Source organism: Ignavibacteriota bacterium (assembly GCA_016716225.1).
In the GTDB taxonomy this organism is placed as follows: domain Bacteria; phylum Bacteroidota; class Ignavibacteria; order Ignavibacteriales; family Melioribacteraceae.
On sequence record JADJWT010000001.1, the window covers coordinates 3,662,647 to 3,777,989 of the forward strand.

87 protein-coding genes, 4 tRNA genes and 2 pseudogenes (2 of these 93 only partly in view) are annotated in these 115,343 nt (G+C 29.1%); 15 read left to right on the plus strand and 78 right to left on the minus strand.

Going from position 1 to position 115,343, the window contains the following annotated elements; genetic code table 11:
• From serA to IPM32_15900, 4 genes and pseudogenes are all read right to left on the minus strand, one after another.
• A protein-coding gene (serA, locus tag IPM32_15885; GenBank protein MBK8946735.1) for a phosphoglycerate dehydrogenase crosses the window boundary here: on the minus strand, positions 1-791 show its 5' portion. Its footprint begins 454 nt before the window's first position; 791 of the gene's 1,245 nt are visible here — the first part of the coding sequence; it begins with the start codon at positions 789-791; its stop codon lies off the left edge, out of view.
• A gap of 642 nt (positions 792-1,433) precedes the next feature.
• Positions 1,434-1,694, minus strand: a complete 261-nt coding sequence (locus IPM32_15890; GenBank protein ID MBK8946736.1) for a CZB domain-containing protein — start codon at positions 1,692-1,694, stop codon at positions 1,434-1,436.
• Between the two features lie 179 nt (positions 1,695-1,873).
• Positions 1,874-2,185: pseudogene (locus IPM32_15895) on the minus strand (CZB domain-containing protein).
• Positions 2,186-2,532: 347 nt separating this feature from the next.
• Positions 2,533-2,622, minus strand: a tRNA-Ser gene (locus IPM32_15900).
• 96 nt (positions 2,623-2,718) lie between these two features.
• On the opposite strand from IPM32_15900, the gene IPM32_15905 reads away from it, so the two are divergent.
• Positions 2,719-2,807 (plus strand) — tRNA-Ser (locus IPM32_15905).
• A gap of 87 nt (positions 2,808-2,894) precedes the next feature.
• Here the strand turns inward: IPM32_15905 and IPM32_15910 are convergent.
• Positions 2,895-5,783: a TonB-dependent receptor gene (locus IPM32_15910; protein ID MBK8946737.1), complete on the minus strand. Its 2,889-nt coding sequence runs from the start codon at positions 5,781-5,783 to the stop codon at positions 2,895-2,897.
• A gap of 473 nt (positions 5,784-6,256) precedes the next feature.
• Complete coding sequence (locus tag IPM32_15915; protein MBK8946738.1) at positions 6,257-8,485, minus strand: NADP-dependent isocitrate dehydrogenase; 2,229 nt, start codon at positions 8,483-8,485, stop codon at positions 6,257-6,259.
• Positions 8,486-9,909: 1,424 nt separating this feature from the next.
• On the opposite strand from IPM32_15915, the gene IPM32_15920 reads away from it, so the two are divergent.
• Entirely contained in the window at positions 9,910-10,344 is a 435-nt protein-coding gene (locus IPM32_15920) for a T9SS type A sorting domain-containing protein (GenBank protein ID MBK8946739.1), read from the plus strand.
• A 1,080-nt stretch (positions 10,345-11,424) separates the two neighbouring features.
• The gene (locus tag IPM32_15925) at positions 11,425-11,859 is read left to right on the plus strand and encodes a T9SS type A sorting domain-containing protein (protein ID MBK8946740.1); all 435 of its coding nucleotides are present in this window, start codon (positions 11,425-11,427) and stop codon (positions 11,857-11,859) included.
• A 13-nt stretch (positions 11,860-11,872) separates the two neighbouring features.
• On the opposite strand, the gene mgrA is transcribed toward IPM32_15925, so the two are convergent.
• From mgrA to IPM32_15960, 7 genes are all read right to left on the minus strand, one after another.
• A complete protein-coding gene (gene mgrA / locus IPM32_15930) occupies positions 11,873-12,868 on the minus strand; it encodes an L-glyceraldehyde 3-phosphate reductase (protein ID MBK8946741.1) in 996 nt (331 codons plus the stop codon).
• Between the two features lie 32 nt (positions 12,869-12,900).
• The gene (locus IPM32_15935; GenBank protein ID MBK8946742.1) at positions 12,901-14,355 is read right to left on the minus strand and encodes a sigma-54-dependent Fis family transcriptional regulator; all 1,455 of its coding nucleotides are present in this window, start codon (positions 14,353-14,355) and stop codon (positions 12,901-12,903) included.
• A gap of 7 nt (positions 14,356-14,362) precedes the next feature.
• Positions 14,363-15,844 (minus strand): ATP-binding protein, encoded by a 1,482-nt coding sequence (locus IPM32_15940; protein ID MBK8946743.1) that lies wholly within the window; start codon positions 15,842-15,844, stop codon positions 14,363-14,365.
• A gap of 11 nt (positions 15,845-15,855) precedes the next feature.
• The gene (locus IPM32_15945) at positions 15,856-17,154 is read right to left on the minus strand and encodes an extracellular solute-binding protein (GenBank protein ID MBK8946744.1); all 1,299 of its coding nucleotides are present in this window, start codon (positions 17,152-17,154) and stop codon (positions 15,856-15,858) included.
• Positions 17,155-17,299: 145 nt separating this feature from the next.
• Positions 17,300-19,831 (minus strand): T9SS type A sorting domain-containing protein, encoded by a 2,532-nt coding sequence (locus tag IPM32_15950; GenBank protein ID MBK8946745.1) that lies wholly within the window; start codon positions 19,829-19,831, stop codon positions 17,300-17,302.
• Positions 19,832-19,872: 41 nt separating this feature from the next.
• Positions 19,873-22,833, minus strand: a complete 2,961-nt coding sequence (locus IPM32_15955) for a TonB-dependent receptor (GenBank protein ID MBK8946746.1) — start codon at positions 22,831-22,833, stop codon at positions 19,873-19,875.
• 185 nt (positions 22,834-23,018) lie between these two features.
• Positions 23,019-25,016, minus strand: coding sequence for a glycosyl hydrolase family 2 (locus IPM32_15960; GenBank protein MBK8946747.1), 1,998 nt, complete (start codon positions 25,014-25,016; stop codon positions 23,019-23,021).
• 503 nt (positions 25,017-25,519) lie between these two features.
• Here IPM32_15960 and IPM32_15965 point away from each other — a divergent pair.
• On the plus strand, positions 25,520-26,905 hold the full coding sequence (locus IPM32_15965) for an AGE family epimerase/isomerase (GenBank protein MBK8946748.1): 1,386 nt from the start codon (positions 25,520-25,522) through the stop codon (positions 26,903-26,905).
• A gap of 63 nt (positions 26,906-26,968) precedes the next feature.
• On the opposite strand, the gene IPM32_15970 is transcribed toward IPM32_15965, so the two are convergent.
• From IPM32_15970 to IPM32_15995, 6 genes are all read right to left on the minus strand, one after another.
• Positions 26,969-28,168 carry a glycosidase gene (locus IPM32_15970; protein ID MBK8946749.1) on the minus strand — a complete coding sequence of 400 codons (1,200 nt, stop codon included), beginning with the start codon at positions 28,166-28,168 and terminating at the stop codon, positions 26,969-26,971.
• Between the two features lie 35 nt (positions 28,169-28,203).
• Complete coding sequence (locus IPM32_15975; protein ID MBK8946750.1) at positions 28,204-30,108, minus strand: Na+:solute symporter; 1,905 nt, start codon at positions 30,106-30,108, stop codon at positions 28,204-28,206.
• Between the two features lie 112 nt (positions 30,109-30,220).
• Positions 30,221-31,354, minus strand: a complete 1,134-nt coding sequence (locus tag IPM32_15980) for a beta-mannosidase (GenBank protein ID MBK8946751.1) — start codon at positions 31,352-31,354, stop codon at positions 30,221-30,223.
• 80 nt (positions 31,355-31,434) lie between these two features.
• Entirely contained in the window at positions 31,435-34,035 is a 2,601-nt protein-coding gene (locus tag IPM32_15985) for a carbohydrate binding family 9 domain-containing protein (protein ID MBK8946752.1), read from the minus strand.
• A 144-nt stretch (positions 34,036-34,179) separates the two neighbouring features.
• On the minus strand, positions 34,180-35,172 hold the full coding sequence (locus tag IPM32_15990) for a glycoside hydrolase family 130 protein (protein ID MBK8946753.1): 993 nt from the start codon (positions 35,170-35,172) through the stop codon (positions 34,180-34,182).
• 27 nt (positions 35,173-35,199) lie between these two features.
• Positions 35,200-36,600: an MFS transporter gene (locus IPM32_15995; protein ID MBK8946754.1), complete on the minus strand. Its 1,401-nt coding sequence runs from the start codon at positions 36,598-36,600 to the stop codon at positions 35,200-35,202.
• A gap of 268 nt (positions 36,601-36,868) precedes the next feature.
• Between IPM32_15995 and IPM32_16000 the strand changes: the two genes are divergently transcribed.
• On the plus strand, positions 36,869-39,304 hold the full coding sequence (locus IPM32_16000) for a glycosyl transferase (GenBank protein MBK8946755.1): 2,436 nt from the start codon (positions 36,869-36,871) through the stop codon (positions 39,302-39,304).
• A gap of 293 nt (positions 39,305-39,597) precedes the next feature.
• Here IPM32_16000 and IPM32_16005 read toward each other — a convergent pair whose 3' ends face one another.
• The 7 genes from IPM32_16005 to IPM32_16035 all read right to left on the minus strand — a co-directional run bounded on the left by IPM32_16005 (position 39,598) and on the right by IPM32_16035 (position 47,201).
• Entirely contained in the window at positions 39,598-40,698 is a 1,101-nt protein-coding gene (locus tag IPM32_16005) for a cellulase family glycosylhydrolase (protein MBK8946756.1), read from the minus strand.
• A gap of 38 nt (positions 40,699-40,736) precedes the next feature.
• Complete coding sequence (locus IPM32_16010; protein MBK8946757.1) at positions 40,737-42,068, minus strand: AGE family epimerase/isomerase; 1,332 nt, start codon at positions 42,066-42,068, stop codon at positions 40,737-40,739.
• Positions 42,069-42,078: 10 nt separating this feature from the next.
• Positions 42,079-43,092: a cellulase family glycosylhydrolase gene (locus IPM32_16015; GenBank protein ID MBK8946758.1), complete on the minus strand. Its 1,014-nt coding sequence runs from the start codon at positions 43,090-43,092 to the stop codon at positions 42,079-42,081.
• Between the two features lie 20 nt (positions 43,093-43,112).
• Positions 43,113-45,269, minus strand: coding sequence for a T9SS type A sorting domain-containing protein (locus IPM32_16020; GenBank protein MBK8946759.1), 2,157 nt, complete (start codon positions 45,267-45,269; stop codon positions 43,113-43,115).
• 244 nt (positions 45,270-45,513) lie between these two features.
• The gene (locus IPM32_16025; GenBank protein ID MBK8946760.1) at positions 45,514-46,443 is read right to left on the minus strand and encodes a TerC family protein; all 930 of its coding nucleotides are present in this window, start codon (positions 46,441-46,443) and stop codon (positions 45,514-45,516) included.
• Between the two features lie 221 nt (positions 46,444-46,664).
• Positions 46,665-46,738: transfer RNA gene (locus IPM32_16030), tRNA-Arg, on the minus strand.
• A gap of 58 nt (positions 46,739-46,796) precedes the next feature.
• A complete protein-coding gene (locus IPM32_16035; protein ID MBK8946761.1) occupies positions 46,797-47,201 on the minus strand; it encodes an SET domain-containing protein-lysine N-methyltransferase in 405 nt (134 codons plus the stop codon).
• A 146-nt stretch (positions 47,202-47,347) separates the two neighbouring features.
• On the opposite strand from IPM32_16035, the gene IPM32_16040 reads away from it, so the two are divergent.
• From IPM32_16040 to IPM32_16050, 3 genes are all read left to right on the plus strand, one after another.
• Positions 47,348-47,421 (plus strand) — tRNA-Arg (locus IPM32_16040).
• 53 nt (positions 47,422-47,474) lie between these two features.
• Entirely contained in the window at positions 47,475-47,912 is a 438-nt protein-coding gene (locus IPM32_16045) for a nucleoside deaminase (GenBank protein ID MBK8946762.1), read from the plus strand.
• Between the two features lie 51 nt (positions 47,913-47,963).
• Positions 47,964-48,602 (plus strand): adenylate kinase, encoded by a 639-nt coding sequence (locus IPM32_16050; protein ID MBK8946763.1) that lies wholly within the window; start codon positions 47,964-47,966, stop codon positions 48,600-48,602.
• Here the strand turns inward: IPM32_16050 and ftsE are convergent.
• The 11 genes from ftsE to alr all read right to left on the minus strand — a co-directional run bounded on the left by ftsE (position 48,599) and on the right by alr (position 59,555).
• Positions 48,599-49,276 (minus strand): cell division ATP-binding protein FtsE, encoded by a 678-nt coding sequence (gene ftsE / locus IPM32_16055; protein MBK8946764.1) that lies wholly within the window; start codon positions 49,274-49,276, stop codon positions 48,599-48,601. The genes IPM32_16050 and ftsE overlap by 4 nt on opposite strands.
• Complete coding sequence (locus IPM32_16060; GenBank protein ID MBK8946765.1) at positions 49,276-49,950, minus strand: methyltransferase domain-containing protein; 675 nt, start codon at positions 49,948-49,950, stop codon at positions 49,276-49,278. Before IPM32_16060 ends, ftsE begins: the two co-directional genes overlap by 1 nt.
• A 47-nt stretch (positions 49,951-49,997) precedes the next feature.
• Positions 49,998-50,975 (minus strand): 4-hydroxythreonine-4-phosphate dehydrogenase PdxA, encoded by a 978-nt coding sequence (gene pdxA / locus IPM32_16065; protein MBK8946766.1) that lies wholly within the window; start codon positions 50,973-50,975, stop codon positions 49,998-50,000.
• A gap of 3 nt (positions 50,976-50,978) precedes the next feature.
• Entirely contained in the window at positions 50,979-52,217 is a 1,239-nt protein-coding gene (locus IPM32_16070) for a GWxTD domain-containing protein (protein MBK8946767.1), read from the minus strand.
• Positions 52,218-52,265: 48 nt separating this feature from the next.
• On the minus strand, positions 52,266-53,513 hold the full coding sequence (rho, locus tag IPM32_16075) for a transcription termination factor Rho (protein MBK8946768.1): 1,248 nt from the start codon (positions 53,511-53,513) through the stop codon (positions 52,266-52,268).
• A 161-nt stretch (positions 53,514-53,674) separates the two neighbouring features.
• Complete coding sequence (locus tag IPM32_16080; protein ID MBK8946769.1) at positions 53,675-54,937, minus strand: bifunctional folylpolyglutamate synthase/dihydrofolate synthase; 1,263 nt, start codon at positions 54,935-54,937, stop codon at positions 53,675-53,677.
• Entirely contained in the window at positions 54,934-55,854 is a 921-nt protein-coding gene (locus tag IPM32_16085; protein ID MBK8946770.1) for a dihydroorotate dehydrogenase, read from the minus strand. The genes IPM32_16080 and IPM32_16085 overlap by 4 nt, the downstream gene beginning before the upstream one ends.
• A complete protein-coding gene (locus IPM32_16090; protein ID MBK8946771.1) occupies positions 55,851-56,606 on the minus strand; it encodes a dihydroorotate dehydrogenase electron transfer subunit in 756 nt (251 codons plus the stop codon). Before IPM32_16090 ends, IPM32_16085 begins: the two co-directional genes overlap by 4 nt.
• A gap of 18 nt (positions 56,607-56,624) precedes the next feature.
• Positions 56,625-57,107, minus strand: a complete 483-nt coding sequence (gene rpiB / locus IPM32_16095) for a ribose 5-phosphate isomerase B (GenBank protein ID MBK8946772.1) — start codon at positions 57,105-57,107, stop codon at positions 56,625-56,627.
• Positions 57,108-57,267: 160 nt separating this feature from the next.
• On the minus strand, positions 57,268-58,335 hold the full coding sequence (locus IPM32_16100) for a mannose-1-phosphate guanylyltransferase (protein ID MBK8946773.1): 1,068 nt from the start codon (positions 58,333-58,335) through the stop codon (positions 57,268-57,270).
• 119 nt (positions 58,336-58,454) lie between these two features.
• Positions 58,455-59,555 (minus strand): alanine racemase, encoded by a 1,101-nt coding sequence (gene alr, locus IPM32_16105; protein MBK8946774.1) that lies wholly within the window; start codon positions 59,553-59,555, stop codon positions 58,455-58,457.
• Between the two features lie 57 nt (positions 59,556-59,612).
• Between alr and IPM32_16110 the strand changes: the two genes are divergently transcribed.
• A complete protein-coding gene (locus IPM32_16110; GenBank protein ID MBK8946775.1) occupies positions 59,613-59,936 on the plus strand; it encodes a heavy metal-binding domain-containing protein in 324 nt (107 codons plus the stop codon).
• A gap of 52 nt (positions 59,937-59,988) precedes the next feature.
• Here IPM32_16110 and IPM32_16115 read toward each other — a convergent pair whose 3' ends face one another.
• The 32 genes and pseudogenes from IPM32_16115 to glgA all read right to left on the minus strand — a co-directional run bounded on the left by IPM32_16115 (position 59,989) and on the right by glgA (position 94,777).
• Complete coding sequence (locus tag IPM32_16115) at positions 59,989-60,999, minus strand: hypothetical protein (GenBank protein MBK8946776.1); 1,011 nt, start codon at positions 60,997-60,999, stop codon at positions 59,989-59,991.
• A 138-nt stretch (positions 61,000-61,137) separates the two neighbouring features.
• A complete protein-coding gene (locus tag IPM32_16120) occupies positions 61,138-62,478 on the minus strand; it encodes a response regulator SirA (GenBank protein ID MBK8946777.1) in 1,341 nt (446 codons plus the stop codon).
• Positions 62,479-62,498: 20 nt separating this feature from the next.
• A complete protein-coding gene (locus IPM32_16125; GenBank protein MBK8946778.1) occupies positions 62,499-64,133 on the minus strand; it encodes an MFS transporter in 1,635 nt (544 codons plus the stop codon).
• 9 nt (positions 64,134-64,142) lie between these two features.
• Positions 64,143-65,159, minus strand: coding sequence for a UDP-N-acetylmuramate dehydrogenase (gene murB, locus IPM32_16130; protein MBK8946779.1), 1,017 nt, complete (start codon positions 65,157-65,159; stop codon positions 64,143-64,145).
• 3 nt (positions 65,160-65,162) lie between these two features.
• Positions 65,163-67,544 carry a DNA internalization-related competence protein ComEC/Rec2 gene (locus IPM32_16135; GenBank protein ID MBK8946780.1) on the minus strand — a complete coding sequence of 794 codons (2,382 nt, stop codon included), beginning with the start codon at positions 67,542-67,544 and terminating at the stop codon, positions 65,163-65,165.
• Positions 67,544-68,443, minus strand: coding sequence for a metalloenzyme (locus IPM32_16140; GenBank protein MBK8946781.1), 900 nt, complete (start codon positions 68,441-68,443; stop codon positions 67,544-67,546). Before IPM32_16140 ends, IPM32_16135 begins: the two co-directional genes overlap by 1 nt.
• A 46-nt stretch (positions 68,444-68,489) precedes the next feature.
• The gene (locus IPM32_16145; protein MBK8946782.1) at positions 68,490-68,939 is read right to left on the minus strand and encodes a D-tyrosyl-tRNA(Tyr) deacylase; all 450 of its coding nucleotides are present in this window, start codon (positions 68,937-68,939) and stop codon (positions 68,490-68,492) included.
• Entirely contained in the window at positions 68,936-69,787 is an 852-nt protein-coding gene (gene prmC, locus IPM32_16150) for a peptide chain release factor N(5)-glutamine methyltransferase (GenBank protein MBK8946783.1), read from the minus strand. Before prmC ends, IPM32_16145 begins: the two co-directional genes overlap by 4 nt.
• Before the next feature lie 65 nt (positions 69,788-69,852).
• Positions 69,853-71,196 carry a cytochrome c gene (locus IPM32_16155; protein ID MBK8946784.1) on the minus strand — a complete coding sequence of 448 codons (1,344 nt, stop codon included), beginning with the start codon at positions 71,194-71,196 and terminating at the stop codon, positions 69,853-69,855.
• Between the two features lie 18 nt (positions 71,197-71,214).
• On the minus strand, positions 71,215-72,141 hold the full coding sequence (locus IPM32_16160) for a protoheme IX farnesyltransferase (GenBank protein MBK8946785.1): 927 nt from the start codon (positions 72,139-72,141) through the stop codon (positions 71,215-71,217).
• On the minus strand, positions 72,142-72,777 hold the full coding sequence (coxB, locus tag IPM32_16165; GenBank protein ID MBK8946786.1) for a cytochrome c oxidase subunit II: 636 nt from the start codon (positions 72,775-72,777) through the stop codon (positions 72,142-72,144). It abuts the gene before it with no gap.
• Between the two features lie 8 nt (positions 72,778-72,785).
• Positions 72,786-73,079: a cytochrome C oxidase subunit IV family protein gene (locus IPM32_16170; protein MBK8946787.1), complete on the minus strand. Its 294-nt coding sequence runs from the start codon at positions 73,077-73,079 to the stop codon at positions 72,786-72,788.
• 8 nt (positions 73,080-73,087) lie between these two features.
• Complete coding sequence (locus IPM32_16175) at positions 73,088-73,708, minus strand: cytochrome c oxidase subunit 3 (GenBank protein MBK8946788.1); 621 nt, start codon at positions 73,706-73,708, stop codon at positions 73,088-73,090.
• The gene (gene ctaD / locus IPM32_16180) at positions 73,701-75,362 is read right to left on the minus strand and encodes a cytochrome c oxidase subunit I (protein MBK8946789.1); all 1,662 of its coding nucleotides are present in this window, start codon (positions 75,360-75,362) and stop codon (positions 73,701-73,703) included. Before ctaD ends, IPM32_16175 begins: the two co-directional genes overlap by 8 nt.
• Positions 75,363-75,386: 24 nt before the next feature.
• Positions 75,387-76,169 carry an SCO family protein gene (locus IPM32_16185; protein ID MBK8946790.1) on the minus strand — a complete coding sequence of 261 codons (783 nt, stop codon included), beginning with the start codon at positions 76,167-76,169 and terminating at the stop codon, positions 75,387-75,389.
• Between the two features lie 128 nt (positions 76,170-76,297).
• Positions 76,298-77,302, minus strand: coding sequence for a hypothetical protein (locus IPM32_16190; protein MBK8946791.1), 1,005 nt, complete (start codon positions 77,300-77,302; stop codon positions 76,298-76,300).
• 28 nt (positions 77,303-77,330) lie between these two features.
• The gene (locus IPM32_16195) at positions 77,331-77,798 is read right to left on the minus strand and encodes a hypothetical protein (GenBank protein MBK8946792.1); all 468 of its coding nucleotides are present in this window, start codon (positions 77,796-77,798) and stop codon (positions 77,331-77,333) included.
• Positions 77,795-77,992 (minus strand): cytochrome c, encoded by a 198-nt coding sequence (locus IPM32_16200; protein ID MBK8946793.1) that lies wholly within the window; start codon positions 77,990-77,992, stop codon positions 77,795-77,797. Before IPM32_16200 ends, IPM32_16195 begins: the two co-directional genes overlap by 4 nt.
• A gap of 284 nt (positions 77,993-78,276) precedes the next feature.
• Positions 78,277-79,308 carry a quinol:cytochrome C oxidoreductase gene (locus tag IPM32_16205; GenBank protein MBK8946794.1) on the minus strand — a complete coding sequence of 344 codons (1,032 nt, stop codon included), beginning with the start codon at positions 79,306-79,308 and terminating at the stop codon, positions 78,277-78,279.
• Between the two features lie 160 nt (positions 79,309-79,468).
• Positions 79,469-80,602, minus strand: a complete 1,134-nt coding sequence (locus tag IPM32_16210) for a DUF3341 domain-containing protein (GenBank protein ID MBK8946795.1) — start codon at positions 80,600-80,602, stop codon at positions 79,469-79,471.
• Between the two features lie 2 nt (positions 80,603-80,604).
• The gene (gene nrfD, locus IPM32_16215; GenBank protein ID MBK8946796.1) at positions 80,605-81,975 is read right to left on the minus strand and encodes a polysulfide reductase NrfD; all 1,371 of its coding nucleotides are present in this window, start codon (positions 81,973-81,975) and stop codon (positions 80,605-80,607) included.
• Positions 81,975-85,010: a Fe-S-cluster-containing hydrogenase gene (locus tag IPM32_16220; protein ID MBK8946797.1), complete on the minus strand. Its 3,036-nt coding sequence runs from the start codon at positions 85,008-85,010 to the stop codon at positions 81,975-81,977. Before IPM32_16220 ends, nrfD begins: the two co-directional genes overlap by 1 nt.
• A gap of 23 nt (positions 85,011-85,033) precedes the next feature.
• Complete coding sequence (locus IPM32_16225; protein MBK8946798.1) at positions 85,034-85,201, minus strand: hypothetical protein; 168 nt, start codon at positions 85,199-85,201, stop codon at positions 85,034-85,036.
• An 11-nt stretch (positions 85,202-85,212) separates the two neighbouring features.
• Complete coding sequence (locus IPM32_16230; GenBank protein MBK8946799.1) at positions 85,213-85,782, minus strand: cytochrome c3 family protein; 570 nt, start codon at positions 85,780-85,782, stop codon at positions 85,213-85,215.
• A gap of 151 nt (positions 85,783-85,933) precedes the next feature.
• Entirely contained in the window at positions 85,934-86,911 is a 978-nt protein-coding gene (locus IPM32_16235; protein MBK8946800.1) for a polyprenyl synthetase family protein, read from the minus strand.
• Positions 86,901-87,612 (minus strand): annotated as a pseudogene (gene tatC / locus IPM32_16240) (twin-arginine translocase subunit TatC). The gene IPM32_16235 and the pseudogene tatC overlap by 11 nt, the downstream one beginning before the upstream one ends.
• A 60-nt stretch (positions 87,613-87,672) precedes the next feature.
• Positions 87,673-88,971, minus strand: coding sequence for a serine hydroxymethyltransferase (locus IPM32_16245; GenBank protein MBK8946801.1), 1,299 nt, complete (start codon positions 88,969-88,971; stop codon positions 87,673-87,675).
• Between the two features lie 9 nt (positions 88,972-88,980).
• Positions 88,981-90,264 carry a tetratricopeptide repeat protein gene (locus IPM32_16250; GenBank protein MBK8946802.1) on the minus strand — a complete coding sequence of 428 codons (1,284 nt, stop codon included), beginning with the start codon at positions 90,262-90,264 and terminating at the stop codon, positions 88,981-88,983.
• Between the two features lie 19 nt (positions 90,265-90,283).
• Entirely contained in the window at positions 90,284-91,522 is a 1,239-nt protein-coding gene (locus IPM32_16255; protein MBK8946803.1) for a hypothetical protein, read from the minus strand.
• Between the two features lie 5 nt (positions 91,523-91,527).
• Entirely contained in the window at positions 91,528-92,712 is a 1,185-nt protein-coding gene (locus IPM32_16260; GenBank protein MBK8946804.1) for a hypothetical protein, read from the minus strand.
• Complete coding sequence (locus IPM32_16265) at positions 92,696-93,286, minus strand: HAD family hydrolase (protein ID MBK8946805.1); 591 nt, start codon at positions 93,284-93,286, stop codon at positions 92,696-92,698. Before IPM32_16265 ends, IPM32_16260 begins: the two co-directional genes overlap by 17 nt.
• Positions 93,287-93,289: 3 nt before the next feature.
• Entirely contained in the window at positions 93,290-94,777 is a 1,488-nt protein-coding gene (gene glgA, locus IPM32_16270) for a glycogen synthase GlgA (GenBank protein MBK8946806.1), read from the minus strand.
• Between the two features lie 111 nt (positions 94,778-94,888).
• Here glgA and IPM32_16275 point away from each other — a divergent pair, with 111 nt between their 5' ends.
• From IPM32_16275 to IPM32_16285, 3 genes are all read left to right on the plus strand, one after another.
• The gene (locus tag IPM32_16275; protein MBK8946807.1) at positions 94,889-96,136 is read left to right on the plus strand and encodes an imidazolonepropionase; all 1,248 of its coding nucleotides are present in this window, start codon (positions 94,889-94,891) and stop codon (positions 96,134-96,136) included.
• The gene (locus IPM32_16280; protein MBK8946808.1) at positions 96,120-97,451 is read left to right on the plus strand and encodes a DUF1343 domain-containing protein; all 1,332 of its coding nucleotides are present in this window, start codon (positions 96,120-96,122) and stop codon (positions 97,449-97,451) included. The genes IPM32_16275 and IPM32_16280 overlap by 17 nt, the downstream gene beginning before the upstream one ends.
• Before the next feature lie 115 nt (positions 97,452-97,566).
• A complete protein-coding gene (locus IPM32_16285) occupies positions 97,567-98,553 on the plus strand; it encodes a T9SS type A sorting domain-containing protein (GenBank protein MBK8946809.1) in 987 nt (328 codons plus the stop codon).
• A 65-nt stretch (positions 98,554-98,618) separates the two neighbouring features.
• Here the strand turns inward: IPM32_16285 and IPM32_16290 are convergent, their stop codons facing one another.
• Entirely contained in the window at positions 98,619-101,192 is a 2,574-nt protein-coding gene (locus IPM32_16290) for a LysM peptidoglycan-binding domain-containing protein (protein MBK8946810.1), read from the minus strand.
• Between the two features lie 164 nt (positions 101,193-101,356).
• Here IPM32_16290 and IPM32_16295 point away from each other — a divergent pair, with 164 nt between their 5' ends.
• The gene (locus IPM32_16295) at positions 101,357-102,217 is read left to right on the plus strand and encodes a hypothetical protein (GenBank protein MBK8946811.1); all 861 of its coding nucleotides are present in this window, start codon (positions 101,357-101,359) and stop codon (positions 102,215-102,217) included.
• 55 nt (positions 102,218-102,272) lie between these two features.
• Here the strand turns inward: IPM32_16295 and IPM32_16300 are convergent, their stop codons facing one another.
• From IPM32_16300 to IPM32_16325, 6 genes are all read right to left on the minus strand, one after another.
• Positions 102,273-102,746 (minus strand): hypothetical protein, encoded by a 474-nt coding sequence (locus IPM32_16300; protein ID MBK8946812.1) that lies wholly within the window; start codon positions 102,744-102,746, stop codon positions 102,273-102,275.
• Entirely contained in the window at positions 102,747-103,886 is a 1,140-nt protein-coding gene (locus IPM32_16305; GenBank protein MBK8946813.1) for a PQQ-binding-like beta-propeller repeat protein, read from the minus strand.
• Positions 103,883-106,711 carry a PD40 domain-containing protein gene (locus IPM32_16310; protein ID MBK8946814.1) on the minus strand — a complete coding sequence of 943 codons (2,829 nt, stop codon included), beginning with the start codon at positions 106,709-106,711 and terminating at the stop codon, positions 103,883-103,885. The genes IPM32_16305 and IPM32_16310 overlap by 4 nt, the downstream gene beginning before the upstream one ends.
• Before the next feature lie 90 nt (positions 106,712-106,801).
• A complete protein-coding gene (ptsP, locus tag IPM32_16315) occupies positions 106,802-108,541 on the minus strand; it encodes a phosphoenolpyruvate--protein phosphotransferase (GenBank protein MBK8946815.1) in 1,740 nt (579 codons plus the stop codon).
• Positions 108,538-108,804 (minus strand): HPr family phosphocarrier protein, encoded by a 267-nt coding sequence (locus tag IPM32_16320; GenBank protein ID MBK8946816.1) that lies wholly within the window; start codon positions 108,802-108,804, stop codon positions 108,538-108,540. The genes ptsP and IPM32_16320 overlap by 4 nt, the downstream gene beginning before the upstream one ends.
• A complete protein-coding gene (locus IPM32_16325; GenBank protein ID MBK8946817.1) occupies positions 108,804-109,787 on the minus strand; it encodes a polyprenyl synthetase family protein in 984 nt (327 codons plus the stop codon). Before IPM32_16325 ends, IPM32_16320 begins: the two co-directional genes overlap by 1 nt.
• Positions 109,788-110,005: 218 nt before the next feature.
• On the opposite strand from IPM32_16325, the gene IPM32_16330 reads away from it, so the two are divergent.
• Positions 110,006-111,505 carry an MFS transporter gene (locus IPM32_16330; GenBank protein MBK8946818.1) on the plus strand — a complete coding sequence of 500 codons (1,500 nt, stop codon included), beginning with the start codon at positions 110,006-110,008 and terminating at the stop codon, positions 111,503-111,505.
• Between the two features lie 39 nt (positions 111,506-111,544).
• A complete protein-coding gene (locus IPM32_16335; protein MBK8946819.1) occupies positions 111,545-114,013 on the plus strand; it encodes an alpha-galactosidase in 2,469 nt (822 codons plus the stop codon).
• A 51-nt stretch (positions 114,014-114,064) separates the two neighbouring features.
• Here the strand turns inward: IPM32_16335 and IPM32_16340 are convergent, their stop codons facing one another.
• Positions 114,065-115,120, minus strand: a complete 1,056-nt coding sequence (locus IPM32_16340; GenBank protein MBK8946820.1) for a hypothetical protein — start codon at positions 115,118-115,120, stop codon at positions 114,065-114,067.
• Between the two features lie 203 nt (positions 115,121-115,323).
• Positions 115,324-115,343: the 3' end of an MFS transporter gene (locus IPM32_16345; GenBank protein MBK8946821.1), read on the minus strand. It continues 439 nt past the right edge of the window; the window shows 20 of its 459 coding nt (coding positions 440-459); its start codon lies off the right edge, out of view — the gene reads right to left on this strand; it ends in the stop codon at positions 115,324-115,326.

Consider the following 115,343-nt stretch of genomic DNA (forward strand, 5'->3'; position numbering starts at 1 on the left):
CCGGCAAGATGTTTTTGCTCCAATGAATTGTAAAGATCATTTAGATTAACAACTGTTCCCCGAGCAGCATTGATTAGAAAAGCTCCATTTTTCATTAAAGATAACTCGCGCGCGCTAATCATATTTTTTGTTGTTTCATTTTCCGGAACATGAAGTGTTACAATATCAGATACTTTTAATAATTCATCTAAAGTTGAACAAGCTGTTACGTTTCCGTAATTCAATTTTTTTGTGATATCATAATAATAAACATTCATTCCCATTGCTTCTGCAAGAATGGAAACTTGTGAACCAATATGTCCATAACCAACAATTCCTAAATTTTTTCCTCGTACTTCATAAGAATTTGATGAATCTTTTTCCCATTTTCCAATATGTGCATTAAAATTTTTCTCTGGAATTCCTCTAATTAGAAGAATACATTCACTTATAACTAATTCGGCAACTGATCTTGTATTCGAAAATGGTGCATTAAATACGGGTATTCCTAATTGTCTTGCAGCATCAAGATCAACTTGATTTGTTCCAATTGAGTAACAGCCTATTGCAACCAGTTTTTTAGCATTAGCTAAAACTTCACTCGTTAAGTTTGTTCTTGAACGAATTCCAATAATATGAACATCTTTAATTTTTTCGATCAGTTCTTCTTTTTCAAGAGATTTTATTAAATACTCAATATTGCTGAAACCATGCTCCAAAAAAAAGTTCGGGGCATTTTCATGCAAACCTTCAAGTAATAGTATTTTTATTTTTTCTTTTGCTAAGGAATAGGATTTATTTTGTATCTCCATAATTACTAAAATTTCCTTTTAAATATTAAAAATTGAAACGCAACAAAGATTTATATATGAAGTATTTTTTTAATAAAATTTCAAACAAAATATTACTGCGAATATAATCAAACTTTGCTAAATAATAATTAATCAAAATAATATTGTGATATGTCCAATCTTAAAAATGGAAAAATTGAGATGCTTTTTTAAAGTTTTATCCGTTCTCTACTCAGAATAAGAATATGTTGAATAATACAACGTAAAACAATTCTATTTTTTAGAACATTCATAATTTGAACTTCTGAAAATGGATTTACAGAAAATACTTCATATAATACTTTTAAAAGTAAAGTTCTGAGGAATTGAGAGGATTTAAGAGATTTTCCAAAATTTGAAATTATTAGTATCAATACGGAAAAGAAATCGATTATTAGCCTCTCTTATGAACACGGAATGAACCCGTATGTTATAATTAGTATTATCCGGATTAAAACTTACAGAATGATACAAAGATATTTGAAAATAGCAGATAAACACAAATATGAAGAGATGGAAAAAACAAGGAAAATGAGTTTAAAAATTATACAACTCAATAAACTATATCTGTAAATAAAAATTATGTTATACTATAAATGACTTACTTAAAAGAAAATTTTTTTTTTATAAATTCTTTTTCCATTTACCAAGTGCAACTGCTAATCTTGATGAAACTTCACCAAAAATTCCATTAAAATTTAACGCTTCCTTTGCATCATCTTTTTTACCTTTTAATGCAAGATCAAGAACTACAGCAGCTGTCTTATGAAATGCAGTATGGAGCTCAGTTACTTTCTTATATTCATCACTATTTTTGTCCATATTAGGTAAGCTTTCTAACCACTTTCCAAATTCACATAAATTATCTTTTTGAACGGAAGCAATTTAGAATTCCGATTTACCTGTTTCTATTGCATTCACAAGTTTACGTTTCCAAAGTGCGTGATTATTTATTGCAGAATTTATTGCTTCTAACGATAACATTTTTTCCCCCGAAAAATTTTATTCATTATCGGATAGTTAGTATTTTATTTTAATATAAAATAAAGTTTTAAGAAATATTTTTAAATTTTTTTCTTCCAACTTGTAAGTGCTAAAATAAGTTTCCCAGTATGTTTACTGTAATCACCATCATAATTTAGTTTGTTAAGTGCATCTTCTTTTTTACCATTGACTGCTAAATCTAATACAGAAGCCGCGCATTTATGAAACTCCGCATGAAGTTGCCTAACATTGGAAAAATCAACTGTTGATTTTTCCTTTTCCGGAAGACTGTAAAGCCATTTTCCAAAATCACAAAGATTGTCTTTTTGAACATCTACAACTTGAAACTCAGATTTACCTTCCTCAACTGCTTTTAATAATCTATTTTTCCAAAGTTAATAAGCATTTAAGGCTGATTCAATAGCTTCTTTTGTTACCATTATTCCTCCGAACATGCTTTAATGCATTCGAACAAATAATATAAAATTAAAGTAATAAATTAGGTTTAAGAGATATTTAGAAACGAAAGGTAATTGTTTAAATGAGCTTAGCATTGCGTGATAATCTAACTCAATTTTGAGATTTCTAAAAGCAATATCTATGTAACCATCATCAATAAGTTAGTGATCTTCCAAAGTCGATAAGTCTTAATGTGAATTTCTTTGTTAACAATTAAAATTAAGATGTTTTGTGAAGAATTTGTACAACAATTCTGTATGTAGTTGTTTTTATTGATAAATGGCGGAGAGGGTGGGATTCGAACCCACGGTACCCTTACGAGTACACTACCTTTCCAGGGTAGCCAGATCAGCCACTCCTGCACCTCTCCTTTTTTGAAACTGTAAATATATGATTCTTCTATTTAATTAGAAAATTATTACAAAAATATTTTATTATTCTTTTGTAAATTTATATGTTAAAATTCGGAAAGATGGCAGAGCGGTTGAATGCGGCGGTCTCGAAAACCGTTGTCCGCAATATTGCGGACCGAGGGTTCGAATCCCTCTCTTTCCGCAGATTATAACACATTCATCAAATTTTGTGTTAGTTAATTGAAATTTTCTTACTGTTAACAATGAAACGTAATTTGATTAAGTTAATTTACAAATTTAACCTCAATCCAAAGTTTCCAAACATCCCGTATCTTGAAATTGATTTTGGATAATTTGTTTTTTCATTTAAAGTGGTTTCATTTGTTCCGGTTAAATTTATTAAATCAAGATAAATTTGTGCATATATCCAAGGAATAGATTGTCTGAGTGAAATATCCCATCTGACTGATTTATCTGTTATTACTCTATTCTGCAGCCAAAAATCTGCTTTCTGAAATATGTTATCAATATACACAACTGAAACTCTGCTAGAAAATCCCTTGTAATCAATTCCAATTGAAGAATTTAAAATATCATTAGGCTGATTCAACAGTCTTGATTCATAGAATTCATTAATTATTTTTTTTGTGTAAGATCCATCTTCTCGATAATCAAAATATAGTTCACCTTTTGGATATGCTGCTTTAGAAAAAATATGCGCGTAATTTATTGTAAATTCAATCCATGAAAATGGCTGAGGTAAATACCAAAAATGTGTTTGCCATTCAGTTTCAATACCCCAAATATCAATAGGAATTGGGTTGTTTATATGTGTATTAAAAGTATAAAGTTGACTACTATTTTGTGGTAAGTCTGGGTAAGCACTAAATTCTGTTACAAAAGTTTGATTTGAGAATACTAAATTTTTAATTTTTTTTCTAAATCCATTTATTGAAAATAAACCAATTTCATTATTAAAAAATGATAATACCAAATCAAAATTTTCTGATGTGGCAGGTTTTAGTGCATAATTGTTATAAGTAATTGATGTTTGATCGATTGTATAACTTGGAACAATTGCAGAATAAGGCGGATAATTCAATGTATTTGTATACGCAAAATGCATCTGAAACCATGATAATGGCTTGTAGATTAAATGTAACATTGGTAGCCAAAATCCATTTTCTTCATCTTTGGTTACAACTGTATAATCATAATTTTGTGGCAGTGTAATTTTAATTCTATATCCTAAATAAGATGTTGCAAGATTCTGAAAGCGCACACCGGGCAGTATAATCAATAAATCATCAAAATTAATTTTTGACATAAAATATCCTGCGCTTCTATTTTCCGTTCCATTATAATCTTGAATTGTTGATCGAAATTCATCATTTAGGGTGCGAGTTGGCGACCAAAAATTATCATAAATTAAATTAGAGAGTTTAATATCAACAGGATAATAAATTGAATATTCACCATCAAAATAATCGCCAAATGAATAATCATTATCAATAAAATTTCTTATAACAGAATTACTATTTTCTTGAGTACCCCAATAACTTCTTAAAATTTGAGATATTGTAACTGAAGGAGTTGATGCTGGTCCAGACCATAGATCGAAATTATATAATCTTTCACGATTTTGGAACATTCCTCCAAATTTAAAATAAGCTGTAAAAATATCAGATACATAATAATCAGAAGTAAAATCTGCCATTGCAGTCCAAGTTCTATCTTTCACTATATTAGAATTATCTGATATTCCGCTGTATCTTGCATTATCGTTTGGAATAACTTTGGATACTAATATTTTTGGGGTTAATCGGGTTATGTTACCAAAATTATATCTTTGATTAAAATAAATAGATAGATTTTTGGGAGAATTGCTTTCTGAATATGCATGAGCAATTTTTAAATCCATTTTTAAATATGGAATTTTCTGATTTACGTTTAATATGTTGACAATTGAAATTAATTCATCTTTAATATCAGTTGCAGAATAGGTAATTCCATTTGAATTAAGCGATTCTCCTCTGAATTCTCTTTTAATATCATACTTAGAAAAAAGATTTTTAAATTGTACTTCTCCAGAATTGTGTTCAAAATCTAAAACTGATGTTAAATCTTTTCTATCATAATTTGTTTGATAATCACCTAATTGAACATTTGTTAGGTCTGGAATGCCTAAATCGCCGTGAAGTTTATCAGTTAAATTATAATTTGCTCCTAAAGTATTTCCACCAGGATTTCTATTTTCAACCGATCCTTGAATAAAAAATCCAAGGTTTTGAGAAAAAAAGCGTTGATGAATCGTTCCTGAAAATCTATAATTATTATAATTATCTTCTATGGAATTATAACCGCCTTGAGTTAAGAATTCAAATGAAGGAGAATTTGTACTATCAAATGCTGCTTTCTTTAAATCAAAATTAACAACTCCGCCAAATACAGCTGCATCCATATCCGGTGTAATTGATTTAATAACTTCTATTCCACCTAGAATTCCAGAAGATATCATACTTAAATTTGTTGATCTATCTCCAACTAAAGTTGATTGAGTATATTCCCCATTTACTGCAATATTGGGTGGAAGTTGAATTCCATCAATTGTTATTTGATTATATTGCGGAGCTAATCCTCTGATAACAATTTCTGCGCCTTCACCGCCACTGCGAATTAAAGTTACTCCAGGAACTCTTGAGACAACTTCTGCAGCATTACCGCTTGGCAATTTTCGCAACCTATCTGCAGAGACTATATTCTTAATTTGTTCTGAAGAAAGTTGCTTATTTACTGCATCAATTGAACTGTTTGCACGAGCAATGACAGTTACTGTTTTACTTTCAATGCTTTCAAGTTTTAATTTTATTACTAATTCAACTGTTCGGTTTACTTTTAAATTGAGATGTAAAACATTTTCTTGATAACCAACATAAGAAGTTGTTAATTTATAGTTACCGGGTTGAAGATTTTTAATTAAGAATTTTCCGTCTTTATCAGTAGCAGCACCAACATTTACTTCTTCTAATAAAATATTTGCGCCAGGTAAAATTTCTTTTGATGTTGAATCAACAACTACGCCTTTTATAGTGGCTGTTTGAGCAAAAAAATTATTTATATAAAATATTAGAAAAAAAGAAATCCATATTAAAACTAATTTTTTATCTTTTATAAACATTCACTCCTTTTAACAAAAATATATCAGCAGTTTATCAATAACTAAAATAGCACGCTTAATTTAATACAATACTATTCATAAATAAAATGAAATTTAGCTTTATTTTTATCCTGAAAAGAATTTTTCAAAATAATTTGCTTGCCATTTTACAAATTTCGATTCAATACTTCTTGCTTTAATAAATCATATTTTCCCGGAGTCATTCCGCAAGAAAAGAACATCGAACGAATTTCCGCTTCTTTTTTACAATTTGTAAATTTCAAAAATTCTATCAAATTTTTAAAGGCTAATACATCTTCCTTTAAAATTATTTGTTTTACTTTTAAACAAATATTCATTTTTAATATTTGAATTATATTTGGCGTTATACTAATTAATATTTTGAATCCGCCAATAGACGGATTCAATAGCTCAATAAAATAAAATTGTAAAATTCTTTAAAATATAAAATGAAGAACAATATCTCCGCTAAATTAAATAGAATCGATTATTGAATTATATGTTTTACTAGGTCTCATAACATTCATTGTTAATTTTTCATCCGGTAGATAATAACCGCCAATATTTGCAGCTTTTCCTTGAACCGAAATTAATTCTTCAACAATTTTAATTTCATTTTCAAATAAATCTTTCGAAATTTTTTCGAATTTCTGTTTAATTTCCAAATCTGAATTTTGCTGAGCAAGCGCTTCAGCCCAATACATCGATAAATAAAATGAACTTCCCCTATTATCCATTTCATTTACTTTTCTTGATGGCATTTTCCCGTTTTCTAAATATTTACCAATTGCAATATCAAGAGTTTCAGCAAGGATTTCTGCTTTTTTATTTCCAGATTTTTGTGCAATTGATTCAAGTGACGGAACCAACGCCGAATACTCGCCAAGCGAATCCCATCTCAGATGATTTTCTTTTAATAATTGCTGTACATGTTTTGGAGCTGAGCCACCGGCACCAGTTTCAAAAAGTCCGCCGCCATTTAGCAGTGGAACAATTGATAACATTCTAGCGCTTGTTCCTAATTCCAAAATTGGGAAAAGATCTGTTAAATAATCTCTAAGAACATTTCCCGTTACAGATATTGTATCCAAACCTTTTCTAGTTCTATCTAGTGTAAATTTCATTGCTTCTTGAGGCTTAAGAATTTTGATGATTAGGTTCTCAGTATTATGTTCTGTTAAATAATTTTTAACTTTTTTAATTATTTCACTATCATGACTTCTATTTTCATCCAGCCAAAATACTGCTGGGGTATTTGAAGTTTTTGCTCTGTTCACGGCTAATTTAACCCAATCTTTTATTGCGGCATCTTTAGTTTGACACATTCTAAAAATATCACCGGATTCAACTTTTTGTTCGAGAAAAACATTTCCTTCAAAATCAACAACTTGTATTTTTCCATTATTTGAAGCTTGAAAAGTTTTATCATGTGAGCCATATTCTTCCGCTTTTTGTGCCATCAATCCAACATTAGAAACAGCTCCCATTGTTGCGGGATCAAACTGACCGTTAACTTTTGCATCTTCAATTATTACGTTATACATTGTTGCATAAGATCTATCCGGAATCATAGCAATACAATCTTGAAGTTCATCATTTTTATTCCACATTTTACCGCCGTCCCTTACAACATTAGGCATTGAAGCATCAACAATTACATCATTTGGAACATGCAAATTTGTTTTGCCATTTCTGGAATCAACCATTGCCAATTGAGGTTGATACTTATATACTTCATTTATATCATTTTCAATTTCTGTTTTCTTTTCAAGCGGAAGTTTATTTAATTTTTCTAAAACATCTGTCAATCCGTTATTTACGTTTGCGCCAATTTCTTTTAATGTTTTAGCGTGTTTTTCCAAAGCTGATCTATAGTAAACTGAAACTGCATGACCAAACATAATCGGATCAGAAACTTTCATCATTGTTGCTTTTAGGTGAAGTGAAAGTAAAACATTATCTTTATTTGCTTCTTCAATTTGTTCAGCATAAAATTTTCTTAATGCACTAACATTCATCACCGCTATATCAATAACTTCGCCATTCAACAAAGATAACTTTTCTTTTAGAATTTTCGAATTTCCATTTTCATCAATAAATTCAATTTTAACATTTATTGGTTTTTCAATTGTTAATGATCTTTCTGTTTCGAAAAAATCTTTTTCGTTCATATGAGCAACTCGGGTTTTTGAACCGGATTGCGGCCAAGGTTTCATCATTTTATGAGGAAATTTTTGCGCAAACTTTTTTACTGAAGTGGATGCTCTTCTATCAGAATTTCCTTCACGTAAAACCGGATTTACTGCTGATCCTAAAACTTTTGAAAATCTTTTTTGAAGCTCTTTTTCTTCATCATTCTTTGGTTCTTCTGGATAATTTGGAATATTGTAACCTTTTTCTTGCAGTTCTTTTATTGCAGCTTGAAGCTGAGGAATTGAAGCACTTATATTTGGCAATTTAATAATATTTGCTTCCGGAGTTTTGGCTAGTTCACCAAGCTGGGTTAGGAAATCCGGAATTTTTTGTTCATCCGTTAAATTTTCCGGAAAGTTTGCAATTATTCTTCCGGCTAAAGAAATATCATTTGTTTCAACTTCAATTCCAGTTCCTTTTGTAAAAGCTTGCACAATTGGAAGTAAGCAATATGTTGCTAAAGCCGGAGCTTCATCAATTTTCGTCCAAATTATTTTGTCGTTCGCCATTTAATAATCCTACTAATTATTGAATTGGTTTGATTAAAATTACTTTATATTATAAAATTACACATCTTTTCAGTGAATTAAAAGTTTGATGAAATTGAAAACGATTCGATAATATATAACGAAAGAAATATCAAAAATTTATTAAAATAATTTTCATTTTTTTGATATAAAATTTAAAGTAGTTTTACAAATCATTTTCCTAAAATTCTTTGTGATTAAATATGTCAATTCAATCTAATACCACTATTTGTTTAAAACGAATTATTATCCTAATAATAATTTTATTTTGTCAAATTAAAATTCATGCTCAAGAAAAAGTCGGCAATTTTTCACCAACGAAAGTAAATTTTACTTCTTCAAATTTGCCAGTAATTGTTATCAATACTGGTGGAAATGAAATAGTTGATGAAAATAGAATTAATGCAGAAATGGGAATAATTTTTAACGGACCAAATAATAGAAATTATCTTAGTGATGTATTTAATGATTACGATGGAAATATCGCAATTGAACTACGCGGAAGTTCATCAATGGCATATCCCAAAAAGCAATATAGATTTGAAACTATTGATTCTATTGGTGAAAACCTAAATGTTTCATTATGCGGATTGCCGAAAGAAAATGATTGGATTTTAAATGGACCATATAATGATAAAACATTAATCAGAAATTATCTTGCGTATGGTTTATCAAATAAATTAGGAAGATATGCAAGCAGATCAGTTTTTTGTGAATTGATTCTTAATAATGAATATCAAGGGCTTTATATTTTACTTGAAACTGTTAAACGCGATAAAAATAGAATTAACATTTCTGAACTTACCGAAAATGATACTTTAGGCGATGATTTAACCGGTGGTTATATAGTAAAAATAGATAAAATGGATGGCGAAAATATCGATTTTTGGTATTCTCAGTATGGAACTCCTTATCAATATCATTATCCCAAACCGGATGACATTACAGAATTACAAAAAAATTATATCCAAAATTATTTTTTTGATTTTGAAGAAATGATGTTTTCCAATACTTCTAATTATGATGAATTTATTGATGTCGATTCATTTGTTGATCATTTTATAATTAATGAATTTTGTAAAAATGTTGATGCATATAGATTAAGCTCATATTTATATAAAGATAAGGATAGTAAAAATTCAAAACTTATTGCAGGTCCAATTTGGGATTTTAACTTAACATTTGGTGATGCATGGAATGAAGAAGATTTGTATAGATCGGATGGCTGGCAAGTAAATTACAGTTATGTTTATCCATATGATGGTTTTAGAGTTCCATTTTGGTGGAATAAATTATTTGAACATGATAAATTTGAAGAAAAAATTTCTCTGCGATGGTATAGTTTAAGAGAAACTACTTTATCATACGATGGTTTATTTGCTACAATTGATAGTCTTGTTTCATTCATAGAAGAAGCAAGGATCAGAAATTTTGAAAAATGGAATGGAGTAATAACTTCAAATACATATGAAGAAGAAATAGTAATATTAAAAGGATGGATTGGCAGAAGAATAACATGGATTGAAGAAAATTTACCGAGAATTACAAAAATAGAAGAAAATATTAATATTGTAAAAAATGAATTTGAATTGTCACAAAATTATCCAAATCCTTTTAACCCAACAACAATTATAAATTATTCTCTAAAAAAAGAAGGATTTACAACTTTAAAAGTTTATGATATTCTCGGAAGTGAAATAACAACTTTAGTAAATGAAAATAAATTTGCAGGAAGTTATACAATTGAATTTGATGGCTCAAATCTTTCCAATGGAGTTTACTTCTACACAATAAACTCCGGTAATTTTCACCAAACAAAAAAAATGATTCTACTTAAATAGCTTCAAACAAATGGTCATTTTAAATTGACTTTATCAATTTAAATATTTTCAATATTATTATTTTGTATTAATCATCTTTATAATATTAAGATTGAGGTTAAAATGAAAAAGTCCGTTTTGCTATTTATAATTCTTTCTTTACATATTATTGCTAAAAATGATTCGTTAAGAAATACAAACAATCAATATGACTATGTTATCATTACTCTTAATAGCTTACTAAATGAATGTGAATCATTCAAATTACATAAACAAAAACATAATAATTTTTCAGTATTAGTAACAACCAATGAGCAAATTTTAAATGAATTTTCAAATTACCAAACAGTCCAAGAAAATTTTAGAGACTTCATAAGTTTTACTAAGAATTGGAAATCACCAAACCCAAAATACTTTTTTATTGTAGCTAACCTTGATAGCATTCCTAATTTCAAATTTAATTCAATAGATTTCCCAAATTTTAATGATACATCATATTCAGATTTTTATTACGGAATTGATAAGCAAAGTTCAGATTCAACTAAGTTAAATTTTGCAATTGGAAGACTATCTGCTTCTAATTCGAACGAAGCTATTAATTATTTCAATAAAGTGATTTCTTACGATAATTTATTAGAGACTCATGAATGGCAAAAAAATACTTTGTTTATAACTGATGACGAACAAAGTGGTAACAATTTTGATGGACAAATATTTGTCAATCTTGCCAAAAATGTAGCAAATAACTTACCCAATTTTTTAAATAAAGAATTCATTATTCCCATTGATACATCCAAGTATTTTGGAAATAAACAGACTATTATTGAAAAAATAACATCCGGTGTTTCAGCAGTTTTTTTTAGTGGGCATGCAAACAATGAAATTTTTACTCATGAATCATTATTTACATATTTAGATATTGAAAAATTAAATAATAACTCCATGCCGTTTTTTACTTCATTTCTAAGTGGGCAAGAATTTTCAACAAAAGATCAAAATAGCATGCTTAACAAACTTATCATTTCTGAAAATGGTGCTTTAGCGGCAATTAACCCAGTTGGAGCAGTATATGCAAATGAAACTACCGAATATTTGAGTAAGATTTGGGGTGAATTATATAGTGGAATTTCAATAGGTGAAATTTTAATAAATAATTCCTACTCTAATTTCAGTTTTAATTTGAAAAGAAAAATCAATATTTTTGGTGATCCATCAATAATATTAACATATGATTTCCTAAGTAATATTGATAATCACTATCATTTAATAGAAGCAGAATATTTATTGTCACAAAATTATCCAAATCCTTTTAACCCAACAACAATTATAAATTATTCTCTAAAAAAAGAAGGATTTACAACTTTAAAAATTTATGATATTCTCGGAAGTGAAATAACAACTTTAGTAAGTGAAAATAAATTTGCAGGAAGTTATACAATTGAATTTGATGGCTCAAATCTTTCCAATGGAGTTTACTTCTACACAATAAACTCCGGTAATTTTCATCAAACAAAAAAAATGATTTTAATTAAATAAGAATATTATAAAACTAATTATTTATAATATCATCAATTTGTTTTAATTCATTTTCACTTAAATTATTTTGACTAATTACATTTACAATTTCAGAAATTTGTTCAGGTTTACTCGCACCAATTAAAGCTGAAGTAACAGATTTATTATTTAAAACCCAGCTAATTGACATTTGAGCAAGAGACAGATTTCTATTTATTGCAATTTCATTTAGCAATTTTACTTTGTTCATTTTTACTTCGGTTAATTGCTCTTTTTTCAAATAGCCGTATTTTTTCCCAGCTCTAGAATCACTTGGAATTGAGTCCAAATATCTATTTGTTAAAATTCCTTGTGCTAAGGGTGAAAACGGAATGCAGCCAATTCCCTTTTCATCTAAAACATTTGTCAATCCATTTTCAATCCATCTATCAAAAATATTATAATTTGGTTGATGAATTAAAAGTGTTGTCCCCATATCTTTCAGAATTTGATAAGCTCTTTGTGTTAATTCAGCACTATATTGAGAAACTCCAACATAAAGTGCACGACCGCTTTTTACAATAAAATCTAATGCTCCCATTGTTTCTTCAAGCGGTGTTTCGGGATCCGGACGATGATGATAAAAAATATCCACATAATCCAAGCCCATTCTTTTTAAACTCTGATCCAAACTTGCGACTAAATATTTTCTCGAACCAAAATTACCATATGGACCAGGCCACATATCCCATCCGGCTTTTGTTGAAATAATTAGTTCATCCCTTAAATTTGAAAAATCTTTTTTGAACATTTGACCAAAATTTTCTTCTGCTGAACCATATGGAGGACCATAATTATTAGCCAAATCAAAATGTGTAATTCCTAAATTAAAAGCTGTTCTTAACATTTCTCTACTATTTTCAAAATTATCAAAACCACCCCAATTGTGCCAAAGCCCTAAAGATATTGCCGGAAGTTTCAATCCGCTTCTTCCGCATCTGTTATATTTCATTTTTTCATATCGGTTTTCATGTGGAAAATATTGTTTCATTTTAATTATCCTCAAAATTCATTTAAATATATTTATTTTAATCCTAATTCTTTACACATTCTGTAAAAGTTTGATGGAGCCAATCCTAATTTTTCTGCAGCACTTGAGTCTGAATTAGAAATACTTTTTACATATGAGATGTATTTTACTCTAAATTCTTTTTCAATTTCTTTTAACGGAACAATTCTATCAAAATTTATGCTGTCTAAATTTCTATTTTCCTTAATAAATCTATGATTTCTTAAAATCATCGGATTGCTTATATCCTTTGCAGTTATATTACCTTGTGTATTTAATACTAATCTTTGTACAACATTTCTTAATTCTCTAACATTTCCGGGCCACTTATAATTTAACAAAATTTCTTCGGCTTCAAGGTCAAGTTTTGGCATTGGGATTTCCAAATCATCAGCAAAATATTCAAGGAAATGATAAAACAATTCAAGGATATCTCTACCACGATATTTTAAAGGAACAACATCTATTGGAACAACATTAAGTCTATAGTATAAATCTTCTCGGAATGATCCCTCGCTTACACAATTTATTATATCTTTATTTGTAGCAGCAATTATTCTAACATTTACAGATATTTTATTAGTTCTACCAATTTTTTCTATTTCGCCTTCTTGAATTACACGAAGTAATTTTACTTGAGCAGATAAAGGAAGTTCTGCAACTTCATCTAAAAAAAGTGTGCCATGATCCGCAATTTCAAAAAGTCCTTGTTTATTTGATGATGCTCCGGTAAATGAACCTTTTTGATAACCGAACAATTCGCTCTCCAGCAATTCACCGGGGATGCTTCCACAATTTATTGGAACAAAATTTTCATGTTTTCTTTTACTATTTAAATGAATATTCCATGCAACTAATTCTTTACCGGTTCCGGAATCTCCACTAATTAAAACATTTGCATCACTCATTGCATATTTTTTAATCATGCTTCTTAATTCAATCATTGGAGTTGATTCACCAATAATTTTTTTCGATTCAAGTAAGGACTCAATATTTTTGTTTAATCTTGTATCTGATTTACTTTTCTGTTTCTCTAATTTTTTCTTTTCATAAGCATTAAAAATGCTCAAAATAAAATCCGTTGGCTGATAAATATATTCTTCAATATTCCCCGGAAATTTTGTACAATACCAATATGCTCCCGATTTTATAAGGCTGTTAGCAAAATTATAATCCGTTATGTTAATTGTCATTTTTGTAATTACAATTATTTGAATAAACCGATCACATTCTTTAATTTTTTGAATTAATTCTTCACCTTTCCACCCGCCGGAAATTTGATAATCAAGAATAACAACGTCAAATCGATCCGGAAATTCTTTAATGTATTCAATTGCAGCTTTGCCGTTAGAAACTACTTTATCAACAAATAATCTATTTTCATAATATCGCAAAGTATTTTTAACTCTCTTAACATCAAATTCTTCATCTTCAACAAGCAAAATATTTATCTTTGGTTTTTCCGACATTCATTCCTCAGTTTTTAATTTTAATTGTAAAAATACATCCGCCTTCTTTTTTATTGTTTACATCTAAATTCCATCCACATCTTTGAACAGCCATTTGATACGCAATATAGCAACCATAGCCGGAATTTGTATTTTCCATTTTTTTTGTGGTTTTGTTTTCGAGAAAGATATTTTTTATTCCTTGCTCACTAATTTGTAATAATTCATTCTCAACTCCAACTCCGTCATCTTCAATAATGATGGTAGTCAAATTATTTTCCACATTATAATTTGTTAAAACACAAATGTTAATAAATTTTTTGTTCCCGTGATCAATACTATTTTGAATAAGCGGTTCAATTATTTCCCATACTATAAATTCATTTACATGAACTTTGGGAATTCGCTCATCCAAATTTACTTTAAATTCAAACATATCATTTTTACTACTGATTCTTAAGAATATATTATCTATAATAAATTGAATTGCTTGATTTATATCCGTTCTAAACATTGGATTTATTATTGTATTTATTGCTTGATCATACCATTTCATATCATAAATTATTCTTGATATAAAATTTGAATAAGTAATTATTTTTTTCTTTAACTCATTAATATTTTCTGAGTTGGCACTTCTTACGTCTTCTTTAATAAAACCAATTATTTTTTCAGCTTTATGATGTGTATGGTAAATTCTTTTTGTAAACAAAGATTCTTTTTCAGCGCGTACTTGATTCTTAATATTTTCTTCATGTTCTTCAAACAGTTTTTGTCTAGCTTCATTTCTTTCTTTTACTGCTTGGGATGAAACCAAAAATATTGCGAGAAGACCAATGAAAATTAATATGGAATAGATGATTGAAATATTATCAAAATTTTTTGCAACTTCATTTGTTATAAAATTAAAATTAGGAGTAATTTTCATAAACATAACTCCTAAATATTCTCCATCCGGTACAAAAGGAACTAATATATTAAATGTTTCATTATTATGAAGTTCACTATAAATAATTTCATTTTTCTGCATTGCGGATTTATGACGAAGAAATAAACTTACCTCTTCTGTATATTTGTTTTTGTTTATTTCAAACGGTTCCAGTTTATTCCTGAGAAAATTGTGAAGTTCGCTACCGGAGTCAATTATATAAAGTTTATTTTCTTTAATCAGAATTAAAAAAATATCATTTACACTTTTCTGCAATAATTGCTGCTTAACAATAACATTAAACGATGATATGATTTTTCTTTCTTCAAGATCATTCAAAAATTTTTGTTGAATAAGATTTTCAAAAAGTAATTCCATACTTGTTGATGTAATTATTGCCAATCTTTCAGCAGAGTGTTTTTGATACCAATTTTGAGTTTCGTTTAGATATTGGTTAAGCGAAGATTTTTGTATAAAAGCTAAAATAATTTGAAACATAATAAGTACAATAAAAAAAATTGTAATGTGCCTAATTTCAAATCTATATTTGGAAAATTTATTTTTGATTTTATTTTTTAACATTCGCACAACACTTATTTATCAAGCATTTTATCATAAAGTATTTCTTGCGTTGCCATTGTTAAAGCTTGTTCAACAGAGATTTTATTTTTTATTGCAAGAGTAAAATAGTGAGCCATAATTTTTGAGAACTTTGTGTATTCCGGGTGTGCTGGTCTAAAAATTCCGGTATCATAAATTTTTTTAAGCTTTACTATTTCCGGATATTTTTGAAGATAATTTTCATCTGTATAAAATTTCTTAATAACCGGCGCAAATCCGGCTTGATCATAAATTACTTCTTGAGAACTTTCACTTAACAGAAATTTAATGAAATCAACTGTTTCTTCTTTATGTTCAGAAAATTTTGAAACCATTAAATTCCATCCACCTAAAGTTGATGTCCTTTTTCCGTTTTTGAAGTTAGGTATTTGCATAGTTTTTAGATTCTTTTCTTTTTCAATATCGAATGGAGAATCTTCAAAATCTTTTCTATAAGTTTGCCAACCTCTGATAAAAATACCATCATTTTTTAGAAAGTATGAATAACTTGGAACTTCAGTAAATTCAGTTACTTGTTTGGGTGATAAATTAAATTTGTTAACAAAATCTACAAGTAGGGATAATGCTTTTTTCGCTTCATTAGTATTTAAATTAAATTTGTATTTTTCATAATAATTTGGTTGAATGCTATAAAGCAGTTCCATGAAAACGCAAATTAATCCTTCGTAATCAGCAGCGGGAAATATGTAAAAAGGATTTTGAATTTCAAGAGAATGTCCAATTTCAATAAATTCTTCCCAAGTAATATTTGCCAATGAAGATAGAATTTTATTTCCATTTGGGAGAGATTTTATTATATCATCGCGATAATAAATTAACCCCAGCGAAATATCAAACGGCACAGCAACTAAATCATTTTCATAATAACATGATTGCATAGTTACATCAAGAAGTTTATCCTTTTCTTCTTTTGTGAAATAATTATCTAAAGGTTCGCACCATCTTGCAAATCTTTGAACCCAAATAATATCAACAGCAAGCAGATCAATTCCATCTCCTCTTCCTCTAAGCGATCTTGCAAGTAATTCTTTTCTATCATTTGTACTAAAATCAAAATTAGAAAAATCAATTGGGATAACTTTTATTTTGCCTTTATTAAGATCATTATAACGGTCAATTAATATTTTATGAGCTTTTGTAATTCTATCAGCAAAATAAATTTCTGTTATGCCTTCATGTGAAGTTGATATGCCTAATAAAAAAATAATAACATAAATTAGTGCGATAAAAAATAGAAATGTAAAACCCCATTTTTGTTTTATTCTAATCATCTTCTCTAATAAAAATTATACAATTGCAAAACTTAAGATTTGTAAAGATTGTTTTAAATTACTAAAAAAAATTATTTAAAAATAAAAAAGGTGATTAACAAATTTTCAGTGCTAATCACCTTATTACATTACCTAGTGGGAGGCACTATTTTAGTAACATCATTTTTTTATAAAGCTTAAATTCTCCTGCTTCAATACCATAGAAATAAACACCAGAACTAAGATTATGAGCATTAAAGTTTACAGTATGTGTACCAGCTTTTAAATTCTTATTTAATAGTGTGGCAACTTTTTGACCCAAAACATTATATATAAATAATTTTACGTTATTAGCTTTTCCAATTGAAAAATTTATTTGGGTACTTGGATTAAATGGGTTTGGATAATTTTGAGTTAATGAATATCCTTCTGGAAGCATTTCTTCTTCAATACCAACAGCGACTGATTTTTTAATCAATTGTACTAAATCCAAGTTTACACCAGTGCCGGATAATCCTATCGCATGTGTTCCTGCAGTTAATGGAAATGCAGTAGATAAACCTGATAACCCAACTGAATCTGGATCTGAATTATAATCAAATGATACTGCAACTGTACCATCAACGAGAACATTACCAGTTGAAGGACCGTTATAATTTTGATAAAACGCCTGAATAACATAATCACCATCAGTAGGAGCATTAAAATTAACTGTTGCACTTCCACCATTCAATGCAACTGACTTAAACCATTGTGGAGCCCAAGCAGCACCTTCTAGAACTGGTTTAGCAACAGAATATGCAGTTACATCAGCACCCTTAAGAGATAGTACAACATCAGTAGTTCCAGCTTTTCTGAGCTCAAAACCACCAAATTTATTATCACACCATGAAGCTTTAATTTGAATCACATTTGTACCAGCATTTAGATACAATGGTGTTAATGATGGATTATCAATTACTTCTTTGATTTCCTCTTGTTTTACTAACCACCATCCCCAATTATTTATATCAAACCCGGCATTAACGGTTGTATTAGCTCCATCATTTCCAAATACATACTGTCCCCAACCTCTTGGATCATGTATTTCAAATCCGTTAACAAAGAAATTTACACCACTGGTTCCTCGTCCCTTAAGATTAACATACAAATTAATATCATACTGTCCAGCTTCTGCAACATCAAAAGTCCATTCAATAAATCCAGAATTCATTTCATAATATGATAAACCTTGAGCAGTTTCAACTTCAGCACCATTTGTTAAAGTTCCATCTTCAGCTTGAGCTTCATCAACTAAATCATAATTTATAACTTCACCTGCAAGACTTTCGATATATGAAACATACTCATCATGATTTGCTTCCCAAATAGCTTTAGATTCTGGGAACCAGTTTAAATCTCCTAAAGGTAATCCATTTGTACTTGCAGTCATCAAACTTGTATTTGTGTACTTAAAGTTTTCTGGTAATGGCCAGCTTACGCATTCATAACATTCAACGCCTTCAAAAACTGGTAGATTCCAGAACCATTCATGAGCGGGTGTAATTCCTGCTCTTAAATCCTGAATATTTTGGATCATATTGGGATAATTTTCAGTCGTATTTGTCGGCATACCTGGATCAACCCATAATGTATCAAATATTCTCATCGTTTCATATTTATCAATGAAATCCTCTTTTGCTGGAACACCAATATATTTACCAACTAATAATGAATCAGCATAATATGAAGTAAATTCGGGTGCAGTATATGCGGAAGTATTTGTTAATAAGAAGCGACGTCCTTCTTCTGGTCCGTACATAGATGGAAGTGCAGATATATTAAAATATCCTGGGAAATTACCGCGGGGATCACGACCAGCACTAGTATAATCAATATAACCTTCTGCATGCCAGAATCCATTTACAATAACGTTATTGGCTATATAAGCATCTCTCCACCAACTAGATTGTAATATAATTCTACCAACATTAACAAATGTATTATGAACTATTCGTACATATTTTGCTGCTCCACTTTCAATTTGAATAGCTGTAAATCCTAAATTAAAAAAGGTACAGTTTTCAACTACAACACTTTTTTGATCTGCCCAAATTGAAACCCCCCTACCTTCCCATTGCTGAGTGCTGGGTCTTCCAATTAAATTTCTGAATTTACAATTAGTAATGGTAATATCATTTCCACTATTTGTAAAAGCAATCATTGCAAAATTACTTCTATCGAAAATACAATTGTCAAAAATGAAAGTACTATTTGTAGCATCCATTTGAAATGGCTGATAAGTTGTTTGAGTACCTGTTCCAGCAAATGCGCCAGTCATCCAAACATTCTTAAGAGTGATATCACTATAACCTCTTATTATTCCATCTGTAGTTGAGCCATCTGTTCTTGCAATCATTTGAATTACTGCTGGATTTTTTAATTCATCTGTTGGATCTGGTTCCTCACCAATAATTCTTAAGTGAAAACCATTATTGTCTATTCTTTCTGAATTCCAGTAATAACCGCCGGCACGTAATTTATATACACGGTCATCTGGTCTTAGTGTATCATTTGTAATAGCATCATATAATGCATTAACAACAACATCTCCATTTGCATCAGCCCACTCAACAACTAATTCTGATTGAGCTTTAGTGTTTGTAAAAATGACTCCTAAAAATAAAGTCATTAAAAATGCCTTGTACATTATTCTCATTTATTCCTCCTATTATTTTATGTGATATTTTTAAATATCATTTATAATTTAATTCTTAAACCAAAATCAACTGTTAACCCATAGTATTCAATATAAGTTGGATTGTTAAGAGAAGTCCCTCTAAAACTTTCGTCAGGTCTTTCATTCAAATTTGTGAAATTGCAGAATAATTGTAAATTTTCCATAATAGTTTGCTGTAAAGTAAAATCCCATCTTGAATATTCGCCCGAAAATTGATCTAATTCTTTATTTAGATCAATATAAGCTACTTTATCAGTTTGATATAAGAATGAAAGTCGTGCTGAAAATCCTTTATAATCATAACCCAGTGTTATGTTTGCAATATGTGAAGGTTGATCAGGTAACCTGCTGCTTCTTACAGTATCAGATAAATCCATATAGTATCTTGGCGGTCCACCACCTGGTTTTCTTCTATCTGATTGAACCAAAGTAAATCTCTGTTTATCCATTTCAGAAAAAATTCTTGTGTAATTAATATTGAGAACAACACCTTCCATATATGGAATGAACCAAAAATTAGTTTGCCAATCTATTTCAAATCCTCTATAATAGGCGGGGTTTTCATTATTTATATAAGTATCAGCACCATACTGAACATTCTTTGTCCAATTTTCTGGAATCAAAAAACCTTCAAGAAGTGGAATATCTGCATTTATTGGATAATTGTATTGGAAAATCAAATCTTTAATAGATTTATAAAAACCTGAAATGGTAAAAAGTCCTACATGGTTTTCATAAACTGAAACTGCTAAATCAAAGTTTGTTGAAACTGAAGGTTTTATTTTTGTATTTGCAGCTCTCATATAATTATTTTGTGAATTTATTCTTGTTACTGGAGCATACATATTAAAATCTGGTCTTGTTAAAGTTTGAGTATATGCCAATCTTATTTTCAACCAATCATTTGGTGTTGCAATTAAATGAATCATTGGAAGTAGAAAATCATTTTGACGGATTGAAGTAACTGTATCTAAATCTGCTGGTGGTGCAGGAGTATTATTTATTGTAACTTCCCTAAATACAAAAGCAGTATATTTTGAATAATCGTTTTCATATCTGATTCCCGGAATAAATGTAAATAAATTACCAAAATTAAATTCTGCCATTGCATAAGCAGCTTGGTAATGTTCAATCCCCTCGTAATCATCAGCTAAGCTTCCAATTGTAATTTTATCAAGTTGAGATTCACTGCTATCTGTAACCATATTTAAAGCATTGTACATTCTGTTAAGCATATTAAAATCTGCCTGAAATCCTAATGGAAATTTTTTATCAAGAAAATTATCTCTAGAATAGTTTGAAAGAAAATGAGAAATAGGAAGAACTCCATATTGATCAACTAATCCTTCAACATCCCATTCGGGAATTCTTTCGCCAAGCACAGTTAAGAAATTGTTTGGACCACTACCATTCCCGTAGTATAAACCATTCCTTCCGTATTGTTCCTGATCATTTTTTCTATCTAACCATCTGAATTTTGCGCCAGTTTTAAAATGTCCTGTTATATCATTAGAGAAATTTATCGGTATCTGAACATTAAATTGTACCGTTGATTGATTTTCGTTTCTATCTGTGTCATATCTATAAACATCTTGAATTCCAATCCTAGTTGAATCATTTGTTGCAAGTTGTGAAATTTCTGTCGGATGTGTATCAACTGTAACTGCACCAACAAATGAACCACCCTCTCTAACAAAATTAAATTCACGTTCATTTGGAGCAGATGTTTCGGTTCCAGTTAATGATACACCAAAATCATATTTGAACCAATCAAAATCTTGCTCTGATCCAAAAGCCGCAGTAAAAATATTTGTTTTCCCGCCATTTTCTCTGAACAAAATATAATGACGGTTATCCGCTAAATTATAAGTTTGTTCTCTTCTTCGCTGATCCCAACTTAACTGATTAAAAAAGCCATTTAAAGAAAGTCTACCATTAGGAATTTTATAATCTAAAACTAAACTTGCACCTAATCTATCTCTAATGGTATTTACATCTCTGGTTATTACATTATTAATAATATTTTCAGTTACTCCTTGAGGCGAATCTCTTCTTGTATAAGTTCCAGAATATTGATCAGCACTTCTATTATATTGATCTGCATTAAATCCTAAAATTACTCCAAATTGATTATCTAAAAATCTATTACTAACATTTCCATTGATATTATAATTACCCCAATCCTTTAGCATTTTATTATATCCACCTTGAGCATTAATATTAGCTTTAAAGTTCGATGGAGCTTCCTTTAATCTTAAATCAATTGTTCCGCCCAACGCATCAGCATCCATATCTGCAGTGTTAGCTTTTTTTACTTCAATACCCGCAAGCATATTTGATGAAATTAAAGAAAGATCAACACTTCTATCTTCGCCACTATTAGATGGTAAACGAACACCATTTACTGTTACTGTATTGTATTTTGGGGAAAGTCCACGAATCGAAACTTTGTTTGCTTCACCTCCCGATCTACTAATAGAAACTCCGGGTAACCTACCAATTGATTCAGCTGCATTTACATCCGGGAGTTCTTCAATACGGCTTTTTGAAACAACATTTGAAATCGTGTTTGATGATAATTGTTGATTAATTGCTTGAATTTGTCCTTCAACTTGACCAGTTACTACAACTACTTCTCCTTCAAGAACTTTGTAATCAAGCTCAACATCATAATTAATAATTCTATTTTCAACAATATTAATTTCTATAGATTTGGGATTATAACCAATATAAGAAATTTCTAAGTTCTGTTTTCCAACTGATATATTTCTAATAATATAATTACCATCTAAATCCGAAGCCGAACCTAATGAGGTTCCTTTAATAATTACATTTGCTCCAAATAGAGCTTCTTTTGTGCTGCTATCTAAAATCCTTCCTTTTATTGAACCAGTTTGTGAAAAAATATTAGAATAAGAAAAGATGAGAAGTAAAATTGATAAGCTGAGCAAAGTCTTTTTGATGATATGATTAAAAATCATTTTAACCTCACGACTTAAATACTGTAAATAGTCATTATTTGAATAAATGTATTATTCATAAATGATGCCAGAAATAATGTTCAAACTATTACTGAATAATGCAATTATTTACGTCCCTTTAATTATTAAATTGATAAAATTTATTATAACGATAAAGGGACATGTCAACTAATTAATTAACTATGCTACCAATTATCTGTTCTGAATGATGAAGCTGGCAATCCCTCAATATTAAATAATGTTGCTTCTGCATTGTTATGCCAAGCATATCTTATGGCAACCGGGTTTTTAACTTTATCGCACCAAACTATTAATTTATTATTCTCTATTATTGCATTCGCTTTAACAAATTTTTGATCTTCACCGGATATTAAAAATTGATTTTTACCATCTTTAATCACCAACCCGGATCCAATATTATCAAATTCAATTTCAATTTTGTTTTCTTTAATTGAGAAAGTTTTATATAAAGGACCGGAAAAAACTATATCTTTCCCATAATCTTTTGCAAGTGCCCAAAGTGCTAATCTTTGACCAACATCTTTTTTGTTTGCCGGATGAATATTTGTTGTATCTCCAATATCTAAAGTAACTGCCATTCCGGTATTTTCTAACGATAAAGTTTTTCGTTGAGCATCTCTTAAAAATTCCGATCTTGTATTTTCACCATAATTATATGGTGCAATCTGCGTAAAATAAAATGGGAAATTTTGATTGAATGAATCTCTCCAATTTTTAATCAGTGCTGGAAAAAGTCTTTCATATAATTCAGCATTTCCAGCGTTTGATTCTCCTTGATACCAAATTGCTCCTTTAATTTTGAAAGGGACCAATGGCGCAATCATCGCATTATAAAGTAAAGTTGGTGTATTTGAATTTAATTGTAATGGTAAATTTGGTCGACTATTTAAAGCGTCTAAATTTGATCCAAACACATAATATTTCATTCCTTTAAATTCAGCAACCGGAAGGTATTTCCAATCACCGCTTAGTGAAATTGCAGAATTATTTTCCAAATTAACAATTTTTAATTCTTCCGAATTTCCATAAATTCCGCCACCGCCTCTTGTATCATTTACTCTCACGGCAATTGATATTTTATCAAAATTATTTATACTCTTCGAAATTTTATAAATTCTTTTTGTTTGATAATTTCCATCTTTTTCAATCGCACCAACCAATTCACCGTTTATATATGTAACATCAAAATCATCAATTGGACCAAGCTCAATTTGCAATTCTTTATTTTTCCAATCATCTGGAATTTCGACATTTTTTCTAAACCAAACCGCTCCATCAAAATCACCTAAATCCGTTTGTTCCCAAAGTATTGGAAGTTTCATCAATTTCCACTTAGAATCATCAAAATTTGTTTTGCTGCATTCCGAATCATTAAAATTTAAATTCGACCAAATATTATCTCCCTCCTTTTTGCTCATATCTAATATTTCAAATTTCTGAAGCCAATTGTTTAACTCAATTGCAGCCGGAACACTTATATTAATCATTTTTAAAGTTTCTTTGAATTCCGGAATATCTGACAAAAACTCATTATTCGTCCATGATTCAACTGGGGTTCCTCCCCAACTTGAATGTATTAACCCAATTGGAATTCCCAATTCTGCATTAAGTTTCTTTCCAAAAAAATATGCTGTTGCGCTAAATGTTTTTGAAGTGTTCGGATTACTTTCAACCCATTCTCCCACGCAATCATTTTTTGGTTTTACAGAAATATCTTTTGTAACCGTAAAAAATCTGATATTACTATTTTTAGAATTTGCAATTTCACTTTCGGAGTTTTGAATTATATCTCTCGGCGGCCAACCTTCCAAAGGCATCTCCATATTTGATTGACCCGAACACAACCAAACTTCACCAATTAAGACATTGGTTAATTCAACGTTACTTTCTCCATCACTAATTTTTAACTCGTAAGGACCACCAGCATTTGGAGTTTTAATATTTGTCAACCAAAGAGAATCATCCCCAACTTTACAATTTACATTTTCTCCCCAACTTGCATTAATTAAAATTTCAGAATTTGGAATTCCCTTGCCCCAAATAACGGCTTCGCTATTTTGTTGAAATACCATGTTACTTCCGAAAATTGAAGGTAAATCGATTTGTGCAAATAAATTGAAAGTTGATAATGTAATCGCCAAAAGAAATAATTTTGTTTTCATTTTTTTTACCTGATAAAATTTTAAAATGTTAGAATAAATTATGAGTTCTAATTTTTAGATAAAATATTTTCTGAATTGCGAACTATGTCAGTAATCTAAAAATTATTACTAATATTAACAAAATCATAGAAACAATTAAAAAGAATTTGTTATTTACTCTTAAATGATATTTTTCTTTTGTTTGCATTAACATTATCTTTTTAGGATTTCCGAATAAAAAAAAACTAAATAGAATTTCTAAAAATAAATTCTAGTTAAAATTCAAAGTTCAACAAAAGTGCCAAATAATCAGAATCTACTAAAACTACAGAAGTTATTTTTTATGAAGATTTCGGTAGTTGAAATATTTATAAAAAGTTTACAAACTGATTGGGTTATCATTTTAATAAAAATCTATCAGTTTGATAATTTCAATAACTGTAAAAAAGTATTTTTAACTTAAATTGTTCATTAATAATTAGCACAATTTTTGTAAAAATACTTCAACAAAACTTCTTATTAATATGGATTACATTAATAAAATTCTTGATGAAATGAGTTTTCAACTCAAAAATAATTTGTTGGATAAATGGTATCCTAAAGTTATTGATTTTGAAGCTGGCGGATTTTTTTCAAATCTTTCACATAATTTTACTCTTGAAAGTTCTCAAGAAAAAATGATTGTAACTCAAGCAAGAAATATATGGACTCTTTCAAAAGCCGCTGATTTTTTTGGCGAAAAAGAATATTTGGATTTTGCATTATACGGGTTTCAATTTTTACACAATAAAATGTGGGATAAAACCAATGGCGGTTTTTATCAAATTAAAAATCGCGAAGGTAATTATTCTAATATTGAAGGTTGGCAAAATGAAAAAAGAACTTACGGAAATGCTTTTGGATTATTTGCTTTAGCCTCACTTTACCAAACTTCAAAAAATGAAAAAGTTTTGAATTTTGCAAAACAAGTTTTTTATTGGATTGATACTTTTGCACATGATAAAATACACAAAGGTTACTTTCAATTTTTGAATGAGGAATGTGAAATTTTTAATAGGGGAAGTAAATATAAATCAATAGCCACAGATAAAAATGAAGTTGGATATAAAGATCAAAATTCTTCAATACATCTTTTGGAAGCATTTACTGAATTCTACAATGTTTACAAATCTGATTTGCTTAAAGAAAGATTGACCGAAATGCTTTTTTTAACTCGAGATGTAATTACAACAGAGAAAGGATATTTACAATTATTTTTTGATGAAGAATGGAATTCGGTTTCTTTTAAGAATGAACCAAAAGAAATTCGTGAAAGTAATTATGGTTTGGATCACATTTCATTTGGTCACGATTATGAAACAGCATTTTTAATGCTGGAAGCTTCTCATTCATTAGGAATAAAAAATGATATTAAAACTTTGCAAATTGCAAAAAAAATGGTTGATCATTCATTAGAAAATGGATGGGATATTATTAATGGCGGATTTTTTGATGAAGGATATTATTTTGAAAATTCAGATAAATGTGAAATTATTAAGAATACAAAAACTTGGTGGGCACAAGCTGAAGCTTTAAATATTTTTTTAATTATGTCGCAAATTTTTCCAAATGAACAAAAGTACTTAGAAATATTTTTTAAAGAATGGGATTATGTGAAAAATTTTATAATCGATCACGAAAATGGTGATTGGTATTGGGGTGGAATTGATATTGAACCTTTTCAAAAAATTGAACCCAAAGGAAGAATTTGGAAAGGAACATATCACAATGGAAGAGCTTTAATGAATTGTATTTCGATTTTAGCAGATGAAAATTTTAAATTATTTAAACTAAGTGAAGGTTTTAAAAAGAAGAAAATTGAATCCGATAATTTTATAAATCATTGGAAAAAGGTTGCAGAGAATTTATGAAATTAATTTTTTAAAAATGGAACACAGATTTATCAGATAAATTATCATTTCCACAAATAAAAATTAATCTTTCTTTTTTCTACTCATCAACAATTTCATATTTTTATCTATAAGTTTTTTCCTTTGCTGAACTGAAGCAAAACTTCTTAATTCATCTTTTGGAGTATTAATTACATAATCAAATAGCTTATCAATAGTTGAAGTTGCAACATGCATTCTTGTATCGGATGAAGCATAATAAATAAACACTTCGCCGTTTTCTTTTGCAACCCAGCCATTACTAAAAACTACATTTGAAACATCGCCAATTCTTTCTTCATTTTCGGGAGCTAAAAAATATCCTCCGGGTGAGGCAATAATTTTTTCGGGATTTTTAAGATCGCTTAAAAACAAATATAATACATAACGTAATCCAGCAGCTGTATTTCTAACACCGTGTGCCAATTGCAACCAGCCTTTTTTTGTTTTAATCGGAGCCGGACCCAATCCATTTTTCACTTCTTTAATTGTGTGATATTGTCTATCATCAACAATTATTTCATTTTTAATAATTGGCTTTTCAATATTTTCACACAAACCCCAACCAATTCCGCCGCCGCTACCTGCTTCAATAAATCCATCTTGAGGACGTGTATAAAATGCATATTTATTATCAACAAATTCCGGATGCAAAACAACATTTCTTTGCTGCGGAGATTTTGTTTTAAGATCCGGAAGTCTTTCCCATTTTACAAAATCTTTTGTTCTAACAATTCCACACTGAGCATTTGCACTTGAAGTATCTGAAGATGATACATTTTTATCTTTTCTTTCAGTACAGAATAAGCCATAAATCCATCCGTCTTCATGTTTAACCAATCGCATATCATAAACATTTATATCGGGATCATTTATTTCCGGCAATTCTATTGGGTAATCCCAAAATTTAAAATTATCAATTCCATTTTTTGATTCGGCAATTGCAAAAAAAGATTTTCTATCATTTCCTTCAACTCTTACAGATAAAAGAATTTTTTTATTGAATAATATTGCTCCGGAATTAAATGTTGCATTAACTCCAATTCGTTCCATTAGAAATGGATTTGTTTTAAAATCTAAATCATATTTCCAAAATGGAGGAATGTGCTGGGCAGTTAAAATAGGATTTTTGTAACGATCAAAAATTCCGTTACCTTTTTTAATTTTTGTATTTTTTTGTTTTACAAAACTTTTATAATCTTTGAAAAGAATGTTTACTTTTTTATCAAACTGCAATTTGTTCATTATTCACTTAACCAATTTTTTTATATAGATAAAAATTAAGAATTTTCCCCGTAAGAACTTTCCAATTTATCCCACCAATTAAATTTTAATATTGTTGAAGTTATTACCAAAACAATTATTGAAATAATTAAAGATTCAAATTCTCTAATTACTAAAAATATTGGAAATGCCATAAGCGAAATTTGCCAAACAATTCCAATAACAATATTAATCATATCCTTTCTGAAATTTTTATTTGGTTCAAAATTTGGTTCACCCAATTTTACTTTATCAAGAATTGGATTCCAAAAACCCCAAGGTTTTACTTGCTTGTAAAACTTAATTAATACTTCATCATTTTCCGGTTTTGTTTTTATTGTTGCAATTATACATGCAAAAATTGAAACTATGAAAATTATCGGGAATGAATTCATACTTGGATTATTTTGTAACGGGAAATTATCAAGCCAAGGAATTAAATTTAAATTTTCTAACAAAGTTAAAATTAGTGAAGTAATAATTCCCGAAAACATTCCCCAGAAATACCCAAATCCATTAAATCGCCACCAATACCATTTTAAAATATTTGCTGCTGTATAACTTCCCCAAAGCGAAGCAACAATCCATAAAACAATTTGATTTAATGATTCAACAAAAAATCCAATTGTAATTCCAACAATTACAACTGCCGCAGAAGATATATAACTCATTGTTACATACCTTTTTGGTTCTGCATTCGGATTTATATAACGTTTGTAAATATCATTAACAATATAAGCCGGAGCTGCATTAACGGTTGCAGCAAAGTTGCTCATAAAAGCAGCAATGAAGCCGGTCATAAGCAAACCAAGTAAACCAACCGGCACATATTTAGCTAAAACTTCGGGAAGTATTGCTTCAAAATCCGGAGTTGATATTGAACTTTTGTAAAGTGCATCAAAATTTGTAAGTGCAAGAACTGTTAAACCGGTTACTAAAAAATATCTTATTGGATTTAAAACTACGCTTACAAGTGAATTCATTTTTGCTGCTTCAACTGGACTTCTTGTAGAAAGAATTCGTTGCATATCATAATTTGGTGCCGGACCAGCAGCAGCTACAAATATTCCTTTGAACAACATCATTCCAAAAAACAGTCCAAACATTGAGTAACCATCAGTAATTATCCATTGATTAAAGGTTGAAACTTTTGTCGCAACCGAAGAAGTAACTGCTGTCCAATTAAGATTTAAATCTGCGCCAAAAAATATATTACTCCATCCATCAGGAATTACACTTCTAATCATTTCAGGAGATACATTGTACATCGCAATAATTCCAATAGCAATCGATGAAATTGTTAAAATGCCATATTGTATAACTTCTGTAAAAACTACGCTGAACATTCCGCCTTTTACAACATATAATGTTGTTATTGCCATCAAAATTAGTGCATACAAATTTGTGTTTATTTGCGGATATTGTTGAACCCAACTTGGATCGCTAACAAGTGGAGGCAAAAATGCGGCAGCAAATTTTCCAACTCCCTTAAATCCGTACGATAGAAATCCTATTACACTAATAAGTGCAAAAATCACAACAATAATGTGAGAAAGAGTTGCACCTTTTCCATTTCCAAATCTTGTATTTATCCATTCGGCTCCGGTCATAACATTTGATTTTCTTAACCATGGCGATAAATAAACCATCAAAAATATTTGATTAAAAACCGGCCACAACCAAGGAATCCAAATACTCTTTAAGCCATACACAGAAAGCCAATAAACTAAAAGCATTGTTCCGGCAATATCAAACATTCCGGAAGCATCGGAAACTCCAAGAAACCACCACTTAATTGTGTTGCCTCCAAGAAAGTAATTATTAATATTTTTTGATGCTTTTTTGGATAAATACATACCTAAGAAAATTGTTGAGATTAGGTAAGCAATAATAATCGAAAGGTCAATAAAGCTAAGCTGCATCGTCAATTCCATTTGAGGTTTTGAAGAGAAATTTCAAAAATGATGCCACTAATTTATTTAATAAAACTTGAGTTAAGAATAATTTTGAAACTTTTAAATAATAATCAACTTATCATTTTGATAAAATCATATCAATATTGAATAAATCCGGAAGCTCATCTGCAAAAATTATTTTAGGATCATTTTTAAATTCAATAAAATTTTGTGCGCTTGGATGATTCTTGTAAGGTGCATAAAAATGATTAATGTGTGCATTTCTCCAGACCATAACAAATGAAATATTTACACTATCACTTTTAATAACTTTCAATAACTTTTCTGTCCACCATTTTTCATCGGGAATTTTTTCCAATCCGGTTTCAGTTAATGCTGCAATTTTATTTTTATCTTTAGCAATTTTAGAAATTAATTTTAATCTTTCTACCGCAGCATTTAATCCTTCACCAGCTGGTGAAAAATCCCAATAGTTATCCATTCCAATTAAATCAACAAATTCATCACCAGGATATTTTTCTAAAAAATCTACTTCATTGTAGAAATTTCTATCCGGTGAAAAAGCATAAATTACATTTTTTACTTTTTGAATATCTCTTAAATATTTTACCGTAAACTGCCATAACTCAATAAATTCTTCGGGAGTACAAAAATGATCTCCCCACCAAAACCAGCTTCCGTCAAATTCGTGAAACGGTCTAAAAATTATTGGAATTAATTTTCCATCTTTTCCAATCAAATGTTTTAAGAAGTATGAAATTCTATCTAATTCACTTTTATAATTTTCATGATGACTTCCGCCGGGCAGAATATGTTTTACAACAATTGTTGTATCATAAAAACTTCCACCGGTTACTAAATTATTAAGATGCCATGCAAAAATATTTATTAAACCATTATCGTGCGATGCAATAACATGATTTTTAAGCCAATCCGGATTTTCATTTTTTTGATAATTTAGATCGGCAAAATCCCATCCAATTAATCCGGGATAATTTCCGGTTACATCCTTTACATCCGATCTGTTAATTTCATCTCGCCAACCAATTCCGTAAGCAGTTGAATGCTGATGCCCAAAAATTATTTGTGATTTATGATTTTTTTGTAAGTGATAAAAAAGTGCAATTGTTCCAAAAGTTGCATTGGAATCAATAAGTTTTACGCCTAATTTTTCCTGAACTAATTTACTTTCATTCCGATAAGTGCAAGAAGAAAAAATCAATACTACTAAAAGAATAAGATAAAGTTTCAATGTGATCCAAAAATAAATTTTACGTTTGCATATTATTTTTAATTAAAAATATAATTGCAAATTAATTTTATTGTTTCATTTTAAATATCTAACCAGTAATTAAATTTTAATAAATAAATATTACTGGGGTATAACTTACCCAAATTTTCAAAAGCATTATTCACCGATTGATTCCCGGAAAGTAAATAATCATTTCTTTCTTGCGACCAAACAAAATAAATTTGCGAGCCAGCTCGATATTCCCATCTTAGTACCAAATTTGATCTGAATTCAAAAAAGTTGAAATCTGGATTTTCAAAACTGTATTCAACTTGATTTGACGAACAATTAATTACATCATAATTATTTTCATTCGCATTAGTAATTAAATTAGAAATTCTATTATTATAATTTGATGCTTTTGAATTTTCCACAATTTTAAAGTCAGAATATTTTCCAATAGATACAAACGGACTTCCATAATACTGAACTGATAATTCTGAAGTAATATTGTAATCAAATCTAATAGTTGCACCAAAATTTCTCTGATTTATTTCTCCTAAAATATATTTAACATCTTCATTAATTTTTTTGCTTTCAATAAATTGCAATTCATCTCTATTTTTATAAAAATTCAAACTGAAAGAAATTTTCAAAGTATTCATTGGCTGCAAAGTAATTCCTGGCTGTAAATAATAATTTTCGAATCTATTTTCATTTGCTTCTGAATACTGAAAATTTAAATCAGCTATAAATTTTTTTGATGGATCTGTTCTGATAAAGACACTACCACTCCATTCACTCGGTAAAATCATTGCATTACCACCGCGTAAAATACGAGTATCTAATTTTTGCGAAGTAAAACTTAAGGAAGTTAAAGTTGTCCATTTATTCAAGAACTCAAAATATAAACTCAAATCAGCGCCAGAAAAAAGATGATTTAAACCAAAATCCCAATTATTAAATTGATTAAAATTTATTTTATAATTTCTAGAAATTGCATTGGGCTTTACTGAGAAGTATGAAATAGAATTTTTCTCTTTAATTAAATCAACAAGATTTATATAACCCATGTCGTTTAGTTCAAGCCCGGGCGAACGCCAAGACACATCAGCGGAATAACGCCAAAGATCACCGCTTCCTTTTCCAATTTTAAAATACCCGCCATGTCCTGATAAATATTCCGAATTCTCATCAAAATTTAAATGCGATGCATCTGGTCTTTGAAAATAACGAGCCGAAGATTTTTGTAAGTTATTAATAGATGCTTCACTTCCATCCAAATAACTACCAATAAATTTTAGATCAACAAAATATTCCTTGTTATTCCAATATTGCAAAAAATCAATTCCGCCAGTGTAAGAATTTGTATGCAAAATTTCCAAATTATCACTATTAATAAATCTATTTGTGGAAGTCGCAATTCCGCCCAAAACTGTATTTCCAGCGCTATAATCTTTCTGCAAACGAAGTAGCAGATAATTGGTAAGCGGTTCTACATCAACTTTTCTTTCATTTAAATTTTGGGATATTTCGGCTTCTTCTTTTGCCGTTAAACTTTGAAGAACTCCAATTGCCAAGCCATCTGCAGATTTTCCACTCAATTTCAATGAACTTAAAATTGAAGTGTTTTTGGGATATTCTATATATTCATCATTTTGTAAACTTGGGAAATAGGATGGTTTGTGCCCAATTCTTCTGCTATAAAAAAGTGTGCTTCCGTCAAAATTAAAATCAAAAATATTTTTACCTTCTAGAAAAAAAGGCCTTTTTTCATCATAAAAAGTTTCGAAAGCAGTTAAATTAATTACAGATGGATCAGCTTCAACTTGTCCAAAATCTGGATTAATTGTTAAATCCAAAGTATAATTATTTGATAACCCAATCTTAGCATCAAAACCAGCATTGCCTAAAAATTCTCTTCCATTTTTTTTGAATGGATTATTTAAATCTTTTTTAAATGTATTAAGTTCTCCCAATATATAAGGCATCAATTCAATTGGAGGTTTATTTATTAAATTATATAAACCATGAAGCTCACCAAACTGATAAATAATTCCGGCACCTTTTGATGATTGCGGTTCCCAATCACTTTCTTCCTGAAATCGGTCAATCCATCGCCAACAATGCATTCCCCAAATTTGTTCCAGCTCAGTACTAAATCTTAATTGACTGAATGGAATTTCAAATTCTGCAGTCCATGCAGAATCTTCAAAACCAACTTCACCTTTCCATACGGCATTCCAGTTAACATCCCAATTTGTTGGATTGTATAACAATAAATCAATTTTTTGACCTCCAGCAGTTAGATCAAACTCAAATGCTGTTCTGTGGTCATGGTAACTGTCAAAACTAATTCCAACAATATCTCCATGAAATTCATCTCTTCGCCCTGATCTTCTGCTTATTTTACTTGGTTCTTTGTCAAATGCTCTAATTGCAACATAAATACTTTTATCATCGTAAAGAATTTTTATTTGGGTTTCTTGAGAAGGTTGAGCACCTTCATTAGGAATCCATTGAATAAAATTACCAGCCCAATTTCCCCCTTGCCAGCATTCATCATCAAACTTACCATTAATATTGGGTTTTTCTGAAGTTAATCTTTCAGTAATATAGGTTCTTTTTTCATTTGTTGAGGTAAAATATACTGAATCTGAATTGGCATAATATTTTGATGAAAATGAAAAAAACGAAGACAATAATATCCCGAAGTATAGAAGATCTAATTTTATTTTCAAGAATTTACCGTAATTTTTAGATGTGTTTAAATATCTGCTGCAAAAATATTACATAAATAATTTAGAAAGTAGAAAATTGTAATTAATTTTAGTTAAAAGTATACTTCAAAAGACTTCTGAATTATTTTTAATATAATTTAAAAGTTCATCTACTTGAGTAAACGCAATAGCAGTATAAGTATCGGCAGCTCCGTAATAAATCGCAATTCTTCCCGATTCTGCATCATACAAATTTGCACAAGGAAAAACAACATTTGGAACAAAACCGGTAGTTTCATAATTTTTTTCCGGAGTTAACAAATAATCCCGCGTTCTGTAAAGAACTTTACTCGGATTTTCCAAATCAAGTATAACTGCTCCAAAACTGTAAACAAATCCATTGCAAGTTCCAGAAACTCCGTGATAAAATAAGAGCCATCCTTCAGTAGTTTCGATTGGAATTGGTCCAGCTCCAATTTTTGTTCCTTGCCACCAACCTTGTCCGCCTTTCCCCATAACGTGTTTATGATTTCCCCAATAAATTAAATCGGGACTTTCACTTAAATATATATCTCCAAAAGGTGTATGACCTGTATCGCTCGGTCTATTTAATAACATATATTTTCCATTTATTTTTCTCGGGAATAAAACTCCATTTCGATTATACGGTAAAAGTGGATTAGGCATCCGAATAAAAGTTTTAAAATCTGTTGTTCTGCCAAATCCAATTGATGGACCCTTCATATCGTCGCACCAAACTATGTAATATGTTCCATCAATATTTACAACTCTTGGATCATATGCATAACTTGTAGGTTTATGATTTCCATTTTCATCAATCCAATTTATAGGATCCAAATCCAAATTTATTTTTATTCCGTCTTCACTTGTGCCCGCAAATAATGTTGCTCTGCCATTTTTCTGATCAGCTCTAAAAACTCCAGCAAATTTTCCGTTAAAAGGAGTGATTGCGCTATTATATACTCTTGCAGCTTTGGGAATTGGATTCCATTCTACTATTGGATTTCCGCTGAATCGCCAAATAACATCATTACAGTTTTTTGGTTTTTCTTCCCATGGAATATTTGGTAAACTTTTACCCATAATTGTTGAAGCCATTTTTGTCCTTTTATAATTCTATAAAATTTAACTTTCTGCAATTTGTCTTCTATATTTAAGTTCAGTTTCAATTTCATGAACTTTCTTTTCATCTAATGGATAAAATATTAAACTTATAATTGCTAAAACTCCAAACCCAGCGGGAATTAAACTGAACAATAAAACTAATCCATCTAAACTTTCTTGTGATTGAACTTGGTTTGGTTCAAATCCAACTTGAGCCATTAAATTTAGTGCAACAAAGGATCCAATTGCCCAACCAAATTTTTGAGACATTGTTGAAGCGGAAAAAACTAAGCCGGTCGTTCTTCTTCCCCGTTTCCATTCATTATAATCAGCAGTATCAGCATACATAGCCCAAACTAAAACACTCAAGGGTCCACCGGTAAGCGAACCAATTATTTGAAAAAAGAAAATCAATCCTAATTGATCCGGTGCGCAAATATAAAAACCAGCTGTACCAATTACTGCAACAATAAAATAAAGGAAAAATGTGTTTTTCTTTCCCAATTTGTTTGATACAAAACTTACTAATAGAACACCAACAAGAGAAGAAAATTGCCCAACAGTATTAAATGCTGAAGTGATAGCATTAAAATCATAAGATGCTTTACCTAAAAATGGCAAGGAAATTTCCTGAGTTCCAACAAAATATTTAAAGTAGTGAACTGTAACACTGCTTCTTATTGCCACAAAAAGAATAAACATTATTGTAGTAAGTAATAAAATTAACCAGGGACCATTTGTTACCAATTCAAAAAAGTCTTGTTTGATAGAAGACTTTTGCGTTTTGGGCGGAAGAACTCTTTCTTTTGTTCCAAAAAAAGTTATTAGGAAAAATATTACTGCGGCAATTCCATAAATAATAAATGCAGATTGCCATCCCTTCCCTTCATTACCTTTGCCAAGAATTTGTACTAAAGGTAATAAAGTTGCTGAAACTATTATTCCGGCAGCAAATGCAAATAAAAATTTAAAAGATGAAACTGAAGTCCGTTCATTTGAGTTGGGAGTAATTACTCCTAACAAAGCTGTGTAAGGAATATTTATTGATGTGTACAACATCATAATTAAAAAGAAAGTTACGTATGCCCAAACTAATTTTCCGCTTTCATCTAAATCCGGAACGGTAAAAGTAAAAACGCCAGCAATGGCAAAAGGAACGCACATCCATAATAAATATGGGCGGAAATGTCCCCATTTTGTGTTAGTTCTGTCTGAAAGTATTCCCATCATTGGATCATTTATTCCATCCCAGATTCTACTAAATAAAAACATTGAAGCAACAGCTGCAGCGGGAATTAAAAAAACATCTGTATAAAAATATGTTAGGTAAAGCATAAAGGTTTGCCAATAAAGGACAGAAGCCAAATCTCCAAATCCGTATGCAAACTTTTCTTTAAAGCTTAATTTTCCGTTTTCATTCATAATATTTCTGCCATTTTGTTTTTGGAATAATTATTGCAATTCTTATTAAAGAAATTTGGATTTGGATTATACAAAATTCTAATTGAAAATTATTTCAAAATTTATACCATATATTCTTAAATAAAATATTTGAATTTTGGTTTGTCACAAAAACAAAATCTTGATAGAAGAATTTTACAACCATAAAGATACTATTTCCTTTTATTCTTATGATATATAATTATCATTCTGATAAAATTATTTCTTAAAAAATTTATAAAGGTTTAAAATGAAATTTGGATTTTTCGATGACGAAAAAAAAGAATACGTAATAACAAATTACAAAACTCCATATCCATGGATAAATTATTTGGGTAGTGAAAATTTCTTTTCAATAATTTCAAACACTGCCGGCGGTTACAGTTTTTACAAAGATGCTTTGCTTAGAAGAATTACGAGATTCAGATATAATAATGTTCCTATCGATAACGGAGGAAAATATTTTTACATAAATGATTCCGGTGATATTTGGAATCCGGGTTGGAAGCCAATTAAAGCTGATGTTGAGAACTATTCTTGTCGACATGGATTAGGATACACAATTATTAGCGGTACGCGAAATTCAATACAAACTGAAATTTTATTTTTCGTTCCATTGCAAAATAATTGCGAAATTCAAAAAGTTAAAATTTCCAACTTGGGTGAAAAATCAAAATCTTTAAAACTTTTTTCATTCGTAGAATTTGCTTTGTGGAATGCTCAAGATGATCAAACAAATTTTCAAAGAAATTTTTCAACCGGAGAAATTGAAGTTAAAGATTCCGTAATTTATCACAAAACAGAATATAAAGAGCGAAGAAATCACTTTGCATTTTATTCTGTAAATTCCGTGATAAATGGATTTGATACCGATCGCGATTCGTTTATCGGCTTGTACAACGGATTTGATAATCCAGATGTTGTAATTGAAGGAAAATCAAAAAACTCATTTGCACACGGCTGGTCGCCGATTGCTTCTCATCAAATAGAAATAACACTTTCGCCAAATGAAGAAAAAGAATTTATTTTCATACTTGGTTATGTTGAAAATGATGAAGAAAATAAATGGGAATCTAAAGGAATTATAGATAAAGAAAAAGCTGTAAAATTGATAAATGAATTTTCAACTTCGGAATCTGTAAATAATGCTTTTAACGATTTACAAAATTATTGGACTTTCCTTCTTTCAAATTTTCAAATAAAAAGTCACGATGAAAAACTTGATAGAATGGTAAACATTTGGAATCAATATCAATGTATGATAACTTTTAATATGTCGCGAAGTGCATCGTATTTTGAAAGCGGTATTGGTCGCGGAATGGGTTTTAGAGATTCTAATCAAGATTTAATTGGATTTGTTCATCAAATTCCGGAGAAAGCTCGCGAAAGAATTTTAGATATTGCTGCGACTCAATTTGAAGACGGCGGAGCCTATCATCAATATCAACCGTTAACAAAAAAAGGTAACAATGCAATTGGCGGAAATTTTAATGATGATCCGCTTTGGTTAATTCTTTCAACAACAACTTACATAAAAGAAACTGGCGATTGGTCAATTCTTGATGAACAAGTTCCATTTGATAATGATGAAACGAAATCTCAATCTTTATTCGAACATTTGAAAAGATCATTTTATCATGTTGTAAATAATTTGGGACCTCACAAACTTCCTTTAATTGGTAGAGCTGATTGGAATGATTGTTTGAATTTAAATTGCTTTTCTAAAAATCCGGATGAATCATTTCAAACTACAGAAAATAAAAAAGGTGGCGTTGCCGAATCAATATTCATTGCCGGAATGTTTGTTCTTTATGGAAATGAATTTGTTGATCTTTGCAAAAAGTTAGAAAAAATTGATGAAGCAAATAGTGCTTTATTTCATATTGAAGAAATGAAAATTGCGATTGATAAATATGGATGGGATGGGAATTGGTTTTTGCGCGCGTATGATTTTTATGGAGAAAAAATCGGCAGCAATGAAAATGAAGAAGGTAAAATTTTTATTGAGTCTCAGGGAATTTGCACAATGGCAGAGATTGGTGTTGAAGATGGACGTGCTAAACTTGCGCTAGATTCCGTAAATAAATATTTGGATTGCGAATACGGAATTGTTTTGAACAATCCGGCATTTACAAAATATCATATTAACATGGGAGAAATTTCTACATATCCGGCTGGTTATAAAGAAAATGCTGGAATATTTTGTCATAATAATCCTTGGATAATGATTGGAGAAACTATTTTGGGCAATGGCAATAGAGCGTTTGAATATTATAAAAAAATAGCTCCATCATATTTAGAAGGAATAAGTGATTTGCATAAAACTGAGCCTTATGTTTATTCTCAAATGATTGCCGGGAAAGATGCATTTAAACCGGGCGAAGCAAAAAATTCTTGGTTAACCGGAACTGCTTCGTGGAATTATTATGCAGTTACACAATATATTTTGGGAATTCAGCCGCAATATGATGGGTTAAAAATAGAACCTTGCATTCCAAATGATTGGAATGGTTTTAAGATTGTAAGAAAATTTAGAAATGCGATTTACAATTTTGAAATTGTTAATCCAAATCATGTTTCAAAAGGTGTCTTAAAAATTTCGTTGAATGGAAAAATTATTGAAGGAAATTTAATTCCATTTATAGAAAAAGGAAGTGAGAATTTTGTTGAAGTAGAATTAGGTTAGAATTAGAAACATTTAGAATTGGCTTATATAATTTTTCTGATTGTCATTTCCTAATGTTGTTACCGGAAATCTATTTTTTAATATATTAGATTCCGGCTAAAAGCATACCGGAATGACAAGAAATTTGGAATGTCATGTTTTTTTCTGTCATGCTTAAAATGTTTCACCAAGATAGCAACTCTGCTTTTGAGATGACATCTTTATTTCACATATATTTTTAAATTCAAAAGATGTGAACTTTTTAAAAGATCCCATCTTAATCTGGGGAATTACAGATTAAATAAATAATTATTCTAAAATAGTTTTAGCAATTCTAACATTTTTCTATCAAGTTTGTGACCTTTATATCCCTCATACTTTACGTCTGATCTATTACTATTTATAATTCCAAAATCACCTTTTAAATTCCACATTGATTGTCCCCAATTTGCTTCTTTCCATAATGACAAAATATCTTCCATCCATTTAAGACAAATATCATGCGGTGTTTTATTATAACATCCCCATTCTCCAACATGAACTTGAATTCCCTTATCAACAACTGGTTTCCAACTATTTATTAATTTTTCTCTAAGTGCATTTTTATCCCAAAGTTTTCCATCATCTCCTTGTAAAGGCCATGTTGGTTTACTAAAAGTTTCAAATTCATTTTTCGGAACCCAAGTTGCAGTATAATGACTAACACTCATCGGATCATAACCGCGTGTACTTTGTACAATATTTAAATCTTCAATTCCCAAAAGTGGATATCGTCCAATATCTTTTCCATCAACAACAATTAAACGATCCGAATCTTCTTCTCTTATTCCTTTAACTAAAGCACGAACAATTTCTTCGTATCGTTTAACATTTGTATTTCCGGGAGGTTCATTAATTAGATCAAACGTAACTTGTTGATTTGGCAAACCTTTATACCTATTTGCAATAAACATCCAATGGTGCACAACAGCATCTAAAGCTTTTTGCATATTTTCTTTTGTATCTTCAAACAAATCCATTGGTTCTAAATTCCTTCCGTTTATGCAATAACCCGGAACTCTGTGCAAATTTAAATTTATATGAATTTTATATTGTTTCCCAAATTCAATTACTTCGTCAATATCGGTAAATATATCTTCATTAATTTCTAACCAATTTTCCGGTTTCGACCAATTCCAGTATGACATTGGAATTCTTGCAAAATTAAATCCAAGTTCAGCCATAATTTCAAAATCTTCTTCGTCAAATTTTCTTCGTGGACCAACTCCGCCGGTTTTTTGAGTTAAGTTAAATCCTTTATATTTTGAAAAATTCATATTCTCCTCTTTAGATTGAGATTTTGATTCAATCGGAATTCCGCTAAAAGCTGCGAAACCTAATACTGCACTTGTTTTTACGAATTCTCTTCTTTTCATATTTTACTCTAAAATTATTTTTTTCGAAATAAATTTTATCAGTCATCCAACATTTTAATACAATTCATAAGTGCTCTTGAATTATGATAATTAACTTTCCACTCATATGACTTGGGGAAATATATATTATCTGGTGATATATCTAATCCTTCAGCATACCAATCACCATGTTTGTGATCAATTAAATATTTTTCAATATATTCCCATTGTTTCAAAAATAATTCATAATATTTTTTTTTATCAGGAAATAATTTATACATTAATAAAAAAGAATTTAATCCTTCTGCTTGTACCCACCATACTTTTTTCGGATTTATAATTTTAGGTTTATTTTCATTTTTAAAATAATATCCTTCATAATAAAATCCACCGTTGTCATTATCCCACCCATATTTTATAGCATGATCAACCATTTTTTTTGCAACTGATAAAGTTTTTGATTTATCCAAATTTTCCAAAATTTCTTCTGCTTCCAACATTAGATAAGCAGTTTCAACATCATGTCCAAATGATACATGGTCCAAATAGCTATTTGCATTTCTAACATCATCAATTGAATCTCTAAATGAAATTGGATTCCACTTTTCATCAAAGTATAAATTTAAATATCCAGTTTGAGTAACTAATCTATCTCTAATTAAATAAAGCATTTCTTCCAATCTTAATTTTAGCAGATCATTTTTCCAAGCTGAATAAAGCTCTGTTAATGCTTCCAATAAATGAATTGAAGAATTTTGATCTTTCCATTTTGGTTTTACAAAATATTGCAAGTCTTTCTTTTCTGTAAATAATTTTTGTTGTGAACCATCTTGATTTAATAAATCAAAATATCCTTTGTTAATTGGATCATGAGCATATTTCTCAAGCCAATTAAAAGTTTTGATTGCAAAGTTAAGCGCGGAAGTATCTTTGGAAATTTTATAATATGCCGATAAACAATATATTGCAAAAGCATTACTGTATGTGGTTTTGTTATTTCCAATTTGCTGAATTTCATTTCCCTTTTGATCACGGTAAAAATAAAATCCTCCGTACTTTGAATCCCACATTTTATTTTTCAGAAAATCAAATCCATGTTTTGCAATATTTAAATATTTTTCATCATTAAAAAATTGAGCAGCTTTTGATAAAGTCCACAAATGCCGTGTTTGTGAAACCAGCATTTTGTTTTGTTGACCTTCTGCTTTCCACTCAAAATTAAAATCGGTTAAAAATCCTCCGTGCAAAGTATCAATAGTTTTTGGATACCAAGTTTCGAAAATATTTTTTTTCAAAGATTGAAATAATTCATTTGATAATTTTTCATCTTGAGAAAAAATACTTGGTGAAATAATTATAAATAATGAAAGAATATTAAATACTTTTTTCATTACGCAATTTCTATTTATTTAACTCAATCATTTTTTGTTTGAAAAATTTGCCTTGCATTGTTGGTTCAAAATTCCAGCTTTCAATTAACTGCGGTGACCAAAAAGGATCAAAAACCCAAGCAACCCAAGAGATTCCTTTTTTATTAAAATAGTTTACTATTGTTTCACCATATTCTTCATCTTCAACAATTACCGGAATGTGTGCACCAGGACCATTAGCTTTCATAAAACCAAGTTCTGTTGCAATTATTGGATAATGATCGGCGATAAATCCCCAATCTTGTTCCCATTTATCTTCCCAAGGTTTTTCTCTTTTCTGAGGATACGGATGAGTAACATAAGCAACATTTGGATATGCGATCGGTTCATACTTTACATCGGTTAATTCATAAGCCCAATTAAATCCGGCAACTAATGGAATTTTATTTGCATCATGCGCATAAATTATTCCAATAATTTCTTCCATCAATTCTTTATGCTGCTGCCAAGAAATTTTACCCAATGTTCCATTGTAAGTTGTAGGCTCGTTAAATAATTCGTAAAAAGCAACAGTCGGGTTTCCTTTATATTTTGCGGCAATAGTTTTCCAAAACCGAAAAGTTTCAGTTTTTGTTGTATTATACATTGAATGTTGAAAAAGTTCGGTTCTCAAATTTCCAATTGAGTGCCAATCTATAATTACATAAATTCCTAATTCAGATGCCCATTTAATTCCATCATCTAAAAGTTTTAGATAATTTTCTTCACCTCTTTCCCTCCATGCAATTGGGTGAACCGGTAATCTGACTAAATTCACATTCCAATTTTTTAATTCTTCAAATAAATTTTTATTCCACATATTTTCATTTTGTAATTTATCGGGATCAGAAGTTGAAACACCACGAAATATAATTGTATTTCCTTGTTCATTAATAAAGTTTTTACCTTCTACTTTAATTTGAGATATTTGTTTTTCCATTTGTGCGCTTATGTTTGAGTGAAATAATAAAATTGTAATTAGGATTAAAACTATTTTTGTTTTCATATAATTTCCATTATGAATTTTTATTTTAGTAAAATCATTTTTCTTGTTTTAATAAAACTTCCAACTTTGAAAGTATAAAAATAAATTCCACTTGAAAGATTTGATCCATCAAAAGTTATTTCATAGTTTCCTGGTTTTTGCTTTTCATTTATTAAAGTTGTTACTTCTCTTCCCAGAACATCATAAACAATAATTAGTGGAGACGGAATACGTCCCGTCTCTACAATTGATACTGAATAATTTATTTTTGTAGTTGGATTAAATGGATTAGGATAATTTTGTGAAAGATAAAATTTATTTTTAAGTTCAGTTTCATCTTCAATATTTGTAACAATTTCTGCTGGAACTGCAATATAATCTAAATCCATCCATCCCCAAGATGGTTCAATCTCAATTGTATTCTCACCAGAAATTAAATCTACATTAAGAGATTTTTCAAGCCATTTATTTACAACTCCATCAAACATAAGTTCTGTTATTCTATTTCCGTTTACATTTATAAACTGACCTTTTGGTGTATCAAATGAAAGTCTGTAACCAAATTTTATTTCATAATTTCCATTTGTACTTACATTTTTAATTTGCCAAATAATTTTACTTGTGGTTTGGCGCATTTCAGAATATGCTCCACCGCTTGCTGTTGCATCGCTTTTTATAGTTAATCCGGAAGTTGGAATTGTGAAAACTTCTGCTTCTAACCTTGTGAATGGTGGATTACCGAAAATTATTCTAACAATATTTGATTTTCTTTTATGTCCGCTATTATCTGTTGCAAGTACATGAATTTTATAATTTCCAAATTCAGATGGTATCCATGTATATAAAAAAGGTGTTTCTGTTAATTCAGTAATTTTAATTGTATCATTTACAAAAATTTCTACAAGTTGAATATCACCATCTTCATCTGTTGCTTCAATATTAATTTGAACATTTGATGTATCTGAAAAAATTGAATTATCTTCAGGAGAAATTATTGTAACTTTTGGCCAATCACCGCCAATTCCTAAAACATCAACATCAGATTTATAATCATTCCACAAAGATTTTAATCCCAAAAGAATATCATTAGTATGAGTAACCGCATTATCAGTCCACGACCAAGCTAATGCACCAGCATATCCAGATTGAAATAAAACTTTATAAAGATCGGTTTTAAGAATTCCTAGAGTATTTTTCATATGAAATTCTGCAACAACAAGTGGTTTATCTAATTGCCAAAAATTATTTGTATTATGAAAAGGTGAAAGTTTCGTTCCAGCCCAATCATAATAGTGTACAGAATAAAAATCTAAAAAACCTTGTTCATCACCACCAGCAGATATTAATCTTTCATCTGAATAATAATTGTAATTTGCTTTTTGCGAAATCTGTTGAAAGTAATTGAGAACTGCATCGGTAGACAAATTAAACCTATATTTTAAATTTATTTGTTCAGTAATTTCAGATATTTCTGCACCAGAAAATTTTTGTATACTAATGGTTGGAACATCTGTCATAGCTTGAATACTCCAGCATCCATTTGTAACTTTTGCAAGTGTGTCAGTTCTATGAATTGCACCGGCAGTCAAATTTATAAATCTTTGAATATCACTCATTGGAACATGTTCAATATCCGACCATCCGAATTCATTACTCATTCCTTCGGGTTCATTAAAAATTTCCCAAGAAATTATTGCCGGATGTTTTTTTAAAGAATCTACCATGGGAACTAGGGCATTTTTTATATATGAATTTGTAAAAGAAGTGTCTGTAAGAAGCAGCAAATTTCTATTTAAATTTTCAGAATTTAAATTTGAACGTAGCATATCAAAAGACCATAAACATAAAATAATTCCAACTTCTCTCTCCCAAGCCAAATCTAAAACTTTTCTAATATCTTGAATTGTATAAATTCCGGGAGAAATAACTTTATTGGAATTATCAAATTCTGGTGAAACAGTTCCGTTAGTATGCAGCCACCATCTTAAAGAATTTCCACCATTTTCATGAATTTGTAACAGAATTTCTTCAAATTCTTCAAAGTTTGAATTCCCCTTTCCAATATCATTTGCAAAACTTACCCAAGCCAAATTTGTTCCGCTTAAGAATAAATCTTGATCATTATATTCAATTCTATTTTGACTAAATATTGGAAGTGAAAAAATTAAAATAAGTAGAAAAAATATTTTTGTTTTCATGATTTTATTTGGATTGTTTTAGAAATTAATATTCTAATACTATGCCATAATAATATTAGTTAATTTATTCAAAAAATTGGGAAATAAAATTAAAATTGAGTTACAAACTCTTTTGAGGAAAGAATTGAAGAAATTGTTATATCATAGTAATAATAATTTATAAAATTGATAAAACTTTATTTATTAGTTTTAAAAAAAATTACTGTATTAGTTTTAACAAAAGATTATTCAAGAATTATGCAAATCAAAACTTATTTTTGTTTGGAATATTTGTTTTATATACGGAATACAATAAACTAATAATTAAAATTCCAATTATTGTAAGAAGAGAATACTGAATTGGGATTTTTATATAATCAATTATCACCATTTTTATTCCAACAAATATTAAAATAATTGCCAGTCCAACCGATAAATACTTAAATCTTTCAATAATTTTTGCTAATGCAAAGTAAAGCGAACGAAGTCCAAGAATAGCAAAAACGTTACTTGTATAAACAATAAAATGATCTTGAGTTACTGCCAAAATAGCCGGAATACTATCCACTGCGAAAATTAAATCAGTTAATTCAATAAAAATTAAAGTAATAAAAAGTGGTGTTGCAGTTTTTTTATTTTTTTCAGTTATAAAAAATTTTTCACCGTGTAGATTACTGGTTGTTGGAATAAATTTCTTAAAAAGATTTATAATAGGATTTTTATCAGGATCAATTTTTTTATGTTTTTGAACAAGCATTTTAATTCCGGTATAAATTAAAATTGCTCCAAAAATGTAAATTGTCCAATGAAATTTCTCAAGTAATGCAACGCCAGCAAAAATGAAAATTACACGCATTATGAGAGCTCCAATAATTCCCCAAAACAAAACCTTGTGCTGATATTTTGATGGAATTTGGAAAAATGAAAATATTAGGACAAATACAAAAATGTTGTCAACACTAAGTGCTTTTTCGATAATGTAGCCCGTAAAAAACTCAAGAGCTTTAGTTTCACCAAATAAATTATAAATTAAAATGTTAAATAACATCGCCAATAAGATCCAAACGCCGGTCCATATAAGCGCTTCTTTTGTATTAACCTCATGTGTATTTTTATGAAAAACTCCAAGATCAAGAGCTAACATTAAAAGAACAAATAAATTAAAAACAATCCAAAACCAGATATTTATTTCCATAAAAATTCTTTCATTTTTTGTGAATCTATACAATTAAACAAAAAATTAGTTTCAAAAAATTCGATTTTTATTAAAATTTTACTTCGAAAGTCAAAGATTAGATAACATCAATAAAAAATTTTCGGTTGAAATTTTTATAAACTTTAAACTTGATTTCTATGTAAAGTGATTAAAATTGTTTGATTTAGAAATATTGGAGATAAATATGAAAGAAATATTTGTACACCCGTAGGGAGTCGAACCCCAAACCTTCTGATCCGTAGTCAGACGCTCTATCCAATTGAGCTACGGGTGCAAATTTTGTTTTCAAATATACAAAATTATTTTTTACATTTTAAATTGCATATATCAATTTACTTTGGTGTTTTTTCCAATATTTTCCAATATTCATCTGAGTAATTATAAAAAATTTCATCACCTTGTTTAATATTTTTAATTGCAACAATTCGTGCGGTTTTCCATCTTGTTGAAACTACCAATTCCGCATTTGGTTTATTAGAATGATTAATATAACTTACAAAATTTGATCCTTTTCCTTCACCATAAATAAAATAATTTTTTGTAATCTGTAAAATAAATAGTGAAGAAATATATGGTTCTCTGCTTAGTTGTTTTGCATTAAGAATTTTACCGGTGTAAAATCCTATATGCTCACCTTTCTTGATATTTCTTTTGGTAAAAACTCCTAATCCAGCTCCGGAAATTTTTGAAGCTTTTATTTCAAAATTTTCCTCCCAATTTTTTTCATAATATTTCATTTTAACCCACTAAATAAAGTCGGTAAATTTAAGAATTTTTTATGAATCTTTATCTACAAAACTTTTTATTATTATTTCAAATTCTATTAAATATCGGACTTTCTTATTCCTTGGTAAAATAATATATTTGCGTATAAATATTTTATGCGTCCGTAGCTCAACTGGATAGAGCATCTGACTTCGGATCAGAGGGTTGAGGGTTCAAATCCTTCCGGGCGTACAACTCAAACTATTATAAATGTTTTGCTTTTCTCCGAAAACGTATATCGATTTATGTTTGCTGCTTTACAAGAAGCTGAAATTGCCTTCGAAAAAGATGAAGTTCCCATTGGCGCTGTTGTTGTTTTTGAAAATAAAATTATTGGTCGCGGACATAATCAAGTACAAATGCTAAACGATACAACTGCACACGCAGAAATGATTGCAATAACTGCCGCCTCAAATTATCTGAAAGAAAAATATTTAAATAATTGTGATATTTATATAACGGTAGAACCATGCATGATGTGTTCCGGTGCTATTCTTTTATCAAAAATTAGAAATGTTTATTTTGGTGCTTTTGAAAGCAAACTCGGAGCTGCCGGTTCAATCTATAATCTCTTATCAAATAACAAATATAATAGTGATGTTAAAGTCTTTTCCGGAATTTATGCTGAAGAAAGTAAAAATTTGCTGCAATCATTTTTTATAAAAAAGAGAAACGTTAATTAAGAAACTTTTATATAAATAATTTATGTATTACGGAGATAAATAAAAATGAAAATGCTGATTTTTTTCGGAGCACCGGGAGTTGGAAAAGGAACTCAAGCTAAAATTATTTCTTCAAAATTAAGTATTCCGCACATCTCAACCGGAGATATTTTACGAGAAGCAATTTGCAAAGAAAACAAATTAGGTTTGGAAGCAAAAAAATTTACTGATAAAGGTGAACTTGTTCCGGATGAAATTATGGTTGAATTAGTTGAAAATGTGCTGAAAGAAGATAGATGCAAAAATGGATTTATTTTAGATGGATTTCCGAGAACATTACATCAAGCAGAAATTTTGCATCCAATAATTGAAAAAATTACATCAGAAAAAATTCAAATAATTAGTCTTGAGGCTGATGATGAAATTATTATAGATAGACTTACACAAAGACGAACATGCACAGAATGTAAGGGAATTGTTAATCTTAATTTATTAGAAGATGATTTAACTTGTCCATTTTGCGGAAGTAAAAATAGTTTTGTTAAACGGAAAGATGATGAAGCAGAAGTTATTAAGAATCGGCTTCAAATTTTTCATAGTGCAACAAAACCGGTTTTAGATTTTTTTGAAAAATTAGATATTGTAATTAAAGTTGATGGAACAAAATCTGTTGAAGAAATCTCTACTAAAATTTTTGAAGCAATAAATTAATTTTCTGTACTTGCTCTTAATTTTACTTTTACGGCTTTGCCGTCTTCAATCTTAAATATTTTTGCATCGTTTTTTTTCACTAAATCATAATTGTGAGTTGCAAATAAAATTGCAGTTCCTTTATCATTAATATTTTTTAGAATTGCCATTATTTCTTCTGAAGTTTTTGGGTCCAAATTTCCGGTTGGTTCATCAGCTAAAATTAGTTTTGGTTCATTTATTATTGCTCTGGCAATTGCAACTCTTTGTTGCTCTCCACCAGAAAGTTGATTTGGCATATTTTTATATTTATGTTCTAGTCCAACAGCTTTCAGAGCATGCATAATTTTTTCTTTAATCTGTTTTCTCGGAGTTGCAGTTACATGAAGCACAAATGCTAAATTATTATAAACATTTCTATCTTCCAAAAGTTTAAAATCTTGAAAAACTATTCCCAATTTTTTTCTTAAACTTGGTAATTGATTTGATTTAATTGTATCTGAGCTAAATTCACCAACTTGTACATAACCCGATTGGGGTAAAATATCCATATAAACTAATTGTAAAAGTGTAGATTTTCCAACCCCACTTTTACCAATTAAAAATGCAAAATCTTTTTCACTAAGCGATAAATTAAGATTATTAAAAATAGATTGATTTGAATATTTAAATTCTACATTTGTAAATGTGAGCATTATTTTTTCCTTTTTACAATAAACTGAATTCTATCAGATTTCGGCGAACCGTTAATAAAATCAAATGCTTCCAAACATTCAGATACATATAAATTATTTGATTCTATAACATCAAAATAATAATAAAAATCATAAATTTTTTGTTTATGTATTTCAGTAATTTGTGTTCCGTCTTTAAATTGGAAAATAATTTTATTTTCATGCATTAATGTTTTTTCATCGAATGTGCTAATTTGTTCATACTTAATATTTTTATAAACACCTTTTCTATTTAATTTTTTTAGATGTTTTAAACTGTTTTTTTTTAAGCTTACATCAAAAATTAAATTGCCATTTTTTGATAATGAATTTTTTATGTTATGAAAAAAAAGATTTAGTTGATTTTCATCGCAAAGATAATTTATAGAATCAAATGTTGAAAATATAAAATCAAATTTATTTTTAAACGGTAATGAAATCATATTACAGCAAATTTTATTAGTGCAATTGGAATTTTGCTTGAGCATCTGAATTGAAATATCACTTACATAAATTTTTTGAAAATGTGTTTGCAGTTCTTGAGAAAGTTTGCAATTTCCCGATGCTAATTCCAAAGCAATATCCTGCTTGTTTCCAATTGTATTATGAATTTCTTTAATGTATTTTGCCCAAAATTTATAGTCAACCGATTTCATTAAATACGCATAAAGTTCTGAGAAGTGAGTATAAGGTTTTGCAATCATTAAAAAATTGTATTTCTATTTTTCAAAATTATTTCTGCAAACTTAAATGCGGCAAGCATACTTTGAGGATTTGCAATTCCTTTGCCGGCAATATCAAATGCAGTTCCATGATCTGGTGAAGTTCTAACAATTGGTAATCCAGCCGTAAAATTTACTCCGCTGTTAAAATTCATTAATTTGAATGGGATTAAAATTTGATCGTGATATAATCCAATTGTTGCATCAAAATTTTTGTATAAATGATTTCCGAAAAAAGCATCTGGTACAAATGGTCCAAATAAATATTTAGTTTTTTTTATAAGTGGATTTATAATTTCAATTTCCTCTTTTCCAATTTTACCATTTTCACCAGCGTGAGGATTTAATCCCAACATTGCAATTTTTGGATTTTTAATTTTAAAATCTGTTTGCAAACTTTTTTGAATTATTTCCGAAATTTCAGAAAGTTTTTTATTTGTAATTTCTTTCGGAATACTTTTTATTGGGATATGAATTGATGTTAAGCCAGCTTTAATTTTATTGCTGAGAAACATCATTGCGAATTTTTTAACACTAAAAAAATCAGCTAATAATTCTGTATGTCCGGGAAAATTTATTTTTGCTTTGTGTAAAGCTAATTTGGAAATTGGCGCCGTAATTATTGCTTGAATTAAATTTTCTTTTGCAAAATTACATGCAGTTATAATTGAATTGTAACAAACTTTTCCCGAAGTTACTGTAGGTTTGCCTAAATCAGAATTTACATGTCCTAAATCATATATAAGAACTTTGTTTTTATTCAATTCTGAAAAAATATTTTTCGTAATAATAAAATCAAATTTTGCAGGAATATTTTTAAGAGTTTCAATAAAAATATTATGTGGACAAATAAAAATGATTTGCGATTGTTTTCTAGGATTTAATTTGTTGAGAGATTTTATAACAATTTCGGGACCAATACCATTCACATCGCCACAAGTAAATGCAAACTTTCTCATACTTTATTTAACTAAAATAAATTTTCCGGTTCCGGTTGTATCTTTAAAGATGAAATCTCTTCCTAACTTTTCATAATTCCAAACTTCCATTATTTCATTTCTTTCGGAATAATTTCTTTCAATTGAAGTAGGTCTTCCATAAGTTATATAAATTCTTCCACGATCATTTTCTGCACCATCATTGGAATTTAAAGATGAAAAATGTTCAATTGCATAATCTGCGCGCAAATAATATTCATTCATTGCATAATTATATTTTATACCATCGGTGGAAAATTTTGAACTCCAATAATCTTTTAAATTTTGATAATATTTTTCTTCATCCGTAAAAAGTAAGTCTTTTACTACTTCTTCATCTTCAATGTAACTTAAAAGTCTAATAGAATATTCCGGGCTTGCAAGTACTTTTGGTTTATTTATCCAAGTAACTTCTAAAGGAAATTTTTCTTTTTGATTGTTATATGAAATTTCTATTTCTGCCTTTCCTTCATTCAACAATTTTGAAAAATTTGAAATGGAAAAAATATTTTGAGATTTATTTGATTTGTTTTGAGAAACGAAAATTAAATCTTTTTGCTTAATGAATTTTAATTCTCCATCAAAATAAATTTTTGCTGAATCTTTAATTATCTCTTTATCAAATTGAGTGATTATATAATTTATTTTATTTATGGAAGTATCAGTAAAGCTTACAAGCATATCATAGTTATTTGCAGAAAGTGGAATTGAGTTTGAAAAATTTAACAATATATTTTCATTCGAAAATGTTTTATTTTTTTCAATAAAAATCGGATTATGAATTTTCTTTTCATTTAATTTTTCAACATTTATTTTGTATGGCGGAAGATCAATTTGTCCATCAACTCCTTCGATAAGTAAATTAATATTGAGATTATATTTGCCGGGAAGGATTTCAAATTCAATCATATCTTGATAATAGATTGAATTTTTCTTTGTCATTTCATAATCGGAAGTTTGGGCAATTGAAGTTTTTATTTCACGTAAAATAAAAAGTGTGGAATCATAAAATTCAATTGATATAGAAAATTTGGATTCGTAAATATCCTCAACTTTTGTAAATAGCAAAACATTGTAAGGAATTTTATAAGTTAAAAATTCTTTTTGATTTCCATCAACAATTAGTGAATGATGTTCAAGAAATACCGGAATTTTTTTTTCTTTTTCTTGTGAATAAACTGCAAAATTTATAATTAGAAATAAAACAAAAATTCTTGTCTTCAATTTTTTCCTAACTTTTAAGTTCACTAATTGACTTTAATTTCAGTAAAATTAACTATTCATACTTTGCAAAAACTCTTTATTATTTTTTGTACCGCGCATTTTATCTAATAAGAAGTCCATAGCTTCAATAGTATCATAATTACTTAAAAGTTTTCTTAAAATCCATACCTTATTTAATTCCTCTTCGGTCATAAGCAATTCTTCTTTTCTTGTACCGGACTTATTAACATCAAACGCCGGGAAAATTCTTCTATCGGAGAGCGCACGATCAAGTACAATTTCCAAGTTTCCGGTTCCTTTAAATTCTTCAAAAATTACTTCATCCATTCTGCTTCCGGTATCAATTAAAGCAGTTGCAAGAATTGTTAAACTTCCTCCGTCTTCAATATTTCTTGCGGCTCCAAAAAATCTTTTAGGTTTATGCAATGCATTTGAATCAACACCACCGGATAAAATTCTTCCGCTATGAGGTTGAGTTGTATTGTGGGCTCTTGCTAGTCGTGTAATACTATCTAATAAAATTACAACATCATCTCCGGCTTCAACCATTCTCTTAGCTTTTTCAATAACCATGTTTGCTACTTGGACATGTCTTTCCGGCGGTTCATCAAATGTTGAACTTATTACTTCTGCTTGCACCGATCTCTGCATATCCGTAACTTCTTCGGGACGTTCATCTATAAGTAACATAATTAATTTTACTTCGGGATGATTTCTTGTAATTGAGTTTGCAATTTTTTGAAGCAAAACAGTTTTACCAGTTTTTGGAGGAGATACAATTAATCCTCTTTGACCTTTTCCGGTTGGAGCTAATAAATCCATAATTCGCATAGAATATTCACCGGGTGCAGATTCCAATTTTATTCTCTTTGTAGGATAAAGCGGAGTTAAATTATCAAAAAGTGTTCTACCTCTAATTTCCTCCGGATCTTTTCCATTAACAGCTTCAACTCTTAGAAGTGCAAAAAACCTTTCGCCTTCTTTTGGCGGACGAACTTGACCGCTTACATGATCGCCGGTTCTTAAACTGAATCTCTTAATTTGAGACGGCGAAACGTAAATATCATCCGGGGATGGAAGATAATTATAATCTGATGATCTTAAAAATCCATAACCATCAGCTAAAACTTCCAACACACCTTGAGAAAATGTGAGTCCGTCTTTTTTAGTTTGTGCTTCTAAGATTTTAAAAATTAATTCTTGTTTCCTTAAATCATTAACGCCGGTTAAACTGTATTCTTTGGCTATTTGAAGTAAGTCAACAATTTTTTTAGACTTTAAGGTGGAAATATCCATTGGCATAAGAACCTACTAATTTTGTTTTAACATGAAAAATAATTTTTGACAAGATTTATTTTGGGGTTTTTGAAAAAATTTATGAATTATTAAATTATGAATTAACTGAATGGACCAAGAGGTACATTCAAAAATAAAATTTATTCGGTTATAAAGTCAAGTTATTTTTTTAAAAGCTTCAATTTAATTTCACCCAACAAATACATGCTTCCTAAAACAACTAGACAATTATCAGAATTATTCCTTGAATTAAAAAATTTTGCAATAATTTTTTCCGGATATTTGCTAATACTTACATCCATATTTAGTGATTTAGCAATTACGGATAATACATTTGCCTTTTCACCTCGTTCATTATTAACTTCTGTAATAAAAACTTTATCAAAATATGGTTTCAGTTGGGATAGCATTTTTTCATTATCTTTATCATTCAAAGCACCATAAATCAATTTTCGGTTTTTAAAACTCAAAAATTCTTTTTTAAATTGCTTTACGAAAGATTTAACACCTTCTAAATTGTGAGCTGAATCAAAAATTACTTGTGGATTTTCAGAAAATCTTTCATATCTGCATTGTAAACCGGAGTTGATAATAACATTATCGAGACCAATTTGAATTTCTTTAAATTCTAATTTTGGAATTATTTTTTCAAGACTTTTTATTGCTAATCCAGCATTATAATATTGATGCGTTCCGGATAAGTTTTTAATTTCAAATTTAATAAATTCATTTTTCGTTTTTAATGTAAAATGATTTTTGTAAACTTTAATCTCATCTTGAATATCAATCAAAATTGATTTTTTTTCATTTGCAATTTTTGAAATTACATTCTTTGCAGATTTAGGAATTTTTCCTATTACAATTGGAATTCTATTTTTAATTATTCCCGCTTTCTCAAAAGCAATTTTAGAATATGAATTCCCTAAAATATTTGTATGTTCTAAACTTATACTCGTAATTATTGAAATCAGTGGATTGATAACATTTGTTGAATCTAATCTTCCGCCAAGTCCGGTTTCAATTACTGCAAAATCAACTTTTTGTTTAGCGAAATATTGAAATGCTAAAGCCGTTGTAATTTCAAAAAATGTAGGTTGCTCTTTATCAATAAATTTTTTATTTGCATTAAGGAATTTTAAAATTTCACTATCACTAATTTCATTTCCATTTATTCTAATTCTTTCATTGAATCTAACAAAATGCGGCGAAGTATACAATCCAACTTTAAAGCCATGTTCTTGTAAAATACTTGCGATAAATGAACATGTACTTCCCTTTCCATTTGATCCGGCAACATGAATAGATTTAAATTCATTTTGGGGATTTCCAATATGATTTAGTAAATGGATTGTTTTTTCCAATCCCAATTTTACATGAAATTGTTTAAGTGAAAAAATTTTTTCTAAAGCTAAATCAATGTTCATTCGAGTATGCGTGAAGAAATTAAATCCGAAATTTTATTTAGTGAAGTTTGTTTGCAGAAATTTATCAACCCATCAATTATTTCAATACTCGCTTTGGGATTTATAAAATTAACAGTTCCCAATTGAACTGCTGAAGCTCCAACAATCATAAATTCAACAACGTCATTCCAATCCATAATTCCGCCAATACCAATAATTGGTATATCAACATTTCTGCTGATCTCCAAAACTTTTGCTAAAGCAACTGGTTTAATTGCCGGTCCAGAAAGTCCACCGGTTATATTTTTTATTTTTGGCTTTCTTGTATAAATATTAAATGATGTTCCCACCAAAGTGTTTATTGCTGAAACTGCATCGCCGTCTTCTTTTTTTACAACTTTTGCAAACTCAAAAATATTTGATGTATTTGGCGAGAGCTTTATAATTAACGGTTTTGAAGTTTTTGCTCTAACTTTTTTAGTAATTTTACCAACCATGTTTATATCATTTCCAAAAATCAATCCGCCTTCTCTAACATTTGGACACGAAACGTTAATTTCAAATCCTTTTATACTTTCTTGCGAATCTAAAATTTCAACGCACTCAACATATTCTTCAATTGAACTTGCTGCAATATTGCATATTAATGTTGAGTTTAATTTTTCTAAAAAAGGAATTTTTGTTTTTATAAATTCTTCAACGCCGACATTTGTCAATCCAATTGCATTCAGCATTCCGGAAGGTGTTTCAGTAATTCGCTGAGGTGGATTTCCCTTACGGGGCTTAAGCGAAATTGATTTTGTAATAATTGCACCGACCTGACTCAAGTCAATAAATTCTGATATTTCATTACCATAGCCAACAGTGCCGGAAGCAAGCATAATTGGATTTTTTAATTTTAGCGAACCAACATTCACAGATAAATCAATTTCGCTCATATCACAATATCTCGAATGTTAAAAATTGGACCATCTTTACAAATCAATTTATATGAATCGGAATTTTTATGTTCAGTTGGGCAACCTTGACAAATTCCAAAACCACATGCCATTGCTGATTCCATCGAAACTTCACATAAAATATTTTTATCACTCAGATATTTTTGTAATGCTCTAAACATGGCATTTGGTCCACAAGCGAAAATTTTTGTTTTTTCGAATTCCAAATTTTTTAATTCTTCATCAAGTAAATCAATCACATTTCCCTTAATTCCAATTGTGCCATCTTCTGATGAATACAATACATTTTTCAATCCAAAATTATGTGCTTCAATTTTTGTTCTTACACCAAACAAAACTTTATAATTTTTATTAGGAATTTGTTTAATCATAAATGGAAACGGTGCAATGCCAATTCCGCCGCCGATTAAAATTAAATTCTCAAAATCATCTTGAAGATTAAAACTATTTCCAAGTGGACCAAGTAAATTTATTTTTTCATCAATTTTTTTTTGAGATAAAATTTGTGTCCCTTCGCCAACAATTTTGTACATGAAGAAAATTTTATTTCCTTGAACATCGGAAATACTGAAAGGTCTACGTAAAAGTGGAAAATAATTTTCTGAGACTTGAATATTAAAAAACTGTCCGGGTTTTAAATCATCAACTTTTTGATTTGATTCAACTCCAATCACAAAAGTGTTTTCCGCAATTTTTATATTTGAATAAATTTTAAAATCTTCTATAAACACAAGTTTCTCATCTTAAAATTATTTTGAATATTTATTCTCAACATCTGTAATTTTATTTAATCTTTTTTGATGACGTTCGCCCAAAAAATTACTTGAAAACCAAGTATTTAAAATTGATTTAATTGTTTCCTCGCCTAATGTTTTTGCACCTAAAACAAGTATATTAGAATTATTGTGTTCTCTTGAACTTTTCGCAGAAAATTCATTGTAACAAGTTGCTGCTCTAATTCCGGGAATTTTATTTGCCGTAATTGCTGAAGGAATTCCGGTTGCATCAATTAAAATTCCAAAATCAACATTTCCTTTTTTTATTTCTTCGGCAACCTTTATTGCAAAATCCGGATAATCGCAAGAGTTTTCATCATTTGTTCCAACATCAATAATTTCATATCCATCTTTGCTTAATATTGAAATTAAAGTTTGTTTAGTTTTAAACCCGGTGTGATCACATCCAATTGCCAATTTAACTTTACAATCTTTTTTTTGTGAGGAATCTGCGATTGATTTACTAAAATCAATTTTTATTAGTTCAATAGAATTTTCTTTTATTTTATCTTTTGCAGCCGGAGTAAAAATTTCATTACCGGAAACTTCTAATTTGAATTTACCTTTTCGTAAAAGATTAATAATTTCAATTTCGGTAATTAATTTTTATTCATTTTTACAAAAGATTATCTTTGTTATTCATTTTCAGATAATCTACAACATGTTTTACATCTTGAGCGTTATCTCTATTACAAATTAAAAGCGCATCATCAGTTTCAATAACAATAATATTTTCTAACCCAACAATTGCAGTAAATTTTTTGGGATTAAAAACATAACTTCCGAAAGAATTTTCTGCATAAAAATCTCCAATTTTCGCATTTCCATTTTCATCTTTTTCAGAAAGCTGATAAACCTCTTCCCAGCTTCCAACATCGCTCCAATCAAAATTTCCTTTTATCAAAAACACTTTATTGGATTTTTCCATTATTCCATAATCAATAGAAATGCTAGCCAATTGTCCGTAAACTTTTGTTAAAGTTTCATTAAAATTTTCAGCTGAAATAACTTTTTCTAATTCCAATAAACCTTCATAAAGTTCTGGCAAATACAAACTTAGTTCATTTAATATTACTTCAGTTTTCCAAATAAACATTCCGGAATTCCACAAAAAATCTCCGGCTTCAACAAATCTTTTTGCAGTAGATAAATTTGGTTTTTCCGCAAAAGTTTGTACTTTAAAAATTTCTTTATCAACTTGTTTCTCAATTATTTGAATATAACCATAACCAGTTTCGGGTCGTGTTGGTTTTATACCAATTGTAACAAGTCCATCAGATTTATCTGCAAAATTTGCCGCATTTAATAATGTAGATTGAAATCCAGCTTGATCTTGAATTAAATGATCAGCCGGAAGAATAATTGTTATTGCATCTTTTGATTTATTATGAATTAAGATTGATGCAAGTCCAATACAAGCAGCTGTATTTTTTCCAAACGGCTCTGCAATGATATTTTCTTCGGGAATATTTTTGAGTTGGTTTATAATACTATTTTTTTGAATCTGATTTGTGATAATGAAAATATTTTCGTTTTTAATTAATCCTTCTAACCTACTAACCGTATCTTGAATCATTGTATTTTTGCCAAAAATTTGAATTAACTGCTTTGGATTTTCTTGTCTGCTTCTTGGCCAAAATCTTGATCCTACGCCCCCAGCCATAATGACTGCAAATAATTCCATAAAACTATTTCTTCTCCTTTTTAAAGATTTACTTTAAGTTAGATTTCTGTTATCAAAAGATAAGTATTTTAAACTGATTATTGAATTTTTGTGAAGACAAAATCTGGAAAATTTTTATTTTATTCATTTATATAAACTCTTGGAATTCTTTTACTAATTGCACATGTAATTTCATAAGGAATTGTATTTAGAATTTTTGCCCAATCCCAAGCATTAATTTCTAATTTATTGTTTTTACCAAGTATAATTACTTCATCATTTAATTTATTATTTTTATTTAAATTTATGGAAATTCTATCCATAGAAATTCTACCTAATTGAGTTGCAAATTTATTATTACAAATTACCTTAATTTTATTGCTTAAAGCTCTGAATAATCCATCTGCATAACCAATTGGTAAAGTACCGATCAACATTTTTTTATTTGCTTTGAATAATCTTCCATATCCAACAGTTTCACCTTTTTGAATTTCCATTATATTAGAAATTTTGGATTTGACTGACATAACCGGTTTTAAACTAATTGATTCTTTGGTTTCCAATGAAGGATAATAACCGTAAAGTGAAATTCCGGGACGAACTAAATCAAAGTACGAATTAGGCATATCTAAAATAGCACCGCTGTTTGCACAATGAGCAATTCCATAATTTATTTTTTTAATATTTAATTCCTCAATAATTTTAGTAAATCTACTTAATTGCAAATTTGCAAATTCTTTATTTTTTTCATCCGAAGTTGCGAAATGTGTATAAATTCCATCAACAATAACGTTTTTAATTTTTGTTAATGCTAAAATATTTTCAATCGCATTTTCAAATCTAATTCCAAGTCTATTCATTCCGGTATTGATATTTACTTGAATTTTAAGTTTAAAATTCAAATTAATATTTTTCAAATCATTAATTTGTGTTTCTGAAGTAATAGTTGGAATTATTTTTTTATAAAAATTGATATGATGAAAGTTTATTGGAGCAAAACACAAAAATGGTTTCTCTGTAATTTTAGATTTTCTTAATTCAATTCCTTCTTGCAATAATGCTACGCCATAATATTCTGGAGAGAATTTTTCTTTTTCTAAAACTTTAACACATTCAATCATACCATGACCGTAAGCATCTGCCTTAACAACTGCCATAACTTTTGTTTTAGTTTTTCGTCTTATGATATTATAATTGTAAATAAAATTTTTTAGATTTATTTCAGCTATTGTTGAATTCATAATTATATTTCAAAAAATTATTATTAATTTATTTCACTAAACAAAACTGAGGTTAAAATGTTAGTTACAACAACAAATACAATTGAAGGTAAAAAAATAACAAAATATTTGGGATTAGTTTCGGGAGAAGCAATTCTTGGGGCAAATATTTTTAAAGATTTATTTGCCGGAATTAGAGATATAATCGGTGGAAGATCTGCTGCATATGAAGCCGAATTGAAAAAAGCTAAACAAATTGCAATTCAAGAAATGATGGAACAAACAAAATCATTAGGCGGAAATGCAATTATTGCAGTTGATTTAGATTTTGAAACAATTGCAGCAAATGGAAGTATGTTAATGGTTGCGGCAACCGGAACCGCTGTTTTAATTGAAGGATAATTAATTATTACTCCGATCTGAATTTTCAAATCGGAGTAAATTTTTCTATTGTTTAGAATGCTAATTGCATAACCAATTGGAATACATCATTATCATGTTGAGGATCTTTTGCTTCACCGGTCAGAACATATGCTGCAGTAATTTTTCCAGCATTCCATTTCGTTGGAAATAAAGAATAAGTTGCACCAATTGTTAAAAAGTTTCTTTCGTTTTCGTCTAAATCGGTATTAGCATCATAAATTTCGTATCTTGCAATTGCTTCAACACAATCCATAATTTTATATCCACCTAGTAAATAATAACCCATTGAGGCTATATCATTACTGCCAAAAGGTTTTGACCATCCAATTATTTCAGCTTTAACTTTAAATTTTCCAGGATCATAATATGCATATGCATTATATGCGCTATATTCATTAACTTCTTTATTACCCATTCCATAATAACCACCGACCTCTAATCCTTTTAAAAGCTCTGGCTTGTAAACTAACATACCGCTAACAGCAAAACCTCCATTTTGTATTTGTGTTCCTAGAACTTTATTGGTAATATTTACGGCTCCGCTTCCATTATGTAAAGTAATATTTGCTTTTAATTCACCAATATTTGCTGTAAGATCCATTCCATAATCTCTAAAATCAGCTCCTATTGTTTGAACGGCCCATGTATCTGCAGAATAAGCTCTTTCAGTTATATCAATCACACCAGCACCAGTTAACCCAGCTCCTCTTACACCAGCACCAATAAATCTTCCTGCAGTAAGTGAAAACATTTTGTTTAAGGAATATTCAATTTTTGCATCCAAAAGTTTGAAACTTGTTAATTCAAGATGAATCGTTCCTTTCATTTTTGAACCAAAATTTGATGTAGCAACAAGTCTTGCTCTTCTTACTCCCCATCCAATTGAATTTGTATCAGCTCCGTTTATTTGTCCGTAACTTGTCCATGCTTGTACTAAACCACTCATTTTTACTGTAAATTCTTGATCTTCTTGTGCAAATAAATTAATCGATGCTGATAAAAATAGAATTATTAAAACTGTATAATTTTTAATAATCTTCATTTCCCCTCCTCTTTTTTCTGTTGTTGTATTTATTATCCTCTTGATTAAATTGCTAGAAATTGTTCCCCAATCCTCCTTTATTTTTTGTAATAATCTTTTTTTATAATCGTATGTTTTAAAAGTTTTATAAACTAATCATTAGTATTTGTAAACACTTCCTCCAATGAATTCTCTTAAGACTGAATCTTTTGGAATTGGTGAATCATCACTTATTTCTACAATTTCTTCCATAAAATTTGCAATTCTTTTTGCTCGAATAAATGCATCTTCTTTAAGCGGATTATCTTTAAATTTTTCTTCCCAATTTTTAAACTGAGTAAAAAGCTTTGATTTATACAAAGATAATTCGTACGGCATTGCACTATTAATTATAAAATCCGCAGAGTTTGCAAAAGGAATAATATTTCTCAATTCACTTGATCTTACATAATGCCAATGTTCCAAAGTCTGCAAAGGATCATAAGCACGATGAACTGAATCACGTAGCATTCTTCTCATCAATCTAATATCTGTCCATTGAATATATTTATTATTTTTATCTTTCATTTGTAGCAAAGGCTCTAGATACAATTTGAACTTAACATCCCCGGAAATTTCTTTGCTGAATGCCGGAAATAATCCATGCAAGCTATCAATTAAAATAATTTCATTTTTCCCAAGTTTCATTGGCGTTTGATTTAAATATCTTTTGCCTAATTTAAAATCATAATATGGAATCATAACTTCTTCACCTTGAGAAAGTTTTAACAGATGATTATTTATTAATTCCAAATCAAGCGCTTGCGGAGTTTCAAAATCATAATCACCAAATTCATCCTTCGGATGATCTTCTAAATCGAAGAAATAATTATCAACATTAACAGTCGCAAATTTTAATCCATTTTTTTTGAGTCGTTCTTCAATTTTAATTGTCGTTGTTGTTTTTCCCGAAGATGATGGTCCGCTTATAAAAACCATTCTTAATTTATCACTTCGTTCTAAAATCATTTCTGCGGCAGTATCTAAATCATCTTCATACGCAGCTTCAGATTCATGAACAATATGCGGAAATTCATTGTTTGATATTCTTGAATTATATTTTTCGATAGTATTTAAATTATGTGTTGAAGCCCAATCTAAAACTCTCCAAATTTTTGCCCAAGGAATATTTTCATCCGGTTTTGATGCAATTTTAGCTTCGGACATTCTACTTTTATTTCTTTCATCACGATACAAAATAAATTCTTTTGCAACTTTTGCATGTCCGTTTTCAATTAGAATTTTTTCAACTGCATCTTGAATTTCTTCAATATGCGGATTATGATTTTCCGGAAATTTATTTTCTAAATATTCAATTACTTTATCAGCTAAAAATTCTGCACGTTCTTTATCTCTTCCGCCAACAGATATTGCGGCTCTATAAATTGCATTAACAATTCTAATTTTTGTGAAAGGTACAATTGCACCACTTCTTTTAATTACATTATTAAATTTTGACATTTAATACTCAAAATAAATTTTTAATCATTGTGTTTAACTTTAAAACCTTTTTGCATCCAGCCTTTTGCTAAAAGTAATCCAATTGGACTTATTATCGCAATTATTCCATAAATAAACCACATGGTTTCTGTATTTAATTCTGAAATTGGTGTATTATCCGGACAATATTTCATAATAAACCAACCGGAATAAAGACTTGTAATTACTTTAGTTAAAAACCATGGAAACTGTCCTATTCCCATATAAATACCAGTCATATTTTTTGGCGCAATTTCTGCAACCCATTGCAAGAATCTTGGTTGCCACATTGCTTCGCCGATTGTCATAATTATTAAATATGCCATAAGTGTTTCAAATGTTGGTCCTAATGCTAATATAAATGTTGGAAATGCCATTACAAATGTTCCAATTATCATCATGGTATACGTATCTTTTTTTGATGTTAAAGCAGTAACCATTGGTGTAAGTATAAAAATTAATATTGGGTTTAGGTTTACAAAAAATTCGAAATTTTCTCCCACAAATCCTTCAAAGGCGCGGCTTGTATAAAGCGGAATTGTAAGCCAATTATGTGCAAATAATGTTTGAACGAAAATTAGAATAAATACAAAGTATAAGAATCTTAAATCTTTTAATGGAAAATTTTTCAAGTAATATATAAACTTTTCTTTACCAGACATTTCTGCCATAGGATTACTTTCTTGTTTTCCATTTTTATCGGATTTTAAATCTACTAATGCTTTTGCCATTGCCTTTTTTGTGATGATAAAATATACTACAGCAATTCCGGCAACAGTTAATATTACATATACCCAAAATACACCTGTAATTTCAAATGCTTTACGAATTGGCGGAGAAATAATTCCGGGTAAAAATCCGCCAAGGTTCATAAGTGCGTAAAGCATTGCATAACCCATTGCTGAAGTTTTTTCATTTGTTAATTGCTTAACACCGGCATAGCAAGCCGGTTGATAAATTCCATAACCTAAAACTATTCCTAAAATTCCCAACATTGCATATATATGTGCGGAATTCCACAATCCCGGAATACCAATTTGAGGTGAAAGTGTTAAAATAATTCTTCCAACTAACATCAACATAAGTGCAATTAATAACGATTTTCTTAAACCGATCCAATCTACCGTTGCACCAAGAAATAACATTGCAATAGTAATTCCGGCGGTTAAAATTCCCACCATTCTTCCAGCATCAATATCATCTAAATTTATATAATCATTAAAAAATATTGCAAGTAAACCAACAACACCAAAATAAGTTAAGCCTTCCAAAACATAAGATAAATTTACTCCAAACAAAGCTTGAGAAGTTTTTGATAAATCAATAAATGGTTGTGTTAATTCCATAATTATATTATTAAAAAATGTTTGTTTTATGTCATCCGATTTTTGAAATTCACCGGAAAAAAATGCGAACAAAAATGCAAGAAGCGGAAAAGCCAATGCTATTAAGATTATTACAAAAGCATTTTCTTCATTTACGAAAAAATAAATTACCGCAATTGGAATTATTGCTGCAAAAGTTGATAGCAAAATTGCATTCAGATTTTTTTGAATTGCTAACCTTGCAGTTCCTAAAACAAAAAAAATGTAAAGAATTACTGAAAGTCCGACAAGTACAACATATAAATCTCTCATACCCCACCCTTAAATTATGTTTACTTCAAACTCAAGATCAATTTGAAATTTATTAAAAACTACCTTCTTTATTTCATCAGCTAAATTTAATATTTCGCTTCCGCTTGCATTTCCGTAATTCACAAGTACCAAAGCTTGTTTTGCATGAACTCCGGCATCATTAATTCTTTTTCCTTTAAATCCACAATTTTCAATTAACCAGCCAGCTGGAATTTTATAATTATTTTCATCAATCTTGTAAAATACTAAATCTGAATTTCCTAAAATTAATTTTTCGAAATGATTTTTTTTAATTGTTGGATTTTTGAAAAAGCTTCCCGCATTACCAATTTCATTTGGATTTGGTAATTTACTTGCGCGAATTTTTCTAACAATTTCACTAATCAATTTTACATCAAGATTTGGATAATTACCTTTTGTAATTTCATCTTGGATTGCTTTATAGGTTGGATTTATTTTAGGAGACAATTTAAGTTTTATTACAACTTTCGTAATTATAAATTTGTTCTTAAATTCTCTTTTAAAAATACTTTCGCGGTAACCAAATTTACACTCACTTTTTACAAATTTTATTTTATCATTTTTGTGTAAATCAATTCCTTCTAAACTTACAAAAACTTCTTCAAACTCAGTTCCGTAAGCACCAATATTTTGAATTGGTGCTGCGCCAACTGTTCCGGGAATCATTGAAAGATTTTCAATTCCACCATAATTTTTATTCACACAATAATTAACTAAATCATCCCAAATTTCACCGCTTCCAACTTCAATAATAATATCGTTTTCAGTTTTAGATATTTCTTTAATTCCTCTTATTCCAGACTGAAAAATTATTCCATTAAAATTTTGTGTAAATAAAATATTGCTTCCACCGCCAAGTATTAAAATATTTTCATCAATAATTTTATTTTCTTTTAAATATTCTTGAATTTCAATTTCACTAAAAAATCTAATTAACTTTTTTGCAGAATATCCAATTCCGAATGTGTTGAAATCTTTTAAAGAGATATTTTCAGAAATTTCCATTGATTAAAAATTTCTCCAATCAATATTATTTATTTCCTTTCCGTTTGATGATAATATAATTGCACCGCTTAAATCAGTACGAAGAATTTGAATTTTCTTTTCATTTAATTTTGCTAAAACTTCTTTTGCCGGATGATTAAATTTATTCATAATTCCGGCGCTAATAATTCCAATTTTGGGATTTACAATTTCTAAAAATTCATCGCTCGAAGAGTGTTTACTTCCATGATGTCCAATTTTTAAAACATCAGATTTTAATTTTGTAGAATAATTATCTATTAGAAAATCTTCCATTCCCAACTCAGCATCACCGACAAATAAAAATGAATTTTCACCATGCTCAATCTTCACAATTCCACTGTTATCATTGCTGCTAAAATTCAATGTATTTAATTTAGTTGTATCATTTAAAAAAGAAATTTTTACTTCGCCAATATTAAAAGTTGTATCTGAATAAAAGAAAGTATTCACATTATTTTTATCAAGAAACTTTTGATAAAGTTCATCCTTAATATTTTTATTTGTTTTCGGTCTATAAAGATTTTCAATCAAATTATTTTGAATTAAAAAAATACTTCCACCAAAATGATCCGAATCCAAATGTGAAATAAATGCAAAATCGATTTTATTAATCCCCAATCTTTTAAGCAAAGGATAAATTATAAATTCTCCACAATCAAAAAATTCGGTCGAATTTCCAGCATCAATTAAAGCGATTTTTTCATTTGGAAATTTAATTAAAAAAGAATCGCCTTGCCCAACATCAATTGTAAAAATTGTTAATTCATATTCCGAAAGAATATTTTTATTATCAAATTTACTAATTATAATTGCAACAATAATTACTGATGTTACTGAAATATACTTTTTAAGTTTAGTTAATTTTTTAAACGTGATGAAAATCAAAATAATAGAAATGTAAAAAATAATTCCATCATAAATTGAAAAGTTAAAAATATTGATATATGAAAAATCTAAATTGGAAAGCAATTTTATAAAATAAAATATTAAAGAAATTAAAAATGAATTTGCCACTGAGAATATTGATGCAAACGATATCGAAATTATACTAAGCAATAATGAAAGTACAGCAACTGCTACGATAATTCCGATCATCGGAATAACAATTAAGTTTGCAAATAATGATATAATTGATAGTTTATTAAAATAGTAAATTGTGAATGGTAAAGTTCCTATTTGTGCTGCCATTGAAACTGAAAAAAACAATAAAATATTTTTTACAATTTTATTTATTCTAAACGTTTTTAATTTTTTAGAAAAAAATGGATAAATAATAAGTATCGATAAAACCGCTGAAAACGAAAGTAAAAAACCCGGATTGAAAAGTTCACTTGGATTTAAAACCAAAATTATAAATGCTGCAATTGCAATTGAATTAAATCCGTTTGTACTTCTTCCGGATAATTTTGAAATGAAAAATAAAATTGCCATAATTGAAGCTCTAAAAACAGAAGGCAAACCACCAGTTAGAATTAAGAATAAAATTATTCCAATGATTGAAAAGTAATATTTGAATTTAATATTAATTCTTCCAGAAAGTAAAAAAATAATAATTGCAATAAATCCAACATGAAGCCCGGAAACAGCAAGAACATGAATTACTCCGGTGTTTGTAAATGCAGTTTTAGTTTCCGTATCAATATCGGATCTATCAGCAAGTAAAATTCCCTTTAGAAAGTATGAATATTCTTCAGAATATAATTCTTTAATTCTACTATCAATTAATTTTCTTACTTCATAAATTAAATTTGTTGCAAAATATTTTCTATCGTCGATAATTTCAAAATCATCATAATTATAACAACTTATTACTCCGGAAATCCCAATATTATTTAAGTATTCTTCATAATTAAACTCACCCGGATTTCTCTGATTTTTGGCTTTTGAAACTGTTCCGATAAATTTTATTTTATTCCCAATTTTTATTTCATCATAAATCTTTTCAACATTTTTTAAAGTATCTTTCCAGAAATTGCATAAAAATTTTTGATTGGAAATTTTTTGATTATTAAATTCTGATATGCTTAATTCAAAAGTGAGTTTCTTTTTCTTAATCAATTCAATATCATCAATTACAGCAACAATTTCTGCATTTGTAATTTTAGGAGATTCAAAAGGATATTTTGCAATTGTAAGTTTTTGAATATAAAGTGAAAAAATTCCCAGAATAATTGAAATAACTAAAATTAAAAATACATTTAATAGTTGATTCAAAATTTTGGGAAATATTATAAAAATGAGAAGTATAATTGCGCTGAAAATAATTGCTGTGAGAATTAAGGTAAAATTAAAATTGCAAATTTCTTGAAGTGTAATTCCTAAACAAAAAACAATTACGATTTTTATTATAGGAAATTTTTCCACTAATAAAGCTCCAGAATTGCATCCCTTATGTGTGATAAATTTGTAATTCTGTTTGATAATCTTTCTGCATATTTTCCGGCAGAAATTGTAAGCGCGGGATTTGTAGTGTGTGATTTTATTGAGATGTCTTCCAAATTTCCATGATCTGAACAAATTAGAATTGTAAAATTATCCGGAACATTTTTAATTACATAATACAAAAATTGATCAAGTACATTTAATCTTTCTTCAATTGTTTCAATATTTCTGCCATGACCAAGATGATCAGTTAAAAAATGTTCAAATAATGTAAAATGATTTTCCGATGCAATTTTAAATAATCTTTTCGCAGCAGTTTCCGGTTTTATAATCGGTAAAGAATATCCAAGTTTATTTACCCAGCCATCATTATCAATTTCTGCACTTAATGCTTCACCTTTTCTTAATTCAGTTGCACCATTTAATGGTACATTGCTTAACAAGCAACTTAGGCTTGTTACACTTAACCTTTTTTTCCCGGATTCTATATATTCAAAAAATACTTTTGGATAAGCATTAACAAAAGTTACTTTCTTCTTTTTCTTTTTGAACTTGGTAAAAATGTTTTGAATTTTAATTATTGGAACCAAACTTGAATGTGGAAAAGGTCCAAAATGATGCCCAACAATTCTTGCAGCATTTACTCCGCAGAAAATTGAAGTTTGTCCGGTTCCGCTTTGAGGTAAATCCGGTATTTCCATTACTGCATCAGTTGGGAAAATAAACCTTCCATCTTTCGAAATTTTTAGTTTATCTAAAGATGGAGTTTCACCAAAAAGTTCTGTAAATGTTTTGAAAGGATATTTGAAGAAAGGATTAATTTCGGGATCAGATTTACCAATCCCAACACCATCAAGAAATATTAAAATCGTTGAATGCAAATTTTAATCTTCTATATAAATTTAATAGTTTAAATTACAAATATAGTTACTTAGATTCAACAAGTACTGTTACTGGACCATCATTAATTATTTTCACTTCCATCATTGCCCCAAAAATTCCCATTTTTATTTTTGAACTGCCGAGAAGTTTTTTCATTTCTAAAATAAATAAATTATATAATTTTTCCGCTATTTCCGGTTTTGCAGCTTTATTAAAACTTGGTCTATTTCCTTTTTTTGTATCTCCATACAAAGTGAATTGAGAAATTATTAGAACTTCTCCATTATTATCTTTTACTGATAAATTCATTTTTTGGTTTTCATCTTCAAATATTCTAAGATTTGCACATTTCTCGGAAATATATAAAACTTCATTTTCAGTATCGTCTTCGCTTATTCCAAGTAAAATTACCATTCCTTGATTAATTTTTTCTAAATAAGAATTTTCTTTAACATAAACATGTCCCTCAGAAACACGCTGAACTAAAGCTCTCAATTTAATTCTCCTACAACAACTCGGTCAATTCCTAAATAATCTTTTGCAATCATAATATTTATAAAATTATTTTCTTTCAATATATTTTTCACTGATTCAGCTTGTGAAATTCCAACTTCATAAAATATTTTTCCTTTTGGCTTGAGCAACAATTTTGCTTTTTGCGAAATCATCTTATAGAAACTTAATCCATCATTAAAATCAGTCAAAGCAATTTTAGGTTCAAACTCTAATAATTCTTTTTCAAGCAAATTGTATTCTCGCAAATTAATATATGGCGGATTTGAAACTATCAAATCATATTGATTTTTTAAATAATTAAAATTTCTAAAATCATTTACAATAAAATTAATTCTATCTTCAACTGAATTTATTTTTGCATTTTGTTTTGCTATCTCAATTGCATCATTGCTTATATCAATAGAATCAATTTCCGAATGTGGAAAATTTTTTGCTAAAGAAATTGGAATATTTCCGCTGCCGGTTCCGATATCGAGAATTTTAGTATTTTTATTTTTTTCAGTTTGTAATAAAACTGTATCAATTAAGATTTCTGTTTCTTGTCGTGGAATTAATACATTTTCATTTACAATAAAGTTCAATCCATAAAATTCTACTTTTCCAATAATGTACTGAAGCGGTTCACGTTTTCCACGCCGTGAAATAAATTCTCTATACTTGTTAATTTCTAGATCTTTTAAAGGTTGGTCATATTTTAGATACAATTCCATGCGGTTACAATTTAATATGTTTGCAAGCAACAATTCGGCATTTAATCTTGGGGATTCAACTCCTTTCGATTTTAAATAATCCGCAGAACGTTCAATTAGTTCAAGAATAGAATACATGAAAAAAATAGAATAATGTTATATTAAACTGTAAAATTTTTTGCAAAAAAAGAAATTAAATAACTTTATTTTTTATTTTCTTCATAAATTTTTACAATGTATTCAGCAATTGCTTCGGCTTCTTTTGGCTTTAAACCTTGATTTGGCATTGCTGTAAAATCCGGATTTACTTTTCTTGGATTAAGTATAAAATCAACTAACTCTGCCCTTTTCCCATCATACTTTGGAAGAACATCGTTATAAGCTGGACCAACTAATTTCGTATCAAAACGATGACAAGCAATACATTTTGTATTATATATATCTTCACCTTTAACTTCAACAATTTCATTAATTCCGGCTTCCTCTTTTATTTTTAGAGCAAATAATTTATAAGCTTTTTCTTGTTCAAAAATATTTTCAACATTTTTTGTTTCAAATGCTTGCTGATCTTTATAAACCAATGCTGCCGCAAGTAATAAAAAAACTAAAACTGTTGATCCGCCTAAATTCATTTTGGAATCTTTATACATCAAATAGAACAAAACATTAATTACAAGCATTAGTAATAAAATTAAAATTCCGGTTATAAAAATTGCAAATGATAATGAATTATTTGGTGAGTTAATAAATGATAATACAAATAAAAATGGCTGAATAAAACTAAATATTAGTCCGGTTTTTAAACTGAAATTTTTAATAAAATTCAGATATTCACTTTTATATTTTTTTGCATCATTTTTGAAATATTTAAAAACTATTGCTGCACAAGTTATTGAAACTGAAAAACTTATATAAAAAAGAAAATATAAAAATGTATCAGTTGAAAATATAATTTCAAAAAAATCAATTTGTGTTTTTGGCGAGCTAACAATTTTAATTACACCTACTAATAAATAAGCTACAAATAATAATAAAGTAAATCCAATTATACCGGATTTTGAAAGTAATTTACTGTTACTTTTTCTAAGTTGTTCAAATTCACTTACTAAATTGTTATTTGAAATTTCTTTAACATTAACCAAGTTAAAAACATTTTTGAGTGTAAAGCTGTATTTATATATGTATAAATAAAAGAGTGATACGATAAATATCAAAAGTGTAAAAACTAAATCTGTGGTAAAATTTAATTTTGTTCCAAATAAAAGTTGAGCTAAAATAAAAATTAAACTTAGAAACGGAACTATACCAAGTGCAATTGATATCGTTTTGTTAATTGTAAAAAGGTCAATCAATTCTTTTGCAAAAATTAATGAATCGCGATTTTCATATTTTCTTCCTTTAATAAAATGCATTGTAGAAAATAATGAAGTTCCTATTAGAACACTTAAATAAGGAAGTAAAACTACTAAAGTTAAGAAAAACAAATATTCAAGTAGTAAAATATGAGTCGGTGATTGAGGAAAAACTATATCTTGAAATATTTCCATTAAAAATTTTCCTAAAATTTAAATTAAACTTTCAGTTGTGATTAACAAAAGTACACTTAAAACGTAAGCATTAATTATCAGAAATTTATTCCTAAAATTTTGCTTGGAATTGTTTTGCAAATTAAAAATTGTTAAAGCTAATGTTAAACTTCCAAAAATAATTAACAAAATATTTGAGAAAATTCCTTCCGATAATCTGACTTGAAAAAAAACATAGCTTGATAAAACCAAAATTAAAATCCAGAAATATGTAATTATCTTAATTTGCAAAAATGAAAAAATATTTGAAAGTGTTGGAAATCCGGCTTTTTTATATTGATCATCATACATTAAGATTAATAGCCAAAAGTGTGGAATTTGCCAAATAAATAAAAATCCAGCTAATGCTAAAATTTTGTATTCAAATATTTCTCCACCGGCAGCCGCCCAGCCAATCATTGGCGGAAGTGCGCCAACTAAAGATCCGGGAATTATAGCAAACGGTGTAATTAATTTTAGCGGAGTGTAAATTAAGTTATACCAAAGTAACGTAAAAATTCCCAAAGCGAGTACAATTTTTCCGCTAATAAATAAAATTACTGAACCAAAAAAAATTAATATCATTGAGGAAGTAAGTGCATATTTTGCAGAAATTCTTCCGGATGGAATTGGGCGCGTAATTGTTCTAGGCATTTTTCCATCTAAATTTCTTTCTTGATATTCATTCAAAGCGGAAGCACCAGCTGCTAAGAATAAAACTCCCAAAGTTACAATTAGCAAATCGAAATTAATTTTTGCATCAAAAAGAATAAATCCAACTGTAGTTGTTACAGAAACAAAAAAAGTAATTTTGAATTTTGTTAATTCTATCAAAATATTTTTATGCTTTACTAATGTTTGAAAAAAACTTTTTAAAGTTTCAATAATTCCGTTTTCAATTTGATTTGCTGTTACATTAACTGACATTTAATTCACTTTTTCATTTGTTACTAATTTAGGATTATTTGCTTCATACCATTTGTTGTAATCATTTTCTTCGAGAACAATTAATTTTGTGTACATTGCCGAGTGGTCAACTCCGCAATATTCCGCACATGCAATATTATAGCTTCCAACCTTTTCGGCAGTTAAAACCAAGTAATGTTGTTTTCCGCCAATCACATCTTGCTTAATTCTAAACGCCGGAATGTAAAGTGAGTGATTTACATCGGTGGAAATTAAATTTAATTTCACACTTCTATTTTTAGGAATATATAAAGTGTCCAAATTCAATCCGTTTTCATAAACAAAATCCCAATTCCACATTTTAGCTGTAACATTAATTTCTAAAGAATTAGCTGGAATATTTTTGAACTTTTTATAACCGATAAATCCATAATAAAACATCGTTAAAACAAGAATTGTGGGAATTATAAACCAAACCGTTTCTAGCAAAATACTTCCGTGAATATCAACGGGTTTATGTCCTTTTTTTCTATGGTATTTGAAAACAAAATAAACCATTAAAATTGAAATTCCGATTAAGAAAAATAGAGAAATGCTTACAACGTAAATCATTGTTGAATCAACAAAATCAGCATATGAATTTGGATTTGAATTCATAAATTTTTCTACCTATAGAAATAATCAAAAAATGTTAATGTAAAAATTACTATTAGTGTAAATCCGCTAATTGATAAGAAAACTTTGAAAACTGGATCTTCAAATTTAATGTGCATAAAAATATTAATAACAAGTGCTGATTTTATTGCAGCAATTGTTAATGCAATTCCAAGTGTGTAATCGCCTAAATTAATTCCGGCAATGGTTACAGTAATTGAAGTAAAAGCTATTAAACTTACCCAAACAAGTAAATACTTGCTGTAACTTATATTGTGATTTTCATGCGAATGTTTTTCCTGCACATTATCTCCTACTGAATTAAATAAAATAGTGGGAAAAGAAAAATCCAAATCAAATCAACTAAATGCCAATAAAGACCAGCATTTTCTAACTTAACATAATTGTTTTTATTTACTGATCCAGTAATTATAAATGCTAGAACAGTTGTTAGAAAAACTAGTCCAATTATAACATGCAAGCCGTGAAGTCCAGTCATAATGTAATATAAACCATAAAATAAAATTTGACCGTTTGGAAGATTTAATAAATGTTCACTTCCGGGATAAATTCCATGATGAATTTTTGCAGACCATTCAAAATATTTATTAATCATAAATGCGAAAGCTAAAATATTTGTCATTATTAAAAGTAAGATTGACAAAATTTTATTTCCTTTTTGCAAAGCTGCAATTGATAAAGCAACAGTTAAACTGCTTGTTAGTAAAATAATTGTGTTTAATGCACCAATTGTTGTATTCAATTCCATTGCAGCAACTCTGAATTGAGCAATATATTCATGTCGATAAACAGCATATATTAAAAATAAACCGCCAAATAATAAGAGTTCTGTAAAAAGAAATAACCACATTCCCATTCTGGAACCAACATCATCTCTATGCTTATGTGCAATTTGTGCAGAATGATTACTCATAAGTTTCTCCTTTGGGAATATATTTCATAGTTTTTAACTGACTAAAATCATATGGTTCGTGCGTTACTGTTGGAATTTCATCAAAATTTTCTAATGGTGGTGGAGAAGGTGTGTGCCATTCTAAAGTTACTCCTCCCCAAGGATTTGCAATAGATTTTTCTCCGCTTAACATTGCAGATACCAAATTGTAAATTATTAAAATTATAGTTAAAAACATTATCCAAGAACCAATTGTAGAAATTAATTGTAAGTCTGCAAATTCCGGAAGATAATCATAATATCTTCTTGGCATTCCCATATAACCTAAAATAAATTTTGGGAAATACAAAGTATTGAAAGCAATAAAAAATAATCCGGCATTAATTTTCGCAAGTTTTATATTATACATTTTGCCGGACATTTTAGGAAACCAATAATAAAGTGCAGCAAAAAATATTGTTCCAGTTCCGCCAAACATTACATAATGAAAATGTGCAACAACAAAGTATGTATCATGAACATGAATATTTGTAGCTAAAGTGCCCAAAACTAAACCGGTTAATCCACCAATAGTAAATAAGAAAATAAAATTCATCACCCATAAGAATGGCGGTTGCGGATCAATAGAACCCTTATAAAGTGTAGCAACCCAATTAAATACTTTTATTGCACTTGGCAATGCAACAATAAATGTTAAGAATGAAAAAATAATTGCGGCAGTATCACTCATTCCGCTTGTAAACATATGATGCGCCCAAACCAAATATCCAATAAATGCAATGGCTAAACTTGACATAGCAATTGCTCTGTAGCCAAAAATTGTTCTTCGCGCAAAAGTTGGAATAATTTCCGAAACAACTCCCATTGCCGGTAAAATCATTATATAAACAGCTGGATGTGAATAAATCCAAAACATATGTTGAAATAAAATTGGATCTCCGCCTAATGCCGGATCAAAAATTCCGACACCAAAATATCTTTCTAACATTACTAACAAAATTGTAATTCCTATCACCGGAGTAGCAATAATTTGAATCCACGCGGTTGCATATGTTGACCAAACAAATAATGGCATTTTAAAAAATGTCATTCCCGGAGCGCGTAATCTGTGAACTGTTGTAACAAAATTTAATCCGGTTAAAATTGATGAAAATCCTAAAACGAAGGCAGCAAAAATTGCGAGTGAAACATTTGTTGTAGTTCTAACGCTATAAGGCATATAAAAAGTCCAACCAGTATCTATCGGACCGCCTTTTACAAAAAGTGAAATTAAAACTAAAATTGCTCCAATTAAATAAATCCAAAATGACAATAAATTTAATCTAGGAAATGCAACATCTTTTGCTCCAAGTTGAAGTGGAAGAAAGAAATTTCCAAAAACTGCAGGAATTCCGGGAACGATAAATAAGAAAATCATAATTACACCGTGAAGTGTAAATATTGTATTATAAGTTTGTGCGTCCATAATTGTTCTGCCGGGAGCAATTAATTCTAATCGCATCAAAACTCCAAAAATTACACCAACAAAAAAGAATATAGCTATTGAGAATAAATACATAATACCAATTCTTTTATGGTCTGTACTTAAAAGCCAAGACAAAATTCCGTTTGCCTTTTTGGTAGTTCCTTCTTCAAAAAATGATTTTTCAGAAATAGCAATTGTACCGTTTGCCATCAAATCTCCTATAAATTCAATAATTTATGAATTAACGATTTTTTTCTTTTTAAAAATTGTTAAATATGCAAAGAAAAATCCAACTCCAATAAGCATTATTATTCCAACAATTCTTGTAATATTCAAAGTATAATTTCTTCCATCCGGATCATAACTAAAACAAAATTGTAACAATTTGGCAACTGTTGGATTTGTCTTCCCGGCTTTTGCATCAAGTAAAGCCATTTTTACATCAAACTGATTAAACTGTGACCCGAAAATATAACGCGAAATTTTTCTTTCCGGAGAAACTGTAATTAATCCGCCGGGATGTCTATATTCATCACCAATTTTTTGAAAATAAAATCCAGCTTGTGATGTAACTTTACTTATTGTTAAAGAATCTGTAACTAAAAAAGTCCAAGCATCATTTGGAAATTTCCTCTTTAATGAAGAAAGAAAATCCGTTTTAGATTGTGATGCAATTTTAGAAGTTTCTTCATTATCAATACTTATTGTTAAAACTTGAAAATCTTTTCCCGGTTCCAATTCTACTCTATCAACAACCCAAGCCAATTCTGTTAATGTACTGTTACAAATTCCGGGACATTCATAATAAACAAATGCCAATAAAGTTGGTTTTGTTATAACTTCAGATAATTTTACTATTTCCCCATCAGAATTTTTAAATATTAAATTTCCATCAAAAACATTACCTAATTTTTCATCAATTCCAATTTCAACATGTTTTCCTTCAGCAAAAATCAGAAATGAAAAAACTTCTATAAAAATAATAATGCAGAGTATTTGTCTTATTTTTTGGTTCAATTATTTCTCAAAATTGGATATAAAGTATAATTTAAATGAGTCAGAAATTATTTAATTTTTTCAAATTTTGCAATAAAAAGTAAACTAAATTTTTAAAACGATCAGATTTGAAAAAGGTTTTTGATCAGCTACGAAAATAAATTTAGAAACATTCCGGATTTTAAGTCATTTTTTTGATTTAATTTTTCGTTGTTTAGCTGCCCGTGATAAATTAACATTACAATCAATAACAAAATTGTTAAAACAATTTTATTACTTTTCACATTGTTTCCCTTGTACCGCAAATAAAATTGAACACTTGAAATAAGCATTAATGTCAAAACAATAATTGTTGAAATAAAATATGAAAAAGAAATTGCTTGAGCTGAAATTGATATAATAATGAGTACAAAAAGTAATGGTTGAATGAACGAAAATAAAATTCCGGATTTTGCCGAAAAATCTTTCCCGTAATCAGTAAAACTTAAATTGCTTTTTTGCTGATTTAATTTTACAATAATAATTGCTGGAGTTATTGCAAAGGAAATGGCTAGTAATAGTAAAAAATTTATAATACTGAAATTATTAAGTAAAATATCAAATGAATCAATTTGGATTGATTTATTTAACGCAAAGTTTACATAACTGAAAATTATATAAGTAGATTTAAACAGAAATAACAATCCTAACCAACCTCCAAAATTTAGTAATGAAATATTTTTCTTTTTTGATGTTACATCTACGTAGGTAATTTCATTTTTTTCAATTTTAAATATTGAAAAACTTCCTTTGTAAGTTAGGGAAAGAATAATTCCGGAGATATGTAATATGAAAGCAAAAAGTAAATCATCAGAATTTACATTTGCATAAATTTGATTAAATGTAATTAACAAAAATAAAGCTGGTAAAATTCCGATAAGAAAAACAAACCATTTTTTTTCTAATAAGATATTAATAATAAATTTTGAAAATGAAAGATGAGAATTTGATTTTAATAATTTCCCTTTTCTAAAATGAATCAACGAAAAAAATAATGACCCAATTAAAACACTAACAAAAGGAGTATAAAATAACAATGAAATAAAAAGTCCGTATTTTACAAAAAATAAATCCGTTAAATTTTCAACCGAAAACAAATTACTAAAAAGATTCAATTTTTAATTCCTAAAATTTATTAGAATTTCAACTTATTGCATTTGCAAGAACATTAAATAATTTAATTAATTCTTCTTTCGGTAATTCTACAATATTTGGTTTAAACCCATTTGCAACCGGAGAAATCATCAATTTATTTATAAATAATTCCGCATCTTTGTTTTGTGTGAAATCGCGATTAAAAACTGAAACTACTTTTTCTTTATCTAAAACATAATTATTGAAAATACTCAAAACTTGTTGATCAGTATTAGAATTAATTTTTTCCAAAACATTAACTATATTAGCTTTTACTAATTCTGATTCTTCAGCAATTTTTTTTGTTGCAGTTGCCAAACTAACATTATTTGGAGAAATAACTCCCTTTGACAGAGAATAAGTTTGATCTAAATCAGCAATTTCAGTATTTGTAACTTCCGGAAAATCTGACATTTTTCTAATGAATTGAATTATTGCAATTCGATCTGCAACTGGAATAAATTCGTAAGCAATCATTCCGGTATTTGGAACACCTTTTGTAATGTGTTAAATAATTTGGAAAATTCTCTTCCGTTTGTCCAACCATCTTTTTGATGAAAATTTCTTGGTTTAGGATTTAAAGCTGCGGCTGCAACGCCATCTCCGTTTCCATCTGCACCATGACAAGATGCACAATTTGTTTGATACAATGTGTTACCTTTTTCAACCATCTCATTTGTTGGATTTGAAATTAATCCCAAATCAACAGCCGGAAGCACACCACCTTTTTTTACCGCAACATCAACATTAATTTCTAAAGAATCTGTATAAATTGCCGGAACAGAATTGAAAGAAGTTTTATCCAAATTTTGGATAAAATAAATTCCAACTATTAAAAATAAAAAGGCATAGTAAGGAAAAATCCAACCAAATAATCTTGAGGGAGATTTTGGTAATTCTTTAAAGTTTATTTCCGTTTCAAAACTATTTTTTTCATCCATAATTCAGCTCTTGATTAAAGTCGAAAATCAATTCCTCTTTTTAATTTTGGATCACCAATAGGAATTAAATTTACGCTTTTTGATTTTATTGAAAAAACTAAAAATACAATTCCAAATGCAAGTAAGAAAAATCCTAATTCAATCCATCCTAAAGAAACTCCGTTTGGACTAAAAGTTGGAATTACTAAAAAATACAAATCCATAAAATGAGCAACTAAAAGCCAAATTGTCATAAATTTCAATCGCTTTCCATTTGTTTTTGCTGGCTGTGAAACTAGCGCGAAAAACGGAATAACAAAATGAATAAAAATAAATACAACTGTAAAAATAAGCCAACTGCCTTCCCATCTTTTGATAAACCAAAAAGTTTCTTCGGGAAGATTTGCATACCAAATTAGCATAAATTGACTGAATGCAATATAAGCCCAAAAGTTTACAAATCCGTAAAGCAATGCACCAAAACTATAATAATGATCGGTAACAATTCCATTCACAAACATTCCTTTTTCATGAAGATAAACAACAAGAAAAGTAATAATTGCTAATGATGATATAAAAGTTCCCGCAAAATAATAAACTCCGTAAATTGTAGAAAACCAATGCGGTTCTAGACTCATCATCCAATCAATTGCAGAAAATGTAATTGTAATTGCAAAAAATGGGATGAAAATTGCAGATAATTTAATATTCTTTTTTGTTAATGATTGATCTTTATTAAAATCTTGTTTTTGTGAATTTCTGGAAATCAGAAAATAAAATAATATCCAAATAACAAAATATCCTACAATTCTAATGGTGAAAAATGCTTCATTCAAATACGGACTTTTTTGCGAAAGAATTTTATCATTTGCAACAACATCCAAGTGCGTCCAATGATAAACATCATGCAGATTGAAATAAATTGGTATTGCTAAAAACGGAACTACCAATAATAATGAAGAAAGTATTTCTGCAATTCTTCTAAATGGAGTGCTCCAAACTGCGCCGCTGATGTATTCAATTGCTACTAAAAAAAGTGAGCCTAATCCAATACTTGTAACAAACATTAATAGAATAATATTGTTAAACGCACTTCTTGTTGCATCTGTTAAATATGCAAATACTACAAGAATAAATCCAATAACTGTAAGCCCAATAGCAACATTATTAAAAAAGGTGGCAATGCTTTTTTTGAATATTCAATTTCATTGTTTGTAACAGAACTCATTATAAATCAGACTCCTTAGCATTTAATGATCTTTGGAGAACACGAATATAATTTATTACAGCCCATCTTTCTTCTCTTGAAAGCTGTGAAATATATGATGGCATTACATTTTGTCCTTCAACAATTACATGATAAATTCTTCCATCCGACCAACTCCTAACTTTTTCTGAATGCAAACTTGGCGGATTTGGAAATTGTCCGCGCAATCTGCTATCTCCTTCTGCTAAATAACCGTGACAAGGACTGCAATATATATTATATTTATTTTTTCCAATTGCTAAGTTCTCTTCATTCGGAATAATTGGATTTGACAATAACTTAGCGGCATCATCTGGTTTGTCTTTAAATTGATAAGGTAAATATCCTCTTGCAACAGAACCTTCAACCGGTTTTAGCATTCCAGAACCATTTTCATTTAATTCCGAAGTTGATTGTGCAATTACTTTTTCTTGTTTATCCATCCAATTAAAAGGAACAATATAAAGCAATTTATTCATATGTAAATAAGCTGAAATGGAAACAAAAATTGCAACTCCAACCAAAAAAGCAATGAACTTTGGGTCAGCAATAGATGGTTTAAAACTAACTTCTTCTTTATCAAAATAAATTGGTTCAATTACGGATGCATGAAGCTTTTTAAATAATTCCTTAACTTCATTTTCGTTAAAAATGGGATCAACAGCTTCAATATAAATTCCATATTTATCTGAAGAAACATTTTTCATATAATTTGTATCGTGCAAAGGATGTCTATTATTCGGCAATTTGAAAAAGAAAAATAGTAATGCTGCAACAGTTGTTAAAGTTGCAAGTAATACAGTTATTTCAAACGTAATTGGAATAAAAGCTGGTAAAGGGAAAAATGGTTTCCCTCCAATAACAATTGGATAATCAATTCCCATCATCCAACCCATCATCAACAAAGCTAAAACAATTCCACTTAATCCGGCAAAGAGAGTTACAAATCCAAGTTTTGATGGAGGCAATTTCATAGCATCATCCATTCCATGCACTGGATATGGAGTATTTACATCAAATTTAGTATAACCTTTTTCCGCAACAAATTTTGCAGCATGAATAATTTCATCTGGCGTATTAAATAATGCGGTGTAGGAATATAATTTTTCACTCATTTTTAATGATCTCCGTGTGATGGCTGCGCACCATCAACAACAGCTTTAACTTCCGAAATTGAAACAACAGGTAATGATTTTGTAAATAGTAAAACTAAGGTAAAAAATAAACCAAAACTTCCAATTAATAGTGAAGCATCGGTGAGTGTTGGTTTGAAATATCCCCAGCTTGATGGTAAATAGTCTCTGGATAAGGAAGTAACGGTTATTACAAATCTTTCAAACCACATTCCAACATTTACAAAAACTGCAATTACAAACATAATTGGAATTGATCTTCTTATTTTCTTAAACCAAAAAAGTTGAGGAATAAAAACATTGCATGAAAACATTATCCAATATGCCCAAGAATAATCACCAAAAGCTCTATTTATAAAAGTAAAATATTCAGCTTGAACTCCGCCATACCATGCTATAAAAAATTCCATTGAATATGCGTAACCAACTAACATTCCGGTAAGCAGCATAATTTTATTCATCTTTTCTAAAGTGTCGAGAGTAATAATGTGTTCATAATTAAAAATTTTACGAATAAAAATCAGCACATTTTGAACCATCGCAAAACCGGAAAAAACTGCACCGGCAACAAAGTACGGCGGGAAAATAGTTGTGTGCCATCCGGGTAAAACTGAAACGGCAAAGTCAAAACTTACAATTGTGTGAACTGATAATACAAGCGGAGTTGCAAATCCGGCAAGAATTAAATAAGTTAATTCATAATTTTGCCAATGACGATTTGAATGTCTCCATCCCAAACTTGAAATTGAATAAATAATTTTCTTAATTTTATTTGCAGTACGATCTCTGAGAGTCGCAAAATCCGGAATTAATCCAATATACCAAAATACAAATGAAACCGTAAAATAAGTTGAAACAGCAAAAACATCCCAAAGTAAAGGGGACGTAAAATTAACCCATAATGAATGCTGGTTTGGATAAGGTAATAAATATACTGCTGCAATCCATGGTCTACCAGTATGTAAAATTGGAAAAATCATTGCGGTAATTACAGCAAAAATTGTCATACCTTCAGCAAATCGTGCAATCCCGGTTCTCCATTTTTGCCTAAATAAAAATAGAATTGCAGATATTAAAGTTCCCGCGTGACCAATACCAATCCAAAAAACAAAATTCACAATAGGAAATCCCCAGCCAACAGGATTATTATTTCCCCACAATCCCGTTCCGTAAAACAATGATAATAAAACCCCAATTGCTCCAATTGTTAACATTGTTAATGTTACTGATAAAGCTAAATAAAACTTTTTATCAGGTTTAGAATCAAGAGGTTTAGAAATAATTTCATCTAGTGATCTTAACGGCGGTTTGCCTTCAACGACAGAAAATTCTTTTGAAAAATCTATACTACTCACTAAACTTCCTCCGAATGAGTATTTCTAATTTTAGCTATATATGTGATATTTGGAACTACATTTAATTCTTCCAAAACATGATAACTCAATTCATGTTCTCGATATTTATTTATGAAAGAATCCTTGTTATTCATATCTCCAAATTCTATTGCATTTGCCGGACATGCAGTTTGGCAAGCGGTTTTAACTTCATTTGCATTTAATGATCTATTTTCTCTAATTGCATTTTCTCTTGCAAGCATTATATTTTGAACACAGAATGAACATTTTTCAATTACACCACGCGATCTGACAGTCACCTCAGGATTATTAACCAAATATGTCAATTCATTATCATAATGAGCATCAGCAAAATTATCTCTGAAATTATAAAAATTAAATCTTCTTACTTTATACGGACAGTTATTTGCGCAATATCTTGTTCCAACACATCTATTATATGCCATTTGATTTAATCCATCGGGACTATGATTTGTAGCATTTACCGGACAAACATTTTCGCACGGTGCATTATCACAATGTTGGCATAGCATTGGTTGATTACTAACAATCGGTTCTTCTGGAGTTCCGCTGTAATATCTATCAATTCTTATCCAATGCATTTCTCTTCCGCGTGAAACTTGATCTTTACCAACAACCGGAACATTATTTTCAACATTACAAGAACTAACACATTCCGAGCAGCCTAAACATTTGTTTAGATCAATGCTCATAGCCCATTTTTCATTTTTATATTCATGAGATTTTGTGATACTGAAAATTTCATGTTTGTGTTCTTTAAGAAAATTCGGATTCTTTTTATACTCTTCTAAAGTACCTTCTTGAATAATATTTCTGATTCTATGAAAATCTTTTACAGATTCATCATCCAAAGAATGATGCTCTTGAGTTGAAGCAAGTTTATAAGTTTCGCCGGTTTTGTTTATTGATGCACCAGTTAAAATATAATTTGAAATATTATTTTCAGATAATAATTCATTTAAACTAAAACCTACTTCGTTTGCAACTTCGCCGCTGAACTTTCGTCCATAACCAAGCTCAACAGCAACCAGATCATCCGCCATTCCGGGTTGAATAAAAATTGGTAATCTTACTTTTTTATTATTTACATTAACATCAACTAAGTCATCATAAGTTACACTTAGTCTTTCTGCAGTTAGCGGAGAAACTGCTGCAAAATTATCCCAAGTAATTTTTGTAACTGGATGCGGTAATTCTTGAAGCCAGCCATTGTTTGAATATTTTCCATTTCCAATATTGTAATTGTTTTGAAGTAAAACAGTAAGCTGATTTGTTTTTGTAATATCTTTCTTAAAAATTGTCTGATCAATTATTTTATAAGATTCTGCAAGTTTAGAAACTTTCAAAATTCCATCATGTAATGCTGTATTCCAATATGTATTAAAATCTGCGGCGGAATTACTTGTTACGTAAATATTGTTTTTAAATTCATCCAAAATATAAGAATGATAATTTGGATTTTCTTTCCCTAACCAATTTAAAATAATTTCTTCTTTTTGCTTTGTTTCAAATAATGGAGTAATAACTGGCTGCTGAAGCGATAAATGTCCATTTCTTGTTTGATGAATTCCCCAAGATTCCAAATAATTATTTGCAGCTAAAACATATTGTGAAATTTCAGAAGTTTCATTTGGTACTTCCGAAATACAAATTGTTGTTTTTAAATTTTGAAAAATTTCCTTTAAGCCTAATGATTCCGGTAAATCATAAATTGGATTTGCATCAAATGAAATTACAGCTCCAATATTTCCCTTTTTTGCTTCTGAAACAAATTTTTTAATTTCGTCTGATTTAGTTAAATCAGAATTAACTAAAAATCCGTTTTCAAAATCATATAAATTTTGGTTACCTAAAAGTTCATTAATCAAGTTTACCATAAAATGGACTTCTGAACTTAAAACATCACCAGCATGCAGAATTGAATTTGATTTATTTTCTTTTAAATCATTTGCAAGTAATTTTAATTTCTTCAAATTCAAACTAGTTTTTGCAGCAAAATTTTCAAGAGAAGAACTAGAAATTGAAGAAGAAATATTTTCTGCAATTTCTGAAAAATTTACGGCGCCAATTTTTATTAACTCATTTAATAAACTTTGTAAAAACTCGAATTGTAAAACGGGATTTAATCTAAATCTTTCATCAGCGTTCATTCCGGTTAAAGACATTGCACCTTCAACTGCATATAGTTTGTTGATATCATTATTTTTAACAATATCTTTGCCTTCTGTAAATTTCAATCTATTTTCAACAGTGTTTCCTTCTTTACCTAAAAAATCAGATTCCAGTGCAACTATTACTTTGGCTTTATCCCATTTAATTGAAGGAATAATATTTTGATTGAAACTCTGCTTCCAAGAATTTATTCTATTTGAATTATTTGATAATTGTGTATAATAAATTTTTGAAGTTGGATATTTTAACTTAAATTCATCCAAAACTTTTTTTGATGTAGATGAAGTTAATGGATTAGTAAAAACTGAAATTTCCTTATTCGCAGAATTTACTTCATTTAAAATATTTATAATTTTTTCATTAATAATTTGCCAAGATGTTTTTATTTTAGAAATTGTTGGAAATTGTAATCTATCCGGATCATAGAGATTTAATATGCTTGAATGAACTTTTGATGGAATTTTTCCCTTGTTTATTGGATCATCGGGATTTCCTTCAATTTTAATTGGTCTGCCTTCTCTTGTTTTTACTAAAATTCCATAACTTAATCCATCTTCGGAAAATGTCGATGCATAATAAGTTGGTTTTCCAGGTAAAATTTCTTCGGGCCGTTTTACATAAGGTACAATTTCACCTTTATCTCTGTAATCGGTACATGCTGTTGTAACATAAGCTGTTGAAGCAGCTAAAACTGCAAGAAATTTTCTTCTTGAAAAAGTTGACATTTGTGCCGGATCAAAATCATCGGTAACTCCATTTTTAAATTCATGAAGTTTTTCTTCTAAGATTAGAGGATCATTTTCAAATTCTTTGATACTTTTCCAGATATTTTTCGTTCCGATTTTATTCGACATTTTACAAAATCCTATTTATTTCTCTTAACTGAATCCGGGTGAATTTTAACTTTTATATTTTTAAAAATTTTCATTTTTTGATCTGCAAATATTTTCAATGGAAGTGAACTTAATAAAATAGTACCAATTGAACTAAGTGTAATTTTATTAAAAAAACTTCTTCTATTTATTTTTGACATTTCTCAATTCCTTATCTATGACATGCTGAGCAATTTGTTGGACCTTGTTTTACATTTTCCAAATACGGTAATTGTTTTTCCGGATTTCTGTGACAATCCAAACAAGCTGTCATTGTCCAACCTTTCATTTGACTTACAACTTCCATATCCGCAATATTTCCGTGACATGTTTCACACTTCATTCCTTTATTAACATGAACAGAGTGATTGAAATATGCATATTCTGGAACTTTGTGAATTCTCTTCCACGGAATTGGAGTATTTTCATTAAAGAATTTTGCAAGTTTAATAATTTCTGGTTGTTTGTTTCTTGCTAGAGTATGGCAGTTCATACAAATATTAGCAGATGGAACTAATGCATGTCTTCCTTTTGTAACTCCGGTATGGCAATATTGACAATCAATTTTCATTTGACCGGCATGTAGTTTATGAGAATATGCAATTGGCTGTTCTGGTTGGTAACCAATTCCATCCCTTTCCGGTCTTGAAACATAAAACGTAATTATAAAGGAAACTAATGCAACAAATAAGGTAAGTGGTAATCTAACCTTAAGAGTATAATCTAGAAAAGATTTTTTCATTTATTACCTAAATGTTTAACTTTATCTATAATCACAAGTAACTTAAAGATCGATGAAATAAACACGCTGAATATTTTAGAAAAAATATATTTTTAAGATAAAAAATCTGATATAAATTACCAAAAAAAAATATAAACTTTTATGCTATAAATTATTTTTTTCTTTCAAGTACAAAATCTAAAAGTAATTCAAGGGATTTTTTACTTTCAGATTCTTCAAATACTTTTAAAGATTCTTTTGCCTCGGAAATAAATGATTTTGCAATATTGTATGAATATTCAATTCCTTTATATTTATTAACAAAATTCAATATTTCATTTATATTATTTTTGGTTTTTACATTTTTGATAAGTTTAATAACTGCGGATGATTCACTTTTAGAAGCAGTTCTAAGTGAATGAATTAATGGAAGAGTAATTTTCTTCTCACGAATATCTGCGCCAAGTGGTTTACCAATTATTGATGAAGTTCCAATATAATCCAAAATATCATCAACAATTTGAAATGCTTTTCCTAAATTTTCACCGTAATTTCTTAAAGCAGAAATATATTTTTCATTATTTGTTGTGCTTGCTGCGCCAATTTCACAGCATGTTGAAAGCAGCGAAGCAGTTTTATCAGAAATTATTCTAAAGTAAGTTTCTTCATCAATATCAAGTTTGCGAGTTTTTCTTATTTGAAGTAATTCACCTTCCGACATTCTCTTTACTGCTTTTGTAATTATTTTCAGTAAATCAAAATCATCACTATCTAAAGAAATTAATAATCCTCTTGAAAGTAAATAATCGCCCATAAGAACGGCAACTTTGTTTTTCCAAACTGCATTTATCGATGGAAGTCCGCGTCTTTTTTCCGCTCCATCAACAACATCATCGTGAACTAAAGTTGCGGTGTGTAGAAGTTCAACAAGAATAGCTCCGCGTAAACTTTTCTGATTTACATCGCCAATAACTTTGCTGGAAAGTAGAACAAGTATTGGTCGAATTTTTTTACCTTTTTGCTTCAGTATATACTTGGTAACTAAATCAACAATTCCAACTTCAGATTTGAGAGATTTTTTAAAAAGTTGATTGAAGTCTTCTAATTCATTTAAAATTGGTTTGCTTATTTCGGAAAGATTAGGTTTCAATATTTTTCTTTAATGAAAATTTGGAAACGAATATACTTATTTCATATAATAAAACCAAAGGGATAGCTAACAGAATTTGCGCAACAGGATCAGTTCCGGGAGTTAGAACTGCTGCAATAATCAAAATTCCAACTATAGAATGTTTTCTAAATTTTCTCATAAAAGCGGGAGTTAAAATTCCTAATTTTGTAAGAAAAAAAGATAACATCGGAAGTTCAAAAATTACTCCAGCAGCCAACATAACACTAATTATTATTGAAAAATATTCATCGATTGCAAAATTATTTTCTATTGATGAAGTTCCGAATTGACCAGCAAAAGAAAGTGTTAAAGGAAGCATTACAAAATATGCAAAAGTAATTCCGGCTAAAAAACATACAGAAGAAAAAATTACAATTAACGAAACATATTTTCTTTCATTCTTTTTTAAGTGCGGGTGAAATAAATTTCCATACTTGATAAAAAACATTCGGGATACTTAAAATAAATCCGCCAATTACCGCAACTTGAAAATAGATAAATAATTGTCCGAAAGGTTTTAAGTTTTGTAGGTTAATTTTAGCTTTTTTTGCTGGAATTAGTAAAATGTTGTCAATCAAGAAATCTATGAATATCCACGCAAGGATTGTTCCGATTGTAACACCAATTAAAAGATAAAGAATTCTCCACCTTAATTCTTCAAGGTGTTCAAGGAAGGACATTTCACCTTCTTGATCAATAATTTCATCTGCCGGAGTTTTATCAGTTTTCACAAAATAATATTAATTTCTAAATTCTGCATAAAGAGGAAATTTTGAACATAAATTTTTTACTTCCGGTTTTAGATGAGCAAGTTTTTCATCATTTTCAAAATTTGTAATTGCTCTATCAATTATTTCCGCAATAATACTCATTTCCGGTTCTTTCATTCCGCGAGTGGTTGCAGCTGGAGTTCCAACTCTAATTCCACTTGTAACAAAAGGGCTTTTTGTATCGAAAGGAACCATATTTTTATTAACGGTAATTCCGGCTTTTTCCAATGCAATTTCGGCTTTTTTACCGGAAACATTTTTATTAGATAAATCAACAAGCATTAAGTGATTTGAAGTTCCACCAGATACAATTTTATAACCCTTTTGAATTAAACTATCAGCTAAAACTTTTGCATTTTTTACAACTTGTTCAGCATAGGTTTGAAATGAATCTTGAAGAATCTCACCAAACGCAACAGCTTTCGCCATAATAATATGCATTAACGGACCGCCTTGAATTCCCGGCATTACTGTGCTATCAAAAAGTTCAGACATTAATTTTAATCTATCACCTTTTGGGGTTTTATTTCCAAGTTTATTTTCCGAATCTTTTCCTACTAAAATAATTCCGCCTCTTGGACCGCGTAAAGTTTTGTGTGTAGTTGAAGTAACAACATCGCAATATGGTAAAGGATTGTTAAGTAAATTTTTGGCAATCAATCCAGCCGGATGCGCCATATCGCACATAAGGAATGCGCCAACTTTATCTGCAATTTCTCTAAACTTAGCATAATCCCATTCTCTTGAATAAGCGCTTGCACCAGTAATAATTAATTTTGGTTTTTCTTTTTTTGCTAAATCTTCAATTACGTTATAATCTAATTCTTCAGTTTCTTTATTAAGTGAATATCCAATTGCTTTGTAAATTTTTCCTGAAAAGTTAACCAGAGAACCGTGTGTTAAATGTCCACCGTGTGCTAAATCCAAACCGAGAAATGTATCACCGGGTTGGAGTAAGGTCATAAAAACAGCCATGTTTGCTTGGGATCCACTGTGTGGCTGAACGTTCGCATATTCTGCATTGAATATTTTTTTTATTCGTTCTATCGCAATTTCTTCTGCCATATCTACATATTCGCAACCACCGTAATATCTTCTGCCAGGATAACCTTCTGCATATTTATTTGTTAAAACAGAACCAGCCGCTGCTAAGACGGCTGGACTTACAAAATTTTCAGATGCGATAAGTTCAAGATAATCTGATTGACGCGAGATTTCTAATTTTAAAACTTCTGCAATTTCTTTATCATCCGCTAAATATTGATACATAAATTTTCCTTAGAAAGAAACTGTTATTGATTTGCCAATCCAATCGTAGCATTTACCTTCAATTTTAATAACATCACCATTTTGTTTTTTTCTAAAGAAATAATCTTCCTTTGAAGGAACCGAATTTTGCAATGCACTTACTCTTTCTGCTGCAGATGATGCATGTTCTCCGCCCATTCTAACAACTTGTCTATATGTATCAGCAGCTAATTGATATACACATTTATCTTCGAATTCAAATCCGCAGCTTCTTGCAGCTTGTTCATATAAACTTGCTTCAATATATGTTGGATAATCCCATCCTGGACTAACTTTAGATGCTTTTTGTAAATAACTTCTCGAAACTGACAATTGATCTAAATCCTTATACAAAAGTGCCAAGTTGAAGTAACTATCTCTATTTTCAGGTTGAAGATCAATTAATTTTTTGTAAGAACTAATTGCTTTATCAACTTGATCATTTTTTTGATATGCTCTTGCAATTTCATTCCAGTAATTTATTACTTCAGGATTTTTATCAATCAAGAATTGCAATGGCTCTATTGAAGCCTCATAATCTTGATTCTTTTTACATATCATGGCATATTTCCAAGCTTTTTCCGGATTTTCTTTATCTTGATCCCATGCTCTCTTTAGAAATTCTTGTAATTGGGCACTATCTTCAGCTAATCTGGTCATCTTTGCATTCCAAACTGCATTATCCGGTTCTAAATCAGAAAGTTTCATATAAATATCTAAAGCCTTCATTTTATAATCATTACTATCATTCATATTATCAACATATAAAGTTCCAAGCTGATCTGCATAATAAATTTCATCCGCAGTGTAAGCTGTATCAAGAGCAAACCCTTGTTCATAAGCAGCAATAGAAACTTCCGGTGCTGATTTTTTCCATTGATCAAGAACATAAGCTTTTTTCAACAAATAATAGCCGGCATCTTCTTTATCATATTGAGCAGCTTTATCAAACAAGAAAATTGCGGTATCAGCTAGTAAAGTTCTTGTTTCCTCAGTTGTATTGCTATCTGCATAAACTTCAAAAAGTACTTTATCCATTTTTTTATAAATTTTATATTGCGGCATAAAATCGGGTTTTGTATTTATAACATTAAAACCTTTTTCAAGAGTCCACATTTCATATTGTTTAATTTTGTAAGCTTCAAAAAACAAACTAGCTTCAACCATTACATTAATACTATCACCGCTATTAAAATTATTTTTTGCTGAAGTTTCAACATTTAAAAATAAGATAGCTGTTAGAATTGAAAATGTAATTGTTTTGAGTGCTTTCAATTTTATTCTCCTTAAGTTATTATCTATCTTGTCTCACAAACCAAAGTTCACCGAAATTTACTGAAAAATTTGCTTGGAAAATATTTTCTTTCAGTAAATTTTGATTGGTTGTTCCTCTAATTCCGTACATTAAACCAATATCAATAGAATTTTCAAATCCTAGTGGAAATGATATTCCAGTATGTATTCCAAATTGATTTATATCTTCACCTTTAAATGTATATTGTGTCTGTTCATAACTTAAACCAAATCTATATTTTACAAGTTCCCAAAATGTGGCAAATTTTTTGACTTGTTGATCGTACTCAATTCCCATACTGTATCTATTAAGGTCTTTTAAATTACTAAAAATTTTCCCATTTTGTTTGAATTTTGACCAAGGCTGATTTGTGTAATCTAAAATCAAATTTAATTTATTGAAAGAAAAATTTAAACCTAGAGAAAGTTTGGATGGCATTTCGGTTATAAAAGATTTACTCTGAAATACTTTTTGCCCCAAAGTTGTTGTTGCGTAAGATGAACTATCTGTATTTATTTTGCTTCCAATTTCATAACTTACGCCAAAACTCAAATTTTTAATATTTTCACTTCCGAAAATTGATGAAATATTTGGTGTTAAAAATCCAAGAGTTGTTCCCAAACCTTTATGTTTTAATTCAGATGTAAAGTACGAATCAGAAAAATCTGATGTATCATTATAAATAACCTGACTTTCATATTTTGCATTTCCAGTATAATATTCAAATGTAGCTCCGATGGAAAAATCTAAAGGAAGAGATGTTGAAATTCCGAGAAATACTTTTGATAATCCACCACTTCCGATAAAATCTTCTGTATAACTATTTTCTTGTCCCTCAAGATAATTATTCGTAATGTCATAATTAATTGTTGAGTATGGAGTTAATCCGAATACAAATCCAATACCTAAATCTCTTTCAATCGGAAATGCCAAATGAAATCCGGAAAATTTAACTTCGGAAAAATTTGCATCGGAATTTCCATCGCTAATTTGTGCAATATTTGTAAATAAATTTACACCTAATTTTGTATTTGTTATAGATTTCCAGGTTGCCGGATTATTTAGGTTAATTAAATTCTCATTTACATGCGCAGTTCCAATTCCACCAAGTGATAATTTGCCCGCGGAGTTATAATGAAATAAGTCGCCCACTCCGTATCTTGTGTAAATTGTTCCACCAGATGCAAATATAAAACTGCTTGTTAAAATCAGTAAAAATAAAATTGACTTATTTTTCATTATTCTTATTTTTTTGTGTAATAAATTGTTAATCTCGGTTTTAATGAATCCACCGTAGAAGTACTGTTAAAAATTCCAACTCGAGAAACACTTCTTAGTTCATCACTCAATTGAAGTTGTAATCCTTGATTTTCATCACCATCAACCCATTTTTGAACAAATAATCTAATATCGCCGGAATATTTATTATTTGATTTTCGTAATGGATATTTTCCAATTTCAGTGCTTAAAGTTGGTTTTTCCAAATCAGTTAAAAATCCTACTGCAATTGTATCAGCATCTATGGTTCCAAATTCTGTATTACTTTCATCAATAAATAAATCTAAAGTTGCTTTATTTATAACAATATTTTCCGGAACTAAGGATAAATCAAAAAGTAATTTTCCTCTTACAGCAAGCGAGCTTTGTAAAATTATATTATCATTTGTATTAGAATAAATTTCTCCTCTGGGAACATGTAAATCTGCACTTGGAATTGCAATTATTGTATCAAAAATTCCTTCTTGTTCAAAAACCATATATAAATAAGGATAATCTTCATCATTATAAGTTGTTAACGCTTGAAAGCCAACTATTCCGGAATTTGAAATTGGTCGCATTAAAATTCCATAATCTGGTGCGTAACTCGAATCGTAAGTTCTTCTAATCCAGCCATCGACTAATTCCGTATTAAGATCAAATTTCATTACAGTATCTGCATAACTATATGTAGAATAATCTAACAAATCTGTGCTTATATTTGCGTAAATTGCATTAAGTGTATCTTGATTTATTGAACTTGGATTCCAGCTTGAATTTATTCTGTGGATAGAAAATTGAAAATTATTGCTATCTCCAATCCAATAAGTTGGTTGAATTTCTACCCAGCATTTTACAAGTTTGGATGAATCTGCTTTAAAAGGATCCATAATAGAATCAGCCGGATTTATATAAAATCCTATTAATACTTCACTCGTTATATTTTTATAATTACCTAATAGAACAGTTGATGAAGAGCCAAATTTTAGCGAATCATATTTATAGGAAGTTAATTGTTGAGTAAATCCACTTGTGTAACTATCAATAACAGTAAAATTTAGTCTGTCTCCATCTGGAACTAAATCAGTTCCTAATGAATTTGGATCATTTGTGCATGACGAAAAATATAAAACTGAAAGTGCAAGGAAAAAATATTTAATTAGTTTGTTCAACAATTTCTCCATTTAAAAATCGTTCAATAAAATCAACAGCATTTTGAAAATTTGAAGCAACAAAGTTGGGCGAATTTTTAGAATTTTTCAACTTATTAATTTCTTCATTGCTTAAAGTATTTTGAATTAGAATTGAAGTTACACCGGAATTGTGCGCACATTCAATATCAACTTCTCTATCGCCAATAAAAAAAGATTTAGATAAATCAATTTCATTTTCGATTGCTGCATTAAAAACCATTTCCGGCGAAGGTTTTCTACATTTCGTTAATTCTTGTGAATCAAAATCCGGATGGAATGGACAAAAATAAAACTTATCAACTTTTGTATTTTGTTCCAATAAAATTTGATTTATTCTTTCGTTCACTTTTTCAACATCGGAATAAGAAATTATACCACTTGTAATTCCCGATTGGTTTGAAATAACAAAAATCTTAAATGAAAAATTATTTTTAAGTCTTTTTATTCCTTCTACAACACCGGGATACAACTTAATTAAATTTGGATTTCCAATATACCCCGAATCATAATTAATTGTTCCATCTCGGTCTAAAAAAACTGCTTTATTTTTCATCAACTATAAAATCTTTTTGTAGAGATCAATATATTCTTTAGAAGATGCAAGCCAAGTGAAATTACTTTTCATTCCGTTTTTCTGTAATTTTAACCAAGATTTTTTATCTTCAGAAAATATTTTAATTGCTTTACTTATAATATTTACTAATGCTTGTTCATTATTTTCAATAAAAACAAAGCCATTTCCGTTTCCAGAATTTTCATCATAATTTTCAACTGTATCAGCCAATCCGCCGGTTTTTCTAACAATCGGAATTGTTCCATACATTAAACTGTACATTTGGTTTAATCCGCAAGGCTCAATTTTGGAAGGCATTAAATACATATCAGATCCGGCTTCTATAAGATGCGCAAGGTTATCGTCAAATCCCAAATAACATGCAAACTTTTCCGGATATTTTGCGGCAGCTTTTTCAAAAAAGGTATGATATTTTTTTTCACCGTTTCCAAGTAAAATAAATTGTGCATTTAAATTCATTAAATCCTTAAATGATTTTTGAACAAGATCAAAACCTTTTGCTTCGTCTAATCTTGAGATCATTCCAATTACCGGTTTATTTTCATCATAAACCAATCCGAATTTTTCTACAAGTAATTTTTTATTTTCTTGTTTCGCTTCAATATTTTTAATTGAATATTTTTTTGGAATTTGTTTATCTTTTTCGGGATTCCAAACATTTAAATCAATTCCATTTAAAATACCATCAATTGAAGCTTCACGAGATTTTAAAACACTAAATAAACCGTCGCTCAATTCTTTATTTGTGCAAATTTCATTTGCAAATGTTTTAGAAACAGTTGTTATTGAATCTGCAAATTGAATACCACATTTAAGAAAACTGAATTTATCATTGTGAAGTAATTCTTTTTCCTTAAAAAATTCTGCAAGACCCGTTTTTTGAATTGTTGATGCTGGAAATTCGCCTTTAAAACCTAAATTGTGAATCGTAAATACACTTCTCACATTATCAAAAATTGGATCTTTTTTGAAAAGTGATTTTAAGTAAATTGGAACAAGTCCTCCTTGCCAATCATTGCAATGAATAATATCTGGAATCCAGCCAAGTTTTGTAATCAAATCAAATATGGATTTTGCAAGAAGAATAAATCTTTCGTCATTATCCTTATACTCTTTCCCGGAAATTGGATCCGCGTACAAACTTCTTCTACTTCCGAAATATTCATCATTATCTAAAAAGTAAAGTTGAACACGAACTTTTGACCCAACCAAAAATGAAGAACGAAGTGAGTAAGTAACTTGTTTTCCCCCAATATCCGTAACTAAATCTTTAAGTCTTACAACTTCGTGAATCTTAAATTTTCTTTCATCAATTGCGCCATATTTGGGCACTAAAATTCTGACTTGATGTCCTAATTCTTGTAATTGTTGAGTTAATGAACTGGAAACATCAGCTAATCCGCCGGTTTTTACAAATGGTACAACTTCGGATGTTACAAAAAGTATTTTATATTTTCTACTTGGGGGCATTGCAAATCCTTAAATTTTTAATCAATAAATTTACAAAATTATTGACTTATTGACAAAAATATTTAATATTGCATGTTTTATTGCAAAATCTAATTCATACCTTAAACTCTGATGAAAACTTTATTTTTTAATCCCACACAAATTATTACCGTTAACACAAACGGAAAAAATTACAAAAGAGGTATTGAATTAAGCGATATTTCAGTTTTGGAAAATTTTTCTATTGTTGCTGAAAATGATTTAATTTCAAAAATAATTCCTACCAAAAAAATTTCTGAATTTAAGTTTGATGAAAAAATTGATCTTACAAATAAAATAATTTTACCCGGATTAGTTGAAGCTCACACACATTTAGTTTTTGCCGGATCAAGAGCTTATGAATTTGGAATGCGATTATCCGGAAAAAGTTATGAAGAAATTGCAAACTCCGGCGGCGGAATAAATTCAACAGTTAAAGCTGTACGAGAATCAAGTTTTGAAGAATTATTAAATTTAGCTAAACCAAAAGTCCAAAATTTTATTGAGCAAGGTGTTACAACTTTAGAAATAAAAAGCGGTTACGGATTAAGTTTTTACGATGAAATAAAAATTCTACAAGTTATAAAAGAATTAAATTCAATATTCCCAATTGATATAAAAGCTACCTTTTTAGGCGCTCATACATTTCCTCCGGAATATAAAAATGACCAGAATCAGTATATAAAAATTCTTACAAAAGAAATTATTCCGTTTATCGCAAAAAATAATCTTGCAAATTCTTGTGATGCATTTTGTGAAAAAACAGCTTTTTCACCAACTCAAGTTGAAGAAATTTTTACCTACGCAAAAGAGAATAATTTAGATGTAAAATTGCATACAGATCAATTTAATTCAATTGGCGGAATTGAAACTGGTCTAAAATTTAATGCACAAAGTTTAGATCATCTTGAAGTTATTGATGACAACGGAATTGAAAAAATTTCGAAAAGTAATTCTGTTGCGGTTTTGCTCCCGGGAATTTCATTTTCGTTAAATTATCAATTTGCACCGGCAAGAAAATTAATTGAGAAAAATGCAATCGTTTCGCTGGCTACTGATTTTAATCCCGGTTCTTCTCACATAAATAATATTAGTTTAATTTGGGGATTAGCCGCTTTAAAGATGCAAATGAAAATTGAAGAAATAATTTCTGCATACACAATAAATTCAGCAAAAGCACTCTCTCTTTCAGATAAAATTGGAAGTATTGAAATTGGCAAAAGTGCAGATTTTGCAGTTTTCGAAACATCAAATTATAATAATTTAATTTATTTCATCGGACAAAATTTGTGCTCCATGGTTATTAAAAACGGCAAAGTTATTTATGAAAAAAAATCTTAATAAATTTTTTGTAATAAATTTTCTTACAATTTTAATTTGGAGTTGTTCTACGGAAATTCCTCAAAAAGAAGAAGTTTCCATTCCGGAAAAACAAATAAAAAAAAATACCCTAATTCAAATTTCCCCAAAAGTTGAAAATGAATTTCAGCTAGGAATTGATGTTCTAAAAGAAAATAACTTTGATATTCTTCAAAATAAAAGAGTTGGATTGATAACAAATCAAACCGGAGTTGATAAAAATTTAAAATCCACAATCGATATTTTGTACGAAGCAAAAAATGTAAATCTTGTTTCATTATTTTCACCGGAACATGGAGTTCGTGGAAATATTGAAGGCGGAGAAAATATAGAAAATAATATCGATCAAAAAACAAAACTTCCCGTTTATTCTTTGTATGGAAAAACTCAAAAACCAACAAAAAAAATGCTTTCGGGAATTGATATTTTAGTTTATGATATTCAAGATATTGGTGTTAGATCTTATACATTTATTTCTACATTAGGTTTTGCAATTGAAGCCGCTTCTGAAAATAATATTGAATTTGTAATTTTGGATAGACCAAATCCTTTAGGTGGAATTAGAGTTGAAGGAAATATATTAGAAAGTGAATTCAAGTCGTTTATCAGCCAATTCCCTATTCCATACATTTATGGTTTAACTTGCGGGGAACTTGCAAATCTGCTTATTTCGGAAAAAATGATTTCTACAAAATCTAATTATAATGTAAAAGTTGTTAAAATGGAAAATTGGAAAAGAAACATGACTTTTTCCGATACAAAATTAAATTGGGTTCCAACTTCTCCGCATATTCCAAATTTTGAAACAACTTATTTTTATCCTATGACGGGAATTTTGGGTGAATTAAGAAATGCAATTTCAATCGGAGTTGGTTATACTTTGCCATTTCAAATTGTTGGTACGGAATGGATAGATGCAAATTTATTTTCGGATGAATTGAATAGTTTGAAAATTCCGGGTTTATATTTTAGACCAATTTCTTTCAAACCATTTTACGGTTTTGGAAAAGGTAAAAATTTAAATGGAGTTCAAATTCATATTATAAATTTTGATTCCGTTAAACTAGTTTCTACTCAATTCTATATTATTAAAGCTTTACAAAAATTATATCCAAAAAAAGATTTGTTTAAACTATCAGATGTAAGCGAAATCAATATGTTTAATAATGCAGTTGGAAGTGATAAAATTCAAAAAATGATTCAAAATAATACTGAAATCAATGAAATACTTGATTTTTTAAACAAAGATGTGGAAAATTTCAGAAATCTTTCTTCAAAATATTACCTCTATCATTAAATTTTTTTTGCAAAAACTAAAATAATACTACATATTTGTTGTAAATCACATTTTCAAGGTAAATGTCCTACTTATTTGTATCAAAAATTCATTCAATTTAAGAGGATAACAAAAAATGAAAAAACTAACAACGTTAATACTAAGCTTACTTTTTGTGAGTTTGAGTTTCGCACAATCCAATTCAATAACATATAAATTTTCTGTAGAAGGTTGCGGAGATATTCCTGAATTGGAAATTTTTAGAGGAATAATGTTTGAAGGAGATAATATTGAATTTGAACCTTATACTTTTCCACAAGGAAATCCTGAATCCCAATTTTTCTATGATTTAATGGTCGGTGGAAATTTAGGTTTCCCTTTAAATAGCTTAAATGAAAATATCAGCATAAACATTGTTTTAAAAGGTTTATGTGATCTTGATTTAGCAAATTTACCAACAAACGAAGAAATTCTTGAGTTACTTTTTTTAGAAATTACAGTTAACGGAGCTGCAAGTGGAGTTCATGCGGAAAATGAATATTACAATTTAGCAAATGGACAAGAAGCATATTTAAAATTGCCAGCAAGCAAAATTATTCCATTCTTAAATTTCTTAAGATATTCAATTGATGATTTTACTCCATTTTATGTAGATCAAAATTCTGAAGTTGACTTAAACGGAATTAGAAAAGTTGTTGATAATAATTTTGTATCAATTTATTTACAGCATTTTTCAACAATAGGCGTTGGATTTAAAGTTGAAGTAGTAGATACTACTGATGATGACGATTCCGATTCAACTGATACTACAGACACAACCGATACAACTACTGATGTTGATGTTATTTCAAATACACCAAATGTTTATAACTTAGGTCAAAATTACCCAAATCCATTTAACCCAAGCACAACAATTAGCTATACTTTACCTCAATCTGGATTTACAAAATTATCAGTGTATAATTCTTTAGGAGAAGTTATTCAAACATTGGTTAATGAAAATCAATCAGCTGGAAAATACAATATAAATTTTAATGCAAGTAATCTAACTTCCGGAATGTATTTTTACACAATTTCAAGCGGTAATTTTACGCAAACAAATAAAATGATTTTAATGAAGTAAAAACTTTTATAATTGAGTTTTAAGAAGCTGTTCCGAATGAATGTTATCCTTTCGGAGCAGCTTTTTTAATTTTTGCTTGCCAATTTGTTATTTATGCGAGGATAAATTATTAATTTTTGCCCAACTTTAATTACGTTACCTTTTATTTTATTCCAACTTCTGATTTCACTTGCTTTCACATTATAACTTTCTGCAATGTGACCTAAAGTTTCTCCCCTTTTAACACTGTGAATAATTTGTTCATCATTATTTTTTTCTGCAATCTCAACACTATTATTCAAATTTGAGGATTGACCAATGCTCAATTTCTGTCCGGGATGTATTTTATCGTTTTTAAGATTATTCCAATTTTTCAGATCTACAATACTTACTTTATTTCTTGATGCTATTTTTCCGATTGTATCACCTTTTTTTACAGTATATATTTTAGTTTCAGCAATCTGAGAATCTTCAACATCAACATTTTTTGTATGAATTTTTAAAGTTACTCCAGCATTCAATCTATTTGAACTAAGTTTGTTCCATTTTCTTAAATTTATTGTACTTACTCTAAATTTCTCAGCAATTTCACTTAATGTGTCGCCCTTTTTAACTTTATATTTAATTGTATTTGTTTTTTCTGAAGTTGTGGAAATATTATTATCTGCAACAAGAGTTGTTGAATTTCCGGTAAATATTTTTAATTTTCTGCCTTTGAAAATTCTGTTACTGCGGAGATTATTCCACTTTTTAATTTTAGATGTTGTTGTACCATATCTTGAAGCAATTGAACCAAGCGTTTCGCCACTTCTAATTCTATGTGTAATCCATTCTTCTCCAGTTGAGGAAGATAACTGACGCAATTTTTCAGTTTTGGATAAGCTATTTATTTTTGATAAATCAGCAACTCTTTCTTTTGGAACATAAAGTTTTAGAGTTTGCCCAACATGAATTGTTGTAGTATAAGGTAAATTATTCCAGTTTCTAATATCAGAAACTCTTAATTCAAAAAGATCACTTAAATCTGTTAAATTATCTCCACTTTTTACAACATACTCAATTAACTCACTATCTTCCGGAATTATTATTGTTGCCGAATCATTTGAAGCTCGATAAAGTTGCATAAATTTTTCATCATCCGGATTATGATTGTGAACCATTTTATATGGAGCTTGTCCATTATTTAAAGATTCTGAATTTCCATTTTCTTCAACCGCGGAAGCAATATCTGTATTTGAAAAATTATCTGAACTGGTATATTTTGTTACGGGAATTTTCAATTTAATATTGGGATAAATTCTTGAATTTGTGGAAATTTTATTAAATCTTGCTAGTTGAGCAATTCCAACACCATATTTATCAGCAATTTGGGATAAAGTTTCTCCTTTTTTAACATTATGCACAACATATTGAAGTTTTGCATCTTTCGGAACTGATCCTAAATTATTAACAAATTGTTCATAATTTTTCTTAGGAATTTTTAGATCATATCCGCCGGGATAATTTGGCGGAGTATTATGTTGTATTAGTTCCGGATTTAAATTTTTCATTTCCTCCAAAGTAATTCCGGCACTTTTTGCTAAAACTGATAAATCAATTGCTTCGTGAATTTTATGTGTTACATATTCAATAGGACTTTCATAAACAACATCAGTAAATCCATATTTTTCAGGCTGACTTGCAATTAAAGTTACAGCAATATATTGTGGAACATAATTTCTTGTTTCTTTTGGTAAGTATTTTTTAATTTCCCAAAAATTTTTAGAACCAGCTCTTTTAATTGCTCTTGTAACTCTTCCTTCTCCACTATTATAAGAAGCAATTGCCAAATACCAATCATTTAAAGAAATGTAAAGATCCCTTAAATGTCTTGCTGCTGCACGCGTAGATTTTTCGGGATCACGTCTTTCATCAACATAAAAATCAACATTTAAATCATAAAGTCTACCGGTTCCTTTTACAAATTGCCAAAGTCCAACCGCTCTTGCCCAAGATTGCGCATTTGGTTTTAAACCACTTTCCATCAAACTTAAGAAAATTAGTTGTGTAGGAACTTTTTCTTCAGCAAATATTCTTGCCATCATAGGAAAATAAAAACCGGTGCGCTGAAGCCAATACGTCATATGTTTTCTACCTTTTCCGGTAAAATATTCAATATATTGTTCAACATTGCTGTTAATTTCTAATGGAAAATCCCCAATAACTATTACAGATTCATTTGTAATTTCTTCTTCAACTTCGGAAACATTTAATTCCGGTAAATTATTATTCAACCATTCTTCAACAGCGTAAGTTGGAGAATTATCCGGAAGTTTCTCAAAACTTGCAATGTATGAATTATAATCATCTAAAATTGATTTTTCTAATTCAAGGTATGCTTCATTTTCTTCAATATTTGGAAAATAACTCAATTCATTAATTATTGTCATTGCAGAATCAAATGAAAAAAGCGCTTCAGATTCCAACCCAAGTGTTTTTTCCGTTAGTGCATCAACATATTTTTGACGTGCATTTTCCAAACTTTCATTTATCACAGCATCAGTTCTAATTACAGCAGAAATGCTATCTTGTTGTGGTTTGTTATTTTGGGAGTTAAATGACGAGCACGAATTGAGAATTATTAGTGTACCAGTTACTAAAAGAGCAAATTTTCTAATCACGATTATCCTATAATTAAATGTTGCAAGTTATAAGATTATAGAGTTTTTTTCAAGTCGAATATAAAATAAATTTGTTAAAGTATTATATTACATATACTTTTCTTATAAAATATCAATATATTTCAACTCAAATTCTTATACAAAAACTTAATTTATATATCGGTATGAATCTAAAATACTTTACCATACTTTTTTATTTTATATTCAATATTCAAATAATTTCTCAAATAAATAATTTTGAGCTTTTACCACATGGTTTACATTTTTTACCAATAAAAGCAAATAACGAAGAAGCAAGAATTGGTATTTTGTATTATCCCAAAAATGGAAATTTAAAAGTTGATATTGGAAATAATATTGATCTAATAGCTTTTTATTTTCCAAATTCTAAATTGACATTTTCAATTGAATTTATGGCTTATGCTCTTTCAACAAATTATGCAGAAAAAAGATTGCAAATTGATGCTTTGGATGGTTTTTTCGGTGGGAATATGGCATTTTCTAAAAATTATGAAAACGGAAAATTAATTTCTCGATTTAGGATAATTCATAACAGTGCTCATCTTGTTGATGGACATTTTGATTCGGATAAAAATCAGTGGATGAATAACGATAAACCAATTCCCTTTACTAAAGATTTTGGTGAATTATTACTTGGATATCAATTCCTTGAAAATTTTGGCACTTTAAGAACATATTCCGCCATTTCTTATTCAACTTTAATTAGACCTAAAATTTTGGAAAAGTGGAATTCTTATTTCGGATTTGAAATTTCATCAAATAAAATTTTAGACAAATTTCTTGAAAAAGATTTAAATATTTTTTTTGCAACTCATTTTAGTTTAGAAGGAAATCCGAAATATCAATTAAATTATAATAATTTATTGGGTGCAAAATTCGGCATTTGGGATGAAAAAGGGATTGTTTTTTATCTTTCTTATTTTTATGGTTCAAACCCATTCAGCGAATATTATTCGAACAGGGTTAGCCAATTTGGAATTGGATTTTATATTGACTTTTTTTGATAGTTTTTTTAAAGATTCTAACTTTTAAAAAAATGCCATCTTTTAATATTAAGTACTAATCTGTAAGAAATTTATAAATCAAATATCCAAAATTAATTTGAAGTGCACCAAGAGCAACACCGCTGTAAATATCTAAGCCATTTGTTTTATTCAAATATTTTGTATCACCGGTAATTTTATATTTATCATAATTTTTATCTGATTCGTTTTTCAAATAAGCAGCGGTTGCACCAAAAGCAATTGCACTTCCAACAACAATGTAAAATAAATCGGATTCAACAAAACTTTCCCTTTGTTTTTTTATTGATATTGGGAGTGAATAATTTTTTAAATTTTTCATTTCAGTATTCAAACTCAAATCCCAATTACGCAAAGGCAGTATTTTTATTAAAGGATTATTATCAACATGAATTTTGATTTTTTCATCTAATAATTTTTGCGTGGAGATATTTAAATTCACTTCAACAGAATCTTGCGAAAAAATATTTATTGAACTTAGAATAAATATTAAAAAAATAATTTTCAGCATTTAGTTTTCCTTTACCGAAAAACAAAAAACATCATCTTTATCAATTCCAAAAAGTATTTTATTTTTTACGTAAAAAGGTGAAGTTCTGCATCTTCCTTCAAATTGAATTTTATCTAAAATTTCCCCAGATGATTTATCAAAAATATCAACGTCCATATTCATATTTGGCTGAACTAAAATATTTTCAAAAACAAGCGGAGTTGTATTAATTAAACCGTCAGTTTCGTTCTTCCAATTCAAACTTCCGTTTTGCAAATTTATTGAATAGAAATCTCCATTTAAATTTCCAATAAATAAAGACTTGGAATCAATTGCCGGAACAGTTTTTATTTTATAATTTGTTTCAAATTTCCAATTTATATTTGCTGACATTTTATTTATTGAAAACACATTTCCATTTTCATCACCAAAAAATATTGAAGTTTCATTCAAAGTAATTCCGCTTTGAACTTCTTCGCAAATTTTAATTTTATAATTTATTTTTCCATCAGTTAGTTTAATAGAATATAAATTTCCGGAAATAGAACAAGCAAATAAATTTTCCTCGTCAGCTGCTGGGTCAGAAAAAAATTTTTCCTTTAAATTTATTTCCCATTCTTTTATTCCCATTCTAGAAAATTTATAAAGTTTACCAAAATTTGTAAGTACAAAAATTTTCTCATTCTCAAAAATTAATTCATTTGTAATTTTTCCTTCAATTTTAACTTCACGAAATTCCTTTGCATTTCTCAAATCGTAAACTATCAACGATGAATAATTTTCTTTTTCTTCATTCACAATAAAAATTAAATTCGTTTTATCAATAATTGGAGTTTGTTCAATTGAACCTTTATATTTTATTTCTCCGAGTTTTTTTCCATTATTTAAATTTAGAGCAGCAATTCTTCCTCCCAAATCAGAAACAAATAAAATAGAATCAAAAGATGTAAAAGGATAATTTGAATAACTACCGTAAGTACTTTTATCCCAAATGGGTTCTTTTAATATTTCAACATTTTTTTGATAATAAAAATTTCTATGAGAATAATTTCCATACTGAGAAATTTTTTCAGAGTTCTCATTTAATTTGCTGAATTGAATTGCTCTTGCACAACCTAAAGTTGCAATAATTAAAGAAAATATTAAAATATAATTTCTCAAAAATCCCACCCAAAAAAGAATTGATAGAAGAAACTTTTCTGAAATGCCGAAAAATTATTTTCAATTTTTTTCCCAACATCATAACGAAAAGTTATTGCACCAAGGAAATTAAATCGCAATCCAATTCCAACACTCCCTATAGTATTTTCATATTTTTCATCCCAGGCACTTCCCGCATCAATAAAAGCAGCACCTTTAATTCCGGCAAAACCCAAACCTACAAAAGGAAATTTTATAAAAAATTGATCGATTAGCGGATATCTAAATTCAATAGATGAAAGCCACATTTTTTCTCCGCGAATTCTAAATCTTGGCCATCCTCTTAAATCCCAACTTCCGCCAGCAATATAACGACGAGCATCTTTTCCTTCATTGTAAAATATTGATGCACGTGTTGCCAAAGTAATTCTATTATGAAGTCTAAAATAATTTCTATAATCTGCAATTAACGAATAAAAATTAGAATTACTATATTTTATATCTGTTGTGTAACCTAATAAAAGTCTGAATCTTGAGCCATCTACCGGACCGGTATTTCCCCAAAGCGTGTTATCATGAATAAAAGAAATTGTATTTGATAATAAAAGTGCTTTTCTTGGTAACAAATCTATTGATATTTCTCTATCGGAATTTGAAATTGTAGTACTTGTTTCAATTCTTTGAAACGAAGATAACGGATACAAAAGCGAAATATATCCACCGAAACTTCTTTCGTAAAAAAAGCTGTCGCTTTCTCTAATATCATATCGTCTTCCGGTATGATGAAATATTCCGTAACCGAAATTTGTTCTTCCTCCGGTGTTTACACGACTAATTGCTACATTTATATTTTTGAAAAAATCACTTTGAATTTCTGCGGAATTGTAAATCATGAAATAATATCTATCATCACCTAATAAATCACTTAGTGAAAAAATTGCACCTCCGCGAGTTCCGTAAATTGGATCAGTAGATATTTGACTGAAAGCATAATCCAATGAATATTGATTTTCATAATGTAATTTATCGGTCTCAGAATTAATTACAATTTTTTCCGGCTGCCACGGAGTTTTAATTTCATCAAATGCAAAATTTTTAACAAATAAATTTGTGTCGGGAATTTCATGAAGATTAAGTGAAAAAAATTGAAATGAAAATTTTTCAAATGTTGAAGTAATCAATTCATTTGAATCAACAAAATCATACTCAAAAATACTTGTTAAAAATCTTGTCTTTTGAGTCATATTTTTTGGTTCATTATTTTCATCAAAATTAATTTGCCAAAGATTTTTCACGCCATCATTATCTGCGAGGCAAAATAGTGATGAATAATCCGGAGAGAATTTTGGACTTGTTAAATCTGCATTTGAATATGTAAGATATTTAACTTCACCGGAATTAATATCTATCTCAAACAAATTATTTTTCTGCTGATAAATTCCGCTTGTTCTATCTGAAGAAAAAATTATTTTGGAATTATCAGAATTGTAAATTGGATCTCTATCTGAATAAAAATCGTTTGTAAATCTTTTTAAATTTCCGCTAATAATATCTAATTCATAAATATCTATGTACCCTTTTCTATCTGCTGCGTGAAATAGAATTTTATTTCCAGATGATTCGAAGCTTGGTGATTCAATAGTTAATAATTCATTAAATACAAAATGTTTTAAAATTTCATTTTTTTCTGTATCAAAAAGATGAAGCGCATCTGTTGCTCCGGCTTTTGTTACAAATGCCAAAATTCCTTTTGAGGAAATTGTCATAGATGGTTTTAACAAATGAAAAGTTTCAAAGATAACTTCTTTTTCTCCTTCTAAAATTTGTTCCGGCTCAGCAAAATCAATAGAATCGGGATTATATTTCATTTTATAAATTGAAGAATAACCGTTTCTATTTCCAACAAAATAAATTTGTTTACCATTTCCATTTTCATAATAATTCGGAGAAAAATTATAACCTTCAAAAGTTATTTTTTTTGATTCAATAAAATGTGGAGTTTTATTTTCGTAAAGTGGATAATATTGTTGCTTTAAGTAATACTGCCAGTCTTCATCAATTTTTTCAAATCTTTCACCTATTGTAAATTCAATTACATCTTCAAAATTTTTAAATCGCCAGAAATTCTCCAAGAACTGCAAAATTTTATCTTCACCATATTTTTTGCTTACAAATTCTAAAAAATTTTGACCTTCTTTGTACATTAAAAAACTTCCGTAAATTCTATACATATCTTTCAACGGTGCAAAAAAATTATTCAATACTGCATCTCGCATAATCATTTCAGCTTGTGTATCCCAGTGGTAAGACCAATATTCCGCAATTCCTTCAACAAACCACAAAGGCGGATAACTATCCCCAATTACTCTATGATCTTTTATAACATTCATCACTTTACTTGTCATAAAAACATGAACTAATTCATGTCTTATTACATGTCTAAATTGCTCAAGAGAAGTTAAATATGGAATTACAACTCTTCCTTTCATAAACTCAAAAAAGCCGCCAACTCCTTCCGGAATAAAATTGGGGATTGTATTTGTCTGTTGAAAATGATTGTGAGTATTATAAAATATAAGTGGAATTTTTTTAATCATTACATGATTAAATTTTATTTTCAAATCATCATAAGCTTCCTCGGCATAAGCAGCGCCAATTTCAGCCATTTCCTCAAAATCATCGTAGTAGTAAATATCAAAATGATCAGTTTTGATAACTTTCCAATCAAAATCCTCGTAGTGAACTTTATTTCTTCCAAAAAAGTAAAGCTGTGCGTTAACACAAATTGAAGAAAAAATAAAAATTAGAAATGTAACTTTGAGAAATAAATTTTTTAAGATTTGCATTCCAGATTCGAGATTAATATTTGTTCTTTAAGTTTTAATTTTATAAAAATATTTATTACTCGAAGTGCAATAAATTATCACCAAAATTTTTTAGAATACATTTTCAAGTTCATCTGAAAAGTGTAATTTAAAATAATCTTGAAGTTTTATACTAATTTCTTTTTCAGTTTTTAGCTTTAGACATTCCTCAGCTAATAATTTTGCATCAGAAAAGTTTATTGATCTTATTATTTTTTTAATATGAGGAATTGTCGATGCTGAAACACTAAGCGAATCCAAACCCATTCCAACCAATAATGGAGTTGCTAAAATATCAGCTGCCATTTCTCCGCAAATGCTAACTTTTGCAGAATTAAGTTTACTGGCGTGAATGATTTTGTATAGTACCCGGATTACAGCTGGATGAAATTCTTGATACAGTGAAGAAACAATTTCATTCCCTCTATCAACCGCTAATAAGTATTGAATTAAATCATTTGTGCCGATACTGATAAAATCAACTTCTGCTGCAAATTCCTCAGCCATTACTGCTGCAGATGGAACTTCAACCATAATTCCAAATTTTATTTTTTTATCAAATTCTTTACCTTCGTTTTTAAGTTCTATTTTGCAAACTTCCAAAATTTCTTTTGTTCTTTTTATTTCATGAATTGAAGTAACCATCGGAATCATGAATTTTATATTTTTATGAATGCTTGCTCTTAACAAAGCTCTGATTTGGGTCTTTAGAAGATTTTCATTGTCAAGCAAAAATCTGATTCCACGCCAACCTAAAAAGGGATTTGGCTCTTTAACATCAACGGGAAAAACTTTATCGCCTCCAATATCAAAAACTCTAATAATTACAATATTTGGATATATTTTTTCTGCCAATTCTTTATAAATTTTATATTGTTTATTTTCATCCGGAAATTCATCTGCCAAATTAAAAATTTGTTCTGTTCTAACTAAACCAACACCTTCAGCACCGTTTCTAAAAATAAATTCTAATTCTTCAACAATATCTAAATTTGCACGTAAAATTATTTTTTTTCCGTCCTTAGTTATTGCTGGTTTATCAGACAATTTAGCCAAACCAGAATCAAACTCTGCTAATCTTTTACATTTTTCTTCGTAATAATTTAACTGTTCTTCAGTAGGATTTATTATTACTTCACCGTGAACACCATCAATTATTATTTTATCGCCATTATTAATTTTTGTTGTTGCATCATGAATTCCTAAGACAGCCGGAATGTTTAAGCTTCTGGCTACAATTGCTGCATGACTTGTTAATCCGCCAAAATTTGTAATATATCCTTTTACATTTTCCCTGGAAAATAAAACTGTATCCGCCGGAGTAATACTATTTGTTACAACAATTACATCTTTTTCAATTCTTGAAATCCATTTTTTCTTTTTAATATTTCTGATAATTCGATTTTTTATATCTTCAATATCTTGCGATCTTTCCTTCATGTAAGATTCTTCTGATAAAGCAAGTATTTTTTGATATTTCGAAAACTCCGCATCAACAATAAATATTGGCGAACGTTTTTCTTTTTTAATTCTATCTTTAATATTTTGAATTAAAACTGGATCATCAAGAATCATCATCTGAGCTTCAAAAATTCCGGCTCTGTTTTCACCCATTTTATCCACAGCAAGTGTAAAGATTTTGTTTAATTCTTTTTTGGATTTGTTGAGAGATTTTTCAAAATTTTCAATTGCATCTTCTACATTAGAAATTTGCTCATCGTCTATTGTTTCAATTTCTTTTTTATAAATAAAAGCAGTAGCAATTGAAATTCCCGGTGCGGCGGCAATTCCTTTAAGAATATTTTCACTCATAGTTCATCAAAGCCTCTATTAAAGTAATCAATAATTGCATCACAAGCTTCTTGTTCATCTTCTCCATCAAATGATAAAACAAGAGTTGATCCTTTTTCTGCAGCCAAAGTCATAACGCCAATAATACTTTTACCGTTTATGTTCATTCCATCTTTATAAATAAAAAATTCACTTTTAAACTTTGCTGCTATTTTTACAATTGTTGCAGCGGGTCTTGTATGAAGTCCGGCATTATTTATAATTTCAACTGTTTTTTCAATCATTATTTTTTTCTATCAGTAAGTGAATTTGCCAGCCATTGCAATGTAATTTTAGCATTTTCATTTTTAATATTTTTTAATTGTTTTAACGCAAGAGATGTATATTTTTTAACTTCGTTGGAAGCATCTTCAATAACTCCCAATTCTTGATAAAGATTTTTGTAAATTAAAACTTCACTTTGCTTAATTCCTTTTTCATCAATTACTTTTTGGATAAGTTTTAAATTATTTCCTTTTGCTTTTTCCAATGCATTTAAAAGTAAATATGTTTTTTTTCCTTCTATTAAATCGCCGCCAATTTTTTTTCCAAACTCTATTTCATCAGCAACAATATCAAGCAAGTCATCTTGAATTTGAAATGCTAATCCCAAATATTTTCCAAAATTTCTAAGCGAATTAATTTCTGCGGTACTTCCGCCTCCAAGTTTTGCTCCAATTGAGCAGCATGTTTCAGCAAGTGCAGCAGTCTTTTTACTAATCATAACTAAATATTCTTCAATAGAAACTTTTCGTCTTAATTCAAAATCCTTATCTAAACTTTGACCCTCACAAACTTCAATCAAACCATAAGTAAAATCTTCAACGGCACTTATACCATTTTTTTTGCAATCTTTCAAAAGTGATTTATAAGCAATTGCCATTAAATTATCTCCGGCAAGTATTGCTGTATTAACATCATATTTTATGTGTAAAGTTTCTCGCCCACGACGTTTATCTGCATTATCCATAATATCATCATGCACCAAAGTAAAATTGTGAAACAATTCAACTGCAACTGCGGCATTCAAAACTGAGGTTGAATTTGCATTAACTGCATTGGCGGATAAAATTACCAGAAACGGTCTCAATCTTTTTCCGCCGCTTTTTATTATATAGTCACAAGGTTCATAAAGTGATTTTGGGAATTTACCTTCAGCAGTTTTAAAATATTTTTTTTCAAATTTGATGATTTCTTCTTGGTAATATTTAGCGGGATTGAATTTCATTCAAACAAATCCATGTTTGTTATTTATTAAATAAATATATAAATATTTATTATAATTTCCTTTATTGCCTCAAATAAAATTTTTAAGAATTATCAATTTGATTGTCAATTACTAATTTCTCTGAAATAGAATTTTTTAGTTAAGGATAAACATATATTTTTTTGATGTTTAATTTTAGCTAATTTAGTTGGAAACAAATAAAATTTCGAAGGTGTAACTTGAAAAAACCGCAATTAAGCTTCTGGCAAATTTGGAATATGAGTTTTGGATTTTTAGGAATTCAATTTGGCTTCGCTTTGCAAAATGCAAATGTGAGCAGAATTTTTGAAACTCTTGGTGCAAACATTGATGAAATTCCGATTTTATGGATTGCAGCTCCGGTTACCGGATTAATTATTCAGCCGATTATAGGTCACATGAGTGATAACACTTGGGGCAAACTTGGGAGACGACGACCATATTTTTTGGTTGGTGCAATTTTAGCTTCGTTGGCTTTATTTATAATGCCAAATTCACCAATATTATGGTTTGCTGCCGGAATGCTTTGGATAATGGATGCATCAATAAATGTTTCAATGGAACCTTTCAGAGCTTTTGTCGGCGATATGCTTCCTTCAGAACAGCGAACAACCGGATTTTCCATGCAAAGTTTTTTTATTGGTACTGGGGCAATTGTTGCATCTGCACTTCCTTATATTATGACAAATTGGCTTGGAATTTCTAACACTGCTCCAACCGGCGAAATTCCAGACTCAGTAAAATTTTCGTTTTATATCGGCGGTACAGTTTTTTTTCTCGCTGTACTATGGACAGTCTTAAAATCAAACGAATATTCTCCGGAAGAATTAAAATTGTATTCGGAAGAAACTTCTATAAAATCCAGTAGAAATAATCTAGAAAAATCTTTAAATGTTAATTCATCTTTCTTATATAAAAATGGTTTTGTGTGGACAATTGCCGGAGTAATTTTACTTATCGTTTTTGCAAATTTCATCTACATTGATTTAGGTTTATATGTTTTATTTGGTGGAGTTTCTGCTTTTGGATTATTACAAATTTTAGCCGGACGTTTTGCTAAAAACAAATCTAAATCCGGATTGCTTTCCATAATTAATGATTTATACAACATGCCAAAAACCATGAAACAACTTTCCTATGTTCAATTTTTTTCATGGTTTGCACTTTTTGCAATGTGGATTTACACAACACCAGCAGTAACAAGACACATTTACGGAGCAGCTGATACTTCATCAGAATTATATAACGAAGGCGCAGATTGGGTAGGAATTTTAATGGCAGTTTATAATGGATTTGCTGCAATTATGGCATTTGCAATTATGTGGATGGCGAAAAAAACTTCGCGAAAAACAGTACATCTTATTAGCTTAATTATTGGAGGATTAAGTTTGGCTTCGTTCTACTTTATTAAAGATCCAAATTTATTACTAATTTCTGAACTTGGAATTGGATTAGCTTGGGCTTCAATTTTGGCAATGCCATACGCTATTTTAACCGGTTCGCTTCCAGCCGAAAAAATGGGAGTTTACATGGGAATTTTTAATTTCTTTATTGTAATTCCTCAAATTACAGCTGCAGCAATTTTGGGATTTTTTGTAAAAAATCTTTTTGATAATCATGCAATTTATGCATTAATTCTTGGTGGAATTTCAATGATTATTGCCGGATTATTAGTTCTGTTTGTCGATGATATTGATTAAGATATTCTTGAATTCGTGGCAACATAAGGAATAAAAATTATGTCGGATTCTTTCAATCGAAGAGAATTTATAAAAAAAATTTCTGTTACAAGTGCTTCATTAGCTTTTATAAATCCGCTAAACTCAAACTTTTTTAGCAGTGAAAATCCGCAAATTAGTAATAATTTTTTCTCAATTTATTTTGATGAAAAAACCGGAAGATTTAATATTCATCAAAATTATGGTGAATTCTCCATTTCGAATGCAACAGTTAGAGCGAATTTAAATTTTGGTAAAATTTCAATTTCGCAGAAAAATTATTCTCACATTTTATCTACAAAAAACATTGATGATAAACTTGGCAAAGGAAAAAAGTTAGAAGTTTATTCAAAAGATTTAAATGGTGAATTAGATTTTCAAACTTCGTTTTCACTTTATGAAAATTGGAATAACATAATTATTGAAGCTAAGTGCAAAAATGTTTCTTCCAAAAATTTCAATATAAAAAGTATTGAGCCAATATGTGCAATTGAAGAAATTGGAAGTTCACTTTCTTGGATTAACACAAGCAAAGTTTTAACAAACGGTGCAATGTATTACGATGCCGGAATGATTCACGAATTTGGAAAACCTTACAAAGAGCCAACGCCGTATGGTCCAACTAAAGGTGGTAAAATTTCTTCGGAATTTAATTATCCGGCTGATCATCGGGTAAGAAGTTGGTGGAATGTTGGATTTTTCCGTGGATATGATAAAGAGGGGTTAGTCTGCGGATTTGTTGATAACCATACCGGGCTTGGCGAAATCGTTGTTTCAAAATATTCACAAAATAATATTTCAATATATACAGAATCAGTTTTTGCACCAGGAACAATTTTAAAAACCGGTAAAGAAATTTCTTCAAATCGTTTCATGATAAATATTTCTCAAAATCCATATACAGCTTTAGAAGATTTTGCAAAAGTAACGGGAATTTTAAATTCTGTAAGAACAAATTCCACAATTAACGGCTGGTGCAATTGGTTCTATACTTATGAACATATTACGGAAGATGAGGTTGTATGCAACGCAGAATTTGTTTCTAAAAATTTGAAGCAATACGGTTTAGAATATATTCAGATTGATGAAGGCTTTCAACGTTATCATGGCGATTGGGAAGGAAATACAAAATTTCCTCATGGAATGAAATGGCTTGCAGAAAAGATAAAATATTATGGATTAAAACCTGGGCTTTGGATTGCACCGTATTTGGTATCGGAACCGGTAGAAATTTTTCAGAAAAATCAAGATTGGTTTTTGAAAGATAAAAATGGAAATTTTCTTCGAGTTGGACCTTGGCCAAGTTTAGATACAGATTGGGCAAAGAATGAAAACCCAAAACGTTATTGTTTGGATATTACACATCCGGAGGCGGAGAAATGGTTTTATAATTTATTTGATAAAATTGGAAATGTTTGGGGTTATGAAATGATTAAAATTGATTTTGTTGCATGGTCAATTTTCTCTGCACATCATTTCAATGATTTAACAGCAACACCAGCACAAGTTTACCGAAAAGGTTTTGAAATTATTAGAAATGCAATTGGAAATGAAATACATATAAATGATTGCGGTCCGGGAAATGTTTCTGTCGGATTTATTGATAGTATGCGCATCGAACTTGATCAAAATTATGGTTATTCAAAAGCTGCTTGGCAGCAATATTTTTTGGATTCTTCAAGCAGTGCACCGGCTGCTGCAAAGAGATATTATTTTCATAAAAATGCTTGGGTAAATGATGCTGATCATATTTGCATTAATCACTTATCAATTCCACAAGCTCAAGCTGCCGCAACAATAATTGGATTAAGCGGCGGAAATATAATTTCCGGTGATCGACTTTCAGATTTGGATTTTTCTCGTTTAGAAATTCTAAAAAAAATTCTTCCGCAATTTGGAGAAGCTGCAAAACCGGTTGATTTATTTGATTCGGATAAACAAAATATTTTTATCACTAAAATTAAAAAATCATTTGCTGAGTGGAATGTAGTAGGAATTTTTAATCCAACAGAAGATTTAATAGAAAAGGAAATTACATTTGAAAGACTTTGGTTAAATCCCAAAACAATTTATTTAGGTTATGATTTTTGGATGGAAAAATTTGTCGGTGAAATTTCAAATTCATTAAAAATTAAATTGCTTCCGCAAAGTGTAACATTGTTATCACTTCATGAAAAAACCGGAAATCCGCAATTCATTTCTACAGATCGGCATATTTTGCAAGGTGCTCACGAAGTAGAAAATATTTTTTGGAGTTCTGAAAAAAATACAATTTCCGGTACTTCATTAGGAATTTTAAAAACGTCACACAATGTTGCAATTTATATTCCGGGTGGACAAAATTGGGTGCAAGGAAGAAATTCAATTCATCATGATTTTGAAAATTATTCACTCAAATTCATGGATGATAATATTGTCCGAGTTCATGTAAAATTTGAAAAAAGTGAAAAAGTAAATTGGGAAATTAATTTTAACGAAAGCTTCAAATAAAATTAATACGCAAAATGCAAAATTTAATGTGATGTAATTATTGCAAAGATTTTATTTCTTCAATTTTTCTTCTAATCCATTTATAACTTTAATTGCTTCATCCGAAAATGAAGGATATCTTCCATTACTTTTTTTTGCTGCAAGATTATAAAGTTTTATAAATCCAAAAGGATTCCCAACACATTTAACTAATTCATTTTTGCCAATTTTTTCTAAAATCAAACTTGCCATAAAATATCCGGTTGTGTGTCCTTGCTGGGGCAGACTTTGTAGAACTCTTTTTCCTGTTTGCTTAGAATTAATTTTATTCTTGCTTAATTCCAAAATTAATGCTTCTATTCTTTTTATTACGTATGGAGCTTTTCCAACATCATTTATATATTGTCTTGCATAATTTGAAATTGCATTACTCGATTTTGTGAACCACTCTTTTTTATCAACCATATCGGCAATTCCTTCAGCTTCAATTTTTGCAAAAGCATTAACCAAGTCTTCTTCGCTTTCATCAATTTTGTAAATATCATACTGCAATTGCCTATTTCTGTACCAATGATGAAATTCGTGTGAAAGAAAATTTAATAAATCCCATTCAATTGATGCTGCAAGATCTACAACAATTGGAGTTGATCCTCTTCCATTACTTTCAAAAATTATAAAAGAAACCGGCGGATATTGATCTACATTACTTTGAGGTAAAAATTGTAAAGTTTTTTTAATTGCTTCCTTACTGATATTATTGCGCTTTAATTTGGTTAATTGTTCATCAATTAATTTTTTGTTATCTCTAACTTTTATATAATGATTAAGATGATTTAAATTTCTTCCGGATTTTAAAGCTTCATTTAACTGCGATTTTTTTGACGGCATAAAAACAAGTTTAAAATTTTCAATAAAAAATTGTTTTGAAAATTCACCGCTTGTTAAAACTTTATATCCCGGAGTTTTAAATAAATCATTCCATTCAGAAATGCTTGGTTCTCTGTTTGATTCGAGTGTATTAATAATTTTCCAAAATTCAGTAATTCCGGAAAATTCAAAATTTGAATTGTTGTTTTGCGGAAAGATGAAATTTGCAAAAAGAAAAATAAATATTAATAATCTGTGCATTATTTTTAATTGATATTAAAATATTATCGAACTAATAGGAAAATAAATGACGTGTCAAATTATTTAGTAGAAGAATTTTAGAATACTTTTTTCTCTATTAAGAAATATTTAAATAATTAAAATTATTCAGAAAAAATCGAAACTTCTGACTTACTAAAATGAATTGAAATACTTAATAAACTTCAATAACAAATTTTTAAAAATTAATGTCCGCCTTTAATTG

Excerpts from the sequence above, each read along its gene's own strand:
- IPM32_15915 (MBK8946738.1), bottom strand. The coding sequence starts at position 8,485 with ATGGCGAACGACAAAATAATTTGGACGAAAATTGATGAAGCTCCGGCT.
- alr (MBK8946774.1), bottom strand. The coding sequence starts at position 59,555 with ATGAATTCAACAATAGCTGAAATAAATCTAAAAAATTTTATTTACAAT.
- IPM32_15990 (MBK8946753.1), bottom strand. The coding sequence starts at position 35,172 with ATGGCTTCAACAATTATGGGTAAAAGTTTACCAAATATTCCATGGGAA.
- IPM32_16120 (MBK8946777.1), bottom strand. The coding sequence starts at position 62,478 with ATGTCAAAATTTAATAATGTAATTAAAAGAAGTGGTGCAATTGTACCT.
- IPM32_16015 (MBK8946758.1), bottom strand. The coding sequence starts at position 43,092 with ATGAAAACAAAAATAGTTTTAATCCTAATTACAATTTTATTATTTCAC.
- IPM32_16285 (MBK8946809.1), top strand. The coding sequence starts at position 97,567 with ATGAAAAAACTAACAACGTTAATACTAAGCTTACTTTTTGTGAGTTTG.
- mgrA (MBK8946741.1), bottom strand. The coding sequence starts at position 12,868 with ATGAAACAATATTTTCCACATGAAAACCGATATGAAAAAATGAAATAT.
- ctaD (MBK8946789.1), bottom strand. The coding sequence starts at position 75,362 with ATGGCAAACGGTACAATTGCTATTTCTGAAAAATCATTTTTTGAAGAA.
- IPM32_15950 (MBK8946745.1), bottom strand. The coding sequence starts at position 19,831 with ATGAGAATAATGTACAAGGCATTTTTAATGACTTTATTTTTAGGAGTC.
- ftsE (MBK8946764.1), bottom strand. The coding sequence starts at position 49,276 with ATGCTCACATTTACAAATGTAGAATTTAAATATTCAAATCAATCTATT.
- IPM32_15910 (MBK8946737.1), bottom strand. The coding sequence starts at position 5,783 with ATGTTTATAAAAGATAAAAAATTAGTTTTAATATGGATTTCTTTTTTT.
- IPM32_16255 (MBK8946803.1), bottom strand. The coding sequence starts at position 91,522 with ATGAAAAATAAGTCAATTTTATTTTTACTGATTTTAACAAGCAGTTTT.
- IPM32_16020 (MBK8946759.1), bottom strand. The coding sequence starts at position 45,269 with ATGAAAACAAAAATATTTTTTCTACTTATTTTAATTTTTTCACTTCCA.
- IPM32_16275 (MBK8946807.1), top strand. The coding sequence starts at position 94,889 with ATGAAAACTTTATTTTTTAATCCCACACAAATTATTACCGTTAACACA.
- coxB (MBK8946786.1), bottom strand. The coding sequence starts at position 72,777 with ATGAATTCAAATCCAAATTCATATGCTGATTTTGTTGATTCAACAATG.
- IPM32_16080 (MBK8946769.1), bottom strand. The coding sequence starts at position 54,937 with ATGAACATTGATTTAGCTTTAGAAAAAATTTTTTCACTTAAACAATTT.
- IPM32_16265 (MBK8946805.1), bottom strand. The coding sequence starts at position 93,286 with ATGAAAAATAAAGCAGTTTTTTTAGACCGAGATGGAACAATTAATTAT.
- IPM32_16280 (MBK8946808.1), top strand. The coding sequence starts at position 96,120 with ATGAAAAAAAATCTTAATAAATTTTTTGTAATAAATTTTCTTACAATT.
- IPM32_16200 (MBK8946793.1), bottom strand. The coding sequence starts at position 77,992 with ATGGTTGAAAAAGGTAACACATTGTATCAAACAAATTGTGCATCTTGT.
- IPM32_15970 (MBK8946749.1), bottom strand. The coding sequence starts at position 28,168 with ATGAACAAATTGCAGTTTGATAAAAAAGTAAACATTCTTTTCAAAGAT.
- IPM32_16325 (MBK8946817.1), bottom strand. The coding sequence starts at position 109,787 with ATGAAATTCAATCCCGCTAAATATTACCAAGAAGAAATCATCAAATTT.
- IPM32_16225 (MBK8946798.1), bottom strand. The coding sequence starts at position 85,201 with ATGTCAAAAATAAATAGAAGAAGTTTTTTTAATAAAATTACACTTAGT.
- IPM32_16210 (MBK8946795.1), bottom strand. The coding sequence starts at position 80,602 with ATGAGTGAAAAATTATATTCCTACACCGCATTATTTAATACGCCAGAT.
- IPM32_16245 (MBK8946801.1), bottom strand. The coding sequence starts at position 88,971 with ATGTATCAATATTTAGCGGATGATAAAGAAATTGCAGAAGTTTTAAAA.
- IPM32_16335 (MBK8946819.1), top strand. The coding sequence starts at position 111,545 with ATGTCGGATTCTTTCAATCGAAGAGAATTTATAAAAAAAATTTCTGTT.
- IPM32_16085 (MBK8946770.1), bottom strand. The coding sequence starts at position 55,854 with ATGAGCGAAATTGATTTATCTGTGAATGTTGGTTCGCTAAAATTAAAA.
- IPM32_16010 (MBK8946757.1), bottom strand. The coding sequence starts at position 42,068 with ATGAAAAAAGTATTTAATATTCTTTCATTATTTATAATTATTTCACCA.
- murB (MBK8946779.1), bottom strand. The coding sequence starts at position 65,159 with ATGGAAATTTCTGAAAATATCTCTTTAAAAGATTTCAACACATTCGGA.
- IPM32_16115 (MBK8946776.1), bottom strand. The coding sequence starts at position 60,999 with ATGAAGATTATTAAAAATTATACAGTTTTAATAATTCTATTTTTATCA.
- ptsP (MBK8946815.1), bottom strand. The coding sequence starts at position 108,541 with ATGAGTGAAAATATTCTTAAAGGAATTGCCGCCGCACCGGGAATTTCA.
- IPM32_15955 (MBK8946746.1), bottom strand. The coding sequence starts at position 22,833 with ATGATTTTTAATCATATCATCAAAAAGACTTTGCTCAGCTTATCAATT.
- IPM32_16060 (MBK8946765.1), bottom strand. The coding sequence starts at position 49,950 with ATGAAATCGGTTGACTATAAATTTTGGGCAAAATACATTAAAGAAATT.
- IPM32_16340 (MBK8946820.1), bottom strand. The coding sequence starts at position 115,120 with ATGCACAGATTATTAATATTTATTTTTCTTTTTGCAAATTTCATCTTT.
- IPM32_15945 (MBK8946744.1), bottom strand. The coding sequence starts at position 17,154 with ATGATTAGAATAAAACAAAAATGGGGTTTTACATTTCTATTTTTTATC.
- IPM32_15935 (MBK8946742.1), bottom strand. The coding sequence starts at position 14,355 with ATGTCGGAAAAACCAAAGATAAATATTTTGCTTGTTGAAGATGAAGAA.
- rho (MBK8946768.1), bottom strand. The coding sequence starts at position 53,513 with ATGGATATTTCCACCTTAAAGTCTAAAAAAATTGTTGACTTACTTCAA.
- pdxA (MBK8946766.1), bottom strand. The coding sequence starts at position 50,975 with ATGAGAAAGTTTGCATTTACTTGTGGCGATGTGAATGGTATTGGTCCC.
- IPM32_16050 (MBK8946763.1), top strand. The coding sequence starts at position 47,964 with ATGCTGATTTTTTTCGGAGCACCGGGAGTTGGAAAAGGAACTCAAGCT.
- IPM32_16100 (MBK8946773.1), bottom strand. The coding sequence starts at position 58,335 with ATGGAATTATTTGCAGTCATTATGGCTGGGGGCGTAGGATCAAGATTT.
- IPM32_16025 (MBK8946760.1), bottom strand. The coding sequence starts at position 46,443 with ATGGAAATAAATATCTGGTTTTGGATTGTTTTTAATTTATTTGTTCTT.
- IPM32_16195 (MBK8946792.1), bottom strand. The coding sequence starts at position 77,798 with ATGATTGCTTACGAATTTATTCCAGTTGCAGATCGAATTGCAATAATT.
- IPM32_15960 (MBK8946747.1), bottom strand. The coding sequence starts at position 25,016 with ATGAAAACAAAATTATTTCTTTTGGCGATTACATTATCAACTTTCAAT.
- IPM32_16310 (MBK8946814.1), bottom strand. The coding sequence starts at position 106,711 with ATGCAAATCTTAAAAAATTTATTTCTCAAAGTTACATTTCTAATTTTT.
- IPM32_16035 (MBK8946761.1), bottom strand. The coding sequence starts at position 47,201 with ATGAAATATTATGAAAAAAATTGGGAGGAAAATTTTGAAATAAAAGCT.
- IPM32_16005 (MBK8946756.1), bottom strand. The coding sequence starts at position 40,698 with ATGAAAAGAAGAGAATTCGTAAAAACAAGTGCAGTATTAGGTTTCGCA.
- IPM32_16205 (MBK8946794.1), bottom strand. The coding sequence starts at position 79,308 with ATGTTTGTTACAAGTATTGGATTAGGCTCACTTTTTTTAGTAGCAATT.
- glgA (MBK8946806.1), bottom strand. The coding sequence starts at position 94,777 with ATGCCCCCAAGTAGAAAATATAAAATACTTTTTGTAACATCCGAAGTT.
- IPM32_16175 (MBK8946788.1), bottom strand. The coding sequence starts at position 73,708 with ATGAGTAATCATTCTGCACAAATTGCACATAAGCATAGAGATGATGTT.
- IPM32_15940 (MBK8946743.1), bottom strand. The coding sequence starts at position 15,844 with ATGTTAAAAAATAAAATCAAAAATAAATTTTCCAAATATAGATTTGAA.
- IPM32_15995 (MBK8946754.1), bottom strand. The coding sequence starts at position 36,600 with ATGAATGAAAACGGAAAATTAAGCTTTAAAGAAAAGTTTGCATACGGA.
- IPM32_16125 (MBK8946778.1), bottom strand. The coding sequence starts at position 64,133 with ATGAGAGATTTATATGTTGTACTTGTCGGACTTTCAGTAATTCTTTAC.
- IPM32_16110 (MBK8946775.1), top strand. The coding sequence starts at position 59,613 with ATGTTAGTTACAACAACAAATACAATTGAAGGTAAAAAAATAACAAAA.
- IPM32_16160 (MBK8946785.1), bottom strand. The coding sequence starts at position 72,141 with ATGTCAGTTAATGTAACAGCAAATCAAATTGAAAACGGAATTATTGAA.
- IPM32_16300 (MBK8946812.1), bottom strand. The coding sequence starts at position 102,746 with ATGCTGAAAATTATTTTTTTAATATTTATTCTAAGTTCAATAAATATT.
- IPM32_16045 (MBK8946762.1), top strand. The coding sequence starts at position 47,475 with ATGTTTGCTGCTTTACAAGAAGCTGAAATTGCCTTCGAAAAAGATGAA.
- IPM32_16230 (MBK8946799.1), bottom strand. The coding sequence starts at position 85,782 with ATGAAAAAATCTTTTCTAGATTATACTCTTAAGGTTAGATTACCACTT.
- IPM32_16320 (MBK8946816.1), bottom strand. The coding sequence starts at position 108,804 with ATGATTGAAAAAACAGTTGAAATTATAAATAATGCCGGACTTCATACA.
- IPM32_16155 (MBK8946784.1), bottom strand. The coding sequence starts at position 71,196 with ATGGAAATATTTCAAGATATAGTTTTTCCTCAATCACCGACTCATATT.
- IPM32_16000 (MBK8946755.1), top strand. The coding sequence starts at position 36,869 with ATGAAATTTGGATTTTTCGATGACGAAAAAAAAGAATACGTAATAACA.
- IPM32_15965 (MBK8946748.1), top strand. The coding sequence starts at position 25,520 with ATGGATTACATTAATAAAATTCTTGATGAAATGAGTTTTCAACTCAAA.
- prmC (MBK8946783.1), bottom strand. The coding sequence starts at position 69,787 with ATGTATTCTATTCTTGAACTAATTGAACGTTCTGCGGATTATTTAAAA.
- IPM32_15975 (MBK8946750.1), bottom strand. The coding sequence starts at position 30,108 with ATGCAGCTTAGCTTTATTGACCTTTCGATTATTATTGCTTACCTAATC.
- IPM32_16295 (MBK8946811.1), top strand. The coding sequence starts at position 101,357 with ATGAATCTAAAATACTTTACCATACTTTTTTATTTTATATTCAATATT.